The organism is Kitasatospora sp. NPDC048298, from assembly GCF_043201465.1.
GTDB lineage: Bacteria > Actinomycetota > Actinomycetes > Streptomycetales > Streptomycetaceae > Kitasatospora.
In genome coordinates this window covers 57672-173014 of the sequence record NZ_JBICYZ010000002.1, presented here as the reverse complement: position 1 = coordinate 173014, position 115343 = coordinate 57672, and the positions used below count along the sequence as shown (strand labels likewise).

Below are 115343 nucleotides of genomic sequence, written 5' to 3'. Positions count from 1 at the left end.
GCCCACTGGCCGGGCCTGCGGCGGGCGACGATCCGGGCCTCGGGGGCGGGCGGTGCGGCGGGGCGGTCGAGCGGGGAGGGGGCGGGCAGGACGTCCTGCGGGGTGGCCATGGCGGCGGCTCCTGGGCGGAGTGCGGGCGGGAGAGGTACGGCGGTGGTCACGTACGCGGGCGCGGCCCGTGTCCCTCAACACGGCCGGCGCGTGGCACTGCACTCCGCGCCGATCGTACGCATGCGCGATCGACGGCTGTCAAGGGTGATCGGGGCGCGGGAGGGCCGGTCCGGGGCGTGTCGGAGAAGTGACAGGAGATCGCAACAGTGCGGCAATGATGGACGGTTGACGGACCGATCGGCCGACTGCTCAACTTGAGGCCATGTACGCCTCGCAGCCCCTGGTCAGCCGCGACCACATCGACTTCGGTCGGGTGTGGTCCGCGGCGTGTCGCGGCTGACCTGGCAGCGGGCCGTCCGTCCGGCCTGAACTCCCGGTGGGGTGCCCTCCCTCGGCTCGCCCCGTCGTGGCCCGGATCCGTCGTCGGTGGCCGACGACGCGTCAAATCCTCGCTGTCACCGATGACTTCGCACTGCGCTCCGGCTCTCCCGCACTCCGGCAGTCCCTCCCGTACGCCCTCGCCGCCACCCGTCCGGCGGCCGCCCCGCCGCGGCCGCCTCCGGTCCGTCCACCCGCAGCCCGCTTGCGGCCCGCCCGCAACCTGCCCGCGGCCCGACGGGCTTCCGCCCACCCGAAAGGTTCCGCCATGCCCGTCGAATTCCTCGGCATCGCCGCCACCGGCGACGGTTCGGAGACCGCCGCCCGCACCACCGCCGCCTTCGACCGCGACTACACCCTGCGGCTGGCCCGGGCGCACGAGGACCACGGCTGGGACCGGGTGCTCTTCGCGTACGGGGCCGGCACCCCGGAGCCGGCCGCCGCGGCGGCCTACCTCGCCTCGCACCTGGAGCGCCTGCAGATCCTGCTGGCGCACCGGCCGAACGTCTCCTACCCGACCTTCGCGGCCAAGACCTTCGCGACCCTCGACCAGATCAGCGACGGCCGGCTGACCGTGCACTTCATCACCGGCGGCAACGACCACGAGCAGCAGCGCGAGGGCGACTTCCTGACCAAGGACCAGCGCTACGAGCGCACCCGCGAGTACATCGGCATCGTCAAGAAGGCCTGGACCAGCCGGGAGCCCTTCGACCACGAGGGCCCGCACTACCGCTTCAACGACTTCGTCTCGGACGTCTTCCCCGTCCAGCAGCCGCGCCCGGCCGTCTCCTTCGGCGGCTCCTCGGACGCGGCCTACGCGGCCGGCGGCGCCGAGGCGGACATCTACTGCCTCTGGGGCGAGCCGCTGGCCCGCACCGCCGAGCAGATCGAGCGGGTGAAGGAGGCGGCGCGGGCGGCCGGGCGCACCGACGTGCCGCGGATCCAGGTGGCGTTCCGGCCGATCATCGCGCCGACCGAGGAGCTGGCCTGGGAGAAGGCGCACCGGACGGTGGCCGCGATCAGGGCCCGCCGGGGCTCCGGCCGCCCCGGGGCTCCGGGGACCGCGGCGCCCGAGGCCGGGACGCCCGGGGCCGTGACACCTGAAAACGCCGGCTCCCAGCGGCTGCTGGAGATCGCCGAGGCCGGCGAGCGCTACGACCGCGCGCTGTGGACCCCGACGGCCGCCGCCACCGGCGGGGCGGGCAACTCCAACGCCCTGGTCGGCACCCCGGAGACGGTCGCCCAGGCGCTGCTCGACTACCACGACCTCGGCGTGGACATCCTCTCCGCGCGCGGCTACGACCTGCTGGACGACGCGATCGACTTCGGCCGGTACGTCATCCCGATCGTCCGCGAGGAGGTCGCCAAGCGGGACGCCGCCGCGGCCGAGCGCGCCGAGCGCGACCGCCACCAGCTGATCGCGGCGCAGGCGTGAGCGCGGCCGCCCGCTCCGGGTTCCGCCGGGTCGCCGTCGACGACCCGCTGGTCGAGCCGCTGCTGCGCGAGCTCACCCACGAGTACGTCACCCGGTACGGCCCCGAGGCCCGCGAGGAGATGACCCGCTACCCGGCCGAGGCCTTCGCCGAGCCGCACGGCGTGCTGCTGCTCCTGCTGGAGGACGGCGAACCGGTGGCCGGCGGCGCGTACAAGCGCTACGACGAGCACACCGCCGAGGTGAAGCGGATGTGGACGCACTCCGCGCACCGCCGCCGGGGCCTGGCCCGCCGGGTGCTGGCCGAGCTGGAGCGGACGGCCGCCGCGGCCGGCTACACCCGGGTCCACCTGACCACCGGGCCGCGCCAGCCCGAGGCCAGGAACCTCTACCTGGCGGCCGGTTACGCCCCGCTGTTCGACGTCTCGGCCGATCCCCTGACCATCGGCCCGCTCCCCTTCGAGAAGCGGCTGCCCGCCGGCGCGGCGCAGCCGCCCGTCCTGGCCCCGACCTCCTGAAAGGCCCCCCGTGAGAACCAGCACCGCCCGCCGCCGCCTGCTCGCGACCACCGCCCTGCTGCCGGTCCTGGCCCTGACCCTGACCGCCTGCGGCTCGGACCCGAAGATCGCGGGCGCGGCGGTGGCGGGCGGCCCGTCCGCCGCCACCGAGGACCTCGTCTCCGGCCTCACCAGGTCGGACGCCGCCGCCGCGCTGCTGCCCGAGGAGGTCCGCAAGGCCGGCACGCTGAAGTTCGGCTCGTCCTTCGGCACGCCGCCCAGCGCCTTCTACGTCGACCAGGTCACCAAGAAGCCCGCCGGGATCGACGTGGAGCTCACCGACGCCGTCGCCCGGGTGCTCGGCCTGACCGTGCAGCGCGAGGAGGCCGCCTTCGAGACCATCCTGCCCGCCCTGGACAGCGGGAAGTACGACGTCGGCACCGGCAACTTCGGGGTCACCGCGGCCCGGCTGAAGACCATCGACTTCGTCACCTACATCGACGACGGCCAGGGTTTCGCGGTGCGCAAGGACAACACCGCGATCCAGCCGGTCACCGACCTGGTCCAGCTGTGCGGACTGACCGTCGGCACCGGCGCCGGCACCACCTTCGAGACCACCCTCAACAGCCGGCGCGGCGTCTGCGCCGACGCCGGGAAGAAGCCGTACGAGGTCAAGGCGTTCAGCGAGAGCGGCGCCCTGCTGACCAGCCTCCAGCAGGGCCGGGTGGACGTCGAGATGTCCACCATCAACGGCCTGCGCCACCAGGCCGCCCAGGACGCCTCCGGCACCCGCTTCCTCGGCGAGTTCCACCGCCTCGACGTCGGCTTCGCCCTGAAGAAGGGCTCGAAGCTCGCCCCGGCGCTGCAGGCGGCGGTCAACCAGCTGATCAAGGACGGGACGTACGAGCGGATCCTGCGCAAGTGGGGGGTCACCGAGTCGGCGATCACGGAATCGCGGATCAGCCCGCCCGAGCACGCCTGAGCGCCGTCCCGTCCGAGGAGACCTCCGATGACCGTCAGCACCGAAGCACCGCCCGCCCCGTCGAGGCCGGCGGCCGCCCCCGACCTCGACGAACTGGCCGGCCTGCGGACCGTTCCGGCCCGGCACCCCTGGCGCTGGGCCCTCGGGATCGCCGCGCTGGTCGTGCTCGCCCAGTTCGCCCACGGCCTGGCCACCAACCCCGGCTGGGACTGGGCCACCTTCCGGCTCTACTTCACCGCCGACACCATCCTCCGGGCGATCGGGCGGACCCTCGAACTCACCGCCTACGGCACGGTGCTGGGCTTCCTGCTGGGCACCGTGGTGGCCGCGATGCGGCTGTCCCGCAGCGCGATCCTGCGGTCCGTCGCCTGGGCCTACGTGTGGGTGTTCCGCTCGATCCCGCTGATCGTCCAACTGGTGTTCTGGTTCAACCTCTCCTACCTGTACAAGCGGTTCGGGATCGGCATCCCGTTCGGCCCGACCTTGGGCGACGTGGAGACGGTCGGGGTGCTCGGCGCGCTCGGCGCGGCGGTGCTCGGCCTCGGGCTGCACCAGGCCGCGTTCGCCGCCGAGATCATCCGCGGCGGCATCATCGCGGTGGACGCCGGCCAGCGGGAGGCCGCCGCCGCGCTCGGCATCCCGCGCTGGCGCCAGGGGTGGCGGATCGTGCTGCCGCAGGCCATGCGGGGCATCCTGCCGGCCGCCGCCAACGAGGTGATCTCCCTGCTCAAGGGCACCTCGGTGGTCTACGTGATGGCCATCGGCGAGCTCTTCTACCAGGCGCAGGTCATCTACGGTCGCACCGGCCGGGTGGTGCCGCTGCTGATGGTCGCCACCGTCTGGTACGTGCTGCTGACCACCGTGCTCTCGATCGGCCAGTACTACGTCGAGCGCCACTTCGCCCGCGGCGCCGAACGCACCCCGCCGCCCACCCCGTGGCAGCGCGTCCGGGCCTTCGCCCGGAGCCTGCCCGACCGCACCCGGCCCGCCGCCGCCCGTACCTCCGGAGGACAGTCGTGACCGCCCTGACGAAGCCCGCCCCGGCCCCGGCCGCCCCGATGGTGCAGGTCCGCGGCCTGCACAAGAGCTTCGGCCGGCTGGAGGTGCTGCGCGGGGTCGACCTGGACGTCCCGGCCGGCTCGGTGACCGTGGTGCTCGGCCCGTCCGGCTCCGGCAAGTCCACCCTGCTGCGCGCGATCAACCACCTGGAGAAGCTCGACCGCGGCCACGTCGCCATCGACGGCGAGCTGATCGGCTACCGGCGCTCCGGCGACCGGCTGTACGAGCTCAGGGAGCGCGAGGTGCTGCGCCAGCGCACCGGCATCGGCTTCGTGTTCCAGAACTTCAACCTGTTCCCGCACCTCACCGTGCTGGAGAACCTGGTCGAGGCGCCGGTCGCCGCGCTGCGCCGCCCCAGGGCCGAGGCCAGGGCGACGGCGCTGGCGCTGCTGGAGCGGGTCGGGCTGGCCGACAAGGCCGCCGCCTACCCCCGGCAGCTGTCCGGCGGGCAGCAGCAGCGGGTGGCGATCGCCCGGGCGCTGGCGCTGGAGCCGAAGGTGCTGCTGTTCGACGAGCCGACCTCGGCGCTCGACCCGGAGCTGGTCGGCGAGGTGCTGGACGTCATCAAGGACCTGGCCCGCGGCGGCACCACGATGATCGTGGTCACCCACGAGATCGGCTTCGCCCGCGAGGTCGCCGACACCGTGGTCTTCATGGACGGCGGTGTGGTGGTCGAGCAGGGCCCGCCCGCCGAGGTCCTGGACCGGCCGCGGCACGAGCGCACCCGGGCCTTCCTGGCCAAGGTCCTCTGACCCTCCCTCCCTCTCTCTCACCGATCCCCTTTCACCGAACAGGAGTTCCGCCATGTCCCTACCCCGTCGCGCCCTGGTGGCCGCCGCCGGCGCGCTCGCCGCCGCCCTCGCCCTGACCGGCTGCGGCGGCAGCGCCACCGGCGCGGCGGGTCCCGCCCCGGCCAAGGGCAGCACCGCGCCGAACGGCACGGTGGTGAACCTGTCACCGAACCAGAACCGGGTCACCACCCCCAAGGTCGACGCGATCGCCGCGCTCGTCCCGGAGGAGATCAGGAAGAAGGGGACGCTGGCCGTCGTCGGCTCGGTCGGCAGCACCCCGCCGCTGGGCTTCTACGCCGACGACGACAAGACGATCATCGGCGTCGAGCCGGACCTCGCCTCGCTGATCGGCGACGTGCTGGGCCTCAAGGTCGCGTACGACACGGTCTCCTGGGAGAACATCTTCGTCGGCCTGGACAGCGGCAAGTACGACGTGGGCGTCTCCAACATCACCGTCACCGAGGAGCGCAAGGAGAAGTACGACTTCGCCACCTACCGGCTGGACGTCCTGGGCTTCGAGGCGAAGAAGGGCAGCGGCCTCAAGGTCACCGGCCCCAAGGACCTCGCCGGCAGGTCGGTCGGCGTCGCCACCGGCACCAACCAGGAGAAGCTGCTGATTTCCTGGAGCGAGGAGAACGTCAGGAACGGCCTCAAGCCGATCGACATCAAGTACTTCCAGGGCACCGAGTACTACCTGGCGCTCGCCTCCGGCCGGATCGAGGCCTACAGCGGCCCCAACCCCAGCCTGGCCTTCCACGCCGTGCAGACCGGCGAGACCGAGGTCGTCGGCACCTACTCGGGCGGCGGCGCGGACGTCCTCGGCAAGATCGCGGCGACCACCCGGAAGGACAACGGGCTGGTCAGGGCGCTGAACGGGGCGATCGACGAGGTGATCGCGAACGGCACGTACGGGCAGGTGCTCAAGCGCTGGGGCCTGGACGGCGAGGCGGTGCGGAAGTCCGAGATCAACCCGCCCGGCCTGCCCAAGCCCAAGCCGTAGCGGGATCCGGGCACACCGGCCCGCGGTCGTTCACCCGTTCGTCCCCACCCGCCGCTATGGTGACCCCTCCGACGGCGAACGCCGGGCGGGCGCGGTCGAGTTGGGGGAGGGCATGGAGAAGGGCGAGGTGCTCGGCGGTCGCTTCCGGCTGGAGCAGCAGCTGGGCAGGGGCGGTTTCGGCGTGGTCTGGCGGGCGACCGACACCACCATCGACCGGGAGGTCGCGGTCAAGGTGCTGCTCGCCGAGCACGCCACCGACCGGGAGGCGGTCAGCCGCTTCGTCCGCGAGGCCCGGACGGCCGGCGGCCTCAACAATCCGCACATCGTGACGGTGTACGACTACGGGTGGACCGAGACCGGCTCCGGGAAGATCCCGTACCTGGTCATGGAGCTGGTCCGCGGCCGGGCGCTGTCCGAGGTGCTCAAGGCCGGCCCGCCGGACCACAAGCAGGCGCTGCGCTGGATGCGGCACGTGTGCAAGGCGCTGGACGCCGCGCACCGCTCGGGGATCGTCCACCGGGACATCAAGCCCGAGAACGTGATGATCGCGCGGGAGGGGGAGCGGGCCAAGGTCCTGGACTTCGGCATCGCCCGACTGGTCACCCAGACCGTCCGGCTCACCTCCACCGGCAACGTGGTCGGCACCGTCCCGTACCTGGCCCCCGAGTGCTGGTCCGGCGGCACGGTGGACGGCCGGGCCGACCTCTACGCCCTCGGCATCATGCTGTACGAGGCCTGCACCGGCGCGCGCCCGTTCCGCGCCGCCTCGGCCGCCGAGTACATGTACAAGCACCTGGAGGAGGTCCCGCCCCGGGTGCGCGGCAAGGATCCGGCACTGGCCGGGCTGATCGCCGAGCTGCTCGCCAAGCGGCCCGAACAGCGGCCGGCCGGCGCCGCCGAGGTGCTGGAGCGGCTGCGCGGCATCCAGCCCGGGATGCTGCGCCCGGAGGATCCCAGCCCGGAGCAGCTGCGCCGGCGGGCCGACCGGGCCTGGCGGCACGGCGAGGCCGGCGAGACGGCGGAGGCGGTGGAGATCCTCACCGCGCTCGTCCCCGCCTTCGCCCGGATCTGCGGCCCGGAGGACCCGCGCACCCTGCGCACCTGCCACGACCTGGCCCTCTGGCTGGCCGCGGACGGCAGCCCGGGCGCCGCCGTCGACCTGCTGGACGAGCTGACCCGGGCGCCCGGCGCCACCCCGGAGGCCCGGGCGGACGCGCGGCGCGACCTCGCGCACTGGCAGCGGGAGGTCACGAGGTCCGGACCGGGCCGGCCGCGGGCCGGCGAGGCGGCGAGCCTGGGGGCGCTGCTCGGCGGGTGACCGGGGCCGGTGCCCGCCGGGACGGCGAGGGTCGCCCCGACCCCCGGCACGGGGTCGGGGGCCTCGCTCAGCCGCCCAGCACCGCCCGCAGCCGCTCCGCCCGCTCCGGCCGCGGCCCCTCCAGCGCCAGCACCCCCGCCAGCACCTCGGCCGTCTGCGGGTCGTGCAGCGCCGTCGCCGCCGCCATCGCGGTGAACTGGTCCACCAGCCAGTCGCGCAGCTCCGCCACCGGCAGTGCGCGGCCCTCGTCCAGCCAGCTCAGCGACGCCCCCTCGACCACCGCGATCCAGGAGCGCACCAGCAGCGTCAGCCGCGGACCGGCCTCCCGCACGCCCAGGTGGCGCAGCGTCCGGCGCAGCGCCGCCCGCCGGACGTCGTCCACGATCGCCGAGGTGCGGGCCGTCTCCACCACCGAACCGCCGCGCAGCAGTGCCGAGTAGCCCGCGTCGTGCTCGGCGACGAAGGCGAAGTAGCCGTCCAGCACCGTCGACAGCTGTTCGGACGGCGTCCCGCTCACCCGTACCGCGAAGCGGCTGGTCAGCTCGTCCGCCGCGGTGCGCAGCGCGGCCTCGTACAACTGCTGCTTGCCGCCCGCGAAGTAGCGGTACACCAGCGGGCGGGAGGCCCCGGCGGCCTCGGCGACGTCGTCCAGGCCGACCTCCTCGGGCGGCCGGGAGGCGAACAGCTCCAGGGCGACCGCGATCAGCTGCTCGCGCCGCTGCTGGACCGGCAACCGCCGGTAGCCGGTGCGGCGCGGACGCGGCTCGGACGCGGCCGGAACGGGCGCCTGACCTGCCGAAGTGGGGCTGGCTTCCATGGCGGCCAAGCGTAATCGGCGTCGGGCCGATCCGATCCTGTCGGGCCGAACGGATTTTCGCGGACGAACCCCGCTCGCAAAGGGGTTGCAAAGCAGCGGCGCCACGCAATGATGGCGGAATGCCTGAAGAACTGATCACCGCCGCCGGCGCCACCCCCCGCCGCATCGCCGACGACCACGTCCGCGAACTGGCCGACCTCGACCCGCTGACCGCGGTCTACCTCGGCCTCAACCTCGACGACGACCGGCTGCCCGACCTCTCCCCGGCCGGCCCCGAGGCCGTTGCCGACCTCGCCCGCCGCACCCTGGCGAAGCTCGACGAGGCCGAGCGGGCCGGTGCCGCCGACGACGAGGCGGAGCGCCGCTGCGCCCGGCTGCTGCGCGAGCGGCTGTCCGCCGAACTCGCCGTCCACGACGCGGGGGAGAGCTTCCGCTCGCTGCGCAATCTCGGCTCCCCGGTGCACGACCTGCGGGAGTCCTTCACGCTGATGGGCACCGACACCGAGGCCGAGTGGCAGGTGATCGGCCGCCGCATGGCGAGGATCCCGGTGGCGTTCGAGCAGTACCGGCGGACGCTGGCCGAGGGCGTCGAGCGCGGGCTGCTGTCCGGCCCGCGCCAGGTGGCCACGGTGCTCGGGCAGTTCGCCGAGTGGCTGGGGGAGGACACGCCCGCCGAGGAGCGGATTCCCGGTGCGTGGTTCGGTCAGTTCGTCCAGGGCGCGCCGGAGTCGCTGCGGCCCGAGCTGTCGAAGCACGCGGTGGCCGCCGCCGACGCGCTGGCCGAGCTGCGCGACTGGCTGCGCGACGTGTACGGCCCGGCCGTGGCCGGCGCCCCGGACACCGCGGGCCGGGAGCGTTACGCCCGCTGGGTGCGCTACTGGACCGGTGCCGACCTGGACCTGGACGAGGCCTACGCCTGGGCGTGGAGCGAGTTCCACGACCTGCTGGCGCAGATGGAGGTCGAGGCCGAGAAGGTCCTGCCGGGCGCGGGCCCGCTGGCGGCGATGCAGTGGCTGGAGTCCGACGGCCCGGCCATCGAGGGCGCCGAGGCCGCCCGGGAGTACCTCCAGGGCCTGATGGACCAGGCCATCGGGGACCTCCAGGGCACCCACTTCGACCTGGCCGAGCCGGTCACCCGGGTCGAGTCGAGGATCGCGCCGGCCGGCAGCGCCGCCGCGCCGTACTACACCGCGCCCTCGCTGGACTTCAGCCGCCCGGGGCGGACCTGGCTGCCGCTGGTCGGCCGGGACCGCTTCCCGGTCTGGGACCTGGTCTCCACCTGGTACCACGAGGGCGTGCCGGGCCACCACCTCCAGCTCGCGCAGTGGAACTACGTCGCCGACCGGCTCTCCACCTACCAGGTGAGCCTCGGCGGGGTCAGCGCCAACCTGGAGGGCTGGGCGCTGTACGCCGAGCGCCTGATGGACGAGCTCGGCTACCTCACCGACCCGGGCCACCGCCTGGGCTACCTCAACGCGCAGATGATGCGCGCGCTGCGGGTCATCGTCGACATCGGCATGCACGTGGGCATGGACTTCCCGGCGGACTCCCCGTACCGGCCGGGCGAGCCGGTCGGCCCCGAGCACGCCCGGGAGTTCTTCGGCCTGTACTGCGGCCTGTCCGCCGAGTTCCTGGACAGCGAGCTGGTCCGCTACCTGGGCCTGCCCGGCCAGGCGATCGGCTACAAGCTCGGTGAGCGCGCCTGGCTGCGGGGGCGGGCGGCGGCGAAGGCGGCGCACGAGGCGCGGGGCGAGGAGTTCGACCTCAAGGCCTGGCACATGGCGGCGCTCTCGCAGGGTTCGCTGGGGCTGGACGACCTGGTCGAGGAGCTGTCGGCGCTGTGACGGCCGCGCCCCGGTGACGATGCGCTGAGCGGGCCGGGGCGCACGCGGTAGCCGCGATCGGGGGAACCAGGCCCCCGGGACTCGGTCCGGAGTCCCGGGGGCCTGGTTCTTTTGTCCCAAAGGTCCGGTTTGGTGAGGTTTTTCCTTGCGCTCCGTCCCGACCGGAGTTTGGCTGGAAGGCGAATGTGTGACCCCTCCGCCCCCACACCGGAAGGCTCGGCCTGTGACTGCGCAAACCGTCACCGGTCATGAGGACGCGGACCGTCGCCGCTGGTGGGCGCTGGCCGTCATCGCCACCGCCCAGCTCATGATCGTGCTCGACGTCACCATCGTGAACATCGCACTGCCGTCCGCCCAGCGGGAGCTGGGCATCTCGGACGCCGACCGGCAGTGGGTGATCACCGCCTACACGCTCGCCTTCGGCGGTCTGCTGCTGCTCGGCGGCCGGCTGGGCGACCTCTTCGGCCGCAAGCGCGTCTTCACCGTCGGCCTGCTGGGCTTCGCCCTCGCCTCCGCCCTCGGCGGCGCGGCGGTCGGCCCCGCCATGCTCTTCGGCGCCCGTGCCCTCCAGGGCGCGTTCGCCGCCCTGCTCGCGCCCTCCACGCTGGGGCTGCTCTCCACCACCTTCTCCGATCCGCGCGAACGCAGTACGGCCTTCGGCGTCTTCGGCGCGATCGCCGGCGGCGGCTCCGCGATCGGCTTCATCGCGGGCGGTCTGCTGACCGAGTACCTGGACTGGCGCTGGTGCCTGTTCGTGAACGTGCCGATCGCCGTCGTCGTCGCCTTCGCGGCGTTCGACCTGCTGAAGCGCGACCACGTGGAGAAGGGCCGCCGGATGCCGCTGGACCTGCCCGGGGCGCTGCTCGGCTGCGGCGGCCTGCTGGCGATCGTCTACGGCACCTCCGAGGCCGTGACCAGGGGCTGGCGCGACGGTCTGGTGATCGGTGCGCTGGCCCTGGGTGTGCTGCTGCTCGCGGCGTTCGTCCTGGTCGAGCGGCGCACCGCGCACCCGCTGCTGCCGGTGCACATCGTCGCCGACCGCAACCGCGGCGGCGGCGCGCTCTCGGTGGGCCTGGCGATGGTCGGCATGTTCGGCACGTTCCTGTTCCTGACCTACTACCTCCAGGCCATCAAGCACTTCTCGCCGATCGTGTCCGGTCTGTCCTTCCTGCCCATGACGGTCGCCATCGTGCTGAGTTCGACGGGCTTCGCGGCCCGGATGATGACCAGGGTGCCGACCCGGGTCCTGGTCGGCCCCGGGCTGCTGCTGGCCGCGAGTGGCATGGCCTGGCTGACCCGGATGCGGGTGGACAGTCCGTGGGCCGGTCTGGTGCTGCCGGCCGAGCTGCTGATCGGCGTCGGCATGGGCCTGGTGTTCACGCCGGCGATGAGCCTGGCCACCCTCGGGGTCGCCCCGAACGAGGCCGGCGCGGCCGCGGCCACCCTCAACTCGGCTCAGCAGGTGGGCGGTTCGGTCGGCACCGCGCTGCTGAACACGGTCGCCGCGAGCGCCACCGCGAGCTTCCTGGCCACCCGGATCGCCTCCGACCCGGCGGTGCGGGCCCAGGGCGCCGTGCACGGCTACGTGGTCGCGACCTGGGTGGCGATGGGCGTCCTGCTGGCGGCCGCGCTGGTCGCGGTGCTGATGATCGACCACCGGCCGACGCCCGGCGAGGCCACCGTCGTCCCGGTCGGTGCGCAGGCGGAGGCGGCGGAGGCGGCGTCCACGGCGCACGTGGTGGACGGACCACCGATCGACTGAAATTTGCAGCAAGGTCTTGCAGTCAACCTCCGGCGCCTGCTTGACTCCTGGCACCGTTCAGGGACCAAGGAGGCGCCATGCTGCCCGAGTTCGACCTGCTCGTCGTCGGCGGCGCCGGGGTGGACACCATCGTCCGGGTCGAGCGGCTGGAGATCCCGCCCGGCGACTCGCAACTCGTCGAACCGGTGCGGGACTACGTCGGCCACACCGGCAACGGGGTCGCCCTCGGCGCCCACCACCTCGGACTGCGCACCGCGTTCGTCGACTTCCTCGGCGACGACGCCCAGGGCGACCTGATCCGCGCCCACTACGCACGTCACGGCCTGCACTTCGCCCACCTGGTGAGCCCGCACGGCACCCCGCGCGGGGTCAACCTGGTGGACGCGGACGGCCGCCGGTTCTCCTTCTTCGACGGCCGCCACCCCGCCGACCTGCGGCTGCCGCGCGACCTCTACCTGCCGTACGCCGAGCGCAGCCGGCACGTCCACCTGTCCATCACCGGCGTCAACCGGGACATGTACGGCGACCTGCGCCGCCTCGGCCGCACCACCTCCACCGACCTGCACGACTGGGACGGCGTCGACCCGTACCGCCGCGACTACGCGCTCGGCTCCGACCTGGTCTTCCTCTCGGTGGCCGGCTGCCGCGGCCGGCACGAGGAGGTGATGCGGGCGATCCTCGCCGAAGGGCGCGCACAGGTGGTCGTCGCCACCGCCGGCGCCGAGGGCTGCCACCTGCTCACCCGGGACGACCCCGCGCCGCGCCACCTGCCCGCCGTCGACCCGGGCCGCCCGGTGGTGGACAGCAACGGCGCCGGCGACGCCTTCGTGTCGGGATTCCTGTACGCGTGGTTCCGGAGTCGCTCGCCGCTGGACTGCGCCCGGGCCGGTACGGTGGCCGGGGCCTTCGCCTGCACCGCCGCCGGGACGCACACCGCCTTCGTCGGAGCCGACGAACTGGACGCGGTGCTCGCCGGATCCTGACACCGGGGGGCGCGGGCGGTCGACGGGTTTCTCATCGAGCTCCCAGGAGCCCGTCACATCGCTACCAGGCTGAGGCGCCATAGTCGTTGGTCGAAGGCCGCCCCCCGATCGCCCCGGCAGGAGAAACAGGCATGGGCAAGCACCGCCGCCAGACGTCGCGCCGCCGCCGCGGACTGCTGGTCCCGTCCCTGTTCACCGCGCTGTCCGCGGTGGTGATCGCCGTCGTGCTGACCGGGACGCACGGGTTGGACCTGTCCGACACGACGGCCGCCGGGAAGGCGGCCCGCAGTACCCGGGCCGCCGCCGCGCCGCCCCCGGCCACCGACCCGGCGGCCTCCGCCCCGCCCGCCCCGGTCGCGGCCCCGGCGCCCTCCTCGGACGCCGCCCCGGCGGCCGCCCCCGCGACGGCCGACCCCGTTCCCGCGACGGCCACCCCCACCCCGGACGTCGCCCTCGGCACCACCCGCTCGGCCCCGACCGGCGACCGCGAGTCCGAGACCGTCGGCGCGCTGTTCAGCGGCGCCCCGGAGGTCGGCGACCACTTCTGCACCGCCAGCGTGCTGCACAGCCCCACCGGCAACCTGCTGCTGACCGCGGCGCACTGCCTCAGCAGCACCGACGGCGTCACCTTCGCCCCCGGCTACCGCGACGGCTCCGCCCCGTACGGCACCTGGCAGGTGACGGCGATCCACACCACCGCCGACTGGTCCCGGAAGGGCGACGTGGCCGAGGACTTCGCGATCCTGGAGACCGCGCCCAGCAACGGCCGCAAGGTCGAGGACGTGGTCGGCGGCAACCGGCTGGGCGCCGACGAGCCCTTCGACGCGACCGTCCGCCTCTACGGCTACCCCGCCGACTCCGAGGAGCCGGTCCTGTGCACCAACGCCACCGCGCAGCAGAGCGCCTCCCAGCGGGTCGTGCACTGCCCGGCCTACCCGTCCGGCACCAGCGGCGGCCCCTGGATCGACACCGCCACGGGCGACGTGGTCGGCGCGATCGGCGGCTACCAGCAGGGCGGCGACACCGACGACATCTCGTACAGCGCCTACTTCGACCACACCATCGCCGAGCTGTACGCCCAGGCCGAGGCGGCCGCCTCCTGAGCCCACGGGCCCGTCCCGGACCGGCCGGACGGGCTCGGAAACACGACGAAGGCCCAGGTCGGTGGATCAACTCCACTGAACTGGGCCTTGGTTACACTCTTGCAATCGCTGCGTGAGTGCCCCCGGTAGGATTCGAACCTACGCACCCGCCTCCGGAGGGCGGTGCTCTATCCCCTGAGCTACGGGGGCCTGTTGGCCTGTCGGTCGCTCGCGCTTCCAACGTGGAGAACACTACCAGGCTTCGGACGTGGTCCGTGCACGGGTTTCCCGGAAGATCGTCCGGGCGTCGCCGGCGCCGCCGCCGGGCGGGGGCGGAAGTGCCCAAAGGCCGGACGGGGCGGCGGGCCCGCCGATACCCTCGGTGAGGTGTCGGGAGTGTCCGGGCGGGTCCTCGTGGTGGACGACAGCGAGGTGATCCGCCAGCTGATCAGGGTCAACCTGGAGCTCGAGGGCTTCGAGGTGGTGACCGCCGCCGACGGCGCCGAGTGCCTGGAGGTCATCCGCCGGGTGCAGCCCGACGTGGTCACGCTGGACGTGGTGATGCCGCGACTGGACGGCCTGCGGACGGCGGCCCGGCTGCGCGCCACCCCGGACACCTGCCGGCTGCCGATCGCGATCGTGAGCGCCTGCACCCCGGCGGACCTCGACCTGGGGGAGACGGTCGGGGTGGACGGCTATCTCGGCAAGCCCTTCGACCCGGCCGACCTGGTGGCCCTGGTCCGGCGGCTGATGCGGCTCGCGGGACAGCCGGGCGGACCGCCCGACGCAGTTCGCCCTGAGCGAACAGAACGCACCGATCACGGCTGAGACCCCGTAACGACGGCGCGGCGGCGTCCCGACAGGTAAACCGAGTGGCGGGCGGGCACCCCGTCTCGCCTACGCTTGGCGTCGTGACCCCCGCAGACCTTTCCCAGGCAATCCAGGCCGCCGTGAGCTCCGCCGTCGAGGCGGGCGAGCTGGCCGTCGCCGTGCCCGAGCACGTGACGGTCGACCGGCCCAAGAACAGGGACCACGGCGACTACGCGACCAACGTGGCCCTCCAGCTCGCCAAGGCGGCCGGCAAGCCGCCGCGAGCCGTTGCCGAACTGCTGGTCGAGCGCCTGCGAGGGATCACCGGCGTCGCCAAGGTCGACATCGCCGGTCCGGGCTTCCTGAACATCACCCTGGACACCGCCACCGCCGGTGCGCTGGCGCGCACCATCGTCGAGGCGGGCGAGGCCTACGGCCGCAACGAGGCCCTGGGGGGCCTGAAGATCAACCTGGAGTTCGTCTCCGCCAACCCGACCGGCCCGATCCACATCGGCGGCGTCCGCTGGGCCGCCGTCGGCGACTCGCTGGCGCGCGTGCTGCGGGCCTCCGGCGCCGACGTCACCACCGAGTACTACCTCAACGACGCCGGTGTGCAGATCACCAAGTTCGCCGCCTCGCTGCAGGCCGCCGCGAACGGCCGCGAGGTGCCCGAGGGCGGGTACGTCGGCGAGTACATCGTCGACATCGCCAAGTCGCTCACCGACGCGATCCCCGGCGTGCTCGACCTGCCCGAGGCCGAGCAGCTGCAGGTCTTCCGCACCGAGGGCCTCAAGCTCATGATCGCCGAGATCAAGCGCTCGATGGACGAGTTCGGCACCCACTTCGACGTGTGGTTCTCGGAGAAGACGCTGCACGACTCCGGCGCCGTCGAGAAGGCCATCGACCGGCTGCGCGACCAGGGCCACGTCTTCGAGCAGGAGGGCGCGGTCTTCCTGCGCACCACCGACTTCGGCGACGACAAGGACCGCGTCCTGATCAAGGCCGACGGCGACAAGACCTACTTCGCCGCCGACGCCGCGTACTACCTGTCCAAGCGGGACCGCGGCGCCGAGGTCGCGCTCTACATGCTGGGCGCCGACCACCACGGCTACGTCAACCGCCTCAAGGCCATCTCGGCCTGCGCGGGCGACGACATGAACCGCAACATCGAGGTGAAGATCGGCCAGTTCGTGAAGATGCTTCGCGACGGCGAAGAGGTCCGCATGTCCAAGCGGGCCGGCAACATCATCACGATCGACGACGTGGTCGAGTGGATCGGCGTGGACGCCGCCCGCTACACCCTGGCGCGCTCCTCCACGGACTCGACGATCACGCTGGACATCAACCTGCTGACCAGCCAGACCACCGAGAACCCGGTCTTCTACGTCCAGTACGCCCACACCCGGATGTGCGGCGTGGCGCGCAAGGCCGCCGAGCTGGGCGTGGACAAGGGTACGGCCGAGCAGTTCAAGCCCGAGCTGCTGGCCACCGAGTGGGAGTCCGACGTGCTCGGCCACCTCGCGGAGTTCCCGCGGGTGCTGGCCACGGCCGGCGAGCTGCGCGAGCCGCACCGGGTCGCGCGCTACCTGGAGGAGCTCGCGGGCAAATACCACCGCCTGTACGAGAACTGCATGTTCCTGCCCAAGGGCGACGAGGAGCTCACCGACACGCACCGCGCCCGCCTCTGGCTGGTCGAGGCGACGCGCACCGTGCTCGCCAACGGCCTCACGCTCCTGGGCGTGACGGCGCCCGAGCGGATGTAGGCACCACCCCCAAGCGCACAGCGGGGGCGGCTGACGGTCAACGGGGACCGTCGCCGCCCCTCGCCATAGGTCTCGAAGGAACCCAGCACCATGAGCCGTTCCGCACACCCCGCAGGCCCCCGCCACGGCGACGTCCTGCCCGAGGGCCACTACCAGGCCCCGCCCGCCGACCTGAACGCGCTCGACCCCAAGGTCTGGTCGCGCACCGTCGCCCGCGACGCCGAGGGCGTGGCCACCGTCGGCGGCATCGACGTCAAGCGGCTGGCCGCCGAGTTCGGCACCCCCGCCTACGTGCTGGACGAGGAGGACTTCCGCTCCCGGGCGCGCGCCTGGCGGGACGCCTTCGGCGCCGACGCGGACGTCTACTACGCCGGAAAGGCGTTCCTCTCCAAGGCGGTCGTCCGCTGGCTGCACGAGGAGGGCCTCAACCTCGACGTGTGCAGCGCGGGCGAGCTGGCGGTCGCGCTGGCCGCCGGGATGCCGCCGCAGCGGATCGCGCTGCACGGCAACAACAAGTCGGCGGACGAGCTGGAGAACGCCGTGAAGACCGGCGTCGGGCACATCGTGCTCGACTCCTACGAGGAGATCGAGCGCCTGGCCGCGATCGCCGCCCGCCAGGGCGTGCGCCAGCCGGTGCTGATCCGGATCACCGTCGGCGTCGAGGCGCACACCCACGAGTTCATCGCCACCGCGCACGAGGACCAGAAGTTCGGGCTGTCCCTCACCGGAGGGGCAGCCGCCGAGGCGGTGCGCCGGGTGCTCGGCCACGACAGCCTGGAGCTGCGCGGCATCCACTCGCACATCGGCTCGCAGATCTTCGACATGGCCGGCTTCGAGGTGGCCGCCCGCCGGGTGGTCGGCCTGCTGGCCGGGATCCGCGACGAGCACGGCGTCGAGCTGCCCGAGATCGACCTCGGCGGCGGCCTCGGCATCGCCTACACCAGTGAGGACGACCCGCGCGAGCCGGCCGAGATCGCGGCCGCGCTGGCCGAGATCGTCCGCCGCGAGTGCGCCGCCGCGAACCTGAACGCCCCCCGGCTGAGCGTGGAGCCGGGCCGGGCGATCGTCGGCCCGACGGCGTTCACGCTGTACGAGGTGGGCACCGTCAAGCCGCTGGAGGGCCTGCGCACCTACGTCAGCGTGGACGGCGGGATGTCCGACAACATCCGCACCGCGCTGTACGACGCCGAGTACTCGGTGTCCCTGGTGTCGCGCACCAGCGACGCGGAGCCGATGTTGGTGCGGGTGGTCGGAAAGCACTGCGAGTCCGGCGACATCGTGGTCCGGGACGCCTTCCTGCCGGCCGACCTGGCCCCGGGCGACCTGATCGCGGTGCCCGCCACCGGCGCCTACTGCCGGTCGATGGCGAGCAATTACAACCACGCCCTCAAGCCCCCCGTGCTCGCCGTCAGGGACGGTGCGGCGCGGGTGATCGTCCGGCGCGAGACGGAGGAGGATCTCCTGCGTCTGGATATCGGATGACGAAATCCTCGTCTCAGATCATGGAACGACCGTAGATCCGTACGGAAAGTCCCGGAGACTGGGTACGGACCGAAGTTTCCGGCGGTCCAGGAAAACCCGCCGGAAATACCGAAGCACGAATGAATGCAGAGCGGAGTCGGATGATGCGTACGCGCCCGCTGAAGGTGGCGTTGCTGGGTTGTGGTGTGGTGGGCTCCGAGGTGGCGCGCATCATGACGACGACGGCCGACGACCTCGCCGCTCGCATCGGTGCTCCGGTCGAGCTGGCCGGGATCGCGGTCCGCCGCGCCGGGCGGACCCGTCCGGGCGTCCCCGAGCACCTGGTCACCACCGACGCCGAGGCCCTGGTCAACCGGGGCGACATCGACGTGGTGGTCGAGGTGGTGGGCGGCATCGAGCCGTCCAAATCGCTGATCCTGTCGGCCTTCCGGCAGGGCGCCTCGGTGGTCAGCGCCAACAAGGCGCTGCTCGCCAAGGACGGCACCGAGCTGCACGCCGCGGCCGCCGAGGCCGGGGTGGACCTGTACTACGAGGCCGCGGTGGCGGGCGCGATCCCGCTGCTGCGCCCGCTGCGCGAGTCCCTCGCGGGCGACAAGGTCAACCGGGTGCTGGGCATCGTCAACGGCACCACCAACTTCATCCTCGACAAGATGGACACCACCGGCGCCGGCTACTCGGAGGCGCTGGAGGAGGCCACCGCGCTGGGCTACGCCGAGGCCGACCCGACGGCCGACGTCGAGGGCTTCGACGCCGCCGCCAAGGCCGCGATCCTGGCCGGCATCGCCTTCCACACCAAGGTCACCGCGGCGGACGTCTACCGCGAGGGCATCACCGAGGTGACCGCGGCCGACATCGCCTCCGCGAAGGAGATGGGCTGCGTGGTCAAGCTGCTCGCGATCTGCGAGCGGGCCGCGGACGGCGAGTCCGTCACCGCGCGCGTCCACCCGGCGATGATCCCGCTGTCGCACCCGCTGGCCTCCGTGCGCGAGGCGTACAACGCGGTGTTCGTCGAGGCCGAGGCGGCCGGCCGGCTGATGTTCTACGGCCCCGGCGCGGGCGGCTCGCCGACCGCCTCCGCGGTGCTCGGCGACCTGGTCGCGGTCTGCCGCAACAAGCTGGCCGGCGCCACCGGTCCCGGCGACTCGGTGTACACCCGGCTGCCGGCCAAGCCCATGGACGAGGTGGTCACCCGCTACCACGTCAGCCTGGACGTGGACGACCGCGCGGGCGTGCTCGCCCAGGTGGCGTCCGTCTTCGCCGAGCACGGCGTGTCCATCGACACCGTGCGCCAGCAGGGCCGCGACGGCGACGCCTCGCTCGTCGTGGTCACCCACCGTGCCACCGACGCCGCGCTGTCGGCGACGGTCGACAAGCTCCGCGCGCTGGACAGCGTGCGGGACGTGGCCAGCATCATGCGGGTCGAAGGGGAATAAGGAACAGCCATGAACGCCGTTGCCGAGAACGTCGTCCGAGGCGCGCACACCCACCAGTGGCGCGGCCTGATCGAGGAGTACCGGGACCGTCTGCCGGTCACCGCGGCCACCCCGGTGGTCACCCTGTTGGAGGGCGGCACGCCCCTGGTCCCCGCCCAGGTGCTGTCCGAGCGAACGGGCTGCGAGGTCTACCTCAAGGTCGAGGGCGCCAACCCGACCGGCTCCTTCAAGGACCGCGGGATGACGATGGCCATCTCCAAGGCCAAGGAGGAGGGCGCCCGGGCGGTCATCTGCGCGTCCACCGGCAACACCTCGGCCTCCGCCGCCGCCTACGCGGTGCGGGCCGGGATGGTCTGCGCGGTGCTCGTCCCGCAGGGCAAGATCGCCCTCGGCAAGATGGGCCAGGCGCTGGTGCACGGCGCCCGGATCCTCCAGGTCGACGGGAACTTCGACGACTGCCTCACCCTTGCGCGTGAACTGTCCGAGAAGTACCCGGTGGCGCTGGTCAACTCGGTCAACCCGGTGCGGATCGAGGGTCAGAAGACCGCGGCCTTCGAGATCGTCGACATGCTCGGCGACGCCCCGGACATCCACGTCCTGCCGGTCGGCAACGCGGGCAACATCACCGCGTACTGGAAGGGCTACCGCGAGTACGCCGCGGACGGCCTCGCCACCCGCACCCCGCGGATGTGGGGCTTCCAGGCCTCCGGCTCCGCCCCGATCGTGGACGGCGCGCCGGTGCTCAAGCCGCAGACCATCGCCACCGCGATCCGGATCGGCAACCCGGCCTCCTGGGACTTCGCGCTCGCCGCGCGGGACGAGTCCGGCGGCCTCATCGACAAGGTGACGGACCGTCAGATCCTGTCCGCCTACCGGCTGTTGGCCTCACAGGAGGGCGTCTTCGTGGAGCCTGCCTCGGCCGCCTCGGTGGCCGGTCTGCTGGCCAAGGCGGAGGCCGGGCTGGTCGACCCGGGCCAGCGGATCGTCTGCACCGTGACCGGCAACGGCCTGAAGGACCCGGACTGGGCGGTGGCCGGCGCGCCGCAGCCGCAGGTCGTCCCGGTCGACCCGGAGGCGGCCGCCCGCAGCCTCGGACTGCTCGACCGGTAACGGGGCCTGACACACCGACGGGCCGCCCCTTTCGGGGGTCGGCCCGTCGGAGTTCCCCGCTGACACTTTTGTGTCAATCGGGCTTCACGTCGCGATCCCTTTCCGCCCCTCCCCCCGGCGGGGAGGGGTGCGCATTCCGGCCAGAACCGGCAACACACCAGATCGAAGGCCCACGGGGTGTACCGCTGGGGAACCTCTCTTCGATACTCTGGCCTCGGCCGTGTGGCACATGCCCCGGGCCCGGGCGGATCCGGGCCTCGCCGACCGCCGTGACCGCCCGCCCCCGAGGGGCCTCGGTCCGTTTCCCCACCCTCGCACCGACGACGCGCTCCGCGCCGCCCGAATTCCCCAGGAGAGTCCACCGCATGGCCGGTCCCGCGTTCCGTGCCGCCGCCGTCCGGGTCAGGGTTCCCGCGACCAGCGCCAACCTCGGCCCGGGCTTCGACGCCTTCGGGCTCGCGCTGGGTCTGTACGACGACGTGGTCGTCCGGGTCGCCGATTCCGGCCTCTCCGTCGACATCGCCGGTGAGGGCGCCGAGACGCTGCCGCGCGACGAGCGCCACCTGCTGGTCCGCGCGATGCGCGCCGCCTTCGACCGGCTCGGCGGCCAGCCGCGGGGCCTCGAAGTGGTCTGCGCCAACCGGATACCGCACGGCCGCGGCCTCGGCTCCTCCTCGGCCGCCATCTGCGCCGGCATCGTGGCCGCCCGCGCGGTGACCATCGGCGGCCCGTCCGCGCTGGACGACGCCGCGCTGCTGGCCCTCGCCTCCGAGCTGGAGGGCCACCCCGACAACGTCGCGGCCTGCCTGCGCGGCAACTTCACCATCGCCTGGACCGACGAGGAGTCGGCCAGGGCGATCGCGCTGGAGCCGTCCGAGCAGGTCGTCCCGGTGGTGTTCGTGCCGGCCGGTGAGGTGCTCACCGAGACCGCGCGCGGGCTGCTGCCGAAGACCGTCCCGCTGGCCGACGCGGCCGTCAACGCCGGCCGCTCCGCCCTGCTGGTGGAGGCGCTGACCCGGCGCCCCGAACTGCTCCTCGCCGCCACCGAGGACCGGCTGCACCAGGACTACCGCGCCTCCGCCATGCCGGACAGCGCCGCCCTGGTCGGCGCGCTGCGCGCCGAGGGCGTCCCCGCGGTCATCTCCGGGGCCGGACCGACCGTCCTGGCGCTCACCGACGAGGCGGGCGCCGACAGGGTGCTCTCCTTCGCCGGGCACCACGGCCACGGCGGGGATCCGGCGTTCGCCGCGCACCGCCTGGACGTCGACCGCACCGGGGCCGTCGTGCTCCCGCTGGGCGTCTGAGCAGCCCGAACGGGCCGCTCGGGGCCCGGCACCGGCGTCCTGCCGAGCCGGGCCCGACGGACACGATTGGCAAGCGCAAGGCTGGGGAATGTCTGAGGGGGTCGGTAGTGTTAACCTCATTGCTGCACCAGGTGCCCTCCGGGGCTAGGTGCGCCGCGTCCCGATCCCAGCGCTCCACGGCAGTGGAGTCCCGGCGATGCACGGGGCGACGATTCTCCGGGAGCCCACCGCAGCGCGTACGCAGCCTGCCTGCGCGACATGCGGCCGCATCCCGAAGCCGTGACGGCACCTGACTCCCACCCGCGGCCTCCCACCTAGAGGCCAGGACGGGCGGAGCACGGGCCACCGTCACGCGACGGGGGCCCGGGATTCGCAGGGAGCGTGGGGGTTACGCCCTCAGGGGAGGTCGACACACGACCGGCCCACGCGCCACTCAGCACCACCGTGCTTCATGCACCGCACCTCGTACGTAGCTCTCCCTCGACGGGCTCCCGCCATTCGAGGGATCACCGCCTCGGACCGACGCAGTCGAGCGTTGGTCAGGACAGCACAACCGGTCGCCGAGCCAGACAGGCCGACGTCCGCTCCAGGGAAGGACCCTTAGTGAGCGACTCCACCGATCTGATGGGCGCGCGCCCGGACGCCGACGCGTCGGACGCAGCCGCCCCCGCTGCCCCGGCGCGGCGCCGCCGCAGTGCCGCCGCGGGCCTGGACGGCATGGTCCTGGCCGAGCTCCAGAAGCTCGCCGCGGACCTTGGCATCACCGGTACCGGACGCATGCGCAAGAGCCAGCTGATCGAGACCATCAAGGAGAAGAGCGGCGGGGACCCGCTGCTCGCCGCCGGTGGCACCGCCCCGGCCGCCAAGCGCACCGCCGCCAAGGCGGACGCCGAGGCCCCGGCCGAGAAGCCGGCCCGCCGCGCCAAGGCCGCCGCCAAGGCCGAGGCCCCGGCCGCCGCCGAGTCGCAGGCCCAGATCGAGATCCCGGTCCAGGCCGCCGCCGAGACCGCCGCGCCGGCCCGTACCGAGCGCACCCGCCGCCGTGCCACCTCGGCCGCCGGCGCGCCCGCCGCCCCGGCCGCGGAGGCCGCCGCCGAGGCCGCCACCGTCGCCGTCGCCGAGCCGAAGCAGGCCGAGGCCCGCCCGGCCGAGACCCGCGGCTTCGAGGGTCGCGAGGACGGCCGCGAGAGCCGTCGCGACCGCCGTGAGCGCCGCGAGCGCCGCGAGGGCGGTGAGCGCACCGAGCGCACCGAGCGCACCGACCGCCAGGAGGGCGGCGAGGCCCAGGACGGCGAGGGCCGCGAGTCCCGCCGCGACCGCCGCAACCGCCGCGAGCGCACCGACCGCCAGCCCCAGCAGGGCGGCGGCCAGCAGCAGGCCGGCCAGGGCGAGCAGCAGGGCCGCCAGGCCCCGCAGGCCCAGCAGCCGCAGGTCCAGCAGGGCGGCTACGAGGACGACGAGTTCGGCGAGGGCCGCCGTGGCCGCCGTGGGCGCTACCGCGACCGCCGTGGCCGCCGCGGCCGCGAGGGCTTCGAGGCCGGCCCCGTCGAGCCGCAGATCGGCGAGGACGACGTCCTGATCCCGGTCGCGGGCATCCTCGACATCCTCGACAACTACGCGTTCGTGCGCACCTCCGGCTACCTGCCGGGCCAGAACGACGTCTACGTCTCGCTCGCCCAGGTCCGCAAGAACGGCCTGCGCAAGGGTGACGCCATCACCGGTGCGGTGCGCCAGCCGCGTGAGGGCGAGCGCCGCGAGAAGTTCAACGCCATGGTGCGCCTGGACTCCGTCAACGGCATGGACCCGGAGAGCGGCCGCGGCCGCCCCGAGTTCAACAAGCTCACCCCGCTGTACCCGCAGGAGCGGCTGCGCCTGGAGACCGACCCGGGCGTGCTGACCACCCGGATCATCGACCTGGTGTCGCCGATCGGCAAGGGCCAGCGCGGTCTGATCGTCGCGCCGCCGAAGACCGGCAAGACCATGGTGCTCCAGGCGGTCGCCAACGCGATCACCCACAACAACCCCGAGTGCCACCTGATGGTCGTCCTGGTCGACGAGCGTCCGGAAGAGGTCACCGACATGCAGCGGTCGGTGAAGGGCGAGGTCATCTCCTCGACCTTCGACCGCCCGGCCGAGGACCACACCACCGTCGCCGAGCTGGCCATCGAGCGCGCCAAGCGCCTGGTCGAGCTGGGCCACGACGTGGTCATCCTGCTGGACTCGATCACCCGCCTCGGCCGCGCCTACAACCTGGCGGCGCCGGCCTCCGGCCGCATCCTGTCCGGTGGTGTCGACTCGACCGCGCTGTACCCGCCGAAGAAGTTCTTCGGTGCCGCGCGCAACATCGAGAACGGCGGCTCGCTGACCATCCTGGCCACCGCGCTGGTCGAGACCGGCTCGCGCATGGACGAGGTGATCTTCGAGGAGTTCAAGGGCACCGGCAACATGGAGCTCAAGCTCGACCGGAAGCTCTCGGACAAGCGCATCTTCCCGGCCGTCGACGTGGACGCCTCCAGCACCCGCAAGGAGGAGATCCTGCTCGGCAGCGAGGAGTTGGCCATCGTCTGGAAGCTGCGCCGGGTGCTGCACGCGCTCGACTCGCAGCAGGCGATCGAGCTGCTCCTGGACAAGATGAAGCAGACCAAGAGCAACGCCGAGTTCCTGATGCAGATCGCCAAGACCACCCCCGGCTCCGGCGACTGACCGTAGCCGGACGGCTGTCGAAGCACGGAACCCCGGATCGCGCGAGCGGTCCGGGGTTCCGCGCGTCCGGGCCGCTTTGTTCCAGACTCGGGACAACTTGAGACCGTTTGGATCATGTTGTCCGATTTACTCTGGGCCGTATGGCCGAACACAAGAGGGTTACGAGTCGTCGCCGCAGGCTCCTGCGGACGGCCGCCTGCGCGTTCGCCGCGTTCGTCGTCGGCGGCGCCCTCCTCGGCTACTTCAGACTCGACGGCAACATCAGGAGCGTCGACATCGACGGCGGGCTCGGCGACGCCCGGCCGCCGGCCGCCACCGACGGCTCCTTCAACATCCTGGTGCTCGGCTCCGATTCGCGCGGCGGCGACAACGGCTCGATGGCCGGCGGGGACACCGGCGACACCGCCCGCTCGGACACCGCCATGGTGGTGCACATCAACCAGGACCACTCCCGCGCCCAGATCGTCTCGATCCCGCGCGACACCCTGGTCACCCGCCCCGACTGCGCCGACCCGAGCGGCCGGACGGCGCCCGGCGCCAAGCGCGCGATGTACAACAGCGCCTTCGAGACCGGCGGCGCGGTCTGCGCGGTCAAGACCACCGAGCAGCTCACCGGGCTGCGGATGGACCACTACCTGCAGGTCGACTTCGCCGGCTTCGCCCGGGTCGTGGACGCGATAGGCGGGGCCACCGTGACCACCACGGTGGCCATCCACGACAAGGACAGCGGGCTCGACCTGCCGCCCGGCGAGCACCGCCTGAACGGACAGCAGGCGCTGGCCTTCGTGCGCACCCGGCACGGCGTCGGCGATGGCAGCGACCTCGGCCGGATCGAGCTCCAGAAGCAGATGGTGAAGTCGCTGCTGCAGCAGGTCGGGGGGAGCGGGATGCTCACCAACCCGGTCAAGCTGTGGTCCGTCGGCGACACCGTGACCAAGAGCATCACCACCGACTCCGCGCTCGGCTCGGTGAACTCGCTGGTGGGGCTCGCCCAGGAGCTCAAGGGGATAGGCCCGGACCAGCTGAGCATGGTCACCCTGCCGGTGGAGACCGCCCCCGGCGACCCGAACCGGGTGGTCCCGCGGCAGCCGGCGGCCGGGCAGGTCTGGACGGCGCTCAGGGCCGACCAGCCGTTCCCGCCGGCGGTCGTCGCCGCGCAGCCGGAGAACCCCGCCCAGGCGGCCCCCACGGCCACGCCGTCGGCCCCGGCGCGGACCACGGGGAAGCCGGGCGCGAAGGCCACCGCCACGCCCTGACGGACGCCGCCGCCGGGCGCGCGGGGGGCCCGGAATATCCCGGAACGCGACCCGGTTTGGGAAGATGCGGCCGGTCCTGGCAGACTGGTCCGTCGGTCCCGGTTCACGTGCGGCGCTCCAGCCGCCGACCCGGTGCCCTCCCGAAACCTAGGAGAACCCCTTGAAGCCCAACGTTCACCCCGAGTACGTGGTCACGCGCGTGACCTGCACCTGTGGCGCCGAGTTCACCACCCGCTCGACCGAGACCAGTGGCGAGATCCGCGCCGAGGTCTGCTCGCAGTGCCACCCGTTCTACACCGGCAAGCAGAAGATCCTCGACACCGGTGGCCGCGTGGCCCGCTTCGAGGCCCGCTTCGGCAAGCAGCACAGCGCGAAGGCCTAGCGCTCCCTCGGCGCCGGTTCCCGGCGTCCCCGTACTCGTTGTCGGGGGCGCTTGGGGGCCGGCGCCGTTCGCGTCCCCCGCGAGTCCGCGCCCCCGCGACCCCGCGAGTCCCCACCCCCCACACGTTTCCGAGTCCCCGGGAAGAAGGCCACCCCATGTTCGAGGCAGTCGAAGAGCTCCTCGTCGAGCACGCCGACCTCGAGACGAGGCTGGCCGACCCGTCCGTCCACGCGGACCAGAACAACGCCCGCAAGCTGGCCAAGCGCTATGCCGAGCTGACCCCGATCACCCGGGTCTACCGGCAGTGGCGGCAGGCCGGCGAGGACATCGAGGCCGCGCGCGAACTCGCGGCCGAGGACCCGGAGTTCCTCTCCGAGGTGAAGGACTCCGAGGCGCGCCGCGACGAGCTGACCGAGGAACTGCGGCTGCTGCTCGTCCCGCGCGACCCGAGCGACGACAAGGACGTCATCCTGGAGATCAAGGCGGGCGAGGGCGGCGAGGAGTCCGCGCTGTTCGCCGGCGACCTGCTCCGGATGTACCTGCGCTACGCCGAGCGGATCGGCTGGAAGACCGAGATCATCGACTCCAACGAGTCCGACCTCGGCGGCTACAAGGACGTCTCGGTGGCCGTGAAGACCAAGGGCAACACCGAGCCCGGCCAGGGCGTCTGGGCCCGGCTGAAGTACGAGGGCGGCGTGCACCGCGTGCAGCGTGTCCCCGCCACCGAGTCGCAGGGCCGCATCCACACCTCCGCGGCGGGCGTGCTGGTCACCCCCGAGGCGGAGGAGGTCGAGGTCGAGATCCTCGCCAACGACCTGCGGATCGACGTCTACCGGTCCTCCGGCCCCGGCGGCCAGTCGGTCAACACCACCGACTCCGCGGTCCGGATCACCCACCTGCCGACCGGTATCGTGGCGTCCTGCCAGAACGAGAAGAGCCAGCTCCAGAACAAGGAGCAGGCGATGCGCATCCTGCGTTCGCGGCTGCTGGCCGCCGCGCAGGAGGAGGCCGAGCGGGAGGCCTCGGACGCGCGCCGCAGCCAGGTCCGCACGGTGGACCGCTCCGAGCGGATCCGCACGTACAACTACCCCGAGAACCGCATCTCGGACCACCGCACCGGATTCAAGTCGTACAACCTGGACCAGGTCCTGGACGGCGACCTGAACGCGGTGATCCAGTCCTGCGTCGACAAGGACGCGGCGGCCAAGCTCGCCGCGGCCCAAGAGAACTGAGACCGGCGCGCCCCAGCCCGCGTTTCGCTCGGAGCCGGAGAGACAAGAGGTCGTACGGATGAACCTGCTGCTCGCCGAGGTGGCCCAGGCCACCCAGCGGTTGGCCGCGGCCGGCGTGCCGTCGCCGCGCTTCGACGCGGAGGAGCTCGCCGCCTACGTCCACAACGTCAAGCGCAGCCAGCTGCACACGGTGAAGGACGCCGACTTCGACGCCCGCTACTGGGAGGCGGTCTCCCGTCGCGAGGCGCGCGAACCGCTCCAGCACATCACCGGGCGGGCGTTCTTCCGCTACCTCGAACTGGAGGTCGGCCCCGGGGTGTTCGTGCCCCGGCCGGAGACCGAGACGGTCGTCGAGTGGGCGATAGACGCGGTGCGCGACATGGACGTGGCCGAGCCGCTGGTGGTGGACCTGTGCTCCGGCTCCGGCGCGATCGCGCTCGCCCTGGCCCAGGAACTCCCGCGCTCGACCGTGCACGCCTTCGAACTGGACGAGGGCGCGCTGGAGTACACCCGGCGCAACATCGAGGCCAGCCCCGACCGCGCCCGGGTCACCCTGCACGCCGGCGACGCCACCAAGGCCTTCGAGGACGACCGCTCCTGGGACGGCCGCTTCGACCTGGTCATCTCCAACCCGCCGTACATCCCGCTCACCGAGTGGGAGTACGTCGCGCCGGAGGCCCGCGACCACGACCCGCAGATGTCGCTGTTCTCCGGCGAGGACGGCCTGGACACCATCCGCGGCATCGAGCGCGTCGCGGCCCGGCTGCTGCGCCCGGGCGGCGCGGTGGTGATCGAGCACGCCGACCAGCAGGGCGGCCAGGTGCCGTGGATCTTCAACGAGGAACACGGCTGGACGGACACCGCCGACCACCGGGACCTGAACAACCGGCCGCGCTTCACGACCGCCCGAAGGGTCGGGTCGTGAACAGTCGAGCACCGTACGACCGCCCGAAGGGTCGGGTCGTGAACAGTCGAGCACCGTACGACCGCCCGAACGGTCGGGTCGTGAACGTCGAGCGCTGTACGACTGCTCGTAAGGCCGTGCTGTAACGCCATGAGCCACTCCGGAAGGGGACCGCACCGATGAGCCGCCGTTACGACTGTGCCGATGCCGGGGACCGCGCCACCGGTCTGCGCGAGGCCGCCTCGGCCATCCGCCGCGGCGAACTCGTCGTGCTGCCCACCGACACCCTGTACGGGGTCGGTGCGGACGCCTTCTCCCCGGAGGCCGTCGGCGAGCTGATGGCCACCCGCGGTCGCGGCCGCAACACGCCCTCCCCGGTGCTGGTCGGCTCGCCGACCACCCTGCACGGCCTGGTCACCGACTTCTCCGAGCAGGCCTGGGAGCTGGTCGACGCCTTCTGGCCCGGCGGGCTCACCCTGGTCGCCCGGCACCAGCCCTCGCTGCGCTGGGACCTCGGCGACACCCGCGGCACCGTCGCGGTCCGGATGCCGTTGCACCCGGTCGCCATCGAGCTGCTGAACGCCACCGGCCCGATGGCCGTCTCCAGCGCCAACCGGATCGGCGGGGCCTCCCCGCTGACCTGTGACGAGGCGCAGGCCCAGCTCGGCGACGCGATCTCGGTCTACCTGGACGGCGGGCCGGCCGTGGACTCCGCCACCTCGTCGATCGTCGACGTCACCGGAAAGGTCCCGGTCCTGCTGCGGGCCGGTGCGATCAGCGTCGAGCAGCTGAGGGAGGTCGTCCCCGACCTGGAGGCCGGCAGTTGACGCCCACCGCCTCGCTCCACTCCGGGCCGGGCATGGCGCCGTACCTGAGTGTGGGCCCCAGGCCGCTGGACCACTTCCGGATCCTGTTCGTCTGCACCGGGAACATCTGCCGCTCGCCGATCGCGGAGCGGCTGACCCGGCGTGAGCTGGACACCCGGCTGAGCCCCCGGGTGGCCGGGCGGATCCTGGTCGAGAGCGCCGGTACCTGGGGCCACGTGGGCGCGCCGATGGAGGACCACGCCGCGACCGTGCTGGACGAGTACGGCGCCGACAGTGGTGGCTTCACCGGCCGCGAGCTGCTGGACGAGCACGTGGTCGAGGCCGATCTGGTGCTCACCGCGACGCTGGACCACCGGGCCCAGGTGATCTCGATGGGCCACGAGGCGGGCCTGCGCACCTTCACGCTGAAGGAGTTCACCCGCCTGGTGCGGACGATAGACCCGGGCACCCTGCCGGATCCCCGGCGCGGCGCCGACGTGACCGAGCGGGCCCGCGCGCTGGTCCGGGCGGCTGCCGCGCTGCGCGGCTGGCTGCTGGCCGCCACCCCGGAGTCGGACGAGCTGGACGACCCGTACGGGGCGCCGATCGGCATGTTCCGCAACTGCGGCGAGGAGATATTCCACGCGGTCGACCCGGTGGTCACCGCGCTCACCGGCGTCCCCGCGCCGCGCTGACGCCCCCGGGCCCCGTCGTCGACGGGCGCAGGACGCGGGCGCAGGACGCGGGCCCCAGCGCCGAATGGGTCGTCCGGCCGCGGCTCGGCGGGCCGGGCGGCGACGACGGTCCTACGCTGGGTGACACAGTCCCCGCAGCGTCCGGGAGCCCCGCCATGACCGTCACCGATGCCGCGACCGGCCCGACCTCGACGACCGGGCGCCCCTGGGTGTCCGAGGCGCTGCACCGCGCCGATCCGCAGCTGGCCGACCTGCTGGCCGCGGAGGCCGAGCGGCGCGCCGAAACGATCCAGCTGCTGGCGGGGGAGAACCTGACCAGCCCGGCCGTCCTGGCGGCGCTCACCGGCCCGCTGATCGACAAGTACGCCGAGGGTTACCCGGGCCGCCGGCACCACACCGGCTGCGCGTTGGCGGACGCCGCCGAGCTGCTGGCGATCGACCGGGCCCGCGAGCTGTTCGCCGCCCCGCACGCCAACGTCCAGCCCCGGTCGGCCACTTCGGCGATGTTGGCGGCGTACGCGGCGCTGCTGCGGCCCGGTGACGGGGTGCTGGCGATGTCGCTGGAGCACGGTGGCCACCTCAGCTGCGGCTCGCGCGCCAACTTCTCCGGCCGCTGGTTCGACTTCACCGGCTACGGCGTGCGCGAGGACGACGGGCTGATCGACCTGGACCAGGTCCGCGACCTGGCCCGGCAGCACCGCCCCAAGGCCGTCGTGGCGGGCTCGATCTCCCACCCCCGGCACCTGGACTGGGCGGCGTTCCGGGAGATCGCCGACGAGGTGGACGCCTACCTGGTCGCCACCGTCGCGCAGACCACCGGGCTGATCGCGGCCGGGGTGGCGCCCTCCCCGGTGCCGTACGCGGACGTCACCGTCGCGGCCACCCACAAGCTGCTGCGCGGTCCGCGCGGCGGGCTGCTGCTGTGCACCGCGGAGCTGGCCGAGCGGATCGACCGGGCGGTGTTCCCGTTCAGCCAGGGCGGCGCGGCGATGAACGAGGTGGCCGGCAAGGCGGTGGCCCTCGCGGAGGCCTCCCGGCCCGAATACCGGGCGTACGCGCAGCGGGCGGTGTCCGGGGCGCGGGTGCTCGCCGCGGGGCTCGCAGAGGCCGGTATGCGCCCTCTGACGGGCGGGACCGACACCCACCTGGTGACCGCCGACGTCAGCCCGCTCGGCGTCAGCGGCGCGGAGGCCGAGCGCCGCTGCGCGGCGGCCGGGCTGTTGCTGGGCAAGTGCGCGCTGCCGTACGACCCGGCGCCGGCCGCCGAGGCCTCCGGCATCCGGCTGGGCACGGGCACGGTGACCAGCCAGGGGATGGGGGAGCCGGAACTGGCCGAGATCGCCGGGCTCATCGCGCGGGTGCTCGCCGGCGGCACCGTCGCCCCGGCCGCGGCACGGGTGCGGGAGCTGGCGCTGGCCTTCGCCGACCGGGCCTGACGGAGCGCTCGCGCGGGCATTCGAAACTCCTACCCGGGAGGGCGAACCGCGATGCGCGGTCCCGGCGTCCGACTCAATAAGGTGTGTGCCGTGGCGACGCACCTCGAACCCCGGGAAGGCAGGGGAGTACCTTCGGTACTTCCCCGTTCGACAGTGATGCAGGAGGCCAGTGGTGCGTGAGTATCTGCTGGTGCTGTTCTGCACCGCCGCCGTCACCTACCTGCTGACCGGCCCGGTCCGGAAGTTCGCCATCGCCGCCGGTGCCATGCCCCCGGTGCGCGCCCGCGACGTGCACCGCGAGCCCACGCCGCGGCTCGGCGGCATCGCGATGTTCGGCGGACTCTGCGCGGGCATCCTGGTCGCCTCCCAGCTCGACAACCTGAGCAAGGTGTTCTCGCAGGGCACCGACATCCGCGCGCTGCTGTCCGGCGCCGGGATCATGTTCCTGCTCGGGGTGCTCGACGACAAGTGGGGCGTGGACGCGCTGGTGAAGCTCGGCGGTCAGATGATCGCCGCCGGTGTGATGGTCTGGCAGGGCGTCACGGTGATCACCCTCCCGGTGCCCGGTTTCGGCCCGGTCGCGGTGACCCCGACCCAGGGCATGATCATCTCGGTCACCCTGGTCGTCGTCATGGTCAACGCGGTGAACTTCATCGACGGCCTGGACGGCCTGGCCGGCGGCATGGTCTGCATCGCCGCGATGGCGTTCTTCCTGTACAGCTACCGGCTCTGGTACGGCTACACGATCTCCGACGCGGCCCCCGCAGTGCTGTTCAGCGTGCTGCTGATCGGCATGTGCCTGGGCTTCCTGGCGCACAACATGCACCCCGCGCGGATCTTCATGGGCGACTCCGGCTCGATGATGCTGGGCCTGATGCTGGCCGTCGCCGCGATCTCCATCACCGGCCGGGTCGACCCGGACCTGATCAGCAACGAGGCCGGTTCGCAGACCGCCGCCGTGCACGCCCTGGTGCCGATCTACATCCCGCTGCTGCTGCCGCTGACGGTCATCGCGCTGCCGCTGGCCGACCTGCTGCTCGCGGTGGTGCGCCGCACGTGGGCCGGCCAGTCCCCGTTCGCCGCGGACAAGCGCCACCTGCACCACCGGCTGCTCCAGGTCGGCCACTCGCACAGCCGCGCCGTACTGATCATGTACTTCTGGGCCGCGCTGATCGCCTTCGGTTCGGTGGCCTTCTCGGTGACCAACACCGGCCGCACCGTCGTCCTGACGCTCGCCGGCCTCTGCCTGGTCGGCCTGGTCGTGCTGCTCACCCCGTGGTTCCGGCCGCGCGCCCCGCGGGCGGTGCAGTCCTTCCTCCCTCCGCGCTACCGCCGGCACCAGAGCGGTCCGATGGCCGAACTGTCGGCGAAGGACAAGCAACTCCTCGGTGAAGCCGGGCGGGACCCGGCCGTGGGCTCCACCGCGGTCGGCCACCAGGGCGAGGCCACCGGCCGCCGCTGACAAGGGAGTTGATGTGCGGTCAGCTGTCGTTCACTCGAATGGCGGAGCCGTTGCGCCGTTGGTGTGACAGGTGCCACACATTCATGGTAAAGCTCTCATCAAATAGTTTGTGATACCGTTCACGAGTACCGAGAACACGCCGAAAGACCTCACAGGTGGATGACTTCCGTCCCTGTCGGTCTCCCTCACCGGGTCCGCTTCTCCCTGGCGGCCCGCGGCGATGCCTCGGTCGGTGTCACCCGCCACCGCTGTGCCCGTCCCCCCGCCACATCGACATGCCGCCGGAGCTGCCGACATGCCGTCCACCGACGCCCGGATCCTCCGAGGCGCCGCGATTCCCACTGCGGTCGCCGGGATCATCGCCATGGCGATCTCCTTCGCAGTCGCCGGTGGGAAGGGGCTGCTCGGCGCCCTGTTCGGCGCGCTCCTCGTGATGGCCTTCTTCACCTTCGGTCAGATCGCGCTCGACCGGCTGACCAGGTCGAACCCGCAGATCATGATGGCCGCGGCGCTGCTGGTGTACACCACGCAGATCCTGCTGGTCGGCATCGTGCTCGCGGTCTTCAAGGACACCGAACTCTTCAACCGGCAGGCGTTCGCCTTCACCCTGCTCGGCTGCGCCCTGATCTGGACGGGCTTCCAGGTGCGCGGCGCGCTCAAGGCCAAGACCTTCTACGTCGACCCCGACGCCTCCGAAAAGAAGGGCGACAAGCCCTCCGACAAGGGGCGTCAACAGTGACGAGGCCCAACTGTCCCCCCAACGAGGGGGGCGGTGTTTATGCCGCGCTGACGGGCTGCTATCGTCCGTCGCAACAACGGAGTACGGGAAGAGGCCTGGTCTGTCCGGAGAGCGGACGGATCGCCCCCCTGATCCGCGCAGTCTTCGATGATCCCGCTGTGGTGCAGTGCACCGGCGCGCGGGGTCGGCGAGAAACCCATCAAGTACCAGTGCCGCTCCGTGGTCGCAGGCCACGCCGACACACCGAGGTTGCCGTAACCATGCGTCACGACGAAGGAGTCCGCGGTGAGTGCTGAACTCACGTCCCTCGCCTCAGGCAGTTGCCACTTCGGGGACGCTGGCTGTGGCTTCCCGGCCCCGGGTCTGAACGAGTTCCAGTTCAAGCCGATCTTCACGATCGGCAGCATCGAGTTCAACAAGCCGATGCTGCTGTCGATCATCGTCGCGCTCCTGGTCGTCGTGTTCTTCTGGGCCGCCTTTGCCAAGCCGCGCCTCGTCCCCGGCAAGCTGCAGCTGGTCGGCGAGATCGGGTACGACTTCGTCAAGCGCTCCATCGTGCTGGAGACGATCGGCAAGAAGGGCGAGAAGTACGTCCCGATGCTCGTCTCGATGTTCTTCTTCATCTGGTTGATGAACATCATGTCGATCATCCCGTTCGCGCAGTTCCCGGTGACGGCGGCGATCGCGTTCCCGGCCGGCCTCGCGGCGGTCGTGTGGATCACCTACATGACGCTGACCTTCAAGAAGCACGGCTTCGTCGGCGGTCTGAAGAACCTCTGCTGGCCGTCGGGCATCCCCGGCTGGGTCATGTTCATCCTGGTGCCGATCGAGTTCTTCTCGAACATCTTCGTGCGCCCCTTCACGCTCGCGGTCCGAGCCTTCGCGAACATGTTCGCCGGCCACCTGCTGATCGTGATGTTCTCCATCGCCTCCTGGTACCTGCTCAGCCCGTCCCTGGGCGCGCTGTACGGCTCGGCCTCGTTCATCGTCGCCGTCGGCCTGACCGCCTTCGAGCTGCTGGTCCAGTTCCTGCAGGCCTACATCTTCGTGATGCTGGCCAGCAGCTACATCGCCGGTGCCCTGGAAGAGGCGCACTGAGCCCCGGGGCCACGGCCCCGCCGAGAACCACCTCCCGGATCGCCCGGTGGCCAATCACCACCGGATCACCACCCTGCAAAGGACAACGTCAATGAGCATCCTCGCTGAGGGCACTGTCTACGGTTCCGTCGCCTCCCTGGGCTACGGCCTCGCCGCCATCGGCCCCGGCATCGGCGTCGGTCTGATCTTCGGTAACGGTGTCCAGGCCATGGCCCGCCAGCCCGAGGCTGCCGGTCTCATCCGTTCCAACATGTTCATCGGCTTCGCGCTGACCGAGGCGCTCGCCCTCATCGGCATCGTCATGCCGTTCGTCTTCGGCAACAAGTAATCCCGCCGTAGACCCTTTCTGAGGAAGGTCCAGATATGAGCATGGCGATCGTCCAGCTCGCGTCCGAGGAGAAGATGAACCCTCTCCTCCCCGCGTGGCCCGAGATCATCATCGGCCTGCTCTGCTTCTTCATCGTCTTCGGTCTGCTCGGCAAGAAGCTCCTCCCCAGCATCGAGAAGGTGCTGTCGGAGCGCCGGGACGCGATCGAGGGCGGGATGGAGCGCGCCGAGGCCGCCCAGGCAGAGGCCCAGGCCCTGCTTGAGCAGTACCGCGCCGAGCTCGCCGAGGCGCGCCACGAGGCTGCCCGCATCGTCGAGCAGGCTCGCGAGCAGGGTGCCGCCCAGCTCGCCGAGATGCGCGAGGAGGGCCAGCGTCAGCGCGAGGCCATCGTCGCCGCCGGTCACGCCCAGATCGAGGCGGACAAGAAGCAGGCCACTGCCGCCCTGCGTCAGGACGTGGGCTCGCTGGCCACCCAGCTGGCGTCCCGCATCGTGGGTGAGTCCCTCGAGGACCACACCCGGCAGAGCGGCGTCATCGACCGCTTCCTGGACGAGCTGGAGGCCAAGGCCGCCGTTGCTCAGGGTGCGGCCAAGTGATCGGCGCCAGCCGCGAGGCCCTCGCCGCCGGTCGGCAGAACCTCGAGAGCCTGACCGACTCCACCTCGGTGGACGCGGCCAAGCTCGCTGAGGAGCTCACCGCCGTCACGGCCGTGCTGGACCGTGAGGTGTCGCTGCGCCGCGTCCTGACCGACCCGTCCCGGTCGGGCCAGGACAAGGCCCAGCTGGTCACCTCGCTGCTGACCGGCCAGGTCTCCGGCGAGGCCGTCGACCTGGTCTCCGGCCTGGTCCGCTCCCGCTGGTCGGGCTCGCGCGACCTGGTGGACGCGACCGAGGAGCTCGCCGCCTACGCGGAGATCATCGCCGCGGACAAGGTCGGCGCCCTGGACGACGTCGAGGACGAGCTCTTCCGTTTCGGTCGGGTGGTGAGCGGCTCGCACGAGCTGCGTGCCGCGCTGACCGAGCCGAAGGCCGGTGCCGTCGCGAAGGCCGAGCTGATCAAGAAGCTGCTCGGCGGCCGCGCCAACGCCGGCACCGTCCGGCTGGTCACCGCCGTCGTCAACGTGCCGCGTGGCCGTAGCCTGGAGCAGGGTCTCGAGTCCTACTCGAAGCTCGCCGCCGCGCGTCGCGGCCGCGTGGTGGCCCTGGTCACCACCGCGGTGCCGCTGTCGGACACCCAGAAGGAGCGCCTGTCCGGTGCTCTGGCCCGGATGTACGGCCGCCAGGTCCACCTGAACATCGACGTCGACCCCGAGGTCGTCGGCGGCGTCCGGGTGCAGATCGGCGACGAGATCATCAACGGCACCGTGTCGAGCCGCCTCGAGGGCGCTCGCCAGTCGCTCGAAGGCTGAGCACCGAAGCAGCACATCCGACCCTCGGTCGGGAAACCGGCTCCCCAAGGAGCCGGCAAATCGTACGGCCGGTTCGCAAGACCCGGCCGAGAGTCGAATACTTGCGGCCCTCAATGGCGGGCCGAGGATCGCAAACTAGGAGAGCAGGGAAGCCTGATGGCGGAGCTTACGATCCGTCCGGAGGAGATCCGGGACGCGCTGGCCGACTTTGTCCAGTCGTACCAGCCGGACGCCGCTTCTGTGGAAGAGGTCGGCACGGTCACTGACGCGGCGGACGGCATCGCGCATGTCGAGGGCCTGCCCTCGGTCATGGCGAACGAGCTGCTGAAGTTCGAGGACGGCACGCTCGGCCTCGCGCTGAACCTCGACACCCGCGAGATCGGTGTCGTCGTCCTGGGTGAGTTCGGCGGCATCGAAGAGGGCCAGACCGTGCGCCGCACCGGCGAGGTCCTCTCGGTTCCGGTCGGCGACGGCTACCTCGGCCGCGTCGTGGACCCGCTGGGCAACCCGATCGACGGCCTGGGCGACATCGCCGCCACCGGTCGCCGCGCCCTTGAGCTGCAGGCCCCCGGCGTCATGGCCCGAAAGTCGGTCAAGCAGCCGCTGCAGACCGGCATCAAGGCCATCGACGCGATGACCCCGATCGGCCGCGGCCAGCGCCAGCTGATCATCGGTGACCGCCAGACCGGCAAGACCGCGGTGGCCGTCGACACGATCATCAACCAGCGCGACAACTGGCGCTCGGGCGACCCGGAGAAGCAGGTCCGCTGCATCTACGTCGCCGTGGGCCAGAAGGGCTCCACCATCGCGTCCGTCCGCGGCGCCCTGGAGGAGGCCGGCGCGCTGGAGTACACCACCATCGTGGCCGCTCCCGCCTCCGACCCGGCCGGCTTCAAGTACCTCGCCCCGTACACCGGCTCGGCCATCGGCCAGGAGTGGATGTACGACGGCAAGCACGTCCTGATCATCTTCGACGACCTGTCGAAGCAGGCCGAGGCCTACCGCTCCGTCTCCCTGCTGCTGCGCCGCCCGCCGGGCCGCGAGGCCTACCCGGGTGACGTCTTCTACCTGCACTCCCGCCTGCTGGAGCGCTGCGCCAAGCTGAACGACGCCCTGGGCGGCGGCTCGATGACCGGTCTGCCGATCATCGAGACCAAGGCCAACGACGTCTCGGCGTACATCCCGACCAACGTCATCTCCATCACCGACGGCCAGTGCTTCCTGGAGTCCGACCTGTTCAACGCCGGCATCCGCCCGGCCGTGAACGTCGGTATCTCGGTCTCCCGCGTCGGTGGCTCCGCCCAGATCAAGGCCATGCGCTCGGTCGCCGGCCGCCTGCGTCTGGACCTCGCCCAGTACCGCGAGCTGGAGGCCTTCGCCGCCTTCGGTTCCGACCTGGACGCGGCCTCCAAGGCCCAGCTGGAGCGCGGTGCGCGCATGGTCGAGCTGCTGAAGCAGGGCCAGTACCAGCCGTTCCCGGTCGAGGAGCAGGTCGTCTCCATCTGGGCCGGCACCAACGGCAAGCTGGACGACGTCCCGGTCGCCGAGATCCGCCGCTTCGAGCGCGAGTTCCTGGACCACGTCCGCCTGCAGCACAAGGACCTGCTCGCCGGCATCGTCGAGACCGGCCTGCTGGCCGACGGCACCGTCGACGCGCTGACCAGCGCGATCGAGGCCTTCAAGCAGGGTTACCAGACCGCTGACGGCAAGCTGCTCTCCGAGCAGGCCTGAGTCCGGTAGCGAGGGAAAGGACGTAACGACCCATGGGAGCACAGCTTCGGGTCTACAAGCGCCGGATCCGCTCTGTCACCGCGACGAAGAAGATCACCAAGGCGATGGAGATGATCTCCGCGTCGCGCATCGTCAAGGCGCAGCGCGCGGTGGCCGCCTCCACTCCGTACGCCGACGAGCTCACCCGGGCGGTGACGGCGGTGGCCACCCGGTCCAACGCCAAGCACCCGCTCACCACCGAGAACCCGAACGCCAAGCGCGCGGCGGTCCTGCTGATCACGGCGGACCGCGGCCTGGCCGGCGGCTACTCGACCAACGCCATCAAGGCCTCGCAGGTGCTCGCCGAGCGCCTGCGGGCCGAGGGCAAGGACGTGGTGACGTACATCATCGGCCGCAAGGGCGTCTCGTACTACACGTTCCGCGGTCTGGCGATCGCGGGCTCGTGGACGGGATTCTCGGACAAGCCGACGTACGGTGACGCGAAGACGGTGGCGGCCGACCTGATCGAGGCCTTCACGGCCGAGACGGGCGGCGTGGACGAGCTCCACCTGGTTTCCACCGAGTTCGTGTCGATGCTGACGCAGAACGCGGTCGAGGCGCGGCTGCTGCCGCTGAAGCTGGACGAGGTCCAGCTCAGCGACCAGAAGCCGGCCAAGGCGGAGATCTTCCCGCTGTACGACTTCGAGCCGTCGGCGGAGGGCGTCCTGGACGCGCTGCTGCCGCGGTACGTCGAGAGCCGGATCTACAACGCGCTGCTGCAGTCGGCCGCTTCCGAGCACGCCGCCCGCCGCCGTGCGATGAAGAGCGCGACGGACAACGCCGGCGAGCTCATCAAGTCGCTCACGCGGCTTGCCAACTCGGCCCGTCAGGCCGAGATCACCCAGGAAATCAGCGAGATCGTCGGCGGCGCCAACGCGCTCGCTGACGCGAGCCGCGGGAGCGAATGAGTATGACCACCACTGTTGAGCCGACCACGGCGACGGGCCGCGTCGCGCGGGTCATCGGCCCGGTCGTCGACGTGGAGTTCCCCGTCGACGCGATCCCGGACATGTACAACGCCCTGCACGTCGAGGTGGACAACCCCGACGGCACCGGCAAGAAGATCCTGACCCTCGAGGTCGCCCAGCACCTCGGCGACGGCATGGTCCGCGGCATCTCGATGCAGCCGACCGACGGCCTGGTCCGCGGTTCGCAGGTCACCGACACCGGTGCCGCGATCTCCGTCCCGGTCGGCCAGATCACCAAGGGCAAGGTCTTCAACGCCCTCGGCGACGTGCTGAACGTCGACAAGGACGAGTTCGAGTCGCAGGTCCAGGTCCGCTGGCCGATCCACCGCAAGGCCCCGGAGTTCAAGGACCTCGAGTCCAAGACCGAGATGTTCGAGACGGGCATCAAGGTCATCGACCTGCTCACCCCGTACGTCACCGGTGGCAAGATCGGTCTGTTCGGTGGTGCCGGTGTCGGCAAGACCGTTCTGATCCAGGAAATGATCTACCGCGTCGCCGAGAACTTCGGTGGTGTGTCGGTGTTCGCCGGTGTCGGCGAGCGCACCCGTGAGGGCAACGACCTCATCGACGAGATGGTCGACTCGGGCGTTCTGGACAAGACCGCGCTGGTCTTCGGCCAGATGGACGAGCCGCCGGGCACCCGTCTGCGCGTCGCGCTGTCCGCGCTGACCATGGCGGAGTACTTCCGTGACGTCGAGAAGCAGGACGTGCTCCTCTTCATCGACAACATCTTCCGGTTCACCCAGGCCGGTTCCGAGGTGTCGACCCTGCTCGGCCGCATGCCCTCCGCGGTGGGCTACCAGCCGAACCTGGCCGACGAGATGGGCCTCCTGCAGGAGCGCATCACCTCGACCCGCGGTCACTCGATCACCTCGATGCAGGCGATCTACGTCCCCGCGGACGACCTGACCGACCCGGCGCCGGCCACCACCTTCGCCCACCTGGACGCGACGACCGTTCTGTCGCGTCCGATCTCGGAGAAGGGCATCTACCCGGCCGTCGACCCGCTGGACTCCACGTCCCGCATCCTCGACCCGCGGTACATCGCGCAGACCCACTACGACACGGCCATCCGTATCAAGGGGATCCTGCAGAAGTACAAGGACCTCCAGGACATCATCGCGATCCTCGGTATCGACGAGCTGTCCGAGGAGGACAAGGTCACGGTCCACCGTGCCCGTCGCATCGAGCGCTTCCTCTCGCAGAACACCTACGTGGCGAAGCAGTTCACCGGTGTCGAGGGTTCGACCGTGCCGCTGTCGGAGACCATCGAGGCCTTCAACTCGATCGCCGACGGCAAGTACGACTCCGTCCCGGAGCAGGCCTTCTTCATGTGCGGTGGCATCGAGGACCTCGAGAAGAACGCCGCCGAGCTGGCGAAGAAGTAATCGCGGCCGGTAGCAGCTGTGCGTGACCGTGAGGGGTGGCCCCCGAGCCTGGGGACCACCCCTCACGGCGCATCGGCTGTGATTCCGGTCAAATCCGTGCCGCCGGTTTCATGCCGGAGGCGCGGGGCCGTTATTCTTACCGAAACTCCCGAGTAATCGGGCGTTGCATGAGCCTAGGAGCCCACGTTGGCTGAGCTGCACGTCGAGCTGGTCGCAGCCGACCGCAAGGTGTGGTCCGGTGCGGCCACCATCGTCGTCGCCCGTACGGCCTCCGGTGACACCGGCATCATGCCGGGCCACACCCCGGTGCTGAGCGTGCTGGAGACCGGTCCCGTCACCATCCGCACGGTGGACGGCGGCACCGTGATCGCCGCGGTGCACGGCGGCTTCATCTCCTTCGCCGACAACAAGCTGTCTCTGCTCGCGGAGATCGCCGAGCTGGCGGACGAGATCGACGTCGCGCGTGCCGAGCGCGCGCTGGAGAAGGCCAAGTCGGACCTGGACGAGCACGCCGAGCGGCGCGCCGAGGTCCGTCTGTTCGCGGCGCGCGGCCTCAAGGCCCACGTCTGAGTGCGCCGGACCCCGGCTTAGCGGGGTCGACCGACGGTCCCGGGGACGCGTGAGCGTGACCCCGGGACTGTCGTCGTAGTTGGTAGGTCAGCGCGGTCGCTTGATACGACCGCTACGGGGAACGCGGGTAGCGAGGAGGTAGGTGAGCATGGTCCTCGCGCTTGTGGTGTGTGCGGCGGTCGTGGCCCTGGGAGTGATCGGGCTGATGGCCTTCGCCGTCCGGCGCCGCCTGATCCAGCGGGTCGGCGGCACCTTCGACTGCAGCTACCGACTCAAAATGCCTGCCGACGCCTCGACGCAGCCCGACCTCGACGAGAACGGCAAACCCACCTCGGCCCCGGTCCCCCCGACCGACGGCAAGGGGTGGGTTTTTGGTATCGGCCGCTACAGCGGTGACTCGATCGAGTGGTTCCGGGTCTTCTCGTACGCCCCGCGCCCGCGCAAGGTGCTTCCGCGCCGGGAGATCGAGGTGCTCGGCCGGCGCTACCCGGAGGGCCAGGAGGAGCTGGCCCTGCTCTCCGGATCGGTGGTGCTGCGCTGCCTGCACAACGGGGTGCCGCTCGAGCTGGCGATGAGCGAGGACGCGCTGACCGGCTTCCTGGCCTGGCTGGAGGCCGCCCCGCCGGGGCAGCGAGTCAATGTCGCGTAGCGACGAGACTCGGTGGGGGCACCTCCCGGCCGGAGGCTGGGGGACAATGTCGCGTAGCGACGAGACTCGGTGGGGGCACCTCCCGGCCGGAGGCTGGGGGAGGGTTAACGCCGCCTAACCCGGCGGCTACCCTGGCCGCATGGTCAATCTGACGCGCATCTACACCCGTACCGGCGACGACGGCACCACGGCGCTCGGCGACATGAGCCGGACCACCAAGACCGACCCGAGGCTGATCGCGTACGCGGACGCCAACGAGGCCAACGCCGCCATCGGGGTGGCGCTGGCCGTCGGCGAGCTGCCGGAGGACATCACGGCGGTGCTCGTCCGGGTCCAGAACGACCTGTTCGACGTCGGCGCCGACCTGTCCACCCCGGTGGTGGAGGACCCGAAGTACCCGCCGCTGCGGGTGCTGCAGTCCTACGTCGACCGGCTGGAGGCGGACTGCGACGAGTACCTGGCGCGGGTGGAGAAGCTGCGCAGCTTCATCCTGCCCGGCGGCACGCCCGGGGCTGCCCACCTCCACCTGGCCTGCACGGTGGTGCGGCGGGCCGAGCGCTCGACCTGGGCGGCGATCGCGGAGCACGGCGACAGCGTCAACCCGCTGACCGCGAAGTACCTCAACCGGCTGTCCGACCTGCTGTTCATCCTGGCCCGGGTGGCCAACAAGGAGCGCGGCGACGTGCTCTGGGTGCCGGGCGAGAACCGCTAGGAGCCGCCTCAGGGCCGGTCGGCCGGGGTCTTCTCCCTGACCACCCGGCCGTTCTCGACCAGGACGCCGGCCGGCGGCTCCTTGGGCCAGAGCGAGTAGCAGCCGGCCACGATCACGTTGACGACGGCCGCGATGCCCAGCTTGAGGTACCACTGGAGGAAGGTGCCGAAGTGGGCGGCGCCCGCGGAGAGCGGGACGAGCAGGGTGATCAGGCTGAGCGTGATCGCGGCCGACACGACGGTCCGGCCGGCGATCTGCCACTCGTACCTGGTCCGCTCCGGCCCGTACTTCGGTGAGGGCAGCGGCTTGGGGCCGCCGGCGAAGCGGTGCTGGAAGTGCCGGTCGGCCCAGCGCACCAGCGAGGGGCCGTAGCCGATCGAGAAGCCCGCGTAGCTCGCGGCCAGGGCGTGCGTCCAGCTCGCGGTGGCGCCGCCGCGCAGGTCGAGGACGGTGAGGGCGTACAGGGTGAGGTCCACCACCGGCAGGCCGACCAGCAGCGCGGTGCTGGTGCGGCGCCACCGGAACAGGTAGCGGGTGGCGAGGCCGAGGCCGAGCAGGATCCAGAAGGAGATCTCGGCCGCGACGATGAGGGTGACGATCACGTTCTGCTCCCGGACGTTGCGTGGTGCTCCCAGCCTCGTGCGCGGGCGTGCCGGTGTCGTCGTCGCGTGGTGCCGTCGGGGCCTGCATCCTTCGATGTAGCGGGCTCCTCCGTGGACCGGAGCCGGGCGGGGCGCGGGAGTGGTGAGATGGGAACGTGCCGCTCCCCTTCCCCGCCCTGTCCCCGCGCCGGCAGGACCAGCTGATCGCCCTGTTCGGGCTGCTCGGCGGCTCGGTGCTGATCGTCTTCAGGGCGTACGACCAGGCCGGCCGGGTGCCGCCCTGGGTGGTGTTGCCGCCGCTGCTGGTGATGGCGGGGCTGGAGCTGGTCCGGCGGACCAGGCCGGTGCTGGCGGTGTCGCTCGGCGGGCTGGTCTTCGCGGGGAGCGTGTTCGCCGGCAACCTGGTGGCCACGCTGATCATGTACACCGATCTGCTGTACGCGGCGGTGATCTACGGCAGCCCGCGGATGTCCCGGATACTGCACCTGACCGGCGGGGCCACCGTGCTGGCGCTCTCCACGCTGGCGGCGATCCACGGCGGCACCTCCCTCGCGTTGCTGGTGGTGGTGGTCAGCGCGCTGGTCTTCCTGGGGCCGGTGTGGACCGGCGACGTGGTGCGCAAGCACCGGCAGGAGGCGGAGGCCGAGCGGCTGCGGGCGGAACAGACCGCGCTGCTCTCGGAGATGGACCGGCGCGAGGCGATCGTCGCCGAACGGGCGCGGATGGCACGGGAGTTGCACGACGTGGTGGCCAACCACCTGTCGGCGATCGCGATCCACGCCACCGGCGCGCAGTCGGTGGCCAGGCGGCGCCGGCTGGCCGAGGACGACCCACTGGTGGAGGTGCTGGCGGTGATCCGGGAGAACAGCGTCCAGGGATTGGCCGAAATGCGTCGCATGATCGGACTGCTCCGGGACAGCGGCGGTGGAGAGGTGGACGAGTCGTACGCGGCGCCCGACCTGGCCGCGGTGGACGCCCTGGTGGCCAAGGCCCGGGCGGCGGGCCAGGACGTCGGGCTGGACTTCGAGCTGGACGAGCGCGGCGAGCGCGGCGAACTCCCGGTGCCGGTCGGGCTGGCCGCGTACCGGATCGTCCAGGAGTCGCTGACCAACGCGCTCAAGCACGCCGGGCCCGGACTGGTCAGTCTGCGGCTGGAGTTCGCGTCCGAGGAACTCCGGATCGCCGTCGACAGTCCCTACCGGGACGGGCCGGGCCGCGAACTGCCCGGCGCCCGGGCCGGGCTGGTGGGTATGGCGGAACGGGCCGGGCTGCTCGGCGGCAGCTTCGAGGCCGGGCCGAAGGACGGGTACTGGAGTGTGCGCGCGGTGCTGCCGCGCGCCCACGGGAACGAGGGGCGTGCATGACGATCCGGGTGCTGGTGGCCGAGGACCAGGCGGCGGTACGGGCGGCGCTGGTGATGATCCTGCGCGCCGAGCCGGAGTTCGAGGTGGTCGGGCAGGCCGCCGACGGTGAGGAGGCCGTCCGGCTGGCGCTGGAGCTGCGGCCCGACGTGGTGCTGATGGACGTGCAGATGCCCCGGCTGGACGGCGTCTCGGCGACCCGGGAGGTGGTCGCCGCCGGGGCCGGTCAGGTGCTCGTGCTGACCACCTTCGACCTGGACGAGTACGTCTACGGCGCGCTGCGGGCCGGCGCGTCCGGGTTCCTGCTCAAGGACCTGGAGGCGGACACCCTGATCGAGGGCATCCGCACGGTGGCGCGCGGGGACGGGATGCTGGCGCCCTCGGTGACCAGGCGGCTGATCGGGGCCTTCGCCCGCCCCGAGCGGCCGGTCGGGCCGGAGGCCAGGGCCGCGGTGGGGGCGCTGACCGGCCGTGAGCGGGAGGTGCTGGCCTGCATCGGGGCCGGGATGTCCAACGGGGAGATCGCGGCCCGGCTGGTGATGGCGGAGGCGACCACCAAGACGCACGTCAGCCGCATCCTGGCGAAGCTGCGGCTGCGCAGCCGGGTGCAGGCGGCGATCCTGGCCCAGGACCTCGGGATGACCGTCTGACCGTACGGCCGTCCGTCCGCCCGGCCGTCCGAGCGCCTGACCAGGTCGGTTGCAGATCACACTCTCGATTGCTACTGCACCGGGGATTTGGGCATTAGAGTCCCGGAAACGAGCGACGCGGCTCGCCGGCGGTGACCCCTGCCCTGAGCCGCCTTCAGGGCCCGCCCGCGGGGCGGCGACGGCATCGGGAGACCCAGCCATGAGCAATGCGTCCAGCAAGCAGATCGCCGTCATCGGTGCCGGCCTGATGGGCGCCGGCATCGCCCAGGTGTCGGCGCAGGCCGGCCACCCGGTGGTGCTGCGGGACGTCACCGAGGAGGCGCTCCAGCGGGGCCTGGCGGGCATCCGCGCCTCCTACGGGAAGTTCGTCGCCAAGGGGAAGCTGAGCGCCGAGGACGCCGAGGCCGCGCTGGGCCGGATCACCACCACCACCGACCTGGGCGCCGTCGCCGAGGCCGACATCGTGGTCGAGGCCGTGTTCGAGAAGCTGGAGGTCAAGGAGGGCGTCTTCCGCGAGCTCGACAAGCTCGCCAAGGACGGCGCCGTGCTGGCCACCAACACCTCCGCCATCCCGATCACCCGGATCGCCGCCGCCACCGAGCGCCCGGAGTCGGTCGTCGGCGTCCACTTCTTCTCGCCGGTGCCGATGATGAAGCTGGTCGAGCTGGTCCGCGGCTACAAGACCAGCGACGAGACGCTGGCCGCCGCCCGCGCCTTCGCCGAGGGCGTCGGCAAGGACGTCGTGGTGGTCAACCGCGACGTGGCCGGCTTCGTGACCACCCGCCTGATCACCGCGCTGGTCGTCGAGGCCGCGAAGCTGTACGAGTCGGGCGTGGCCACCGCCGAGGACATCGACACCGCCTGCCGGCTCGGTTTCGGCCACGCGATGGGCCCGCTCCAGACCGCCGACCTGACGGGCGTGGACATCCTGCTGCACGCCGCCGACAACATCTACACCGAGACCAAGGACGAGAAGTTCGCCGCGCCGGAGATCATGGCCCGCATGGTCACCGCCGGTGACCTGGGCCGCAAGAGCGGCCGCGGCTTCTACCCGTACGAGGGCAAGTGAGCCTGCCGGGCTGAACGGCCGCCGGGCCGTGCGATCGGAGCGTCGTACGGCCCGCTCCACCGGGCCGGGTGAGTTTCCTCACGCTGGTGCCGCAGACGGGTGATTTGGGCGGTAATCGAGCGTAGGTGTGGGGCCGACCTGCGTATATTCCCTCGGACGGGTGAAGTTGCTTCAGATCTGGCCGGAACCAGCAACCTGTGGAGCCGGTTCACCGTCAGATGAAGGAACCCGGCATTCCGCCCGGGTCCGGGTGTGGGGCTGCGGCCCGCCCGGATGCACCCCCCGCTCCCGCACCCGGTACGGCCGGGGCGGACCCGCCCCGCACCAGGCCGTCCAGGCGAAGGAGGAGAGCATGCGCATCACCGGCGACCACACGGCGCTGGCCATCGAAGGCCGCCTCGACGTGCGCACCGCCGCCGACGCGCGGGCCCGGCTGCACCAGGCGGTGGACGGCGGCCTCGGCGACCTCGTGCTCGACCTCGCCCGGCTGGAGTTCTGGGACGCCACCGGGCTCGGCGTGATCATGGGCACCCACCGGCGGGCCGGCCGGATCGGCCGCCGGCTGGTGCTGCGCTCCGTCCCGGCCCAGCTCCAGCGGCTGCTGGTGGCCACCAAGCTGCACCGCATCCTGACCGTCGACGGCGTGACCGGCGTCGCCGAGGCGCACGGGGTCGCGCTCTAGCCGCTCCGCATCCGCTCCGGCGCCGCGCGCCGGACCGCGAGCCCCCGCACCCCCGGGCCCCACCCGTGCAACGTCCCTGGTCAGCGCTACCGGCCGGTCGTACGCCGCGGACCGCCCTGCACGGGCGGGTCCGAATGTGCAAGAGTCTGCCCGTCAGAAGACGGCCGCCGGGGCTGCCTCCAGCCCGGCCGCGGCCGCTACCGGGACGTCAGCCGGGCGGCGCGGGGCGCCGACGGCCGAGCACGATGCGGAGCAGAACGTGGCACAGCCATCCGGGGACTTCCGGCAGGACGCCGTCCGCACCCGTGGCGGCGAACTGGTCTCCGGCGGCCTGCTGGTGGGCGTCGGTGCCCCGGACGGCTCCGAGGCCGGGCCGTGTCCCGAGGAGTGGCGGCCGCACCCGCGCCGGATCGAACGCAGCGAGCCCGCCCGCGGTCCGGTCGGCGGCGTCGGCCGCGCGGTCGGCCCGCTCGCGCTCGGCGCCGGGCCCGCCGACCTGCCGCTGCTGGACCGCGAGGCCGACATCGCCGAACTGCTCGGCCTGCTCGCCGAGGGCCGGTCGATACGCCTGGTCGGCCAGGCCGGCTCGGGCCGCAGCGCACTGCTGTCGGCCGTCGCCGAGGCCGCCGCCGACCTCGCCCCCGGAGGTGTGGTGCAGCTCTGCGGCCACCGCCGGACCGTCCCCGACCTGCTCCAGGACCTCTTCACGGCCACCCACCACGCCCCCGGCTACCGCCCCGACCCCGGGCAGCTGGCCGCCCACCTCGCCGAGGTCGGCGCGATCGTGGTGATCGACGCCGCCGAGCCCTCCGGCGCCGAGCTGGAGCAGCTGCTCGCCGCCGCCCCCGGCTGCGCCTTCCTGATCTCCGCCGCCCCGGACGGCCCGCCGCTGCCCGCCGGCTCCCGGCTCCAGGACCACCTGGTGGCCGGGCTCTCCCGCTCCGCCTGCCTCGCCCTCACCGCCCGGCTGGCCGGGCGGCCGCTGGACGTCGACGAGAAGGCCTGGGCGGTGGACCTCTGGTTCGAGTCCGAGGGCCTGCCGCTGCGCTTCGTCCAGGCCGCCGCGCTGCTGCGCCAGCGGGACCTCGCGGTGGACGCGCTGGTCGCCGCCGAGGACGACCGGATGGACGTCTTCGGAGCCGTCGAGGAGCCCGCCCACGACCCGGACCCGGCGATCCGGGAGAACGCGCTGCGCAGCACCGTCCCGCTGCCCTCGGTGGCGCAGACCGCCTCGCCCGCGGTCCGGCTCGCCGAGGGGTTGAGCGAGTCCGCCCAGGCCGTGCTGCGCCTGGCCGTGGCACTCGGCGGCGAGTGCCCCACCGCGCCGCACCTGCCGGCGCTGATCGACGTCGGCCAGGGCGAGGCCGCCCTCGCCGAACTCACCGACGCCGGACTGGCGGTGTCCATCGGCGGGCACCACCGGCTGACCGCCGGCGCGCTCGACCTGCTCGCCCCGCACTGGCCGCCCCGCGGCTGCGTCGACGGCGCCGCCCGGCACTTCGCCTGGTGGGTCGGGCACAGCTCGGTGACGCTGGAGCAGATCGCCGCCGAGGCGGAGGTGATGATCGGCGTGCTGCTCGCCGACCGCACCGCCGGGCGGCACGACGCGGTGGTCCGGCTCGCCCGCGCGGCGGCGCCCGCGCTGGCGCTGGCGCTGCGCTGGGGCGCCTGGGAGCGGGTGCTCCAGCTCGGTCTGGAGGCGGCCCGCCGCACCGGTTCGGCGGTCGACCAGGCCTGGTTCCACCACGAGGCGGGCGTGCACGCGATCTGCGTCCAGCAGCCCTCCCGGGCCGTCGCCGAACTGGAGACCGCGCTCACCCTGCGGAACACGGCGGGCGAGCAGCGCGGGGTGGCCGCCGCGCGCCGGATGCTCGACCTGCTGCGCGCCGACGGTCGGCAGCTGCCCGCCGCCGCGCCCGCGGCGGCGGCGCCCGGCCGCGCCCCGGTGATCCGCAAGATCGCGGCCCGGGTGCCGGCCGGCCTGAAGTCCAGTCGGCGGCGCCGGGCGGCGGTGCTCTCCACGGCGGTGCTGACCCTGGGGGTGCTCGGCACGGCGGTGGCGATGAGCTTCAGCGGGCCGGAGGAGGTCAAGGGGAACGATCCGCACAACAGCCGGCCGGACCGCGGCAGCGGCACCGAGGACCCGCCGTTCCCGCAGTCCTCCGGCAGCGCCGGGCCGGGGACGACCGGTGCCGGGCCTGGCAGCCCGGCGGGGCAGGTCGGCAGCCCGGAGCCGTCCGCGAGCGGCAGCGCCTCGCACTCGCCGAGCGCCTCGCCGACGAGGAAGCCGAGCTCCTCGCCGAGCGCGGGCGAGTCCCAGACCGCGCAGCAGCCGCAGCCGCCCGCACCGGGCCAGCCGCAGCCGCCGGCCCCGCAGCCGGGTCAGTCCCAGTCGACCGGAGGGCCGTCGCAGCCGACGGAGCCGAGCCGCAGCCCGTCCTCCTCGCCATCCACCCCGACGTCGCCTGCCACGTCGGGATCGCCGACGACTCCCGGCGGGACGACCAGTCCGGCCGCCCCGGGACCGTCCTGAGCGGTCAGAACAGCTTGAGCTTGTCGTCGTCGATGCCGCGCAGCTCGTCGTAGTCCAGCACCACGCAGCCGATGCCGCGGTCGGTGGCCAGGACGCGGGCCTGCGGCTTGATCTCCTGCGCGGCGAAGACGCCCTTGACCGGGGCCAGCAGCGGGTCCCGGTTGAGGAGTTCGAGGTAGCGGGTGAGCTGCTCGACGCCGTCGATCTCGCCGCGGCGCTTGATCTCGATGGCCACCGTGGCGCCGTCGGCGTCGCGGCAGAGGATGTCGACCGGGCCGATCGCGGTGGGGTACTCGCGGCGGATCAGCGACCAGCCGGCACCGAGCACCTCCATCCGGTCCGCGAGCAGCTCCTGGAGGTGTGCCTCCACGCCGTCCTTGATCAGGCCCGGGTCGACCCCGAGCTCGTGGGACGAGTCGTGCAGCACCTCCTCCAGCGTGATGATGAGCTTCTCGCCGGCCTTGTTCTCCACCGTCCAGACCCCGTCGGCCTCCTTGAGGGCGCACGGCGGGGACATCCAGTTGAGCGGCTTGTAGGCGCGGTCGTCGGCGTGGATGCTGACGCTACCGTCGGCCTTGACCAGGATCAGCCTGGTGGCGGAGGGCAGATGGGCGGAGAGCCGACCGGCATAGTCGACTGAGCAGCGGGCAATTACGAGACGCACGGTCGACCACGCTAGCCCACCGGGGCCAGTTGATGCGATTCCGCGACGGCAGGGTGAAGAAAGCGCGAACCCGTCCACCATGGAGGGCCTGTGGTCCCGCTCCCCGCCCGTCGAGGTCTGGCGCCGCCCCCTTCGGGTCGCTACGGTGTGTGACGGCACGCTCGCGGGATCGCTGTCAACGGGGATGGAGACTTCAGATGAACGATCCGACGGGATCCGGCCAATCCCGTGCAGCGCAACATATTTCCGAAGCAATCCGCAGGAATGACCGGCCTGTCGCGCCGTTGACTGCCACGCTGTTCTGAGCGCGTTCGGTGTCCAGGACGTCACGTCCCGTGGTGCCGCCGCTGTCGCGAAGGTGCCGGAAACCCCTGTCCCTCGGTGTTCCGGACGTCCCGCGCGAATCAGCCACCCTCACTGTGAGCTTGACCTACGCACGACCACCCGGGCGCCGCGCGGGTGGACCGCGAGAGGAGAATCCATGTCGCTCGACGTCTCACCGGCCCTGCTCGAGAAGGCCGAGCGGGGCGAGGTCGACGAGCGGGAATTCGTCGACTGCGTCCGCGTCTCGCTGCCGTACGCCTGGGACCTGATCAGCTCGCTGGTCGCCCAGGCGAAGGTCGACGGCACCGACTTCGCCGACAACCAGGTACCGCCCCCCAGCGAGAAGGCCCGGGGCCAGCTGCTGCGCGCCCTCGCCAGCGACGCCATCCGGGGCGCCCTCCAGCGCCACTTCGGGGTCCGGCTGGCGTTCCAGAACTGCCACCGGGTGGCGGTGTTCCTGCCGTCGGAGGCCAACGAGGCGCGGTACGACCGCTTCACCTCGGTCCGGGAGCAGCTGCTCAACCAGTCCGAGGAACTGCGGGACTGCTGAGCCCCGGCCGTACCGCGCCGCGGCGCCGGCCGCCCCGTCCCCGGGTGCGGGGGAGGGGCGGCGGCCCGGGCCCGGGCAGGACCTAGCCCAGCTGCGGCAGCACCTCGGAGCCGAGCCGGGCGATGTTGTGCAGGGTCGCCTCCTGGTCGCCGCTGCCCTCGGCGAGCAGGGCGAAGCGCCGGATGCCGGTGCGCTCGGCGGTGGCCAGCAGCCGGTCGGCGCACTGCCGCGGGGTGCCCACCGCGTGCAGGTCGCAGAGCAGCTCGGTGTACTGGCGCGGGTCGCGCATCTTGCGCTCGCGGCCGTCCACGGTGCGGTGCGCGCCGAGCCCGTACTCGAACCAGCCGGGCATCGCGTTCAGCAGGGTGGAGCGGGCCGCCGCGGCGCGGTCGTCGACCTGGGCCACCCCGGCCGCGACGTGCTGACGGCCGACCCGGCGCAGCTGCTCCTCACCGCGCCCGGCGGCCAGCCAGGCGGTCCGGTACAGCTCCAGCATCCGCAGCTTGTCGTCGTCCCCGGAGTGCATGCCGAGCAGCATCGGCAGGCCTCGCTCGGCGGCCAGCCGCACCCCGCCCGGCGAGGTGCAGGCGACCACCACGGGCGGGCCGGCCACCGGCCGTCCGTCGGCGGTGAGCTCCTCGCCGAGGCCCTCGTCGTCCCGGCGCTGGCGCGGGAAGCGCACCGGGCCGGACCGCTCGCCCAGGCCGAGCCAGCTGACCAGGCCCGGCCGCCGCAGCGGCTCGGTGGCCCGGGGCACCACGGCGACCTCGGGGAAGGCGAACTGCGGGCCGTCCGCGCCCACCCGGGCGCAGCGCAGCCAGCGCAGCAGCAGGTCCAGCCGCTCCGGGAACCCGGTCTCGAAGGCGTCCACGCCTCCACCGAACACGTCCAGGTCGATCCACGGCCCGCCGCGGCCCACTCCGAGCGTGAACCGTCCCCCGGAGGTGAGGTGCAGCAGCGCGGCCTGCTCGCCGAGCCCCACCGGGTGGTGGGTGGAGAGCACGCTGACCGCGGTGCCGACGCCGATCCGGCGGGTGCGGCCGAGCAGCATCGCGGCCAGCGTGGCGGCGTCCGGGCACACCCCGTACGGCACGAAGTGATGCTCGGCCAGCCAGACGCTGTCCAGGCCCGAGCGTTCGGCCTCGACGGCCGCGCTGACGGTGCGCTCCAGCACCTCGCCGTGGCCCTGTCCGGGGAACTGCGCGGACAGCAGGAACAGGCCGACCCGCACCGGACCGGTGGACGGCGGCACCGCGCCCGCCCGCAGGGTCGCCGGCAGCGGCTCGCCCGCGACGGCCGTCACCGGGGGGACGGAGGTCAGCGTCGGGCCGGGGGCGGGCCGACCGCTCTCGGCGCGGGCGCTGGTCTTGCTCATCGTTGGTCCTCCTCGGGTGCGCGCAGGGTCTGCGGGCCCCGCCTTCTCCCCTTGTGGGTATCCGATGTCATGTGCCAATGGCACGCGGAACCCTGGATTTCCCCGATGATCGGGTGGATCTCGGCAAAAACGCCGAAGTACCGGACGGGGTCGTGGTAGGAGCGATGGGGTAGCCCGATCGGCCGTAGGCTGGAACGATCCAGGCCCAGGAGGAGAGGGAGTCCGCCGTGTCGCCGCGCCGCAACCGGATCAAGAGCGCCGCCCCCCACGAGAGTGCGGAGCCGACCGCCCCGCTCGGCGGTTCGCTGCGCCGTACCGAGACCTACCAGGACGACGAGTGGGTGGTCCAGACGGTCGCCGGGACGGCGGGGCGGTTCTACCGCTGCCCGGGCTGCGACCAGGAGATCCCGCCGGGGATGGGCCACGTGGTGGCCTGGCCGACGCACGGCGCGGGGGTGGACGACCGGCGGCACTGGCACCGGGCCTGTTGGGGGGCGCGGGAGCGCCGGGCCTCCAACCTGCTGCGGGGCCGCGGCGCTCCGCGGTACTGACGGCCCGCCGCGGGGCCGCCGCGCGTCGCGGGCCCGGCTACGCGTCGCGCTTCTTGAGCACCAGCACGCCGCCGACCAGGGCCGCCGCCGTCCAGGCGAGGCAGATCAGGAAGCCGGCCCACGGTCCGTACGGCTGGCCCTGCTGCTCGTACACCAGGGTCATCCGGGAGCCCGCGTAGTCGGGGAAGTAGTGGGCCAGGGTCCTGACCTTCGGCACCGCCGAGAGGATCGGCGAGAGCAGGAAGAAGAACGGCACCAGCACGCCGAGCGCGAGCGTCTGGTTGTGCAGCATCGTGGTGACGCCCGCCGCGAACAGGCAGAGCATCGTCAGGTACAGCGCGGCGCCGAACACCGCGCGGAGCACGTTCGGCTCGCTGATCGTGGTGGAGTGCGAGCCGAGCAGCGCCTGGCCGGCGAAGAAGGTGACGAAGGCCGTCAGCACCGAGACCGCCAGCGCGAGCGCGCCGAGCACCGCCAGCTTGCCGGCGAGCAGGGTGGCGCGCTGTGGGACGGCGGCCAGGGTGAGCCGGATCATGCCGCTGCTGTACTCGTTGCCGATCGCCAGCACGCCGAACACGATGATCACCAGTTCGCCGAGCACGATGCCGGAGAAGGCGGTGCTGGTGGGGTCGAACGGGTTGGGGTCGTGCCGTCGGAACTCGGTGAAGTTGTCGTTGGTGAGCAGTGACAGCAGCGCGCCGATGCCGACCGTGACGACGAAGGTCAGCGCGAGCGTCCAGAGCGTCGAGCGGACGGTGCGGATCTTCGTCCACTCGGAGCGCAGGACCGCGGGGAAGGACGCCATCTCAGATCTCCTCCTGCCGTGCCGTGGTGGTCTGCCGGGCGCCGTCCGCCTTCCAGCCGGCGCCCCACTCGGCGGGCGCGCCGGCCGCGTCCTGACCCGGCCCCTCGCCCGCGTGGTACTCCACCGCGTCGGCCGTCATCTGCATGAAGGCGTCCTCCAGCGAGGCCTGCTGCGGGCTGAGCTCGTGCAGCACCACGCTGTGCCCGGCGAACAGCTCGCCGAGGTGCGCGATGTCCCCGTCGACCACCTCGTAGGAGCCGTCCGGGCCAGGTTCGTGCCGCAGGCCGGTCTCGGTCAGGACGTCGAGCAGCCGTTGGGGCTCCGGGCTGCGCAGCCGTACGGCGGAGCGGGAGTTGCGCCGGATGAACTCCGGCATCGGCAGGTCGGCGAGCAGGCGGCCCCGGCCGATGACCACCAGGTGGTCGGCGGTGACGGCCATCTCGCTCATCAGGTGCGAGGAGACGAAGACCGTGCGGCCCTCGGCGGCGAGGCGCTTCATCAGGTTGCGGACCCAGAGGATGCCCTCCGGGTCCAGGCCGTTGACCGGCTCGTCGAACATGATGATCTCCGGGTCGCCGAGCAGGGCGGAGGCGATGCCCAGGCGCTGGCCCATGCCGAGCGAGAAGCCGCGGGCCCGTTTGCGGGCGACCGGGGTGAGGCCGACCAGGGCGAGCACCTCGTCCACCCGGCGCTCGGGGATGCGGTTGCTCTGGGCGAGCCAGAGCAGGTGGTCGCGGGCGGTGCGGCCGGGGTGGACGGCCTTGGCCTCCAGCAGCGCGCCGATGTACTTGAGCGGCTCGCTGAGCTGGCCGTAGTGCCTGCCGTCGATGGTGACCCGCCCGGCGGTCGGGCGGTCGAGGTCGAGGATCATGCGCATCGTGGTGGACTTGCCGGCACCGTTGGGGCCGAGGAAGCCGGTCACCACGCCCTGGGGGACCCGGAAGCTGAGGCGGTCCACCGCAAGGGTCGTGCCGTAACGTTTTGTCAGCTCGTGCAGCTCGATCATTCGTGCTCCCTCAGTTCCTTGCCAGGCTAGGACAAAGGGGGTATCGCGGCCCGCTGAGTGGGCCCGCCGGGCGTGCCGGAATAGGTTGGGCGCATGACCCAGAGTCCCTCCGCAGTGTCGGTCCGCGAGAGCGGTACCGGAACACCACTCGTGCTGCTGCACGCCTTTCCGTTGAACGCCTCGATGTGGTCCTCCCAACTGGACGAGCTGCCCGGGCTGACCGGGGACGAAGTGCGCGTGCTCGCCCCCGACCAGCGGGGGTTCGGCGGCACCGCGCTGGGGAGCGACGAGCCCTCGCTGGACCTGGTCGCGGACGATCTCGCCCTGCTGCTGGACGCGGCCGGGATCGAGCGCGCGGTGGTCGGCGGGCTCTCCATGGGCGGCTACGTGGCGCTGGCCTTCGCCCGCCGCCACCCCGGCCGGCTGTCCGGCCTGCTGCTGGCCAACACCCGGGCCACCGCCGACACCGACGCCGTACGGGCCAACCGGGAGCGGATCGCCGCCGCCGTCACCGCGCGGGACAGCGTGCGGCTGCTGCTGGACGAGCAGGTCGCGGCCGGGCAGCTCGGCCCGGACTCGCAGCACCTGGTGGAGCGGGTGCAGGAGCTGGTCGCCGCCGCGCCGCCGGCCGCCGTCGCCTGGGCCCAGCGGGCCATGGCGGCCCGCCCGGACGCCCTGGACGTGCTGGCCGGCCTGCGGGTGCCGGTCTCGATCGTGGCGGGCGCCCAGGACGCCCTGGTGGCGGCGGAGGAGGCCGAGGCGATGCTGCGGGCCAGGCCGGACGCCGAGCTGACCGTCCTGCCGGGGGTGGGCCACCTGAGCGCCCTGGAGGCACCCGGGGCCTTCGACGACGTCGTGCGCGCCCTGCTCGCCCGGGTGGCCGTCGGATGAGCCAGGAGAGCCAGGACTCGGCGGCCTGGGACTTCTCGGCGCTGGAGGTGACCGGCCGGATGCCCGTGACCAACCGGGGCGAGGGGCTGGTGGAGCTGACGCTGGAACCGCTCGGCGAGGACTACTGGATGCGCCCGGGGGAGACCTTCATCGTCACCTCGTACGGCGACTACGGGCCCGGGCACCCCTTCGAGGTGCAGTACTGGCCGGACTCGGTGTCGGTCTGGTGCACCTCCTGGTTCGGCACCGTCTCCGACGACGACGGCAACCAGCTCAGCAGCGGGTACCAGCGGCCGGACGGCGCCTACCCCAGGTGAGGGCCGCGGCCCGACGGGCCGGGCGGTGCCGGGGGCGATGACGGCGCGAAAGCCGACGGGCCCTCACCCGAGGGGGTGAGGGCCCGTCGTGCCGTTCGGCCGGTGTGCGTCAGCGCGACTGCTGGGCGGGCACGCCCATGGTGTCGTCGGTCGGCAGCGAGGCGGCGGCCACGGCCGCGCCGGTCAGCGTGGCCAGCATCTCGCGGACGTTGGTCAGCTGGGCGTTGATGCTGTCGCGGCGGTTGGTGAGCGCCGCCAGCTCGCGCTCCGATTCGCTGCGGATCCGGTCGGCCTTGGCGTTGGCGTCGGCCACGATGTCCTCGGACTGGCGCTGGGCCGTCTCGACGGTCTGGCGGGCGCGGCGCTCGGCGTCGGTGCGCAGCTTCTCGGCCTCCAGGCGCAGCTGCTCGGCCCGGTGCTCGATCTCGGCCAGGCGCTTCTCGGCCTTGGCCTGACGGGCGGCCAGGTCGCGCTCGGACTGCTCGCGGCGCTTGGCCAGGTTGGTCTCGAACTCCAGCGCGGCCTGGGCGGCCTTGGTACGGGTGTCCTCGAAGAGGACGTCCGCCTCCTCGCGCTTGTTCTGGGCGTCCTTGTTGGCCTCGGCGCGCAGCTGGGCGGCGTCGCTCTTGGACTTGTCGACGATCCGCAGCCCCTCGTCCTCCGCCTTGGCCTTGCGGTCCTTGGCGTAGTTCTCGGCCTCGGTGCGGACCTGCTGGGCGGCGGCCTCGGCGAGCTCGCGGTGCTGCTCGGCGGCGCGGTGCGCCTCGTCGCGCAGGTCCTTGGCCTCCTCCTCGGCGAGTCGCAGGATCTTCTCGACCCGGGCGCCGAGACCGGCGTAGGAGGGCTCCTGCTCCACGACCGCCGCCTGGGCGGACTGGGTCTCCAGGTGGAGCTCCTCGATGCGCTTCTCCAGCGCACTGATCCGGGTCAAGGCACTGTCACGGTCGGCCACCAGCTTGGTGATCCGCTCGTCGACCTGGGCGCGCTCGTACCCACGGCGCACCAGGTCGAAGCCGTGAGGGGAGTGACTGTCGCTCATGGGGTTCTGGGCTTCCTGTCGTCAAACCGCTGAGGTGGTTGAGGGAATCCTGACACGGTACCGGAGTGTCGACGGCGATACGCCGTTCTCTCACGGACAATGACCGCCAATGTCCGCTCAATCGGGTGGTGAGCTCTTGGAGCGATTGCCACCCGACCGGGGGGAGCCAACTCCGGCACCGGCCTTGGCGCCCCCGTCCTTCTTGTTGCTACCCCCGTTGGCCTGGGCGACCGGTGACGGCGCCTCGAACGCCTCCAGGGCGGACAGCACGTCCTGGACCCTGGAGATCTCGGTGTTGATGTCCTTGCGGCGGCGCACCAGTTCGTCCAGCTCGCGGCGGCCCTCGTCGGTGACCCGCTTCGCCTCGGCCTTCGCCTCGGCGAGCAGCCGCTCGGCCTCCGCCTTCGCCAGCTCGACCTGCTCGTCCGCGGCCTCGTCGGCCTCCCGCAGCCGCTTCTCCGCCTCGGCGGCGGCCCGGTCCAGCCGCTCCTCGGCCTCCGTCTCCGAGGACCGCAGCTTGGTCTCGGCCTTCTCGATGAGCGACTCGGCCCGGTCGGTGGAGGTCGCGAGCTTGGTCTCCGCCTCCTTCAGCAGGCCCTCGGCCTTGCGGACGGCGGACAGCCGGACCTTGCTGGCCTCCGCGGAGGCCTCCGAGGTCAGCTCGGCCGCGCGGTCCTCGGCCGCGGCGACCAGGGCCGCCGCGCGGTCCTCGGCCTCGGCGACGGTGGACACCGCCTGATCCTCGGCCTCGGTCAGCTGCTCCTGGGCGGCCGTCACCAGCGCGTCCACCCGCTCGCCGGCCGACTTCATGGCCGCCGCGTTCTCCTTGCGGGCGCGCTCGTGCAGGGCCTCGACCTCGGCGTCGGTGCGCTCGCGCAGCTCCTCGGCGCGCTCGCGGATCGCCGTCGCGTCCCGGCGGGCCTCGGCGAGCAGGGCGTCCGCGTCGGAACGGCCCTTCTCGACCTCGGCCTGACCGGCCGCCTCGCCCGCGGCGACCAGCCGGTCGGCCTCCTTGCGGGCGGCGGCCACCATCGCGTCCGCCTGCTCCTCGGCGGCGGCGGTGGTCGCCAGCGCCGTGGTCTGGGCGTCCTCGCCGAGTGCCTCGGCGTCCGCGAAGGCCTTCTCCAGGACGGACTTGGCGTGGTCGCGGGTGGCCTTGTCGAACTGCTCGGCGGCCTCCCGGGTCTGCGCGTCGTAGGCGTCGGCGCGGGAGTGCGCGGCGGAGTCGTACTCGTCGGCCAGGGTGCGGGTGGCGAGGGCGTACTCGTCGGCCTCGGCGCGCAGGCCGGCGGACAGCTCCTCGGCGTCGGCGATGCCGCGGGCGCCCTGGGCCTCGGCCTCGGCCACCGTACGGGCGGCCTGTGCCTCGGCCTCGGCGCGCAGCTGCTCGGCGGCCTCCTGGGCGGCGTGCAGCTCGGCCTCGGCGTCCGCGCGCAGCTGCCCGTCGTAGGCCAGGGCCTCGGCGCGCTGCCGGCCGAGCTCGTTCTCGACGGCCTCCTGCTCGGCGGCCAGCTCCAGCTCGGTCTGCTCGCGCAGCGCGGTGGTCTCGGCCTCGGTACGGGCCCGCAGGTCGGCGGTCTCGCGGTCGACGAGCTCGCGCTGCTCGGCGGCCTCGCGCTCGACCAGGGCGCGCAGCTCGGCGGCGTACGCGTCGGCGGCCTCGCGCTGCTCGGTGGTCTCCTGCTCGGCCAGCTCGCGCTGCTCGGTGGTCTCGTGCTCGGCGAGGGTGCGCAGCTCGGTGGCGTCCTGCTCGGCGGTCTCGCGGACCTCGGCGGCCGCCTCCTCGGCGGCGGCCTTGAGCGCGGCGATCTGCTCGGCGGCGGCCTCGTGCATGCCGGCCACCGACTGGCGGACCTCGGCGGCCTCCTCCTCGGCGACGGCCACCAGCTCGGCGCCCTCGGCCTTGGCGGCGGCGATCAGCTCGGCGCGGTCGGCCTTGGCCTGCTCCAGCTCGGCGGTCGCCTCGGCCCGGATGCCGTCGGCGGTGGCGCGGGCCTCGGACAGCTCGCGGCCGGCCTCGGCCCGGACGGTCGAGGCCTGCTCGTTGGCCAGGGCCAGTTCGGCGGTGGCCTTCTCGCGGGTGGCCTTGGCGTCCTTGACGGCTTCGGCGCGGCGCTGCTCGGCGGTGGCCCCGGCGCGCTCCAGCACCTCGTCGGCGGCGGTGTGCTGCTCGGTCGCGTAGGTGTCGGCCTGCTCGCGGGTCTCGGCGGCGTACGCGTCGGCGGCGGTGTGCTGCTCGGTGGCGTAGGCGTCGCCGGCGGCGCGGACCTCGGTGGCGTGCTGGTTGGCCGCCTCGCGGACCTCGGCGGTCTCGGTGGCGGTGCGCTTGGTGAGGTCGGTGGCGTGCTGTTCGGCCTCGGTGCGGACGCGGTCGGCGTGGGCCTCGGCGGCTTCGCGCTGCTGGGTGGTCTCGCGCTGGGCGAGGGCCCGCAGCTCCCCGGCGGCCTGCTCGGCCTCCGCCCGGGTCTGCGCCGCGTAGGCGTCGGCGGTGGCGTGCTGCTCGGTCGCGTAGGTGTCGGCCTGCTCGCGGGTTTCGGCGGTGTACGTGTCGGCGGCGGTGTGCTGCTCGGCGGCGTAGGTGTCGGCCTGCTCGCGGGTTTCGGCGGTGTACGTGTCGGCGGCGGTGCGCTGTTCGCCGGCGTAGGTGTCGGCGGCCTCGCGGACCTCGGTGGCGTAGGCGTCGCCGGCGGCGCGGACCTCGGTGGCGTGCTGGTCGGCCGCCTCGCGGACCTCGGCGGTCTCGGTGGCGGTGCGTTCGGTGAGGTCGGTGGCGTGCTGTTCGGCCTCGGTGCGGACGCGGTCGGCGTGGGCCTCGGCGGCTTCGCGCTGCTGGGTGGTCTCGCGCTGGGCGAGGGCCCGCAGCTCCCCGGCGGCCTGCTCGGCCTCCTCACGGGTGGTCTCGGCGGCGTCCAGGTGCTCGGAGGTCTCCTCGCGCTCCCGCCGCAGCCCGTCGGCTGCCTCCTCGCGCTCGCGCAGGCTCTCCTCGCGCAGCGCGTTCGCGGCCGCCTCGGCCTCGGCCCGGGCGCGGGCGGCCTCGGTGTCGGCCTCGGTGCGCACCCGCTCGGCGTCGGCCACCGCGGCGTCCCGGACGGCGTTGGCCTCGGCCTGCGCCTCGGTGGTCAGGGCGTCCGCCGCGGCGGTCGCCTCGGCGCGCACCCGCTGGTCGAACTCGGTTGCGTCGCGCCGGAGTTCGGCGGTCTCGCGCTCGGCGGCGGCGCGGTTCTCGGCGGCCGCGGCCTTGGCGGCGGCGAGCGCGTCCTGGCCCTGCTGCTCGGCGGCCCCGGTGATCTTCTCGGCCTCGGCGCGGGCCCGGGTGAGGGTCTGCTCGGCCCGTCCCTGGGTCTCGGCGGCCTGCTCCTGGGCCTGCTCGCGCAGCCGCTCGATCTCCCCGGCGGCGCCCGCGCGCAGCTCGTCCGCGTCGGCCTTGGCCTTGGTGAGGAGCTCCTCGGCGTTCTTCGCCGACTCCTCGATCTGGACGACGGCCTGCCGGCGGGCCTCGCCGCGCACCCGGTCGGCCTCGGCGGCGGCCTGGGCGCGCAGCTCCTCGGCCTCGGCCCGCAGTCGGGCCGCCTCGTCCTGCATCTGCTCGATCCGCTCGCGGATCGCGGCGGCGTCGTCCAGGGCGGCGTTCTGGGCCTGCTCGACGGCGGCCTGGGCCTGCTCGCGCAGCCGCTGCGCCTCGGCGGCGGCCTCGGCGCGGATCCGCTCGGCCTCGGCGGCGGCCTCGCCGCGCGCCGTCTCGGCGTCCTGGTTGGCCCGGCCGAGGATCTCCTCGGCGGTCTTGGCGGCCTTGGCGAGGTGGACGGTGGCGTCCTTGGCGCCGGCTGCCCGGCCCTCCTCCTCGGCCTCGCCGCGCAGTCGCCGGGCGTCGGCCTCGGCCTGCGCGCGCAGCTCGGCGACGTCCCGCTCGGCCAGGGCGCGCAGCTCGGCGATCGCCGCCTCGGCCTCGGTCTTCAGCTGGGTGGCCACCGACTCGGCGGTGGCCCGGAGCCGTTCGCCCTCCTCGGCCGCGGCGGCCTTGGCGGCGTCGGCCTCGGCCTGCTTGGTGGTGGCTTCGGTGCGGACGGCCTCGGCCTCGGCGCGGATCGCCGAGGCCTCCTGGGTGGCCTGGGCGACCATCCGGGCCACCTCGGCCCGGGCGGTCTGCGAGCGCTGCTCGTTGGCGGCCTCGCCGTCGGCGACCCTGCGCTCGGCGGCGGCCTCGGCGTCGGCCTGGAGCCGCTCGGCGGCCTGCTCGGCCTGGGCGCGCAGTTCGGTGGCCTCGTGGCGGGTGCGCTCCGCCTCGGCGATCGCCGAGGCGCGCAGCCGGTCTATCTCGGCCTTGGCCGCGGCGAGCTGCTGCTCGGCCCGCTCCTGTTCGGCGGTGGCCTGCGCCTTGAGCCGGCCGATCTCGGCCTGGGCGGCGGCCAGCTGGCCCTCGGCGGCGGCGTGCGCGGCGGCCAGCTGCTGCTGGGCCTCGCCCCGGGCGGCGTCCACGTCGGCGGCGGCCTGGGCGCCGGCCTGCTGGGCCTGCTCGGAGGCGGCGCGCAGCAGGCGCTCGGCGTCGTTCTGGGCCCGCTGCAGGGCGGCCTCGGCGGCGGCGTGGGCCTCACCGCGGGCGGCGTCCACGTCGGCGGCGGTCTGGGCGCGGGCCTGGTCGGAGAGGGCGACGGCCTCCGCGCGGGCGGCGGCGACCATCCGCTCGGCCTCGGTGCGGGCGTCCTGGAGCAGCCGCTGCGCCTCCTGCTCGGAGCCGGCCCTGGTCTGCTCGGCCCAGCCGTTGACGTGCTGCTCGGCGGAGCGGCGCAGCTCGGTGAGCTCGTCCTCCAGCTGGCGGCGGCGGGCGGCGAGGTCGGCCTCCAGCCGGGCGGTGCGCTCGGCGGCCTCGGCCATGATCCGCTGGGTGGCGGCCTGGGAGTCGCGCAGCTGGCGCTCGGCGTCGGCGCGCAGCTGCTGGGCCTGCATCTCGGCGGTGCGGAGCATCTGCTCGGCCTGGCCGGAGACGGCGTCGAAGGCGCGCGGCTGGGCGAGCATGCGGCGGGACTCGTGCAGCTTCGCCCGCAGCACCTCAACCTGGTAGGCGAGGTCTTCGGCATGCTCGACTGCCTTGTCCCGCTCCTTCCGAGTCCGACCCATCTCGGCCTCGAACTGGGAGAGGTGATCGTCAGCCTCGTAGCGGTCGTTGCCCCGCACTCCGCGGTCCCATCCATCTCCTGGTCGCGTCCTCGACCCGGCCGGTGCCGGGCTCCCGTATCCCGGGTGCCGGTCCGACTGGCTCCTTGCATCCGCGGCCGGTGGACGGTCCCCCGTCATGCCGGGGCCGCCCGCCGCGGTCGTCGGAGTCCGGGGCGTGGGATCGCGGGGTTCCGCGTTCCTCCGTCCGGGTGGACTCCTGGGCGAACTCTTGCCTTGTGGAGAATGGTGACAGATCCGTCTTGCGACTGTTCAGCCGTGCCCGCGTAATGGACTCCCCTTGCGACGGGCCTCCCACCGGCGGGCGGACTGGCCTGTCTTCGGCCGTGCCCGTCGCCTCCGTCCCCCGGAGCCTTCGCGCACCTGGGCATTGTAGTGGGAGCGCACTGCGGGGGAATGGCCGCAGGGGTGTTTTCCGGCTCTTCCGCCAGGTTACTGACGGGTCATGACCGATGAGACGTCGGCTGCCCCCGGGGCGCCGGGCGCCCCGGGGCGGCCCGGGAGGGGATCAGTGCTCGTCGTGGCCCTGCTGCGCGGAGGTCACCAGCTCGGTCAGCACGCCGCCGCAGTCCTTGGGGTGCAGGAAGGTGATCCGCGAACCCATCGAGCCGATCCGCGGCTGGTCGTAGAGGACCCGGATGCCCTTGTCCCGGATGGCCTCGGAGTCGCCGTCCACGTCGGCGGTGCCGAAGGCGATGTGGTGCACGCCCTCGCCGTTCTTCTCCAGCCACTTGGCCACGGTGGAGTCGGGCCGGGTGGGCTCCAGCAGCTGGAGGTAGGAGGCGCCGCCGTCGTCGGTGCCGTTGATCCGGAGCATCGCCTCGCGGACGCCCTGCTCCTCGTTGACCTCGGAGTGGAAGACCTCGAAGCCGTAGGTGGCGCGGTAGAACTCGACCGTCTTGTCGAGGTCTCGGCAGGCGATGCCGATGTGGTCGATGCGGGTCAGCACGACGGCCTCCGGTGGTGGGAGAAGGTGGTGGCGGGAAGGTGCACCAAGTGCAGCGCATGGCCCGCGACGGGCGCCAGTGCCGGGCGTGCGAGCCTGCTCACACGGGCGGTGGTTCACCCGGGGCGGGTCGGCACGGTGTTGACTGGATGGTGCCAGTGCGCTCGATCACACCGTCGCTCCGGTGACGGGCGGGTAACAGGTCAGTACATTGAGCGCATCCTCACCTGGCCACGACGTGCGAAGGGGCCCGTCCCATGACCAACACCACCTCTGTGATCGTTGCCGGTGCGCGGACCCCGATGGGCCGCCTGCTGGGTTCCCTCAAGGGCTTCTCCGGTGCCGACCTCGGCGGCGTCGCGATCAAGGCGGCCCTGGAGCGGGCCGGGATCACCGGCGAGCAGGTCCAGTACGTGATCATGGGGCAGGTGCTCCAGGCCGGCGCCGGCCAGATCCCGGCCCGCCAGGCCGCCGTCAAGGCCGGCATCCCGATGAACGTCCCGGCGCTGACCATCAACAAGGTCTGCCTCTCCGGCCTCGACGCCATCGCGCTGGCCGACCAGCTGATCCGGGCCGGCGAGTTCGACATCGTGGTGGCCGGCGGCCAGGAGTCGATGACCAACGCCCCGCACCTGCTGCCGAAGTCCCGCGAGGGCTTCAAGTACGGCGCGATCGCGATGCTCGACGCGATGGCCCACGACGGCCTCACCGACGCCTACGAGAACATCCCGATGGGCGAGTCCACCGAGAAGCACAACACCCGCCTGGGCATCCCGCGCGAGGCGCAGGACGAGATCGCCGCCGCCTCCCACCAGCGGGCCGCCAAGGCGCAGGCCGACGGGGTCTTCGACGCCGAGATCGTCCCGGTCGCCATCCCGCAGCGCAAGGGCGAGCCGGTCCTGTTCAGCCAGGACGAGGGCATCCGCGCGGACACCACCGTCGAGGGCCTGGCCAAGCTGCGCCCGGCCTTCGCCAAGGACGGCACGATCACCGCCGGCACCTCCTCGCAGATCTCCGACGGCGCCGCCGCCGTGGTCGTGATGAGCAAGGCCAAGGCCGAGGAGCTGGGCCTGAGCTGGATCGCCGAGATCGGTGCCCACGGCAACGTGGCCGGCCCGGACAACTCGCTCCAGTCGCAGCCGTCCAACGCGATCAAGCACGCGCTGGCCAAGGAGGGCCTGGAGGTCGCCGACCTCGACCTGATCGAGATCAACGAGGCGTTCGCGGCCGTCGCCCACCAGTCGATGAAGGACCTGGGCGTCTCCTCCGACATCGTCAACGTCAACGGCGGCGCCATCGCGCTCGGCCACCCGATCGGGATGTCCGGCGCCCGTGTGGTGCTGACCCTGGCGCTGGAGCTGCAGCGCCGCGGCGGCGGGGTCGGCGCGGCCGCGCTGTGCGGTGGCGGCGGCCAGGGCGACGCGCTGATCGTTCGCGTCCCGAAGGCCTGACCGGCGGGATCCGATCCCCAGGGCTGCGGACCGCGTCACTGCGGTCCGTAGCCCCTTTCGGCATTCGACGGCATTGCGCTAGGAGCTCCTGATGATCGATGTCGCCACGCTGGTCGAGCAGGCCCGGGAGGGCCGGCCGCGGGCGGTCGCCCGGCTGATCACGCTGGTCGAGAACGCCGCGCCGCAGCTGCGGGAGGCGATGGCCGCGCTCGCGCCGTACACCGGGCGGGCGTACACGGTGGGCCTGACCGGCTCGCCCGGGGTCGGCAAGTCCACCTCCACCTCGGCGCTGGTCTCCGCCTACCGGCGGCTCGGCAAGCGGGTCGGGGTGCTGGCCGTCGACCCGTCCTCGCCGTTCTCCGGTGGCGCGCTGCTGGGCGACCGGGTCCGGATGCAGGACCACGCCACCGACCCCGAGGTGTTCATCCGCTCGATGGCCACCCGCGGCCACCTCGGCGGGCTCTCCTGGGCGGCGCCGCAGGCCCTGCGGGTGCTGGACGCGGCCGGCTGCGACGTGATCCTGGTCGAGACGGTCGGGGTGGGTCAGTCCGAGGTCGAGGTCGCCGCCCAGGCCGACACCACCGTGGTGCTGCTGGCCCCCGGGATGGGCGACGGCATCCAGGCCGCCAAGGCCGGGATCCTGGAGATCGGCGACGTCTTCGTGGTCAACAAGGCCGACCGGGACGGCGCCGACGCCACCGCGCGGGAGCTCAACCACATGCTGGGCCTCGGCGAGGCCCGGGAGCCGGGGGACTGGCGGCCGCCGATCGTCAAGACCGTCGCGGCCCGCGGCGAGGGCGTGGACGAGGTGGTCGAGGCGCTGGAGAAGCACCGCGCCTGGCTGGAGGAGCACGGCGAACTGGCCGCGCGCCGCCGCCGCCGGGCCGCCGAGGAGATCGAGGCGATCGCGCTGGCCGAGCTGCGCGCCCGGATCGGCGACCTGCGCGGTGACCGCCACCTGGCCGCCCTGGCCGACCGCGTGGCCGAGGGTGCCCTGGACCCGTACGGCGCGGCCGACGAGCTGGTCGCGGGCCTCACCGCGAACTGAGCGCGCGAACGGCGGGCCCGGTGACGCGTTCCGCCCCGCCGCGATCCGTCGCGGCGGGGCGGTCGTCGTCCGCGCGGGTGCTACGGCTTGCCGCGCAGGCCGCGGAGGTGTTCGGCGATGGGGGCGAGGGCCTGGTACATGTCGTCGAGCTGCTCCTGGCTGAAGCGGTCGATGAAGTGGGCCCGGACGCTGCGCACGTGGTCCGGGGCGACCCGCTGCATGGTCTCCCAGCCCTGCTCGGTGAGGTGGGCGTAGAGGCCGCGGCGGTCGCCCGGGCAGTCCTGGCGCAGGACCAGGTCGGCGTTCTCCATCCGGGTGATCTGGTGGGAGAGGCGGCTCTTCGACTGGAGGGTGGCGGTCGCGAGGTCGGTCATCCGCATCCGGTGCTCCGGGGCCTCGGAGAGCACGACCAGGATCTCGTAGTCGTTGATCGCGAGGTTGTGCGGCTGGAGTTCGCGGCTGAGCTGGTACTCCAGGAGCTTGGCGACCTCCAGATGGGCGCGCCACATCCGCTGCTCCCTGGCGGTCAGCCAGGGAGTCTCCTCCTCGGGCTGCGACGGAGGGGTGTCCGCAGTGTCGATCGTGTGCGATTCCATGCCCACCAGCATAGCCGATTTAGTTCAATCTTGTACAAGTTTACAGGCCGAAACGTCGGCCGAGGTCGCCCAGGTTACCGAGGCCCGGCAGGTTCGGATTCCCGCCGCCGTGCGCGGCCGGCTGGGTCGGCACGCCGCCGACCGGCACTCCCGCCTCGGCCCCGACCTGCCCGACCGACCGCTCCGCCATCAGCTTCTCGCTCGACTGCAGCAGCACCTGCCCGGCGCCGATGAACTCGAACTGGTGCTCCTCGCCGGAGGCGCCGCCGATGCCGGTCAGCCGGCGCAGGCCGCCGATCAGTCCGTGCATGTAGTCGTGGTCGTAGTGGTGGCACGGCGCCGGGCAGTCCGCCCAGCCGACCAGCGCCTGCGGGTCCACCCGGATCGGCGGCTCGACGAAGTGCACCGGGCCGTTGGAGGCGGCGACGAAGCGGCCGGTGCCGATCAGTGTCAGGAAGCCCGGGATGATCGACTGCTTGAGCCGCAGCGTCGGGTCGAAGGCCAGCAGGTTGCCGGAGCGGACGGTCAGGTTGCCGTCGTCCAGGTCGTAGGAGTTGAGGTCGAACGCCCGGTCGGCCAGCACCAGCTTGCCGCGGCCCTCGGCGACCACCCAGTCCGCCGCGTGCATCGGCGAGTTGAAGTGCTGCCCGAGCAGCCGGTCGACCGCCCCGGCGCCGACGCCCTTGAAGGTGATGTCGCCGTAGTAGGCGACCATCTTGCCCTTCTGCAGGAAGTACGAGCCGTTCAGCTCGACCGAGAAGGCGTACGGGTTGACGTTGTCGCCGGCCGGCAGGCTGTGGGCGTCCCACACCACCGGCCCGGTGCCGCCGTGGCCGGTCGGCAGCGGGGCCACCGGGCCGCCGAACTGCTCCTGGGCGTACGGCTGTTGCTGCGCATACGGCTGCTGATGGGGCGGCGGGGGCTGGTGGGTGGGCGGCGGGGGCGGGTAGCCCCCGGGCGGGGGCGGCGGGTAGCCCTGCCCCGGCTGCGGGCCGTAGCTCGGCGGGGGCGGCGGGACGGCGAAGCCGGGCTGGGTCGGCTGGTCGTGCGGCGAGCCGTACGGGGGCTGCGGCGGGTAGGACATCAGAGCTTCTCCTCGCTCGCCTGGACGTACACCGCGCCCTGCCCGGACAGTTCCAGCTGGAACGCCTCGCCCGAGCCGCGGCCGATCATGTCGCGCCAACCCAGCGCCGTGGACAGCTTGTTGCGCACGTCGCCGCGGTGCGCCACGTACGCCTGCGGGTCGACGTGCACCGACTGGCCGGGGCCGATCGGCAGCTCGAAGACGCCGCCGTGGGCCATCACCGCGACCGAGCCCTGGCCCTCCAGCTTGGTGGTGAACAGGCCCTGCCCGGTGACCTGGCCGCGGACCATGCCCATCACCCCGCCCTGCGAGCCCATGAACATGGTGGACTGCCGCAGCGTGCCCTCGAAGGCGAGCAGCCGGTCCGCCTCGACGTACAGGGTGTCGCCGAAGAGGTCGATCACGTGGACGTGGTGGCCGCCGTGGCCGAACATCACCCGGCCCTGACCCTCGACGGTCATCAGCGGGGTGTCCTCGTTGGCCACCCGGCGGCCGATCATCGACATCACCCCGCCCTGCCCGCCGGTGATGTTCGGGGTGAAGCGGACGTCGCCGCTGTACGCGAGCATCGCGCCGCGCTGGCTGAACAGCCGCTGGCCGGGCACCACCTGGGCCTCGACCATCTTGCCGTTGATCTTCGTGAAGCCCATCAGACGTCGCCCCCGATGGTGATCTTCTCGGACGGCTGGACGTACACCAGGCCCTCGCCGGTGAACTCGATCTGGACGGCCTCGCCGCCGCCCTCGCCGATGAACGTGGTCCAGCCCGCGCCCGACTTCAGGCTGCGCTGGAGGGTGCCGGTGTGCGCCACGTACGCGCCCGGGTCCACCCGCAGCGGCATGCTCTTGTCGACCCGCAGGATGACGGCCGGGCCGTTGGAGGTGACGGCCGCCCAGCCGTGGCCCTCCACCTTGGTGGTGAACAGGCCGTTGCCGGAGGACATGCCGTTCAGCCCGGTGAAGCTGGTGCCGGTGTGCAGGGCGGCCTCGGTGCAGAGCAGGTTGTCCGACTCGACGTACAGCGTCTCGCCGTTCAGCCGGACCAGATTGATCTCGCTGGCCTTGTCGGCGAAGTAGCAGGTGCCCTGCCCCTTCACCTCCATGACCGTCATCTTCTCGCCGGTCAATCGGCGGGTGACCATGCCGCGCAGGCCGTCCCCGCCGCCGGTCAGCTTCTTGAAGGCCATCTGCCCGGTGTAGGCGACCATCGAACCGTGTCGCGCCTTGACGGCGTCCCCGCCCAACTCGACGGCGAGCACGCGTGATCCCTGGAGTCTGAACTGTGCCACGGCCGCAATCTAGCCGCTGCGGCCGTGGCTGGGGGAGAGCGCGTGGGCCAACTGGTACCAGCCTGCGACAAACGCGCCGGTCGGACCGGCGCGCGCGCCCCCAGTCAGGCCCGGGCGTGCGCCCCGTGCCCGGGGCGCGCAGCGGTGCCGGCCGCCTGCTCGACCTCCAGCAGCGAGGCCGAGTGGCGCTCCGCCTCGAAGGCGACCACACCGCCGCGCAGCCCGAACAGCCGCTTGGAGAGCATGATCCAGAGCACCGCCGCGATGTTCAGCACCAGGGTGCAGATCTTCAGCGCGCTGACGTGGTGGCTCAGCTCGTAGCCCTCCAGCGGGAGGAAGGCCGCGGTGGCGACCACCGTCAGGTACTCGGCCCAGCGCTTGTTCAGCCAGAGGCCGACCGCCTCGACGATCTCGACCACCGCGTAGGCAATGAGTGCGCCCGCGACGATCAGCAGGGTGCTCTTCTTGAAGTCGAAGGTCTTGCGGATCGTCTCCACGATCGGGGCGTGTTCGAGGTCCCAGTGGAAGTGGTCGGTGACCGGCCGGAAGACCGTCAGGTTCTCGTCGAACACCCGGTGCACCGCGTCCTGGCTGTTGGAGAACTTCCACACGGCCCAGGCGATCACGATGATCAGCAGTCCGCGCAGCACCCGCTCGACAGCCAGGAAGCGCAGGATGAACAGGTCTCGCAGAGCCTTGCCGCGCGGCACCAGCGGCGCGTCCTCGGCCGGGCCGGAGCCGTGCGGGGCGCCCAGCGCGAAGTCGCCGCAGCGCAGGCAGCGCCAGGCGTCGCCGAGGGCGGTCGAGGCGTGCAGCCGCGAGGCGAGTTCGGGCTCCGTCGGCGCGTAGGTGATGTGCCCGCGCTTGGCGCAGGTCCTGCGGTCCCAGTCGCGCTTGAACATGTGGTGGCACCCCCGTGTGCGTTGCGTCGCGCGTCCGGATCGGTGGGCGCGCGGGCAGCAGGATAGGGGTTTGCGGGGACGGGCGGTCGCGCCCGGTGGCGTTCCGGCACAGAGCTGTGACAGGGCGGCCGGAGCGCTGTGAGATCGGGCACGGTGGCCACCCCCGGCCGGGGGGCCGCACGTCCGCTCGGCGATAATGGCCCGAATGCTTGTGAGTCGCTTCACAAGCGTGCCCGCGCCGCCCACCCCCCTGTATCGAGGTATCCATCGTGAACAGCAGCGCCGTCCACCGCCTGCGCCTGGTCTCCGGCCCCGAAGGGGTCTCCTTCATCCTGCTGCTGATCTGCTCGGTGCTGAAGCGGACCACCTCGTTCGACGCCGTCCCGGTGATGGGCATGGTCCACGGCGTCCTGTTCATCCTGTACGTGGTCTTCTGGATCCAGGCCTGGCAGACGCAGAAGTGGGACGCCAAGCGCGGCGTCCTGCTGTTCGTGCTCGCGGTGCTGCCCACCGGCGGTTTCTTCGCCGAGCGGATGCTGGCCAAGGAGGAGCGGGGCGAGCCGAAGCCCGCCACCGTCTGATCCCGCCACCGTCTGATCCCGCCACTGCCTGACCCCGGCAGCATCGTGGACGGTCGACAGGCTGCCACGGCCTCCTCTCCCAAAGGGCCGCGGCAGCCTGTCGCCGTTTCTTACCGGGGATGGCTAGTTGACGCTCACCGCGCTCCAGGCCGCCGCGACCGTGTTGTACTCGGTGCTGGTCGCGCCGTACAGGTCGGAGGCCGCCTTCAGGGTCGCGGTGCGGGCCGCCTTGTAGTTGGTGGTGGAGGTCATGTAGACGGTCAGCGCGCGGTACCAGATCGCGGCCGCCTTGGTGCGGCCGATGCCGGTCACCGTCGAGCCGTTGGAGGTCGGGCTGTTGTAGCTGACCCCGTTGATGACCTTCGCGCCGCTGCCCTCGGACAGCAGGTAGAAGAAGTGGTTGGCGACGCCGGACGAGTAGTGGACGTCCTTGTTGCCGACGGTGGAGGACCAGTAGTCGGCCGAGGCGCCGTCCTTGGACGGCTTGTCCATGTACCGCAGCGGGGTGCCGTTGCCGTTGATGTTGAGCTTCTCGCCGATCAGGTAGTCACCCGGGTCGACGGACAGGTTGGCGGACCACTCGACCATGGTGCCGAAGATGTCCGAGGTGGCCTCGTTGAGACCGCCGGACTCGCCGGAGTAGATCAGGCCGGCGGTGGCGGAGGTGACGCCGTGGCTCATCTCGTGGCCGGAGACGTCGATCGCGGTCAGCGGGTGGGTGTTGCCGGAGCCGTCGCCGTACGTCATGCAGAAGCAGGAGTCGTCCCAGAACGCGTTGACGTAGTTGGTGCTGTAGTGGACCCGGCTCGCGGCGCCGACGCCGTTGTTCTTGATGCCGTTGCGGCCGAAGGTGTTCTTGTAGTAGTCCCAGGTGGCCGCCGCGCCGAACTGGGCGTCCACGCCGGCGGACTCGCGGTTGGACGGCAGGCCGTTGCCGAAGCTGTTGGTGGTGTTGGCGAAGAGCGTTCCGCTGCCCGAGGTGCCGCCCTTGAGGTCGGTGGTGGATTGGTTGCCCCGGGAGGCGTCCTTGAGCTGGTAGCTCGTGCCGCTCTGGGTGGTGGTCAGCGTGACGGTGCCGACGTTGACGCCCTTGCCGGTGCCGGTGGCGGTCTGCACCTTCTCGTCGGTGGCGAGCACCCGGCCGGTGGCGGCGTCGGTGATCACCTCCTGGCGGCTCGGGGTGCCGTCCGCGCGCTGGCCCTGGACCACCGTGCGGTGGGCCAGCCGCGGGCTGCCGTCGGCGGCCCAGACGACCAGCTCGGGCGCGCCGGCGCCGTCGACCCGGCTGAGCGCCGCCCCGTCCGCGTCGGCGGCGATGCCGACGGTCGCCCGCACCGCGGCGGTGGCCGCCTCGGCGGCCTGGGGTGCGGCGAGGCCCGGGGTCAGGCTGGGCACCGACAGCTGCCCGGCGAAGGCCCGGTCGACGGACTTCACCGAGCCGTCGGCCTTCTGGTGGACGACCAGGTCGCCGCCGATCACCGGCAGGCCCGCGAAGGTCCGGTCGTACCGCAGGTGCCGGGTGCCGTCCTTGTCGACCACCACGTCCTTGGGCACCAGCTGCTCCTGGCCGCCGAGGGCGAGGGCCCGGGCGACCGGGGTGCTCTGCCCGGAGGCCAGCGCGAGCAGCGCGGACTGCTGCTGCGCCGGCGAGGGGGCGGCGGCCTGGGCGGGGGCGGCGGCGATCTGGATGACGCCGGCCAGCAGGGCGGTGGCGGAGAGTACGGCTCCGACAGTCAGCTTTCGCTTCACGTGCGGGGTTCCTTCCACGAGACCCGCGGGTGCGTGCGGGTGCGCCGCGTACCGGGGCGCCGGGGTTGGCACCTTGGGGGCGGTAGGGCGCGGACGTGCCGGTCCCGCGCGGTTCCTGACGCTCCGCCGGAAGTGGGTGGGGCGGCGACGCGTCGGACGGGACTTGGTCAGAAGCATGACAATTGTTGGCAGGGATGGACAGGCGTCTCCGGGGATTGGCCAGGAACCGCCAGTCCCGGTACGGATGGTTCGGTTGCCGCCCGCTGCCCGGTTCGGGCGGTTCGTCCCCCTGGCGGGACTCCGCCAGCCGGACGGCCTTGACAGCGGTCCGCCCCCGCCCGTTCGCCCCGCCCGCCGGCCCCTGCCCGTCCGCCTCAGCCGTCCGGAACGGCCGTCCGGAACGGGCGGGCGCCCGGGCCCTCCGGCAGGAGGACCCAGGCGCCCGGTGCGCCTGCGCGGTGCGTCAGTTGACGTTGACGCCGCTCCAGGTCGCGGCGACGGCGTTGTACTCGGCGCTGGTCGCGCCGTACAGGTCGGCGGCGGCCTTCAGGGTGCCGGTGCGGGCGCCCGCGTAGTTGGTGGTGGAGGTGAAGTAGGTGGTCAGCGCGCGGTACCAGATGGCCGCGGCCTTGTCCCGGCCGATGCCGGCGAGGGTCGAGCCGTTGGAGGTCGGGCTGTTGTAGCTGACGCCGTTGACGGTCTTGGCGCCGCTGCCCTCGGCGAGCAGGTAGAAGAAGTGGTTGGCGACGCCCGAGGAGTAGTGGACGTCCTTGTTGCCGACGGTGGAGGACCAGTAGTCGGCCGAGGCGCCGTCCTTGGAGGGCTTGTCCATGTAGCGCAGCGGGGTGCCGTTGCCGTTGATGTTGATCTGCTCGCCGATGAGGTAGTCCGGCTTGTCGGCGGGCAGGTTGGCGTACCACTCGACCATGGTGCCGAAGATGTCCGAGGTGGCCTCGTTGAGGCCGCCGGACTCACCGGAGTAGTTGAGGTTGGCGGTGGCCGAGGTGACGCCGTGGCTCATCTCGTGGCCGGCCACGTCCAGCGCGGTCAGCGGGTGGGTGTTGCTCGCGCCGTCGCCGTACGTCATGCAGAAGCAGGAGTCGTCCCAGAACGCGTTCACGTAGTTGGAGCCGTAGTGGACCCGGCTCGCGGCGCCGACGCCGTTGTTCTTGATGCCGTTGCGGCCGTAGGTGTTCTTGTAGAAGTCCCAGGTCGCCGCTGCGCCGAACTGGGCGTCCACCGCGGCGGACTCCGCGTTGGAGGCCAGGCCGTTGCCGAAGCTGTTGGTGGTGTTGGCGACCAGCGTGCCGGAGCCGGAGGTCTTGCCCTTCAGGGTGTAGGTCGCCTGCCCGCCGCGGGTGGCGTCCTTCAGCTGGTAGGAGCTGCCGCTCTGGGTGGTGGTCAGCGGGACGGTGCCGACGAAGACGCCCTTGCCGGTGCCGGCGGCGGTCCGCACCTGCTCGTGGCTGGAGAGCACCTCGCCGCTCGCCGCGTCGGTGACCAGCGGCTGGCGGCTCGGGGTGCCGTCGGCGCGCTCGCCCTCGACGGTGGTGCGGTACGCCAGGCGCGGGTTGCCGTCGGTGGCCCACACGACCAGCTCGGCCTTGCCGGTCTGGTGGACGGCGGTCAGCGGGGACTCGTCCTCGTCGGCGGCGATGCCCACGGTGGACTGCACGGCGCCGGTCGCCTGGGCGGCGGCCTGGTCGGCCGGGATCTGCGGGGCGAGGCTCGGCAGGGCGATGGTCGCGCCGGTGGCCTTGTCCACGGAGGTGGTCGTGCCGTCTGCCTTCTGGTGCACGACCAGGTCGCCGCCCAGGACGGGGAGGCCGGCGAAGGTGCGCTCGTAGCGGAGGTGGCGGGTGCCGTCGGCGTCCACCTGCGCGTCCTTGACCACCAGTTGCTCCTGGCCGCCCAGGGCCAGGGCGTGCGCGACCTTGCCGACCTGCCCGTTGGCGAGGGCCAGCAGGTCGGCGCGCTGCGCGGCGGAGGAGTGCGGGGCGGGGTCCGCGACGGCCACGGTGCTCACCTGGACGACACCGGTGAGCAGGGCGGTGGCGGAGAGTACGGCGACTGCGGCGAGCTTTCGCTTCACGAACGAGTCCTTCCGGGAAACCGCGAGCGGACGCGGTCGCGCCGCGCTCCGGGGAGCCGGGATCGGCACCTGCGGGGCGGAACGGGCGCTGACGTGCGGGTCCCGTGCGGTCGGAGCGGCTGCGCCACCGGTGGGTGGGGGTGGTGGCTACCGAACGGGGTTGGCCGAAAGCATGACAATCAAGCAATTCAAATGACAGGTCTTGCTCATGAATTGGCCAAGTCCCGCCAGGGCGAAGGATTGTGAACGGACGGACAAAGGGGGCGGATCGCCCGTTCCCGCAATGGGTTACCGTCCGAACCGACGCCTGCTGGCGGGGGCGGCGGAGTGATCAGAGGCCAACCCCGGTGCGCCGGGGGACGGTTGCCGCGCGTTCACGCCGGCGCAATGTCCTGGTATGGACCTGGCCGTCCCATTGGCGGGTTCCCGCCACGTGCCGCGCTTGTCCACCATCAGGGACGCCTGGTAACGCGCGCCCCTTCCGCCGGTACGGTAAGGAGGTGGCCAAGCCCCTCGCTCTCGACTTCGACCCGATCGCCCGCGCCGACGAGTTGTGGACCCGCCGCTGGGGCGGAGTCCCCTCGATGGCGGCGATCACCTCGATCATGCGCGCCCACCAGATCCTGCTCTCCCGGGTGGACGCGGTGCTCAAGCCGTACGGGCTGACCTTCGCCCGCTACGAGGCGCTGGTGCTGCTGACCTTCAGCCGGACCGGCGAGCTCTCGCTCTCCAAGATCGGCGAGCGGCTCATGGTCCACCCGACCAGCGTCACCAACACCGTCGACCGCCTGGAGCGGGCCGGCCTGGTCGCCCGCCGCCCCAACCCGCTGGACGGCCGCGGGGTGCTGGCCACGATCACCGGGCGCGGGCGCGAGGTGGTCGAGGAGGCGACCCGGGAGCTGATGGCGATGGAGTTCGGGCTGGAGGAGTACGGCGCCGAGCAGTGCCGGGAGGTCTTCGAACTGCTCCGGCCGCTGAGGGTGGCCGCCGGCGACTTCACCGAGTCCGACGAGGGGCCTGCGAAGGGGAGGGCGTGAAGGCGGCTACCCTCGTGTGAGCGGTGCGCGGATCCGGGCGTACCGGCCGATACTGCCGAGCGAGGCGAGGAAGATCATGAAGGCGACCCCCCTGCTGGGCTGGTACCGGGCCCTGGCCGTCGCGACCGGTGTGGCACTGCTGGTGTTCTGCGGCTTCATGGTCGCGAAGTACGGCTTCGACGCCGCCCAGGACGTGACCACGTACGTCGCGATGCTGCACGGCTACCTCTACATCGGGTACTTCGTGGTGACCTTCATGCTCGGGCAGAAGCTGAAGTGGCCGATGGGCCGGCTGGTGCTCACCCTGGCCGCGGGCTGCATCCCCTTCCTCTCCTTCGTCTTCGAGCGCAAGGTGGCCCGCGAGGCCGCCGGGAAGCTCCCGGCGGGCGACGGCGCCCGCCAGCCGGCCGGGGTCTGATCCCGACCGTCCGCGCGTTCCGAGAGCGCCCCTTCCCCGGCCACGGGGGAGGGGCGCTCCGGCGTTCCCGGGCGTTCCCGGGCGTTCCCGGGCGTTCCCGGGCCCCGGGGTCTCGAAGGCTTCCCGGCCGTCCGAGCGGTTTCCGGGCGCCTTCCGGGTGCTTTCCGGTGCTTTTCGGGCCGCGCGGGCGATCATCCATCGACAAGTACTAGGACGTCCGAGTAAATTGTTAGGACGTCCTACTAGCTGTGCCGCCCGTCGCAGTGGCGGCCGTACGGAGCGGAGTTCGGGGTCATGGACGCCGAGGAGATCGAGCGCGGCCGGCAGCGCTGGCAGCAGCGCTACGGCAGGGCCCGCAAGCGCGACGCGGACTTCACCACCCTCTCCGGCGACGAGGTCGAGCCGGTCTACGGCCCGCCCGCCGGGCAGGCCTACGAGGGTTTCGAGCGGATCGGGTGGCCGGGCGAGTACCCGTACACCCGCGGTCTGCACCCGACCGGTTACCGGGGCCGCACCTGGACCATCCGCCAGTTCGCCGGTTTCGGCAACGCGCGGCAGACCAACGAGCGCTACCGGATGATCCTGGACGCGGGCGGCGGCGGCCTCTCGGTCGCCTTCGACATGCCCACCCTGATGGGCTACGACTCGGACGACCCGAAGTCGCTCGGCGAGGTCGGCCACTGCGGCGTGGCCATCGACTCGGCCGCCGACATGGAGGTGCTGTTCAACGGCATCCCGCTCGGCGAGGTCACCACCTCGATGACGATCAGCGGCCCGGCCGTGCCGATCTTCTGCATGTACCTGGTCGCCGCCGAGCGCCAGGGCGTGGACCCGGCGGTGCTCAACGGCACCCTCCAGACGGACATCTTCAAGGAGTACATCGCGCAGAAGGAGTGGCTCTTCGCCCCTGAGCCGCACCTGCGCCTGATCGGCGACCTGATGGCCTACTGCGCCGAGGGCATCCCCGCGTACAAGCCGCTGTCGGTCTCCGGCTACCACATCCGCGAGGCCGGGGCGACGGCCGCGCAGGAGCTGGCGTACACCCTGGCGGACGGCTTCGGCTACGTCGAGCTGGGCCTGTCCCGCGGCCTGGACGTGGACGTCTTCGCGCCCGGCCTGTCCTTCTTCTTCGACGCGCACGTGGACTTCTTCGAGGAGATCGCCAAGTTCCGCGCCGCGCGCCGGATCTGGGCCCGCTGGATGCGCGAGCGCTTCGGCGCCAAGACCGACAAGGCGCAGTGGCTGCGCTTCCACACCCAGACCGCCGGCGTCTCGCTCACCGCGCAGCAGCCGTACAACAACGTGGTCCGCACCGCCGTCGAGGCGCTGGCCGCGGTGCTTGGCGGCACCAACTCGCTGCACACCAACGCCCTGGACGAGACCCTGGCGCTGCCCTCCGAGCAGGCCGCCGAGATCGCCCTGCGCACCCAGCAGGTGCTGATGGAGGAGACCGGCGTCGCGAACGTGGCCGACCCGCTGGGCGGTTCCTGGTACGTCGAGGCGCTGACCGACCGGATCGAGGAGCAGGCCGAGGCGATCTTCCGGCGGATCCTGGACAAGGGCCGCGAGGACCACGAGATCGGCCCGATCACCTCCGGCATCCTGCGCGGCATCGAGGAGGGCTGGTTCACCGGGGAGATCGCCGAGGCGGCCTTCCAGTACCAGCAGTCGGTGGAGAAGGGCGACAAGCGCGTGGTCGGCGTCAACTGCCACCCGCGCAGCGTCACCCCGGAGCTGGAGATCCTGCGGGTCAGCCACGAGGTGGAGCGCGAGCAGGTCCGGGTGCTGCGGGAGCGCAAGGCGGCCCGGGACGAGGCGGCCGTGCGGGCCGGGCTGGACGCCATGCTGGCGGCGGCGCGCTCGGGCGAGTCGATGATCCCGCCGATGCTGGACGCGGTGCGCGCCGAGGCGACGCTGGGCGAGATCTGCAACGCGCTGCGCCAGGAGTGGGGGACGTACCAGGAGAACGCGGCCTTCTGAGGCCCCAGGCCGTGGCCGTCCGAGGCCGCGGCCGACGAGCAGCCGCCCGTACGGAACCCGTACGGGCGGCTGCGCCGTGCCCGGGCGTCCTCAGCAGGTGGTGAGCGGCCCGAGCAGCAGGTCGGTGAAGCGGCGGGTCCACTCCGGGGTGATCGGTTCGCCGCTGACCAGGACGCGGTGCTCGACGGTGCCCGCGATGGTGTCGAAGATGATGTCGACCTCCTCGTGGGCCGTCGCGCTGTCGGTGTCCGCGTCCAGCTCGCCGCGCGCCTGGGCGGCCGCCCGGCCCTGGCGGACCAGCCGCTTCTGCGGGTCCACGATGGACTCGCGGATCCGGCACCGCAGTTGCCGGTCGCGGGTGCCCTCGGCGAACAGCGCGAGCAGCGCGGCCTGGGTCTCCGGGCGGGCCAGCAGGTCGGCGAACTGGGCGACCACGGCCTCGATGTCGGCCCGCAGGCTGCCGAGGTCGGGCATCACCAGTTCGTCGAAGAGGCTGGCGACGGCGTCCACCACGAGCTCGTTCTTGGACGGCCAGCGGCGGTAGAGGGTGGTCTTGGCGACCCCGGCGCGGCTCGCGACGTGGCCCATGGTCAGTCCGCCCCAGCCGAGTTCGGCCAGTGCCTCGCGGGTGGCGTCGAGGATGGCGCGGTCGGCGGCGGCGCTGCGCGGGCGGCCCTTGGCCCGGGCGGTGCCCGCCGTTTCGGGGGCCCGGCCGGTCGGGGCGGGCCGCACCCGGCCCGTGTTCTCCGTGCTCTCCGTGCGGTCCGGGGTCGCTGGGGGCTGGGCGGCCGGCACCGGGCCTCCTTGCGCTTTACTGGTAAGTAACTTGGGTGGGGCTGGTAACGGTAGCGACTGTTCGCCCGTTCGGGCAGCGGGGCGGCCCGGGAAAGTGGGGCAGGTCACGTCCCCGAAGCGCCGGTGGGGCTTGCGGGCGGGGCACCGCCTCCAGTTACGCTACGACTCGTAGCGAAAGCAGTGACAACCAGGCGCCGCGTCCCGTGGGACGGGAGCGGCGCGGGCGCGGGTGGGGATCCGCGCCGAACGGTCCAGGCTGCCGGGGGACGGGCACGACGCCAGGGAACCGGCACCGCGCGCCCCGCGCGGGGCGACTTTCCGGAGGTTGGTGCCCGCGAGCAGCGCGGACGGGGGAGGATGGTGCCATGCAGCCACGGAATTCGCGTCTCAACAGCTCCGCCCTGCGCGGCGCGGTCGACCTCGCCGCAGTGAAGGCGGCCGGCGAAGCCGCCCAGAAGGCCGAGCAGGCCAGGGCCGAGCGGGCCCGCCAGGCCGCCGCCGCCGAGTCGGGCGGAGCCGCCCCGGCCCCGTCCGCCTATCAGCTCGTCATCGACGTCACCGAGGACACCTTCGAGACCGAGGTCGTCCAGCGTTCCACCGAGGTGCCGGTCGTCATCGACTTCTGGGCCGAGTGGTGCGGGCCCTGCAAGCAGCTGAGCCCGGTCCTGGAGGGCCTGGTCGAGGAGTACGCCGGCCGCTTCGTGCTCGCCAAGATCGACGTGGACGCCAACCCGCTGCTCTCCCAGCAGTTCGGCATCCAGGGCATCCCGGCCGTGATGGCCGTGGTGGCCGGCCAGCTGGTGCCGCTGTTCCAGGGCGCGGAGAGCGCCGCCAACATCCGCAAGATCCTGGACCAGCTGATCCTGGTCGCCGAGCAGCGCTTCGGCGTGGCCGGCGTGGCCGGCGGCGCGGCCGCCCCGGGCGAGGTCGAGGCCGCCGCCCCGCAGCGCCCCGAGGACCCGGCGCTGTCCGCCGCCCACGAGGCGCTGGACGCCGGTGACCTGGGCGGCGCCATCCAGGCGTACCAGAACGTGCTGGCCGAGCAGCCGGGCAACACCGAGGCCAAGCTGGGCCTGGCCCAGGCCGAGCTGCTGAAGCGGATCGAGGGTCTGGACCTCCAGGCCGTCCGGGCGGCGGCCGCGGCCGACCCGAAGGACGTCGAGGCCCAGCTCAGGGCGGCCGACCTGGACCTGGTCGGCGGTCACGTCGAGGACGCCTTCGGGCGTCTGGTGACCACCGTCGGGCGGACGGCCGGCGAGGACCGGGACACCGCCCGGCTGCGCCTGCTGGAGCTGTTCGAGGTGATCGGCCCGGAGGACCCGCGGGTCGTCGCGGCCCGTACGGCGCTGGCGCGCGTGCTGTTCTGACACCGGTTCAGGTCGGGCCCGGGTCCGCTCGGTGCCCGGCCGGGGCGCGCCGTCTGGCACGGCGGATGACCTGCGGTGTCGCCTGGTGATTTGGCGACAATCCGGTCAACCGGACAGAGGTTTACCAAATCTTGATTTCACCCGCGGGTGGTCACCATGTGTGACCGCCCGCGGGTGTTTCGCTTCTGTTTCCGGTGGATTTGGTCGTCACGATTCCTTCAAGGCGTCACGCAGGGTGCAACTGGGGCCGATTCCATGATCAACGCCACCTGATGTTGCATTACCCGTCAGTAAGGAACCTCTTGTGCTTCGCCCGGGATTCAAGCACGATCGGCCACGCCCGGTCCCAGACTCCACACCCGCCGACCCGGTCGGCCACGCGGAGCGCGGGATCCCCACCGGGTGATCCGCCGGCCCCGGCCGGCGGGAGGGAGGGCAGGGGGGTATCCGCGGTCCCACGGCGGTTCCTGTCCTTCGACCGGCCGCGCGGCCCTGCGCGGTCGCTGGTTGTCGCTCGGGGGTGATCGCCGATGTCGTCGGTCCTGCCCGCCGCCCCGCAAGGACGGCCGGTGCTTGGACGGGAGGCCCGCCGCAGGCAGGCCGTTCCCGCGTCCGACGACGCCCAAGGCGCTCTCCGCTACCGAGGACGTAGCTCTCTCCCATCCCAGGCCCCCACCGGTGCGGGACGCACCGCCGGGAGCCGGAGATGTACGTCCTAGAAGGAGGACTCGCATGTCCCAGACCTACGGCAAGACCCGCTGGAAGCGCTTCGCACTGGTGATGGTCCCGAGCGTCGCGGCCACCGCGATGGTCGGCATGTCGATCGCCAACAACGCGCTGGCGGCTTCGTTCAGCGTGTCCGGCCAGAGCTTCAAGGTCACCACGCCGGAGCTGCACGGCAAGAACTTCGCCCAGTTCGGCTCGATCGACGTGGAGCAGAACGGCACCCCGCACCCGGTCGCCGTCTCGGCCTTCGACGAGGCCACCATCAAGGGCCTCTGCCAGTCCGTGGTGACCGACCCCAACGTCATCCCCGGCCTGCCGTGGAAGCTGCCCAAGATCATCCTGCGTCTGGAGGCGGGCAACAGCGACGACGTCAAGAAGCAGGTCTACGCCAAGAACCTGCTGATCGACCTCGACCAGCTGAACGCGGACGCCGAGTTCAGCAACATCAACATCGGCCAGGACGCCTCGACCCTCAAGGGCGAGGCCACCCAGGGCTGGAAGTCCAAGCTCGGCGGCCTGCCCACCGGCGCGACCGGCTTCGCCCAGGCCGCCGAGAAGGCCGACCTGTACAACGTGCAGCAGACCGCCTGGGCCACCTCGGCCGGCACCTTCCGGCTCTCCGGCCTGAAGCTCGCGCTGCACACCGACGGTACCGGCGAGTGCTACTAGGCCGTTGACGGCGGCGGGCCGGACCCGGCCCGCCGCCGTGACGGCACCTGCGGGACCGGGGGCGGCGCGTACGCCGTCCCCGGATCCCGCGTCTCGTCCATCCCTCGTTCACACCATCGAGGAGCTGCACCGTGTCCAGCGCCCTTGCCTCCTACCGGCCCGCCGAGCACGAGAACCCCGCCCAGTGGCTGCGCCGGGTGTTCCGTACGTTCCGCCGGACGCGGCCGTACTACGGCGGTCTGCTGGCCATGATCGCCGGCGTCCCGATCATGTACTTCCCTTACGCCCACCTCTCCTTGGGCGGCATGACGGTGGCCATGGCCACCACGGGGGGCGCCGGGGCGCTGATCATCGGCGTGCTGCTGATCGTGCTCGGGCTGACGGCCTGGTTCCAGCCGGCCGTTCGGGTCTTCGCCGGCATCGCCACCACCCTGCTGACGCTGGTCTCGATCCCGGTCTCCAATCTGGCGGGCTTCGGACTGGCCCTGCTGCCGGGCCTGATCGGCGGCGGGCTGATGGTCTCCTGGGCGCCGCTGCCCGAGACGGCGCAGGCGGAGGCCGCCAGGGGCCGGCGCCGACGCCGCGGCAAGGGCGGCGCCGAGGCCGCGGCGGCCGACAACGCCGTGGCACAGAGCGTCGCTGCTGAGAACGCCACCGGGCCCGCCACCGAGAACGCCACCGGGCCCGCCGTCGAGGCGCCCACCGCCGAGCTGCCCGCCCAGGCCGCGCCGCGGCAGGCCGGCACCGTGGACCAGGAGGAGGCACGGTGACCGGGCCGGCCGAGCAAGCCGACGGTACGACCGTTCCCGCGCAGCGCTCCGGCCGGCACGCGGCCCCGCGCACGCCCGTACGGGCCCGGCTGAGAGGCCGGGCGCTGGCCATGGCGGCGGTGCCGACCGCACTGCTGATGGCCGCCGCCTACACGCCCAACCCGGCGGTCGCCGAGTCCGCGGCGGGCAAGCCCTGCGGCACCGCTCCGGCCGCGGTGCCGGACGTGGCGCCGGTCGAGACGCCGGTGCCCAAGAGCGAGCTGCCCGAGCCGCCGCCGGGCCCGTCCGGTGCGCCGGGTTCGGCCCCGGCCACCGCGCCCCCGGCCGGCCCCTCGACCGACCCGGGCTCGGTGCCGGGCCAGGTGCCGAGCGCCGCGCCGACCGGGCAGCCCACCTCGCCGGTCAAGCCGTCGGCCACCGGTACGCCCGCCCAGCAGTCCGCCGTCCGTTCCGCCGCCACCGGTGGCGCGGGCGCGTCGAGCGCGGTCCTCCAGGGCAGCGGAACCGGCACCGGAACGGCGGCCCAGGCCGGGCTGATCGACGACCTCGTCGGCGGCGTCAGCCGGCTGCTCGACCCGAACGGTTCGCCGAGCCAGAGCCCGAGCGGCGCCCCCGCCACCACCCCGGCGGCGCCCGCCAGCCCGGCCGCTCCGACCACCCCGGCCGCCCCTGCCACCCCGGCCCCGGGCACGGGCGCCCCGGCCCAGGCCACCCAGCCGCGGGCCAAGGCCGCCGCCCCGCAGGCCGCGCCGTCCACGGCCCCGCCCACCGCCGACGAGCCCTCGCCCGCCGCCACGCCGAGCGGCGGGGCGAGCGGCAAGCCGGCGCCCTCCGCGACGCCGTCCGCGGACGCCTCGGCGACGCCCTCCGAGGGCGCCTCCGGCACCCCGTCCGCCACGCCGACCGAGGCTCCTGACTGCGATGTGGACGCCCGGGGTCTGACCGCCGGCGCGGCCACCCCCGGGCACGTCGTCCCGGAACAGAACTGGACCCTGAAGACCAGCCGGCTCGCCCTGCACGGCGCGGCCTTCCACGGCGTCTACGACGTGCGGACCCCGACCGGCACCAAGCGCGTCCTGAAGTTCGTGGTCGACAGGGTGGACATCGACAACCTCGACATGTCCACCCTGGAGGGCAACGGCGTGACCTTCCACGTCCAGGGCGCCCCGGGATCCACCTCGACCATGCGCAACGGCCCGGTCACCATGTACGTGGAACGGCTGTCCGGCCACCTCTCCAAGGTGCTCGGCCTGCCGATCCTGATCGACCTGGGCGAGATCACCCTCACCCCGGACACCCTGCCGCGCTGGCTGTACGACCTGATCGGCGCCATCCCGATCCCGCTGGACCTGGAACTGACCGGCGTCACCGCCAAGCAGGCCGGTCAGTTCGGCGGCACCCTGCGCATCCCCGGGATGCGCATGTTCAACGACGACGCCCCCTACAGCGACAAGTAGCCCGGTGGCCGGCGACAAGTAGCCCGGCGGCAGTAAGTGCCCGGCGCCACAAGGCCCGTGGGGCGGCCCTCCGGGAAGGAGGACCGCCCCACGGGCGTTCGGGCCGTACGGGTGCTCACTCGCTCCGGGTGCCCAGGTGGTGCACCTGCACCATGTTGGTGGTGCCGGGAACGCCGACCGGGACACCGGCGGTGACGATGACGGTCTCGCCCTCGCCGAGCCGGCCCATCTTCAGCAGCTCCCGGTCGACCTGCGCGACCATCGCGTCGGTGGTGGCCACCTGCTCCGTGACGTACGCCTCGACGCCCCAGCTCAGCGAGAGCTGGTTGCGGGTGGCGCTGTCCGGGGTGAAGGCGATCACCGGGATCGGCGAGCGGTAGCGGGACAGCCGGCGGGCGGTGTCGCCGGACTTGGTGAAGGCGACCAGCGCCTTGCCGTCCAGGAAGTCGCCCAGCTCGCACGCGGCGCGGGCGACGGAGCCGCCCTGGGTGCGCGGCTTGCGGCCCGGGTTGAGCGGCTGGAGGCCCTGGGAGAGCAGCTCCTCCTCGGCCTTCTCGCAGATCCGGCTCATGGTGCGGACGGTCTCGACCGGGTACTTGCCGACGCTCGACTCGGCGGACAGCATGACCGCGTCGGCGCCGTCCAGGATGGCGTTGGCGACGTCGGAGACCTCGGCGCGGGTCGGGCGCGAGGCGTGGATCATCGACTCCATCATCTGGGTGGCGACGATGACCGGCTTGGCGTTGCGGCGGGCCAGGGTGACCAACTGCTTCTGGACCAGCGGCACCCGCTCCAGCGGGTACTCGACGGCCAGGTCGCCGCGGGCGACCATGATGGCGTCGAAGGCGAGGACGATCTCCTCCATGGCCTCGACGGCCTGCGGCTTCTCGATCTTGGCGATGACCGGCACCCGGATGCCGACCTCGTCCATGACCTCGTGGACGTCCCTGACGTCGTCCGCGTTGCGGACGAAGGACAGGGCGATCATGTCGACGCCCAGGCGCAGCGCGAAGCGCAGGTCGTCCTTGTCCTTCTCGGACAGGGCGGGCACGTTCACGGCCGCGCCGGGCAGGTTGATGCCCTTGTTGTTCGAGAGCACGCCGCCCTCGACCACCACGGTCTTCACCCGCGGGCCGTCGACGCTGACGACCTCCAGGGCGATGACGCCGTCGTTGATCAGGATCGGGTCGCCGGGCTTCACGTCGCCGGGCAGGCCCTTGTAGGTGGTGCCGCAGATGTACTGGTCACCGGGGACGTCCTCGGTGGTGATGGTGAACTCGTCGCCGTTGTCGACGGTCACCGGGCCGTTGGCGAAGGTCGCCAGACGGATCTTCGGACCCTGGAGGTCGGCCAGGACGCCGATGGCCTTGCCGGTGTCCTCCGAGACCTGGCGGACCTTGCGGTACCGCTCCTCGTGGTCCGCGTGGTTGCCGTGGCTCATGTTCAGTCGGGCGACGTTCATGCCCGCCTCGACGATGGCCTTCAGCTGTTCGTAGGAGTCCGTCGCCGGACCCAGGGTGCAGACAATTTTCGCTCGGCGCATATGGATCAGTCTATCCGTTCGTGTTATACGTGCATTCGGCATGCACCGGGAGGAATCGCCGACGAAATGTTCCGAGGAGTGGGACGGATCCGTGTCAGTCCTCGGACACCCGGCGTTCCCGGTGCACCAGTGCGAAGGCCTGTCGGGCGATCTCCAGCTCCTCGTCGGTGGGTACCACGGCAACCGCCACCCGGGCGTACTCGGGGGAGATGATCCGGGCCTCGCCGGACCGCACCGAGTTCAGCTCGGGGTCGACGGCGATGCCCAGTTCCTCCAGTCCCGCGGTGGCCGCCGCGCGCACCGGCGCGGCGTTCTCCCCGACACCGGCGGTGAACGCGATCGCGTCCACCCGGCCGAGCACCGCGTAGTAGCCGCCGATGTACTTGCGCAGCCGGTGGACGTACGAGTCGAACGCCAGCTTGGCGTCCTCGTCCCCCTCGTCGGCCCGGCGCATGATCTCGCGCATGTCGTTCTCGCCGCACAGCCCGCGCAGGCCGCTGCGGCGGTTGAGCAGGTCGTCGATCTCGTCCACGGACAGCCCGCCGACCCGGTGCAGGTGGAACACCACGCCGGCGTCGATGTCGCCCGAGCGGGTGCCCATGACCAGGCCCTCCAGCGGGGTCAGGCCCATCGAGGTGTCCACGCACTGGCCGCCGCTGACCGCCGAGGCGGAGGCGCCGTTGCCCAGGTGCAGCACGATCACGTTGACCTCGGCCGGGTCCCTGCCGAGCAGCCGGGCGGTGGCCCGCGAGACGTACTGGTGCGAGGTGCCGTGGAAGCCGTAGCGGCGCACCCGGTGCTGGTCGGCGACGGCCTTGTCGATCGCGTACCGGGCCGAGTACTCGGGCATCGAGGCGTGGAAGGCGGTGTCGAAGACGGCCACCTGGGGGAGGTCGGGGCGCAGCGCGCGGGCCACCTCGATGCCGGTGATGTTGGCCGGGTTGTGCAGCGGGGCGACCGGGATCAGCCGGCGGATCTCCTTGAGCACGTCGTCGGTGATCACGGTCGGCTCGGTGAACCGCAGGCCGCCGTGGACGACCCGGTGGCCGATCGCGGCCAGCTCGGGGGAGTCCAGTCCGAGGCCGTCGGCGGACAGCTCCTCGGCGACGGCCTTGAGCGCGGCGGAGTGGTCCGGGAAGACCTGGACGCTCTCGCGCGCCTCGCCGCCGCGCGGGGTGTGCACCAGCCGCCCGCCGGCCTCGCCGATCCGCTCGACCAGGCCGGAGGCCAGCTTGGCCCCGTCCAGCATGTCGATCAGCTGGTACTTCACCGACGAGGAGCCGGCGTTCAGGACCAGAACGCGGGTACCTTCGCTCATGCCACCGGCTCCTTGTGGTCCTGGGACTGGATCGCGGTGATCGCGACGGTGTTGACGATGTCCTGCACCAGCGCCCCGCGGGAGAGGTCGTTGACGGGCTTGCGCAGCCCCTGGAGCACCGGGCCGACCGCGACGGCGCCGGCCGAGCGCTGGACCGCCTTGTAGGTGTTGTTGCCGGTGTTGAGGTCCGGGAAGATCAGCACGGTGGCCCGCCCGGCGACCGCGGAGCCCGGCAGCTTGGTGGCCGCGACGTGGGCGTCCACCGCCGCGTCGTACTGGATCGGGCCCTCGACCAGGATGTCCGGCCGCAGTTCGCGGACCAGCTCGGTGGCCTTGCGGACCTTGTCGACGTCGGCGCCGGAGCCGGAGGTGCCGGTCGAGTACGAGAGCATCGCGACCCGCGGCTCCACCCCGAACTGGGCGGCGGTGGCGGCGGACTGGATGGCGATGTCCGCCAGTTGCTGGGCGTCCGGGTCGGGGTTGACGGCGCAGTCGCCGTACACCAGCACCTTGTCGGCCAGGCACATGAAGAAGACCGAGGAGACGATCGAGGCGCCCGGCGAGGTCTTGATCACCTCGAAGGCGGGCCGGATGGTCGCGGCGGTGGAGTGCACCGCGCCGGAGACCATGCCGTCCGCGATGCCCTCCTGGACCATCAGGGTGCCGAAGTACGAGACGTCGGTGACCACGTCCAGGGCCAGTTCGACGGTCATCCCCTTGTGGGCGCGCAGCTTCGCGTACAGCTCGGCGAACTGGCGGCGCAGCGGGCTGGTGGCCGGGTCGACGATCCGCACCTGGGCGCGGTCGGCGGTCGGCGGCTCGGTCGGGAGGTCGATGCTCAGGCTCGCGGCCTTGCGGCGGACGGCGTCCACCTCGCCGAGGAGGGTGAGGTCGCAGATGTTGCGGCGCAGCAGGATCTCGGCGGCGCGCAGCACCCGTTCCTCGGTGCCCTCCGGCAGCACGACGTGCCGGCGGGCGCCCCGGGCGCGCTCCAGCAGCTCGTGCTCGAACATCATCGGGGTGACCCGCTCGGACCGGCGGACCTCGATCAGGTTGGTCAACTCGGCGGTGTCGACGTGCAGTTCGAACAGGCCGAGGGCGATCTCGGCCTTCCGGGGGCTGGCCGAGGTGAGCTTGCCCTCCAGGTGGGTCAGGTGGGCGGCGGTGGGCCAGCTGCCCTCGGGGACGACCGCGACCGGGGTGCCGGGAGCGAGCCGGGCGGCCAGCGCCATGACGTTGGGGCCGGGGTGCTGGCCGAGCGTCAGCAGCACGCCGGCGATCGGCGGGGCGCCGGCGGCGTGCGCGGCCAGCGAGCCGATCACCAGGTCGGCGCGGTCCCCGGGGGTGACGACGAGGGCGCCCTCGGTCAGCGCGTCCAGGAAGGTGGGCAGCATGGCGCCGCCGAAGACGTAGCCGCGCACGTCCCGGGCGAGGCCGGCGGCGTCCCCGATCAGCACCTCGGCGCCGGTCGCCTCGACCAGCTGCGCGACGGTGGGCGCGGCCAGGGCCGGTTCCTCCGGGATGACGTAGGCGGGGATCGGCAGCTTCTCGGTGAGGGTGCGCTGGATGCGCTGCTTGGCGCCGGGGGTGACCCGGTTGGCGACCATCGCCAGGGTCTGGCAGCCGAGGTCGGTGTACGCCCGGTGGGCGTTGCGCACCTCGGCGATCACCGTCTCGGCGTCCGCGCCGTGCCCGCCGACCACCGGCAGCACGGCGGCGCCGAACTCGTTGGCGAGGCGGGCGTTGAAGGCCAGTTCGTCCGGGATGCCGGTGTCGGCGAAGTCGGTGCCGAGCACCAGCACCGCCTGGCAGCGCCGCTCCAGCGCGTGGAAGCGGTCGACCAGGACGGAGACCAGCTCGTCCTGCCCCAGGGCGGCCTGGAGCGCGGCGGCCTCCTCGTAGGTGAGGCCGTACAGCTCGGCGCTCGGCAGGTCGAGCCGGTAGCGGCCGCGCAGCAGCTCGACCACGTGGTCCGTGCCCGGCTTCCCGGGCGCGGCGGCGTGTACCAGCGGGCGGAACACCCCGACCCGGTCCACCTGGCGGGTGAGCAGTTCCATGACCCCGAGTTCGACCGCCTGTCGGCCGTCCCCCCGGTCGATGCCGGTCACGTACACGCTGCGCGCCACGTGGGTGTCTCCGTCCCGTCGTCTCGGAAAGTGGTCATATCGACCATACCTTCGCACCCCGAACGGCCGTCCGCGAGCAGAACGGCGGGGTTCGGGCAAGGGGCGGAGGTCCCGCCCGGGTGCCCGCCGGGAAGGGCGGACACCCGGGGCGTTCGACGGGGTGTGCCCTCAGCGGGCGGGGCGGAGCCAGACGGTGGCGAGCGGCGGGAGGACCAGTTCGGCGGACCGGGGCTGGCCGTCCCACTCCACCGGCTCGGCCTTGACCGGGTGGGAGTTGCCGATGCCGCTGCCGCCGTACTCCTCGGCGTCGGTGTTCAGCACCTCCTCCCACAGCTGCTCGCGGCCCGCCAGCCGGGGCAGGCCGACCCGGTGGCCGTGCCGGACGACCGGCGAGAAGTTGCAGACCGCGACCAGCGGCGAGCCGTCGGTCGCGTACCGGACGAAGGAGAGCAGGTTGTCCTCGGCGGCGCCGCCGTCGAGCCAGCGGAAGCCGTCCGGGACGCTGTCCAGCTCCCACAGTGCCGGGGTGTCGAGGTAGCACCGGTTGAGGTCGCGGACCAGCCGGCGCACCCCGAGGTGGTCCCCGTGGGCCGGCCACTGCTCGTCGAGCACCCACCACTGCGGGCCCTGCTCGTGGTCCCACTCCGCGCCCTGGGCGAACTCCTGTCCCATGAACAGCAGTTGCTTGCCCGGGTGGGACCACATGAAGCCGAGGTAGGCGCGGTGGTTGGCGCGCTGCTGCCACCAGTCGCCCGGCATCTTGGAGACCAGCGCCTGCTTGCCGTGCACCACCTCGTCGTGCGAGATCGGCAGGACGTAGTTCTCGGAGTAGGCGTACACCATCGAGAAGGTGATCTCGTTGTGGTGGTACTTGCGGTGCACCGGCTCCTTGGACATGTAGACCAGCGAGTCGTGCATCCAGCCCATGTTCCACTTCAGCCCGAAGCCGAGGCCGCCGGCGTCGGTGGGGCGGGTGACCCCGTCCCAGGCGGTGGACTCCTCGGCGACGGTGATCACGCCCGGGCAGCGCCGGTAGACGGTGGCGTTCATCTCCTGGAGGAAGGCGGCCGCGTCCAGGTTCTCCCGGCCGCCGTGCCGGTTGGGCGTCCAGTCGCCGCCCTCGCGGGAGTAGTCGAGGTAGAGCATCGAGGCGACGGCGTCCACCCGCAGGCCGTCGATGTGGAACTCCTCGCACCAGTACACCGCGTTGGCGACGAGGAAGTTGCGCACCTCCTTGCGGCCGTAGTCGAACTCCAGCGTCCCCCAGTCCGGGTGCTCGGCGCGCAGCGGGTCGGCCGGCTCGTACAGCGGCTCGCCGTCGAAGCGGGCGAGCGCGAAGTCGTCCTTGGGGAAGTGCGCGGGCACCCAGTCGACGATCACGCCGATGCCGTGCCGGTGCAGGGTGTCCACCAGGTACCGGAAGTCGTCGGGGTCGCCGAGCCGGGCGGTGGGGGCGTAGTAGCCGGACACCTGGTAGCCCCAGGAGCCGCCGAAGGGGTGCTCCATCACCGGCATGAACTCCACGTGGGTGAAGTTCAACTCCTTGAGGTAGCCGGGCAGTTCCTCGGCGATGGCGCGGTAGTCGGTGAGCTCGGGCCGCCAGGACGGCAGGTGCAGCTCGTACACCGACATCGGCGCCCGGTGGTGCGTGGCGCGGGCCCGGCGGGCCATCCACTCGCCGTCCCGCCACACGTGGCCGGAGAAGGTGACCACCGAGGCGGTGCCGGGCGGGCACTGGGCGGCCCGGGCCAGCGGGTCTGCCTTGTCCAGCACCCAGCCCTGCCGGGTGTGCACCTCGTACTTGTAGGTGGTGCCCTCGGCCAGGCCGGGGACGAACAGCTCCCAGATCCCGGACGAGCCGAGCGAGCGCATCGGGTGCCCGGTGCCGTCCCAGTGGTTGAAGTCGCCGATCAGCCGCACCCCGACGGCGTTCGGCGCCCAGACCGCGAAGGCGGTGCCGGGCACCCCGTCGACGGTGCGCACGTGCGAGCCGAGCGCCCGCCACAGCTGCTCGTGCCGGCCCTCGGAGATCAGGTGCAGGTCGAGTTCGCCGAGGGTGGGCGGGGTGCGGTAGCCGTCGTACTGGCGCAGCGGCTCGCCGCCGGGGTACGTCACCAGCAGGGTGTACTCGGGGAGGTCGCCGCCGGCCACCAGTCCGGTGAACAACCCGCCCTGCTGGTGGGTGAGTTCGGCCGGTCCCTGGGAGGTCTCGACGACCACCCGCTCGGCGAACGGGCGCAGCACCCGGATCGCCGTGCCGCCGTGCACCGGGTGCGCGCCGAGCAGGGCGTGCGGGTCGTGGTGCTGCCCGCCCACCAGCCGGTCGACCTCGGTCGGCGGCAGCGGCGCCTCGGGTAGCCGCAGCGCCCCGCTGGGGGCCGGACGCCCGGGCTCCAGGGGGTCCGCGGCTGCGGGTGGGAGGGCTGCCGGGGGCTCCGTGCCGGTGCCGGCGCCCCCCTCCTCCTCGGCCGCCCGGTGCGCCCCGCGCCCGCGGCCGGCGCGCCCTTCGGCTGCCCGCCCTTCGGCTGGGAGCGGTCCGGCCAGGAAGGTGGCCGGTACGGAGCGGGTGGGGCGGCCGGTCGGGTCGATCGGCGTCACGGCGGGGTCCTCCTGCGACGGGGGTGGGCGAACTCCTGCGGGCGGAACAGGAATCGGTGGTCAGGAAGCGGTGGTCAGGAAGCGGGGCTCGGAAAGCAGTGGTGAAGCGGTGATCGGAGGCGGCGGTCGGGAAGCGGGACTCAGACGGGCAGGGCCAGCCGGCTGATCGCGGCCAGCGGGATCGGCAGCCAGCTCGGCCGGTGCCGGGCCTCGTACACCACCTCGTACACCGCCTTGTCGATCTCCAGCGCCCGCATCAGCTCCGGCGAGGCGGCCGGGTCGGCGCCCCCGCCGGCGGTGTAGCCGGCGCAGTAGGCGGTGCGGTTGCGCTGGGCCCAGGCGGCGGCGAGGTGGGCCAGTTCCGGGTCGACCGGGCCGCCGGCCAGCAGGTGGGCGGCCGCGTAGTCGAAGGAGCGCAGCATCGCGGAGACGTCGCGCAGGGCCGGCTGGGGCTCGCGGCGCTCGTTGACCGACTTGGCCGGCTCGCCCTCGAAGTCCAGCAGTACCCAGCCGTGCGGGGTGCGCATCGCCTGGCCGAGGTGCAGGTCGCCGTGGATGCGCTGGACCGGCAGGCCGTCCGGGTGGGCGTCGGCGAGCTGTTGGAAGGCGGTGCGCAGCGCGGCCCGGAAGCGCAGCAGCCCGGGGACGGCGGCGACGGCGCTGTCCAGCCGGTCGGCCATCGCGCCGGCCAGCCGCCCGGTCTGGGTGCGGTCGAGCCGGGCGACCGGCATCGAGCGGGCCAGCACCCGGTGCACCTCGGCGGTGGCCCGGCCGAGCCGGTGGGCCTCGATGGCGAAGTTGCCGGGGGAGCGGTCGCCCTTGAGCCGGCCGACCTGGTCGAGGGCCAGCTCCCAGCCGTCCTCGGCGTCCGGCAGGTAGCGCTGCAGCAGTCCGAGGGTGGCGGGCTCGGCGCGCTCCATCCGGCTCTCGAACCAGGCGGCGACCCGGGGGATGCGGGTGGAGCCGGCCCGGGAGAGCGCGAGCGAGAGTTCGAGGTCGGGGTTGGTGCCGGGGTGGATGCGGCGGAACAGCTTCAGGATGTACGAGGTGCCGTAGATGACCGAGCTGTTGGACTGCTCGGCGGTGGAGGCGCGGCCGGGGAGGTTGGTGGGCAGTCCGGAGCCGGGGGTGCGGCGGAAGGACAGCGCGCCGAAGCGGTCGCCGGTGGCCAGGTGCTCCAGTAGCCGCCCGGTGAGCTCGGGGTCGTGCACCGCGTCGTAGAGGGTCGCGCCGTCGTACGGGCCCTGGGTGAGGCGGCCGAGTACGGCGCCGGGCCCGATGTCCCCGAGCCCGCCGGAGCGGATGCCGAGCAGCAGCTGGTAGATGTCGCCGTGCGGGGCGCCGGCCGTGGTGGCGTGCTCGACCCGCAGCAGCAGGTGCAGCAGGGCCGGGTCGCCGACCTGCAGCGGGGTGCCGACCACCGGGGTGAGGCCGGTGATCGGCCGCCCCTTGCCGGCGTACCAGCGCTGGGTGGGCAGCCACGCGGCGATCAGTGGCAGGGCCGCCTGGACGAGTTCGCTGACGCCCAGGGTGGTTCTCCGGGCCCCGGTGCCCCGGGGGCCCGCCGCGGTGGCGGGGGCGTCGCCCGGGAGGTGGGCTTGAGAACGGGAGGTTTCGGACATGGCTCCCTTTCCCCGGAAGCACGCGGACTGCCCGACGGGTCGTGGCCGGGTCCGTCAGTCTTCCGGATTGCGGCGGCGCGGCGGTCGCGGCACGCGAGCACGGCTCGGGTGTCACGCCTTCGTGTGGGTGGCCGTTGGGCTGTTCTCCGTACGCGGTGGTGCAGAGAACACCGGGGGCGCGGGGGTCAACTCGCGCCCCCGGAGGGTCTGGTGGTGCTGTCCGTGCTGGTGTGCGGCGTGCGACGGATCGTTACTTCGACCGCCTGGTCCCGCTCAGGCGCGGGGGCTGCCGGAGCTGGAACCAGTAGAAGCCGTGCCCGGCCAGGGTGAGCAGGTAGGGCCACTCGCCGATCGACGGGAAGCGCACCCCGCCGATCAGCTCGACCGGGTACCGCCCGCCGTACTGCCGCAGGTCCAGCTCGGTCGGCTGCGCGAACCGCGAGAAGTTGTTCACGCACATGACCAGGTCCCCCTCGTACTCGCGCACGAACGCCAGCACGGCGGGGTTGCTGGAGGGCAGTTCGGCGTAGCTTCCGAGGCCGAACGCCGGGTTGAGCTTGCGGATCTCGATCATGCGACGCGTCCAGTGCAGCAGCGAGCTCGAACTGCTCTGCTGCGCCTCGACGTTGGTCACCTGGAAGCCGTACACCGGGTCCATGATGGGCGGCAGACTGAGCCTGCCCGGGTCGGCGGAGGAGAAACCCGCGTTGCGGTCCGGGGTCCACTGCATCGGGGTGCGCACGCCGTCCCGGTCGCCGAGCCAGATGTTGTCGCCCATGCCGATCTCGTCCCCGTAGTAGAGCACCGGGGAGCCGGGCAGGGAGAGCAGCAGGGCGGTGAACAGCTCGATCTGGTTGCGGTCGTTCTCCAGCAGCGGGGCGAGCCGGCGGCGGATGCCCACGTTGGCGCGCATCCGCGGGTCCTTGGCGTACTCCGCGTACATGTAGTCGCGCTCCTCGTCGGTGACCATCTCCAGGGTCAGCTCGTCGTGGTTGCGCAGGAAGATGCCCCACTGGCAGCCGCCGGGGATCTGCGGGGTCTTGGCGAGGATCTCCGAGACCGGGTAGCGGGACTCGCGGCGCACCGCCATGAAGATCCGCGGCATCACCGGGAAGTGGAACGCCATGTGGCACTCGTCGCCGCCCGAGCCGAAGTCGCCGAAGTAGTCGACGACGTCCTCCGGCCACTGGTTGGCCTCGGCCAGCAGCACGGTGTCCGGGTAGTTGGCGTCGATCTCCTTGCGGACCCGCTGGAGGAACTCGTGGGTCTCCGGCAGGTTCTCGCAGTTGGTGCCCTCGCGGGCGAACAGGTACGGCACCGCGTCCAGCCGGAAGCCGTCGATGCCGAGGTCGAGCCAGAACCGCAGTCCGGCGATCATCTCGTCCTGGACCCGGGGGTTGTCGTAGTTGAGGTCCGGCTGGTGCGAGAAGAAGCGGTGCCAGTAGTACTGCTTGCGGACCGGGTCGTAGGTCCAGTTGGAGGTCTCGGTGTCGACGAAGATGATCCGGGCGTCCGGGTACTGCTTGTCGTCGTCGGCCCACATGTAGAAGTCGCCGTACGGCCCGTCCGGGTCGGAGCGGGAGGCCTGGAACCACGGGTGCTGGTCGCTGGTGTGGTTCATGACGAAGTCGATGACGATGCGCATGCCGCGGGCGTGGGCGGCGTCGACGAACTCCATGAAGTCGGCGAGGTCGCCGAACTCCGGCAGTACCGAGGTGTAGTCGGAGACGTCGTAGCCGCCGTCGCGCAGCGGCGAGGCGAAGAACGGGGGGAGCCAGAGGCAGTCGATCCCGAGCCACTGGAGGTAGTCGAGCTTGGCCGTGAGCCCCTTGAGGTCCCCGACCCCGTCGCCGTTGCTGTCCTGGAAGGACCGCACCAGCACCTCGTAGAAGACCGCACGCTTGAACCACTCGGGGTCGAGCTTCTTCTTCGAGGTCTCGGGGAAGGTGTCGGGGACGGGCTCGTTCACTGTCACGCTGGGTTCCTCCGAACCGTGAGGAGGTGAGCCGGCTCGGCTGAGGGATCGAGCCGGACGTAGTTGTGCCGGCCCCAGGTGTAGACGGCGCCGGTGAGCTCGTCGTGCACCGCGTACGGGCCGTCGCCGTCCAACGTGACGGTGGCCTCCTGGACGTGGTGCGGGTCGAGGTTCACCACGGTGATGACCTGGTCGGTGAGCCCCTCGGGGGTGGTCGCGGTCTTGGAGTAGGCGAGCACCTGGTCGTTGTCGGTGGGGTGGAAGCGCAGGTCGCGCAGCTGCTGGAGGGCGGGGTGGCGGCGGCGCAGCCGGTTCAGCACGGTCAGCAGCGGGGCCAGGGTGTCGGTGCGGCTCCAGTCGCGCGGGCGCAGTTCGTACTTCTCCGAGTGCAGGTACTCCTCGGAGCCCGGGTGGGCCGGCTCGTTCTCGTACAGCTCGTAGCCGGCGTAGACGCCGTAGCTGGGGGAGAGGGTGGCGGCGAGCACCGCGCGGATCGCGAAGGCGGCCCGGCCGCCGTGCTGGAGGTACGCGTGGAGGATGTCCGGGGTGTTGGCGAAGAAGTTGGGCCGCATGTGGGCGGCGGCGTCACCGGTGAGCTCGGTGAGGTACTCGGTGAGTTCCGGTTTGGTGGTGCGCCAGGTGAAGTACGTGTACGACTGGTGGAATCCGATCTTCGCCAGGGTGTGCATCATCGCCGGGCGGGTGAAGGCCTCGGCCAGGAACACGACGTCCGGGTCGGTCCGGGCGACGTCGGCGAGCACGCTCTCCCAGAACACCACGGGTTTGGTGTGGGGGTTGTCGACCCGGAAGATCCGCACGCCGTGGGACATCCAGAACCGGAGGATCCGGATTGTTTCCTTGACGATTCCGTCCATGTCCTGGTCGAAGTTGATCGGATAGATGTCCTGGTACTTCTTCGGCGGATTCTCGGCGTACGCGATGGTGCCGTCCGTGCGGTGGCTGAACCATTCCGGATGCTTGTTCACCCAGGGGTGGTCGGGGGAGCACTGGAGGGCGAAGTCCAGCGCCACCTCCAGGTGCAGCGCCTGCGCCTCGGCGACGAAGTGGTCGAAGTCCTCGATGGTGCCGAGGTCCGGGTGGACGGCGTCGTGGCCGCCCTCGGGGGAGCCGATCGCCCAGGGCGAGCCGACGTCGTGCGGACCGGCCGTCAGGGTGTTGTCCGGGCCCTTGCGGAAGGCTCGGCCGATCGGGTGGACCGGCGGCAGGTAGACCACGTCGAAGCCCATCGCGGCGACGGCCGGCAGCCGCTCGGCGGCGCTGCGCAGGGTGCCGGGGCGCGGCGGCTCGACCCCGGTCGGGTCGACCACGGCGCCCTCCGAACGGGGGAAGAACTCGTACCAGGAGCCGAACAGCGCGCGCTCGCGGTCGACCTGGAGCGGCAGCGGGCGGGAGGCGCTGAGCAGCTCGCGCAGCGGGTGGCGGGTCAGCGCGTCGAGCACCTCGGGCGCGAGCGCGGCGGCCAGCCGGGACAGCGGCGGCAGGGACGGGTCGCGCAGCGCGTCGGCGGCCGCGAGCACGTCGGCGCGGCCCTCCTTCTTGGGTACCCCGGCCGCGGCCTGCTCCAGCAGCCGGGCGCCCTCCTCCAGCACCAGCGCGGTGTCGATCCCGGCGGGCAGCTTCACCGAGGCGGTCCTGCGCCAGGTGGCGACCGGGTCGCTCCACGCCTCCACCAGGTACGACCAGCGGCCGGGCGCCGTCGGGGTGACGTACGCGCCCCAGCGGTCGGTGCCCTCGGCGAGTTCGCGCATCGGCGTCCACGGGCCGCTGCGGCCGCGCGGGTCGCGCAGCACCACGTTGGCGTTGACGGCGTCGTGGCCCTCGCGGAAGACGGTCGCGGTGACCGGGAAGGTCTCGCCGACGACGGCCTTGGCCGGGCGGCGGCCGGAGTCGACGAGGGGACTGACGTCCAGGACGGGGATGCGGCCGATCACGGTGTCGCTCTCTGTCGTCTTGCGGGCGGCGGGCTTGCGAGCGGGGGACTTGCGAGCGGGCGCCCTGGTGGCCGGGGGCTGCGCGGCGGCGGACTCGACGCCGGCCTTCGCGGCGCCGGCCTTCGGTGCGGTGGCGGTGGTGCGGCGCGTGGTGGTGGTGCGCCTGCGGGGTGCCGCCGTCCGGTCCTCCTCGACCCCGGGGTGTCGAGTCGCTGGGGAGGCTTCGGATTCGGAGGATCCGCCAGGGACCGCTCCGGACGTCCTCGGCGCCGGCATCGCCGGATCTGTCCGAGTGTCAGAATCCATCCGTCCGGCGGATTCCGCGACCGCTGCGTCGAGGCCTTCGGCCACCGGTGTGGACTGGTCCCGCGTGTCGCCGTGCATGCCAAGCTCCTGCCCGAGATCGGCGGCAGCTCCCCGCGGGCCGGGGTCGGGCCGGGGGAGTACCGGAGGACTGCTGGGTGGGGAGGACGTGCGACCGGAAGCCTGCCCGCGCCGCTGTTCCCGGCAACCTGCCCGACGCCCGCCGAGCCGGTGGCGGGGCGCCCCGGAGCCCGTGCGCGTCCCGGCGCACGCCTGCGCGGGCCGCGTCCCCGTCCGACCCGGTCCACCCGTGAACGAGCGGGCCGGGCGTGAGGACACGCGTCCGTGCGCGGTGAGCGCCGAATGGGCTAAGAAGGGCGGGAACGGTCAACGCGAAAAGGATTCGGACGTGCTGCTTCGCGGGGGACGCCACCCGTCGTCGTACTCCCCACAGCATCAACGGCCTTCGGTCATCCTCGCACCGGCGACAAGGTTTTTGCAGCGGTACGACAGTAGTTTCGGGCCTTCTCCCGGCCGGATGAGCGGTCGGAAATGGAGCCGTACCGAAGAGTTCACGTATTGGTAGCGCGGGCCCCCGAAATGTGCGCCTCGCGCGCCCCCCGTGCAGACCAATGCGCCGAATGCGATCTCATCAATAGCCCGAACGGATGCCCAATAGCCCACTTGACGCACTGTCGGGCCGACCGCCGAGGCTACGCTTCACGCCGTGAAGGCAATCCGCAGATTCACCGTCCGCACCGTCCTGCCCGAACAACTCCAGCCGTTGCACGAGCTGGCCCTCAACCTGCGCTGGTCCTGGCACCCCGAGACCAGGGACCTCTTCCGGTCCGTGGACCCGGAGGTCTGGGCCGCGACCGGCGAGGACCCGGTACGGCTGCTCGGGGAGGTCCCGGCCGCCCGGCTGGCCGCGCTCGCCACCGACCGGCGCTTCCTGCGCAGACTCGGCGACCTCGCCGACGACCTGCGCGAGTACCTCACCGGCCCCCGCTGGTACCAGAACCGGCAGCACTCCGACGCCGCCCCGCTGCCCGCCGCGATCGCCTACTTCTCGCCCGAGTACGGCATCGCCGCCGCGCTGCCCCAGTACTCCGGCGGGCTCGGCATCCTGGCCGGCGACCACCTCAAGGCCGCCAGCGACCTCGGCGTGCCGGTCGTCGGCGTCGGCCTCTTCTACCGGCACGGCTACTTCCGTCAGTCCCTCAGCCGGGACGGCTGGCAGCAGGAGCGCTATCCGCTGCTCGATCCGGACGAACTCGCGGTCAGCCTGCTACGCGAGGCCGACGGCACCCCGAGCCGGGTCGACCTCGCCCTGCCCGGCGGCCGCACCCTGGCGGCCCACATCTGGAAGGCCCAGGTCGGGCGGGTCCCGCTGCTGCTCCTCGACTCCGACATCGAGGCCAACTCGCCGGCCGAGCGGGACGTCACCGACCGGCTGTACGGCGGCGGCAGCGAGCACCGGTTGCTCCAGGAGATGCTGCTCGGCATCGGCGGCGTCCGGGCGGTACGCGCCTACTGCCGGCTCGCCGGCCACCCCGCCCCCGACGTCTTCCACACCAACGAGGGCCACGCCGGCTTCCTCGGCGTGGAACGCATCCGCGAACTGATCGCCGACGACCGCACCGGCCTCGACTTCGCCGCCGCCCTGGAGGCCGTCCGGGCCGGCACCCTCTTCACCACCCACACGCCCGTCCCGGCCGGCATCGACCGCTTCGACCGCGAGCTGGTCGCCCGCCACTTCGGCGGCGACGCCGCGCTCCCGGGCGTGCCGGTCGACCAGGTGCTCGCGCTCGGCGCCGAGAGCTGGTCCGACGGGGACCCGAAGCTCTTCAACATGGCCGCCATGGGCCTGCGGCTGGCCCAGCGTGCCAACGGGGTCTCCACCCTGCACGGCGAGGTCAGCCGCTCGATGTTCAACGGCCTGTGGCCCGGCTTCGACCCCGCCGAGGTGCCGATCACCTCGGTCACCAACGGCGTGCACGCCGCCACCTGGATCGACCCGGCGGTGGTGCGGGTCGGCGCCGCCGAGATCGGCGCCGAGCGCGCCGAGGAGGCGATGACCACCGGCGAGACCAAGCGCTGGACCGGCCTGGAGAGGATCGGCAACACCGAGGTCTGGGAGCTGCGGCGCACCCTGCGGGCCCAGCTGGTGGAGGAGGCCCGCCGCCGGCTGCGCGCCTCCTGGCGCCGGCGCGGGGCCGGCGAGGCCGAGCTCGGCTGGGTCTCCTCGGTGCTCGACCCCGACGTGCTCACCATCGGCTTCGCCCGCCGGGTGCCCTCGTACAAGCGGCTCACCCTGATGCTGCGCGACCAGGAGCGGCTGCGGGCCCTGCTGCTGCACCCCACCCGGCCGGTGCAGATCGTGGTGGCCGGCAAGGCCCACCCGGCCGACGACGGCGGCAAGCGGCTGATCCAGCAGATGGTCGCCTTCGCCGACGACCCGGCGGTGCGGCACCGGATCGTCTTCCTGCCGGACTACGACATGGCGATGGCCCAGCGCCTCTACCCGGGCTGCGACGTCTGGCTGAACAACCCGCTGCGCCCGCTGGAGGCCTGCGGCACCTCCGGGATGAAGGCCGCGCTCAACGGCTGCCTCAACCTGTCCGTCCTGGACGGCTGGTGGGACGAGTGGTACGACGGCCGCAACGGCTGGGCGATCCCCACCGCCGACGAGAGCGGCGGGGCGCTCGACCCGGACAGCGGCGAGGCCGAGCGGCGCGACGACATCGAGGCGGCCGCGCTCTACGACCTGATCGAGAACCAGGTCGCCGCCCGCTTCTACGACCGGGACGCGGACGGGCTGCCGCAGCAGTGGATCGCCATGGTCCGGCACACCCTGGTCACCCTCGGGCCCAAGGTGCTGGCCGGCCGGATGGTCCGGGAGTACGTCGAACGGCTGTACGCACCGGCGGCGCTGGCCCAGCGGGAGCTGGCGGGGCAACACGGTGACGGCGCGCGCGAGCTGGCGGCCTGGAAGGCGAAGGTCCGGGAGGCGTGGCCGGCCGTCCGGGTCGAGCACGTGGAGGCGGACTGCCCGGCCGAGGCGCAGGAGCTGGGCAGCTCGCTGGCACTGCGGGTGCAGGTCGCGCTGGGGACGCTGGAGCCGGGCGACGTCGAGGTACAGGTGGTCTCCGGCCGGGTGGACGAGCGGGACCGGATCTCGGAGGCCTGCCTGCTCGCCCTCAAGCCGGTCGGCGGGCCGGATCTGGACGGCCGCACCCGCTACGAGGGCTCGCTGGAGCTGTGCCGGACGGGCCCGTTCGGCTACACCGTCCGGGTGCTGCCCGCGCATCCGCGGCTGGCCTCGCCGGCCGAGCTGGGGCTGGTCGCCCTGCCGGCCGAGTCGGCCGGGATGGACGCCGGGCTGCTGCGCTGAGCCCGGGGCCGTCCCCCGGACGGCCGCCCTCCGCCCGTCCGTCCGCGCGGGCGGAGGGCGGCCGTCCGGTCGTGAACCGTGGGGACGGCCGTGCCCGTACCCCTGTTCGGGAAGTGGGGTGGCCCGGCCGGGTGCGTGACGGCGCACCCGGACGGGCACATTCATGGGGCCCTGGAGCCGGGCCCGGGCTGACCCTAGACCAGGCTGTCCCGCCAGGCCCGGTGGAGGGCGGCGAAACGGCCGGAGCCGTCGATCAGCTCCTGTGGGGAGCCATCCTCCACGATCCGGCCCTGATCCATCACCAGGACACGGTCGGCGATCTCCACGGTGGAGAGCCGGTGGGCGATGATCACGGCCGTCCGGCCGGCCAGCACGGTGCGCATCGCCCGTTGCACGGCCTGCTCCCCGGGGACGTCCAGCGAGCTGGTCGCCTCGTCCAGGATCAGCACCGAGGGGTCGGCCAGCAGGGCGCGGGCGAAGGCCACCAGTTGGCGCTGGCCGGCCGAGATCCGGCCGCCGCGCTTGCGCACGTCGGTGTCGAAGCCGTCCGGCAGGGCGGCGATGAACTCGTACGCGCCGATGTCGCGGGCGGCCTGCTCGACCTCCTCGCGGGTGGCGCCGGGGCGGCCGATCGCGATGTTCTCGGCGACGGTGCCGGAGAACAGGAAGGACTCCTGGGTCACCATCACCACCCCGCGCCGCAGCTCGGGGGTGGCCAGCTCGCGCAGGTCCACGCCGTCCAGCCGGATCCGGCCGTCGGTCGGGTCGTAGAAGCGGGCCAGCAGCTTGGCGACCGTCGACTTGCCCGCGCCGGTCGCGCCGACCACCGCGACCGTCTGCCCGGCCGGGATCAGCAGGTCGAAGACCGGCAGCACCTCCTTGCCCGTCCGGTAGGCGAAGCGGGTGCCCTCGAAGGAGACGGCGCGGCCCTTGCCGGAGGACTCGGGCAGCCCGGTGGGCTCGGCCGGCTCGGCGACGGTCGGCTCGTGGGCGAGCAGGCCGGAGATCTTCTCCAGGGCCGCGGCGGCCGACTGGTAGCTGTTGAGGAACATCGCCAGCTGGTCGATCGGGTCGAAGAGCCGGCGCAGGTAGAGCGCGAAGGCGGTGAGCACGCCCAGCTCCAGCGCGTCGTCCACGACCAGGTACGCGCCGAGCAGCACCACGCCGGCGGTCCACAGGTTGGCGGTGGCGCGGGAGAGGCCGACGTAGCGGGCGATCTCCAGCAGGCCGTCCGCCGTCGCGGTGGCGGACTGCTTGTTGACCACGGCGAAGGCGGCGTCGTTGGCCTTCTCCCGGCGGAAGGCCTGCACCGGGCGGATGCCGTTCATGGTCTCGGTGAAGCGGACGATCAGTGAGGCCGCCGAGGTGCGCGAGCGCCGGTAGACCCGGCGCGAGCGGCGGCGGAAGGAGCGGGCGATCAGGGCCAGCGGCAGGAAGGCCGCCAGCGAGACCAGGCCGAGCTGCCAGTCCAGTACCAGCAGCAGCACCGAGATGTAGCAGACCGACAGGAAGACCGTCAGCAGCTCCTGCAGGCCCTCGGAGAGAAGCTCGCGCAGCGCGTCGATGTCGCTGGTGGCGCGGGAGATGATCCGGCCCGAGGTGTAGCGCTCGTGGAAGTCCAGGCTGAGCCGCTGGGCGTGCCGGAAGATCCGGCCGCGCAGCTCCAGCAGGATGTCCTGGTTGACCCGGGCGCTGATCTTGATGAACGCCCACTGCAGCACCGGGCTGAGCAGCGCGCAGAACAGGTAGGCGGCGACCACCGCGATCAGCGGGCCGGAGTCGTGCTCGCGCAGCGCCGGGATGCCGCGGTCCATCGCCACCGCGACCAGCAGCGGGCCGGACTGGAGCGCGGCCTGCTGGACCAGGATCACCACCATCGCGACGGCGATCCGGGCCCGGTGCGGGCCGAGCAGCGAGCGCAGCAGCGCCCGGGGCGCGCCCGGCGGGACGGGGATGTCCTCCTCGTCGGCGGGCGGCGGGGGCAGCTCCTCCTCGGCCGGCTCGGCGGGCCCGGCCTGTACGGGTTCGGCGGTGGTGGTCATACGCTGCTCCGTTCGGGCACCGGGGCGGCCTCGCCCGACATCAGTTCTCGGTAGTGCGCGCAGTCGCGCAGCAGCTCCTGGTGGGTGCCGACGGCCACGATCCGGCCGTCCGCCAGCACCGCGACCCGGTCGGCGAGCAGCACGGTGCTGGGGCGGTGGGCGACCACCAGGGCGGTGGTGGTGCCGAGGACCTCGCGCAGTGCCCGTTCGACCAGCGCCTCGGTGTGCACGTCCAGCGCGGAGAGCGGGTCGTCCAGCACCAGGAAGGCCGGGTCGCCGACCACCGCGCGGGCCAGCGCGAGGCGCTGGCGCTGGCCGCCGGACAGGCTCAGGCCCTGCTCGCCGACCTCGGTGTCCGGGCCCTGCGGGAGCTTCTCGACGAAGTCGGCCTGGGCGGTGGCGAGGGCGGTGCGCAGCTGCTCCTCACCGGCGCCGGGGGCGCCCATCAGGACGTTCTCCCGGACGGTGGCGGAGAACAGGGTGGGCTCCTCGAAGGCGACGGCGACGAGTTCGCGCAGCCGCTGCCGGGGCAGTTCGCGGATGTCCCGGCCGTCCAGCGTGATGGTGCCGGCGGTGGCCTCGTACAGCCGGGGGAGCAGCGCGGTGAGCGTGGTCTTGCCGCTGCCGGTGGCGCCGACCAGGGCCATGGTCTCGCCGCTGCGGACGTGCAGGTCGATGCCGGCCAGCAGGTCGGGGCCGTCCTCGGGGGCGTCGGGGTAGCGGAAGCGGACGCCGGTGAAGCGGATGCCGTCCGGGGCGGCGAGTTCGGTCGCGGTGCCGGGGTCGGGGCTGTCGGGTTCGTCCAGCACCTCGAAGAAGCGGTCGGTGGCGGTGGCCGCCTCGTTGGCGTAGGCGAGCAGCCAGCCGAGGGACTCGACCGGCCAGCGCAGCGCGAGCGCGGTGGAGAGGAAGGCGACCAGGGTGCCGGCGCTCAGTTCGTCGTGGGCCACCAGGTAGGCACCGACGGCGAGGGCGCAGCCGAGCGCGATCTCCGGCAGGCCGACGATGACCGCCCAGAGGTTGGCGAGCAGGTGCGCCTTGCGCAGTTCGGTGCCGCGCAGCTCCTGGGACTGGGCGCGGAAGCGCTCGGCCATCGAGCGGTGGCGGCCGAAGGCCTTGAGGATGCGGATGCCGAGGACGGACTCCTCGACCACGGTGGCGAGGTCCCCGTTCTGGTCCTGGGCGAGCCGGGAGGCGCCGGAGTAGCGGGCCTCGAACCGCCGGGTGAGCACGAACAGCGGGGCGGCCGGGACGAGGGCGATCAGTGCGAGCCGCCAGTCCTGGGTGAACATCACCACCGTGCCGGCCAGGAACATCACCGAGTTGACGACCAGGAAGACCAGCGGGAAGGCCAGGAACAGCCGCATGGTGTACATGTCGGCGGTGGCCCGGGAGAGCAGCTGGCCGGAGCCCCATCGGTCGTGGAAGGAGACCGGCAGCCGCTGGAGCTTGGCGAAGAGGTCCCCGCGCATGGCCGTCTCCAGCCCGGCCAGCGGGCGGGCCAGCACCACCCGGCGGGTGAAGAACAGCGCGGACTCGACCAGGCCGAGGACCACCAGCAGGCCGACCAGCGGCCAGAGGCCGGCCAGGTCGTGCTCGGCGAGCGGGCCGTCCACGATCAGGCCGAGGACCACCGGGACGGCGAGGGTGCTCAGCATGCCGAGCGAGGCGGCCGTCACCGAGACGGCCAGCCGGCCGCGGACGGCGCGGGCGTACGGCCACAGGCGGAGCAGGGAGCGGACCGTGGAGTGGCGCGGTGCGGTCCCGGCCGGGCCGGCCGCGGTTCTCGCGGCGTCCGCGTCGGTTCGGGGGGTTGCCGGGGTCGGGTCGTCGGGGTCTTGTCTGTTCTCGGCCATCGCGGTGAGGGTAGGCAGAGAGACCGTCACTTCTCATCCGGTTTTTCGCCCCTGTCGGTGGCGTCAGGCGAGAACCGGCCACCCGAACGGGCGGTGCGGGCGCGAACATGGGGCGCGCGCATCCGCCTCTGCGGGGACGAGTGCGCCGCGCGCCTCTTGCGAGCGCCTGCTCGTCGGCCGATTACATCTCCTGACGGATGCCCATTGACACGCAGGCGACAGGAGTGCGCAGATGACGGTCGAAACCGAGCCCACCCCCGGTCACGGTTCCGCAACCGTGCGGGTACGGGCCCAGCTCAGCCTCAGCACGACCGCGGCGCGGAACCTGGCGACGACGACCAAGTCGAAGCCGCAGATGCAGGAGATCAGCTCCCGCTGGCTGCTGAAGATGCTGCCGTGGGTGCAGGTCAGCGCGGGCACCTACCGGGTCAACCGGCGGCTGAGCTACGCCCCCGGGCAGGGCCGGGTGAGCTTCGCGAAGACCGGCTCCGCGGTGACGGTGATCGCCCCCTCGCTGGCCGAGGTGCCGGCGCTGCGCGGCTTCGAGGACGGGGAGGTGCTCGCCGAGATGGCCCGCCGGTTCGTGCAGCGGGACTTCGCACAGGGCGACGTGCTGGTGCAGGAGGGGGCGCCGATCGACGAGGTGTTCCTGATCGCGCACGGCAAGGTGGACCGGATCGGCACCGGCAAGTACGGCGAGCAGACCGAGCTGGGCTCGCTCGCCGACGGCGACCACCTCGGCGACGAGGCGATCACCGAGGGCGGTGGCACCTGGCCGTACACCGTGAAGGCGGCCACCTCCGGGGTCGCGATGGCGCTGTCCTGGCAGGTGCTCCAGGAGCTGGTCGGCCGCTCCGAGTCGCTGCGCGAGCAGCTGCTGGGCTTCGCCGCCGACGCCGCGCAGGCGCAGAACGAGCACGGCGAGGCGCGGATCGACCTCTCGGCCGGCCACCGGGGCGAGTACGAGCTGCCCGGCGCCTTCGTGGACTACGAGCAGGCGCCGCGCGAGTACGAGCTGAGCGTCGCGCAGACCGTCCTCAAGGTGCACACCCGGGTCGCGGACCTCTACAACAAGCCGATGAACCAGACCGAGGAGCAGCTGCGGCTGACCATCGAGGCCCTGCGGGAGCGGCAGGAGTACGAGATCATCAACAACCCGGAGTTCGGGCTGCTCGGCAACGCCGACTTCGACCAGCGGATCCAGACCCGCACCGGGGCGCCCACCCCGGACGACCTGGACGAGCTGCTGAGCATGCGCCGTGACACCGACTTCCTGTTCGCCCACCCGCGGGCGATCGCGGCCTTCGAGCGGGAGTGCAACCGGGCCGGCGTCTACCCGTCCACGGTCGACGTCCTCGGCAAGCACCGGCCGACCTGGCGCGGGGTGCCGATCTTCCCGTGCAACAAGATTCGGGTGTCCGACCAGCAGACCAGCGCGTTCATCGCGATGCGCGTCGGCGAGGACAACCAGGGCGTGGTCGGCCTCACCCAGATCGGCATCCCGGACGAGGTGGAGCCGGGTCTGAACGTCCGGTTCATGGGCATCGACGAGAAGGCGATCGCCTCGTACCTGGTCAGCACCTACTACTCGGCGGCGGTGCTGGTGCCGGACGCGATCGGTGTGCTGGAGAACGTCGAGGTCGGGCACGCCGGCAGCTGACGCCCTACGTCTCCTGGGCGGGGGAGCGGAGCAGGCGCAGCGAGCGCCCGCCCAGGACGACGGTGCCGCCCGGGGCGACGGTGCCGCCCGGGCCCGGGGCCGCGGTGTCGACCACGCTCTCGTACGGGGCCGCCGGCGCCGCCCAGGGTTCCCCGGGCAGGGTGAACACCACCGGTTCGTGGCCCGCGTTGAGCAGCAGCAGGAAGCTGTCGTCGCCGGGCGCCGGCCCGTCCTCGTCCCGTTCGGGCAGCGCGGTGCCGGAGAGCAGCATGCCGAGGCAGGCGGTCGGTGCGAACCAGTCGGCCTCGGTCATCTCGGTGCCGCGCGGGGTGAACCAGGTGAGGTCGGGCCGGCCGCCCGGGGTGGTGGCCCGGCCGGAGAAGAACGCCCGCCGGCGCAGCACCGGGTGGGCCAGGCGCAGCCGGACCAGCCGGGCGGTGAACGCGCACAGCTCCTGCCAGCCGGGCTGCTCCAGCAGTGACCAGTCCAGCCAGCCGACCTCGTTGTCCTGGCAGTAGGCGTTGTTGTTGCCGCCCTGGGTGCGGCCCAGTTCGTCCCCGGCGGTGAGCATCGGGACGCCGGCGGAGAGCAGCAGGGTGGCGGTCAGGTTGCGCAGTTGGCGCAGCCGCAGCGCGTTGACCGCGGGGTCGGTCGTCTCGCCCTCGGCGCCGTGGTTCCAGGAGCGGTTGTCGTCGGTGCCGTCGCGGTTGTCCTCGCCGTTGGCCCCGTTGTGCTTGCGGTCGTAGGAGACCAGGTCGCGCAGGGTGAAACCGTCGTGCGCCGTCACGTAGTTGACGGAGGCGTACGGGCGGCGGCCGGCCCGCTGGTAGAGGTCGGAGGAGCCGGAGAGGCGGTAGCCGAGCTCGCGCACGTCCGGGCGGGCGCCGCGCCAGAAGTCCCGTACGGTGTCGCGGTACCGGTCGTTCCACTCGGCCCACAGCGGGGGGAAGCCGCCGACCTGGTAGCCGCCCGGGCCGACGTCCCAGGGCTCGGCGATCAGCTTCACCCGGCCGAGCAGAGGGTCCTGGGAGACGGCGGTGAGGAAGGAGTGGTCCATGTCGACGGCGTCGCCGCCGCTCGGGCCGCCGCGGGCCAGGGCGGCGGCCAGGTCGAAGCGGAAGCCGTCCACGCCCATCTCGGTGACCCAGTAGCGCAGCGAGTCGGTGATCAGCCGGACCACCTGCGGGCGGCGGGTGTCCAGGGTGTTGCCGCAGCCGGTGTAGTCGGCGTAGCCGCGCGGGTGGTTCGGCGGGAGGCGGTAGTAGGCGGCGTTGTCGATGCCGCGCAGTGAGAGCGACGGGCCGAGGACGCCGCCCTCGGCGGTGTGGTTGAACACCACGTCGAGGATCACCTCGATCCCGGCGGCGTGCAGGGCGCGGACCATCCGCCTGAACTCGCCGACCTGGCCGCCGCGGGAGCCGGAGGCGGAGTAGCCGGCGTGCGGGGCGAAGTAGCCGATCGTGTTGTAGCCCCAGTAGTTGACGAGTCCGCGGGCCTGGAGGTGGTCCTCGCTGGCGTACTGGTGCACGGGCAGCAGCTCGACGGCCGTCACGCCGAGGCGGGTGAGGTGGTCGAGGGCGGCGGGGTGGGCGAGGCCGGCGTAGGTGCCGCGCAGGTGCGGGGGGATCTCCGGGTGGCGCATGGTGAAGCCGCGCACGTGGAGTTCGTAGAGGACCGTCTCGGACCAGGGGGTGTTCGGGCGGTCGCCGTCCTCGTGGCGTTCGTCGCCGTGGACGACCACCGATCTCGGGACGTACGGCGCGGAGTCGCGGTTGTCCCGGACGGTGTCGGCGACGTCCGCCTCGGGCCAGTTGCGGACGGCGGCGCAGGCGGCGTCGTGGGAGGTGTAACAGCCGTCGACGGCGCGGGCGTACGGGTCGAGCAGCAGCTTGGCGGGGTTCCAGCGGGCGCCGGTCCACGGGTCCCAGCGGCCGTGCACGCGGAAGCCGTAGCGGGTGCCGGGGAGCACGCCGGGGAGGAAGCCGTGCCAGACCTGGGCGTCCTGCTCGGTGAGGGGGTGGCGGGTCTCGTGGCCCTCCTCGTCGAACAGGCAGAGCTCCACGGCTTCGGCGCCGGCCGCCCAGAGGGCGAAGTCGGTGCCCCGGTGGCCTCGGTGGTCGGTGCGGAGGCGGGCGCCCAGGGGTTGCCAGTTGCCGGGGTTCAGGTGCGGTGCCGACGCCATGGCGGTGGCCTTCCTGGGCGGGGTGTTCCGGGTCCATTCACCTTCTCTTTCCCGGATTGCGTCCGGCAGAAGCGGTGGGCGTTTCCGTGGGTCGGGGGATTCCGGGTGATCGGCGTGTCCCCGTGTCGAGGGCCATCGTTGTTCCGGGCGTCGGTTGTGAACAGTGGGAGGGGCCCCGGGATGCGGCGCCGAGGACGGGTGTGGGCGCGGGGCGTGGCGGCGGTGGTCTGCTGTCTGGTCGTCCTGGCGGGTTGTGGCGGTCCGGCGGGGGTGTCGGAGGGGGACGCGGTCGAGGGCGGTGCGCGGGCGGTGCCGGCGGTGCCGTCCCGGGCGGTGCTCGCCGTGCAGCCGGTCGACGGGGCGCAGGACGTGCAGCCGGCGGGCGCCGTCCGGGTGGGGGTGACGCAGGGGCGGCTGGTGTCCGTGCGGCTGGCGGACGGCAAGGGCGCCGAGGTGCCGGGGAGGATCGCGGCCGACGGCGGCGGGTGGGTGCCGGACGGGCCGTTGCCGCTCGGGACGGCGTTCACGCTGGACTCCGTCGCGGAGGACGACCAGGGGCGCAAGGCGGCCTGGCACTCGGCGTTCACGACCGTCGCGCGGGCGCACACCTTCGCGGCGTTCTTCACCCCGGAGGACGGCTCCACGGTCGGCGTCGGCATGCCGGTCTCGCTGCGCTTCAGCCGTTCGATCACCGACCGGGCGGCGGTGGAGAAGGCCGTCCAGGTCGTCGCGGACCCGCCGGTGCCGGTGGCCGCGCACTGGTTCGACGGGCAGCGGCTGGACTTCCGTCCGCAGCAGTACTGGGCGGCGGGCACCCGGGTGACGGTGGCGTTGCGGCTCAAGGACGTGCAGGGGGCGCCGGGGGCGTTCGGGACGCAGAGCCGGGACCTGCACTTCACCGTCGGCCGGGCGCAGGTCTCGACCGTCGACCTGGACGCCCACACGATGACCGTCCGGGCGGGCCGGGGCGGCCAGGTGGTCCGGGTGCTGAAGATCTCCGGCGGCAGCCCCGACCACTCCACCTACCGGGGGGTGATGGTGGTGTCGGAGAAGTACAAGGTGACCCGGATGAACTCGCAGACCGTCGGCATGGGCGACGAGTACGACATCCAGGACGTTCCGCACGCGATGCGGCTGACCACCTCCGGCACCTTCGTGCACGGCAACTACTGGGCGGATCCCGGGGTGTTCGGCACCGCCAACACCAGCCACGGCTGCATCGGGCTGGCCGACGCCAAGGGCGGGGCGAGCAAGGACTCCCCGGCGGGCTGGCTGTTCGAGCACACCGTCCCGGGGGACGTGCTGGAGGTGAAGGCCTCCGCCGGGGACTTCGTGCCGCCGCAGAACGGGCTCAACGGCTGGAACGTGCCGTGGGACCAGTGGGTGGCCGGGAGCGCGCTGCGGCCGGTGCCGTAGGCCTCCTCCGAACCTTCACCTCTCGTCAACCCGACTCCTCTCAGGTTTCACTCGGAAGGCTTAGCTATCCTGCTCCGGCGCGTCCGGGATCCGGCCGGAAAGATCGGCCGGACGGTGCAACTCATGGGGGCACTCAACGCGTCAAGTGAGTGAAATACCGGGAGGGGAGAAACCGTGAAGACGGGTAAGACGGTCGGCGCAGCGATACGCACCACCAACCGCTACGGGCGCCGGAGCGCGATGGCGCTGGTCATGGGCGGGGTGCTGCTGCTGACGGCCGCCTGCAACGACGACAAGGGCGGCGGCTCGGGGGGTACGGGCGGCGGCAACGCGGCCTCCGCGCCGGCGGCGGACGCGGGCGGCGGCTCGGCGACGCCGAAGCCCTCGGCCGCGGTGTTCGCCGTGCAGCCGGCCGACGGCGCCCAGGACGTCGCGCCGAACGGACTGGAGGTGGCCGTCTCCAACGGCAAGCTCAGCACGGTCGAGGTGACCGACAAGGACGGCAAGCCGGTCGAGGGCGCGATCACCCCGGACGGCACCGGCTGGAAGCCCGCGGGGGCGCTCGCCGTCGGGATGGCGTACAAGGTGAACGCGCAGGCCAAGGACGCGGAGGGGCTGGTGGCCGCGTCCACCACCACCTTCACCACGCTGACGCCGGAGAAGAAGGTCTCCACCAACGACAACATCAGCGACGGCGCCACCTACGGCGTCGGCATGATCGTCTCGGTGAACTTCAACAAGGACGTCAAGAACAAGGACGCCGTCCTCAAGGGCATCACGATCGAGTCCAACAACGGCACCGTGGTCAAGGGCCACTGGTTCGGCGACCGCCGGGTGGACTTCCGTCCGGAGAAGTACTGGGCGCCGGGCACCAAGGTGACCGTCAAGTACCGGCTGAAGAACGTCGAGGTCGCCCCCGGCATCTACGGCGACGTGGACAAGGACGAGCCGTTCACCATCGGCCGGTCGATGGTCTCCACGGCGGACGCCAAGGCGCACCAGATGACCATCGAGCGGGACGGCCAGAGCACCACCGTGCCGGTCACCCTGGGCGCGGACGCCACGCCGTCCTGGGGCGGGACGATGGTGGTCATGTCCAAGGAGAAGGTCACCCGGATGAACTCGCAGACCGTCGGTCTCGGTGGCGAGTACGACATCAAGGACGTCCCGCACGCGATGCGGCTGACCACCTCCGGCACCTTCGTGCACGGCAACTACTGGGCCAGCCCGTTCGGCAAGACCAACGCGAGCCACGGCTGTGTGTCGATGCAGGACGTGAAGGGCGGCAGCGACTCCTCCGTCGCCGGCAAGTTCTTCAACGACTCGATGGTCGGCGACCCGATCAAGGTCGTGAACACCAAGGAGAAGACCGTCGCGCCCTCCAACGGGCTGGGCGGCTGGAACGTGGACTGGGCCGCCTGGTAGGCCCTTCCCGGTAGCGGGCCCGGCTGATCCGGGCCTTCCGGCGAGTTTGCCGTCGTGCGGCCCGATCCTCACCCGTTGGGGTCGGGCCGCCGCGGTTTCCGGGGCGACGAGCCCCACGAATGGCGCAACCTTTCCGATGGCCCGGAGCGTGTGACGTTCGGGTCCGTCGGATTCACGGGGATCACGGGGTTTCTGAGGGAGGGATCGACGTTGAGGTCGATACGCAGAGTGGTGGCGGTCGGTCTGGTCGGCGGCGCGATGGCGCTGACGGCCGCCTGCGGCGGGGGCGGCGGGAGCACGGCGGGCGGCGCGGCCAAGGCCGACCTGGGGGCGGGCGCGGCCGGTGCCAAGCCCGCGGCGGCGCCCAGCGCGGCGGCGTCCACCGGCACGGTGCCGAAGGTCTCCAAGGCGGCCGTGAGCATCGAGCCCAAGCCCGGCTCGGTGGACGTGGCGCCGAACGCGCTGAAGATCGGCGCGACCGGGGGCAAGCTCACCACCGTCAACGTGAACGACAAGGCGGGCAAGGAGGTCCCCGGCACCATCTCCGCCGACGGCTCCTCCTGGACGCCCACGGCCGGCCTGGAGGTGGGCACCGCCTACCAGGTCAGCGCGATGGCCGCGGACGCCGACGGCGCGGTCGCCACGGCGGACAGCGACTTCTCCACGCTGACCCCGACGGAGCTCGCCAAGGCCTCGGACAACGTGGACAACGACGCGACGTACGGCGTCGGCATGATCGTCTCGGTGAACTTCAGCAAGGACGTCGCGAACAGGGACGAGGTCGCCCGGGGCATCAGCTTCGAGACCAGCAACGGCACCGTGGTGAAGGGCCACTGGTTCGGCGACCGCCGGCTGGACTTCCGCCCGGAGCAGTACTGGACGCCCGGGACGAAGGTGGTCGTGCACTACCGCCTCAAGAGCGTCGAGATCGCCCCCGGGGTGTACGGCGGGGACCGGGACGAGCCCTTCACGATCGGGCGGTCCCAGATTTCGACGGTTGACGCCGCGACGCACAAGATGACGGTCGTATCGGCAGGTCAGACGAGCGACATCGACATCAGCGCCGGCGCGCCCGAACACCCCACCTGGAACGGGACGATGGTGGTCATGTCCAAGGAGGGCGTGGTGCGGATGCAGTCCAGCACCCTGCCCGGCATGACCGGTGCGCCGTACGACCTCCAGGTCCCGCACTCGATGCGGCTCACCGACTCCGGCACGTACGTGCACGGCAACTACTGGAGCAGCAGCAGCACCTTCGGCGAGGACAACGTCAGCCACGGCTGCGTGGGCCTCAAGGACGTCCAGGGCGGCGGCGCCAACACCTCGATGGGCAAGTTCTACGACGGCACGCTGGTCGGCGACGTGATGGTCGTGAAGAACTCGACGAGGAAGGAGACGCTCGACCCGTCGAACGGGCTGAGCGGCTGGAACGCGCCGTGGAGCACCTGGTGATCGGTCGCTGAGGTGGGGGAGGGGTCAACCCGGGCTTGACGGAAGTCGGCCCGGGTCGGCCCCTTCTTGCATCCGGCATATGCCGACGCGACGTGATCGTTTGCTCATTGTCCGTACGCGGCTGCTTGCGTTCCGCAATGATGGTCCGCATGGCGGGTTGGGGCGAAGCAGATCAGTCAGTGGTTCCCGGGGCCGGAGTGGTGGCCGAGGCATCCTGGATCGACGTCCGGGGCGGTGGGCTCTCGGCATTGGAGCGGCTCACCTCCGAGGAGCTGGAGGAGCTGTACTCCGGCAGACTCCGCGACCCGTCGGCCCCCAACGAGGTACGGCTGCCGTCCCGGCCCGAGTCGGGCCCGGTGGCCCGCAGACTGGTGCTCTCCGTCCTGGAGTCCTGGGAGCTCCACCAGCACCTGGAGGCCGGGGAGTTGCTGACCAGCGAGCTGGTCAGCAACGCGGTCCGGCACGCGGCCGGGCGCACCATCGGCCTGCACGTCGGCCGCAAGCCCGGGTGGCTGCGGATCGAGGTCCGGGACTCCTCGCGGGCGCTGCCGTGCATGATCCTCGCCGAGGCGAAGCCGGTGAACGAGCGCGGGCGGGGGCTGAGGATCGTCGACGACCTCGCCGACCGCTGGGGCGCGGACCTGCTGCCGCGCGGCAAGGGCGTCTGGTTCGAGCTGAGGGTGCGCGAGCGGCCCTGAGGGCGGGTGAACCGCTGTTCCTTGTGTTCCCGTGTTCCCGGGAAACACGCAGGGCCCCCGGGTGCGCCGTGGTCCGGCGGATGGGGGCCCCTGCAAGTCATCGCGCCGGCCAAGGGGGTGCGTGCCGCGCGATGGGCGTCGGCAGTGCCAGGTCGGGCCCGCCGAAGTCATCAACCCAGGGCGGCGTGCTGTGTCGCCCGCCGTTGGGCTGCTCTGACTATCGCACGGATCTCAGCATGTGGGCAAACCGGATGGCTTGGAATGCAAGGTCTGTTACCTAGTTCACCTTTGGAATTTGCATAGGTTAACGCCATCGCCTGTGAATATTCATGATCGCGGCAATGTGACCATGGCTTGGCGGGCTCGGGCGGCGTGTGCGCGCACGGCGGCGGGGGAGAGGTGCCGGCGGGGTGGCGGGGCGCTGGGGGTGCCGTCGCGGCAGGTGCGGCAGAGGCCGCCGAGGAGGGCGTGGGGGCGGCAGGGGGTGCGGCAGGCGGTGCACTCGATGACGCGGGCGGGGTGGTCCGGCTGTGGCGGTGGGGTCGGAGCCGGGTGGCGTTCCGGGGGCATCTTGTCGAGCAGGCGGCGGCGGGTGAAGGCGGCCGGGCTGTGGACGTCCGGCGGGAGGCCTCCGGTGAGGGCGGCCGTGAAGAGGGCCGGGGAGGTGCCCCGGGCCAGCCACTCGGCGGCCAGCGGTTCCAGGGCGGTGCAGTCGGCGGCCGAGAGGGCGAGGCGGGGGTCGGCGAGGCCGAGGCCGGCGAGGGCGGCGTAGGCGGCCGAGGTGGGGGAAGCGCGGTTGAGCGTTCGCTCCTTGGGGGGATCGGGCGCGGCGGGCGTTGACGTTTCGCCGGTCATGACGAAGCGCGTCCACCAGGCGTCGGAGCGGGGCGTGCGGGAGAAGTAGGTGCGGAACACCCAGCGGCAGTCCTTGGAGCTGACGCGCTCCCGGACGCGACGCAGATGACCTGCGGTGGAGAGGTTGTTGAGGGCGGTGCGGCAGGCCATCTGCCCGTAGTGGGGCTGGAGGACGGCGAGGGTCTTGACGTCCATGGCGGCGCCGTCGGGGAGGTGGTCGACGAGCGAGGCGAGGTACGCCTCGCGGGCGGGGAGGTGGGCGAAGTCACGCGCGGAGCGGGGGAGTTGCTCCGGGGCGGACTGCTTGCCGTATCCGGGGGGCGCCATGGCGGTAGGGTCGTGAGTAGCCACAGGATCGAGTCGCATTCGGTCGTGCCGGTCAGACCCCCGTTCGGTGTTGGTAGCACCGGCGGGGGTTGTTTCTTGCTGCGCACGCTACATGGGGAAACCGCCCGTGGAGAAGTCGTGACGATAAGTCATATCTGCTGCGCACAGGGGTGGTTGGAAGGTGGTTACCCACCCATTCCATTGAGGGTCACTCGGCCTGTGTGGCTTGAGCTTCGGAGGCGAAGGAGACGAAGGCGGACCAGGCCTCGGGGGAGAAGGTGAGGGTCGGGCCGGTCTTGTCCTTGGAGTCGCGGACCTGGATGGCGGAGGGGTGGGAAGCGACCTCGACGCAGTTGCCAGCGTCGTGGTCGCTGTAGCTAGAACGGAACCACGGCATGGTGGCGTTCATAGTTGCTCCAGTGTCTTTCGGATGAACCGCGCTGATTCCCGCGGGGCGAGGGCCTGCGAGCGGATCATCGCGTGGCGTCGGCTGAGCTTGCCTACGAGTTGCGGGTCAGAGTGGAGAGCGTTCGTTAGGTGGGTCTCGACGTACGCATACTGTTCATTGTTGATCGTTTCCAAGATGGTGAGCGATCCCGAGAGTCCAGAAGGGAGCATCTGCTCGGCAGGAAGGATCTGGATCCGGATGTTGCGTGAGCCCTCGAACTCAAGCAGCCGGTGGAGCTGCTCCTTCATGGCCTCCCTTCCGCTGATGGAAGTGTGGAGGGCCGCTTCGTAGATGGTGAAACTGAACAGCACCTCGGGCTCCACGAGCCTCTCTTGTCGCTTGAGGCGAAAAGCCACGCGTTCTTCAATGGTGGCGCTGTCCACGGGGGGCATGTGGCGGCTGAGGATAGCCCTGGCATAGTCCTCGGTCTGCATCAAGCCTGGGATGTAAAGGGCCTCATAGGAGTAGAAGGCAACCGCTTCCTTCTCCACGTCGAAGTAGGCGTCGCTGCGCGCAGGCCTGTTCTCCGGGGTGAGATAGGGGTGAGCCCCCACCAGCATCCCCTTCGCGTCGCACAACTCATCTGCTGCCTGTAGCAGTTGGAGCGTCGGCTTCCGTCGCCCCGCCTCCATCGACCGCACGCTCTCGATGTCGTAGTGAGCCGCCTGGCTCAGCTGCTCCCGACTCACGCCCGCGAGAGTGCGCCAACGCTTGACCTGATCGCCGCAGTACTTCCACGAAACCGGGTTCTGCTTCGGCGTGCTCACGGCCCCGCGCCCCTTCCTGCCCTGGTCGCAGGGCGGTCAGCCTCTCGCCGTACGTACGGCGTTACTGCTGAGGCTATGCCCGCCTGTCGACGCTTGAAGGGTGAAATGGCCGAACTCAGCCCTCGCGAGTGACGCCGCCCGTAAACCCTCCCAAGGACTCTGATGCTCACTCAGCCCGTCGACCTCGTCGAGTGGATGTTCCCCCGCCTCCCCCGCAGCGCCGGCCGTGCCCGCATCCGCTTCATCCGGCAGGCCTTCGAGTGGGAGGTGCCCGTCGACGCCGCCGAGACCGCCCTGATCCTCCTCAGCGAACTCGTCACCAACGCGTGCAGCCACGCCCGCGGCCCGCGTGACCGGATGATCGGCGTGCGCG

Annotated in this window: 94 protein-coding genes and 1 tRNA gene (2 of these 95 cut by a window edge); 63 read left to right on the top strand and 32 right to left on the bottom strand. The window is 72.4% G+C overall.

All coding sequences use genetic code 11. The features are described from left to right. Positions 1-110, bottom strand: partial view of an amino acid ABC transporter permease gene (locus tag ACGF0D_RS01970; RefSeq protein WP_392913621.1) — the start only. It extends 844 nt beyond the left edge of the window; 110 of the gene's 954 nt are visible here — the first part of the coding sequence; it begins with the start codon at positions 108-110; the stop codon falls past the left edge of the window. Between the two features lie 647 nt (positions 111-757). Here ACGF0D_RS01970 and ACGF0D_RS01965 point away from each other — a divergent pair. From ACGF0D_RS01965 to ACGF0D_RS01935, 7 genes are all read left to right on the top strand, one after another. Beyond that, entirely contained in the window at positions 758-1924 is a 1167-nt protein-coding gene (locus tag ACGF0D_RS01965; RefSeq protein ID WP_392913620.1) for an LLM class flavin-dependent oxidoreductase, read from the top strand. Next, entirely contained in the window at positions 1921-2439 is a 519-nt protein-coding gene (locus ACGF0D_RS01960; RefSeq protein WP_392913619.1) for a GNAT family N-acetyltransferase, read from the top strand. Before ACGF0D_RS01965 ends, ACGF0D_RS01960 begins: the two co-directional genes overlap by 4 nt. A 10-nt stretch (positions 2440-2449) precedes the next feature. Continuing rightward, a complete protein-coding gene (locus tag ACGF0D_RS01955; protein ID WP_392913618.1) occupies positions 2450-3400 on the top strand; it encodes an ABC transporter substrate-binding protein in 951 nt (316 codons plus the stop codon). 27 nt (positions 3401-3427) lie between these two features. Further along, a complete protein-coding gene (locus ACGF0D_RS01950; protein ID WP_392913617.1) occupies positions 3428-4420 on the top strand; it encodes an amino acid ABC transporter permease in 993 nt (330 codons plus the stop codon). Positions 4421-4458: 38 nt separating this feature from the next. Beyond that, positions 4459-5211, top strand: a complete 753-nt coding sequence (locus tag ACGF0D_RS01945) for an amino acid ABC transporter ATP-binding protein (protein ID WP_392913716.1) — start codon at positions 4459-4461, stop codon at positions 5209-5211. Between the two features lie 52 nt (positions 5212-5263). Next, a complete protein-coding gene (locus tag ACGF0D_RS01940) occupies positions 5264-6250 on the top strand; it encodes an ABC transporter substrate-binding protein (protein ID WP_392913616.1) in 987 nt (328 codons plus the stop codon). Between the two features lie 112 nt (positions 6251-6362). After that, on the top strand, positions 6363-7568 hold the full coding sequence (locus ACGF0D_RS01935) for a serine/threonine-protein kinase (protein ID WP_392913615.1): 1206 nt from the start codon (positions 6363-6365) through the stop codon (positions 7566-7568). Positions 7569-7635: 67 nt separating this feature from the next. Here ACGF0D_RS01935 and ACGF0D_RS01930 read toward each other — a convergent pair whose 3' ends face one another. Continuing rightward, positions 7636-8385 (bottom strand): TetR/AcrR family transcriptional regulator, encoded by a 750-nt coding sequence (locus ACGF0D_RS01930; protein WP_392873157.1) that lies wholly within the window; start codon positions 8383-8385, stop codon positions 7636-7638. A 119-nt stretch (positions 8386-8504) separates the two neighbouring features. On the opposite strand from ACGF0D_RS01930, the gene ACGF0D_RS01925 reads away from it, so the two are divergent. The 4 genes from ACGF0D_RS01925 (at position 8505) to ACGF0D_RS01910 (ending at position 14077) form a co-directional block, all read left to right on the top strand. Further along, complete coding sequence (locus ACGF0D_RS01925) at positions 8505-10229, top strand: DUF885 domain-containing protein (protein ID WP_392913614.1); 1725 nt, start codon at positions 8505-8507, stop codon at positions 10227-10229. Positions 10230-10452: 223 nt separating this feature from the next. Further along, positions 10453-11991 (top strand): MFS transporter, encoded by a 1539-nt coding sequence (locus tag ACGF0D_RS01920; RefSeq protein WP_392873151.1) that lies wholly within the window; start codon positions 10453-10455, stop codon positions 11989-11991. Positions 11992-12068: 77 nt separating this feature from the next. Continuing rightward, positions 12069-12974, top strand: coding sequence for a carbohydrate kinase family protein (locus tag ACGF0D_RS01915; RefSeq protein ID WP_392873148.1), 906 nt, complete (start codon positions 12069-12071; stop codon positions 12972-12974). Positions 12975-13105: 131 nt separating this feature from the next. After that, positions 13106-14077, top strand: coding sequence for a trypsin-like serine peptidase (locus ACGF0D_RS01910; protein WP_392913613.1), 972 nt, complete (start codon positions 13106-13108; stop codon positions 14075-14077). A 117-nt stretch (positions 14078-14194) separates the two neighbouring features. Here the strand turns inward: ACGF0D_RS01910 and ACGF0D_RS01905 are convergent. After that, positions 14195-14266 (bottom strand) — tRNA-Arg (locus tag ACGF0D_RS01905). A 186-nt stretch (positions 14267-14452) separates the two neighbouring features. Between ACGF0D_RS01905 and ACGF0D_RS01900 the strand changes: the two genes are divergently transcribed. The 26 genes from ACGF0D_RS01900 (at position 14453) to ACGF0D_RS01775 (ending at position 42464) form a co-directional block, all read left to right on the top strand. Further along, positions 14453-14884, top strand: a complete 432-nt coding sequence (locus ACGF0D_RS01900) for a PleD family two-component system response regulator (RefSeq protein ID WP_392874207.1) — start codon at positions 14453-14455, stop codon at positions 14882-14884. 83 nt (positions 14885-14967) lie between these two features. Continuing rightward, the gene (gene argS / locus ACGF0D_RS01895) at positions 14968-16629 is read left to right on the top strand and encodes an arginine--tRNA ligase (protein ID WP_392873142.1); all 1662 of its coding nucleotides are present in this window, start codon (positions 14968-14970) and stop codon (positions 16627-16629) included. Between the two features lie 90 nt (positions 16630-16719). Beyond that, a complete protein-coding gene (lysA, locus tag ACGF0D_RS01890) occupies positions 16720-18111 on the top strand; it encodes a diaminopimelate decarboxylase (RefSeq protein ID WP_392873139.1) in 1392 nt (463 codons plus the stop codon). Positions 18112-18251: 140 nt separating this feature from the next. Beyond that, positions 18252-19544 carry a homoserine dehydrogenase gene (locus tag ACGF0D_RS01885; protein WP_380667946.1) on the top strand — a complete coding sequence of 431 codons (1293 nt, stop codon included), beginning with the start codon at positions 18252-18254 and terminating at the stop codon, positions 19542-19544. A 9-nt stretch (positions 19545-19553) separates the two neighbouring features. Next, entirely contained in the window at positions 19554-20654 is a 1101-nt protein-coding gene (thrC, locus tag ACGF0D_RS01880) for a threonine synthase (RefSeq protein ID WP_392873136.1), read from the top strand. Between the two features lie 365 nt (positions 20655-21019). Next, positions 21020-21958 (top strand): homoserine kinase, encoded by a 939-nt coding sequence (gene thrB, locus ACGF0D_RS01875; RefSeq protein ID WP_392873133.1) that lies wholly within the window; start codon positions 21020-21022, stop codon positions 21956-21958. 603 nt (positions 21959-22561) lie between these two features. Beyond that, positions 22562-24661, top strand: coding sequence for a transcription termination factor Rho (gene rho / locus ACGF0D_RS01870; protein WP_392873130.1), 2100 nt, complete (start codon positions 22562-22564; stop codon positions 24659-24661). Positions 24662-24801: 140 nt separating this feature from the next. Then, on the top strand, positions 24802-25917 hold the full coding sequence (locus ACGF0D_RS01865) for an LCP family protein (RefSeq protein ID WP_392913611.1): 1116 nt from the start codon (positions 24802-24804) through the stop codon (positions 25915-25917). Between the two features lie 160 nt (positions 25918-26077). Next, complete coding sequence (gene rpmE, locus ACGF0D_RS01860) at positions 26078-26299, top strand: 50S ribosomal protein L31 (RefSeq protein WP_030057539.1); 222 nt, start codon at positions 26078-26080, stop codon at positions 26297-26299. A 155-nt stretch (positions 26300-26454) separates the two neighbouring features. After that, positions 26455-27531 (top strand): peptide chain release factor 1, encoded by a 1077-nt coding sequence (prfA, locus tag ACGF0D_RS01855; RefSeq protein ID WP_392873124.1) that lies wholly within the window; start codon positions 26455-26457, stop codon positions 27529-27531. Positions 27532-27589: 58 nt separating this feature from the next. Then, positions 27590-28456 (top strand): peptide chain release factor N(5)-glutamine methyltransferase, encoded by an 867-nt coding sequence (gene prmC, locus ACGF0D_RS01850; RefSeq protein WP_360346986.1) that lies wholly within the window; start codon positions 27590-27592, stop codon positions 28454-28456. 158 nt (positions 28457-28614) lie between these two features. Further along, a complete protein-coding gene (locus tag ACGF0D_RS01845) occupies positions 28615-29262 on the top strand; it encodes an L-threonylcarbamoyladenylate synthase (protein ID WP_392873119.1) in 648 nt (215 codons plus the stop codon). A 32-nt stretch (positions 29263-29294) separates the two neighbouring features. Continuing rightward, positions 29295-29936: a protein-tyrosine-phosphatase gene (locus ACGF0D_RS01840; RefSeq protein WP_392874204.1), complete on the top strand. Its 642-nt coding sequence runs from the start codon at positions 29295-29297 to the stop codon at positions 29934-29936. 155 nt (positions 29937-30091) lie between these two features. Then, positions 30092-31372 carry a serine hydroxymethyltransferase gene (glyA, locus tag ACGF0D_RS01835; protein ID WP_392913610.1) on the top strand — a complete coding sequence of 427 codons (1281 nt, stop codon included), beginning with the start codon at positions 30092-30094 and terminating at the stop codon, positions 31370-31372. 172 nt (positions 31373-31544) lie between these two features. After that, the gene (locus tag ACGF0D_RS01830; RefSeq protein WP_392913609.1) at positions 31545-32834 is read left to right on the top strand and encodes an MraY family glycosyltransferase; all 1290 of its coding nucleotides are present in this window, start codon (positions 31545-31547) and stop codon (positions 32832-32834) included. Positions 32835-33129: 295 nt separating this feature from the next. Then, positions 33130-33573: a hypothetical protein gene (locus tag ACGF0D_RS01825; protein ID WP_392913608.1), complete on the top strand. Its 444-nt coding sequence runs from the start codon at positions 33130-33132 to the stop codon at positions 33571-33573. Between the two features lie 285 nt (positions 33574-33858). Further along, positions 33859-34671: a F0F1 ATP synthase subunit A gene (gene atpB, locus ACGF0D_RS01820; RefSeq protein WP_392913607.1), complete on the top strand. Its 813-nt coding sequence runs from the start codon at positions 33859-33861 to the stop codon at positions 34669-34671. 91 nt (positions 34672-34762) lie between these two features. After that, on the top strand, positions 34763-34999 hold the full coding sequence (atpE, locus tag ACGF0D_RS01815; protein WP_031074289.1) for an ATP synthase F0 subunit C: 237 nt from the start codon (positions 34763-34765) through the stop codon (positions 34997-34999). 41 nt (positions 35000-35040) lie between these two features. After that, on the top strand, positions 35041-35595 hold the full coding sequence (locus ACGF0D_RS01810; protein ID WP_359830931.1) for a F0F1 ATP synthase subunit B: 555 nt from the start codon (positions 35041-35043) through the stop codon (positions 35593-35595). After that, positions 35592-36407 (top strand): F0F1 ATP synthase subunit delta, encoded by an 816-nt coding sequence (locus ACGF0D_RS01805; protein ID WP_392913606.1) that lies wholly within the window; start codon positions 35592-35594, stop codon positions 36405-36407. Before ACGF0D_RS01810 ends, ACGF0D_RS01805 begins: the two co-directional genes overlap by 4 nt. A gap of 156 nt (positions 36408-36563) precedes the next feature. Further along, the gene (gene atpA / locus ACGF0D_RS01800; RefSeq protein ID WP_359899956.1) at positions 36564-38138 is read left to right on the top strand and encodes a F0F1 ATP synthase subunit alpha; all 1575 of its coding nucleotides are present in this window, start codon (positions 36564-36566) and stop codon (positions 38136-38138) included. Between the two features lie 32 nt (positions 38139-38170). Then, positions 38171-39085: a F0F1 ATP synthase subunit gamma gene (locus ACGF0D_RS01795; protein ID WP_392873098.1), complete on the top strand. Its 915-nt coding sequence runs from the start codon at positions 38171-38173 to the stop codon at positions 39083-39085. A 2-nt stretch (positions 39086-39087) separates the two neighbouring features. Beyond that, positions 39088-40533, top strand: a complete 1446-nt coding sequence (atpD, locus tag ACGF0D_RS01790; protein WP_392913605.1) for a F0F1 ATP synthase subunit beta — start codon at positions 39088-39090, stop codon at positions 40531-40533. 186 nt (positions 40534-40719) lie between these two features. Then, positions 40720-41103, top strand: coding sequence for a F0F1 ATP synthase subunit epsilon (locus ACGF0D_RS01785; RefSeq protein ID WP_280676020.1), 384 nt, complete (start codon positions 40720-40722; stop codon positions 41101-41103). Between the two features lie 148 nt (positions 41104-41251). Continuing rightward, a complete protein-coding gene (locus tag ACGF0D_RS01780; RefSeq protein ID WP_392913604.1) occupies positions 41252-41752 on the top strand; it encodes a DUF2550 domain-containing protein in 501 nt (166 codons plus the stop codon). 139 nt (positions 41753-41891) lie between these two features. Next, positions 41892-42464 carry a cob(I)yrinic acid a,c-diamide adenosyltransferase gene (locus tag ACGF0D_RS01775; RefSeq protein WP_392873091.1) on the top strand — a complete coding sequence of 191 codons (573 nt, stop codon included), beginning with the start codon at positions 41892-41894 and terminating at the stop codon, positions 42462-42464. Positions 42465-42472: 8 nt separating this feature from the next. On the opposite strand, the gene ACGF0D_RS01770 is transcribed toward ACGF0D_RS01775, so the two are convergent. Further along, the gene (locus ACGF0D_RS01770) at positions 42473-43066 is read right to left on the bottom strand and encodes a hypothetical protein (RefSeq protein WP_392913603.1); all 594 of its coding nucleotides are present in this window, start codon (positions 43064-43066) and stop codon (positions 42473-42475) included. Positions 43067-43221: 155 nt separating this feature from the next. Between ACGF0D_RS01770 and ACGF0D_RS01765 the strand changes: the two genes are divergently transcribed. From ACGF0D_RS01765 to ACGF0D_RS01745, 5 genes are all read left to right on the top strand, one after another. Next, a complete protein-coding gene (locus ACGF0D_RS01765) occupies positions 43222-44430 on the top strand; it encodes a sensor histidine kinase (protein WP_392913602.1) in 1209 nt (402 codons plus the stop codon). Beyond that, positions 44427-45077: a response regulator gene (locus ACGF0D_RS01760; protein ID WP_392873082.1), complete on the top strand. Its 651-nt coding sequence runs from the start codon at positions 44427-44429 to the stop codon at positions 45075-45077. Before ACGF0D_RS01765 ends, ACGF0D_RS01760 begins: the two co-directional genes overlap by 4 nt. Positions 45078-45276: 199 nt before the next feature. Then, on the top strand, positions 45277-46146 hold the full coding sequence (locus tag ACGF0D_RS01755) for a 3-hydroxyacyl-CoA dehydrogenase family protein (RefSeq protein ID WP_392873079.1): 870 nt from the start codon (positions 45277-45279) through the stop codon (positions 46144-46146). A gap of 352 nt (positions 46147-46498) precedes the next feature. Then, complete coding sequence (locus ACGF0D_RS01750) at positions 46499-46828, top strand: STAS domain-containing protein (RefSeq protein WP_392873076.1); 330 nt, start codon at positions 46499-46501, stop codon at positions 46826-46828. A 259-nt stretch (positions 46829-47087) separates the two neighbouring features. Further along, complete coding sequence (locus ACGF0D_RS01745) at positions 47088-49361, top strand: ATP-binding protein (protein ID WP_392913601.1); 2274 nt, start codon at positions 47088-47090, stop codon at positions 49359-49361. A 4-nt stretch (positions 49362-49365) separates the two neighbouring features. Here ACGF0D_RS01745 and nucS read toward each other — a convergent pair whose 3' ends face one another. Further along, positions 49366-50025 carry an endonuclease NucS gene (gene nucS / locus ACGF0D_RS01740; RefSeq protein ID WP_392873070.1) on the bottom strand — a complete coding sequence of 220 codons (660 nt, stop codon included), beginning with the start codon at positions 50023-50025 and terminating at the stop codon, positions 49366-49368. A gap of 481 nt (positions 50026-50506) precedes the next feature. Between nucS and ACGF0D_RS01735 the strand changes: the two genes are divergently transcribed. Continuing rightward, entirely contained in the window at positions 50507-50899 is a 393-nt protein-coding gene (locus ACGF0D_RS01735) for an SCO5389 family protein (protein ID WP_392873067.1), read from the top strand. Positions 50900-50981: 82 nt separating this feature from the next. On the opposite strand, the gene ACGF0D_RS01730 is transcribed toward ACGF0D_RS01735, so the two are convergent. Then, a complete protein-coding gene (locus tag ACGF0D_RS01730; protein WP_392913715.1) occupies positions 50982-52130 on the bottom strand; it encodes an LLM class flavin-dependent oxidoreductase in 1149 nt (382 codons plus the stop codon). A 371-nt stretch (positions 52131-52501) separates the two neighbouring features. Between ACGF0D_RS01730 and ACGF0D_RS01725 the strand changes: the two genes are divergently transcribed. After that, positions 52502-52825: an ATP/GTP-binding protein gene (locus ACGF0D_RS01725; RefSeq protein ID WP_392873065.1), complete on the top strand. Its 324-nt coding sequence runs from the start codon at positions 52502-52504 to the stop codon at positions 52823-52825. A 37-nt stretch (positions 52826-52862) separates the two neighbouring features. Here ACGF0D_RS01725 and ACGF0D_RS01720 read toward each other — a convergent pair whose 3' ends face one another. Then, positions 52863-53630 carry an ABC transporter permease subunit gene (locus tag ACGF0D_RS01720; RefSeq protein ID WP_392873063.1) on the bottom strand — a complete coding sequence of 256 codons (768 nt, stop codon included), beginning with the start codon at positions 53628-53630 and terminating at the stop codon, positions 52863-52865. 1 nt (position 53631) lies between these two features. Beyond that, complete coding sequence (locus tag ACGF0D_RS01715; protein WP_392913600.1) at positions 53632-54636, bottom strand: ABC transporter ATP-binding protein; 1005 nt, start codon at positions 54634-54636, stop codon at positions 53632-53634. 93 nt (positions 54637-54729) lie between these two features. On the opposite strand from ACGF0D_RS01715, the gene ACGF0D_RS01710 reads away from it, so the two are divergent. Beyond that, entirely contained in the window at positions 54730-55527 is a 798-nt protein-coding gene (locus ACGF0D_RS01710; RefSeq protein WP_392913599.1) for an alpha/beta fold hydrolase, read from the top strand. Further along, the gene (locus tag ACGF0D_RS01705; protein WP_392873054.1) at positions 55524-55844 is read left to right on the top strand and encodes a hypothetical protein; all 321 of its coding nucleotides are present in this window, start codon (positions 55524-55526) and stop codon (positions 55842-55844) included. Before ACGF0D_RS01710 ends, ACGF0D_RS01705 begins: the two co-directional genes overlap by 4 nt. A 109-nt stretch (positions 55845-55953) precedes the next feature. On the opposite strand, the gene ACGF0D_RS01700 is transcribed toward ACGF0D_RS01705, so the two are convergent. The 3 genes from ACGF0D_RS01700 to mce form a co-directional block, all read right to left on the bottom strand. Then, the gene (locus ACGF0D_RS01700) at positions 55954-56883 is read right to left on the bottom strand and encodes a cellulose-binding protein (RefSeq protein ID WP_392873052.1); all 930 of its coding nucleotides are present in this window, start codon (positions 56881-56883) and stop codon (positions 55954-55956) included. 117 nt (positions 56884-57000) lie between these two features. After that, the gene (locus ACGF0D_RS01695) at positions 57001-62055 is read right to left on the bottom strand and encodes a hypothetical protein (RefSeq protein ID WP_392913598.1); all 5055 of its coding nucleotides are present in this window, start codon (positions 62053-62055) and stop codon (positions 57001-57003) included. 508 nt (positions 62056-62563) lie between these two features. Further along, the gene (gene mce / locus ACGF0D_RS01690) at positions 62564-63004 is read right to left on the bottom strand and encodes a methylmalonyl-CoA epimerase (protein WP_392873046.1); all 441 of its coding nucleotides are present in this window, start codon (positions 63002-63004) and stop codon (positions 62564-62566) included. A 254-nt stretch (positions 63005-63258) separates the two neighbouring features. Between mce and ACGF0D_RS01685 the strand changes: the two genes are divergently transcribed. Together ACGF0D_RS01685 and meaB are read left to right on the top strand one after the other, a co-directional pair. Next, positions 63259-64452, top strand: coding sequence for an acetyl-CoA C-acetyltransferase (locus ACGF0D_RS01685; protein WP_392873043.1), 1194 nt, complete (start codon positions 63259-63261; stop codon positions 64450-64452). A 91-nt stretch (positions 64453-64543) separates the two neighbouring features. Further along, positions 64544-65500 carry a methylmalonyl Co-A mutase-associated GTPase MeaB gene (gene meaB, locus ACGF0D_RS01680; protein ID WP_392873040.1) on the top strand — a complete coding sequence of 319 codons (957 nt, stop codon included), beginning with the start codon at positions 64544-64546 and terminating at the stop codon, positions 65498-65500. A gap of 80 nt (positions 65501-65580) precedes the next feature. Here the strand turns inward: meaB and ACGF0D_RS01675 are convergent, their stop codons facing one another. From ACGF0D_RS01675 to ACGF0D_RS01655, 5 genes are all read right to left on the bottom strand, one after another. After that, positions 65581-66096, bottom strand: coding sequence for a MarR family winged helix-turn-helix transcriptional regulator (locus ACGF0D_RS01675; protein WP_392913597.1), 516 nt, complete (start codon positions 66094-66096; stop codon positions 65581-65583). 40 nt (positions 66097-66136) lie between these two features. Then, on the bottom strand, positions 66137-66949 hold the full coding sequence (locus ACGF0D_RS01670; RefSeq protein WP_392874198.1) for an AIM24 family protein: 813 nt from the start codon (positions 66947-66949) through the stop codon (positions 66137-66139). 230 nt (positions 66950-67179) lie between these two features. After that, positions 67180-67830, bottom strand: coding sequence for an AIM24 family protein (locus tag ACGF0D_RS01665; RefSeq protein WP_392873034.1), 651 nt, complete (start codon positions 67828-67830; stop codon positions 67180-67182). Continuing rightward, entirely contained in the window at positions 67830-68468 is a 639-nt protein-coding gene (locus ACGF0D_RS01660) for an AIM24 family protein (RefSeq protein WP_392913596.1), read from the bottom strand. The genes ACGF0D_RS01665 and ACGF0D_RS01660 overlap by 1 nt, the downstream gene beginning before the upstream one ends. A gap of 104 nt (positions 68469-68572) precedes the next feature. Beyond that, positions 68573-69370 (bottom strand): DUF2127 domain-containing protein, encoded by a 798-nt coding sequence (locus ACGF0D_RS01655; protein ID WP_392873028.1) that lies wholly within the window; start codon positions 69368-69370, stop codon positions 68573-68575. 269 nt (positions 69371-69639) lie between these two features. Between ACGF0D_RS01655 and ACGF0D_RS01650 the strand changes: the two genes are divergently transcribed. Beyond that, positions 69640-69951, top strand: a complete 312-nt coding sequence (locus ACGF0D_RS01650) for a DUF3817 domain-containing protein (protein WP_392913595.1) — start codon at positions 69640-69642, stop codon at positions 69949-69951. 123 nt (positions 69952-70074) lie between these two features. On the opposite strand, the gene ACGF0D_RS01645 is transcribed toward ACGF0D_RS01650, so the two are convergent. Both ACGF0D_RS01645 and ACGF0D_RS01640 read right to left on the bottom strand, forming a co-directional pair. Continuing rightward, entirely contained in the window at positions 70075-71700 is a 1626-nt protein-coding gene (locus tag ACGF0D_RS01645; protein WP_392913594.1) for a M4 family metallopeptidase, read from the bottom strand. Positions 71701-72163: 463 nt separating this feature from the next. Beyond that, positions 72164-73792 (bottom strand): M4 family metallopeptidase, encoded by a 1629-nt coding sequence (locus tag ACGF0D_RS01640; RefSeq protein WP_392913593.1) that lies wholly within the window; start codon positions 73790-73792, stop codon positions 72164-72166. A 500-nt stretch (positions 73793-74292) separates the two neighbouring features. On the opposite strand from ACGF0D_RS01640, the gene ACGF0D_RS01635 reads away from it, so the two are divergent. From ACGF0D_RS01635 to ACGF0D_RS01625, 3 genes are all read left to right on the top strand, one after another. After that, positions 74293-74829, top strand: coding sequence for a MarR family winged helix-turn-helix transcriptional regulator (locus tag ACGF0D_RS01635; RefSeq protein WP_392913592.1), 537 nt, complete (start codon positions 74293-74295; stop codon positions 74827-74829). A gap of 76 nt (positions 74830-74905) precedes the next feature. After that, entirely contained in the window at positions 74906-75247 is a 342-nt protein-coding gene (locus ACGF0D_RS01630) for a DUF3817 domain-containing protein (protein ID WP_392873015.1), read from the top strand. A gap of 294 nt (positions 75248-75541) precedes the next feature. Beyond that, entirely contained in the window at positions 75542-77227 is a 1686-nt protein-coding gene (locus ACGF0D_RS01625) for a methylmalonyl-CoA mutase (protein WP_392913591.1), read from the top strand. A gap of 90 nt (positions 77228-77317) precedes the next feature. Here the strand turns inward: ACGF0D_RS01625 and ACGF0D_RS01620 are convergent, their stop codons facing one another. Next, positions 77318-77959: a TetR/AcrR family transcriptional regulator gene (locus tag ACGF0D_RS01620; protein WP_392874195.1), complete on the bottom strand. Its 642-nt coding sequence runs from the start codon at positions 77957-77959 to the stop codon at positions 77318-77320. A 428-nt stretch (positions 77960-78387) separates the two neighbouring features. On the opposite strand from ACGF0D_RS01620, the gene ACGF0D_RS01615 reads away from it, so the two are divergent. The 4 genes from ACGF0D_RS01615 (at position 78388) to ACGF0D_RS01600 (ending at position 83011) form a co-directional block, all read left to right on the top strand. Then, positions 78388-79389 carry a tetratricopeptide repeat protein gene (locus tag ACGF0D_RS01615; RefSeq protein WP_392913590.1) on the top strand — a complete coding sequence of 334 codons (1002 nt, stop codon included), beginning with the start codon at positions 78388-78390 and terminating at the stop codon, positions 79387-79389. Positions 79390-80121: 732 nt separating this feature from the next. Further along, positions 80122-80784, top strand: coding sequence for a DUF6230 family protein (locus ACGF0D_RS01610; RefSeq protein ID WP_392873006.1), 663 nt, complete (start codon positions 80122-80124; stop codon positions 80782-80784). A gap of 131 nt (positions 80785-80915) precedes the next feature. Beyond that, positions 80916-81554, top strand: a complete 639-nt coding sequence (locus ACGF0D_RS01605; RefSeq protein ID WP_392873004.1) for a DUF6114 domain-containing protein — start codon at positions 80916-80918, stop codon at positions 81552-81554. After that, positions 81551-83011: a hypothetical protein gene (locus tag ACGF0D_RS01600; protein ID WP_392913589.1), complete on the top strand. Its 1461-nt coding sequence runs from the start codon at positions 81551-81553 to the stop codon at positions 83009-83011. Before ACGF0D_RS01605 ends, ACGF0D_RS01600 begins: the two co-directional genes overlap by 4 nt. A 115-nt stretch (positions 83012-83126) precedes the next feature. Here ACGF0D_RS01600 and pyk read toward each other — a convergent pair whose 3' ends face one another. The 7 genes from pyk to ACGF0D_RS01565 form a co-directional block, all read right to left on the bottom strand. After that, a complete protein-coding gene (gene pyk / locus ACGF0D_RS01595; protein ID WP_392872998.1) occupies positions 83127-84554 on the bottom strand; it encodes a pyruvate kinase in 1428 nt (475 codons plus the stop codon). 94 nt (positions 84555-84648) lie between these two features. Continuing rightward, positions 84649-85872, bottom strand: a complete 1224-nt coding sequence (locus ACGF0D_RS01590) for an acetate kinase (RefSeq protein WP_392872996.1) — start codon at positions 85870-85872, stop codon at positions 84649-84651. Then, positions 85869-87998 (bottom strand): phosphate acetyltransferase, encoded by a 2130-nt coding sequence (gene pta, locus ACGF0D_RS01585; RefSeq protein ID WP_392913588.1) that lies wholly within the window; start codon positions 87996-87998, stop codon positions 85869-85871. Before pta ends, ACGF0D_RS01590 begins: the two co-directional genes overlap by 4 nt. 168 nt (positions 87999-88166) lie before the next feature. Continuing rightward, positions 88167-90596, bottom strand: coding sequence for a 1,4-alpha-glucan branching enzyme (gene glgB, locus ACGF0D_RS01580; protein ID WP_392913587.1), 2430 nt, complete (start codon positions 90594-90596; stop codon positions 88167-88169). 140 nt (positions 90597-90736) lie between these two features. Beyond that, complete coding sequence (locus tag ACGF0D_RS01575; protein WP_392872987.1) at positions 90737-92218, bottom strand: phosphotransferase; 1482 nt, start codon at positions 92216-92218, stop codon at positions 90737-90739. A 250-nt stretch (positions 92219-92468) separates the two neighbouring features. Next, on the bottom strand, positions 92469-94193 hold the full coding sequence (gene treS / locus ACGF0D_RS01570; protein ID WP_392872984.1) for a maltose alpha-D-glucosyltransferase: 1725 nt from the start codon (positions 94191-94193) through the stop codon (positions 92469-92471). Beyond that, a complete protein-coding gene (locus ACGF0D_RS01565) occupies positions 94190-96145 on the bottom strand; it encodes an alpha-1,4-glucan--maltose-1-phosphate maltosyltransferase (protein WP_392913714.1) in 1956 nt (651 codons plus the stop codon). Before ACGF0D_RS01565 ends, treS begins: the two co-directional genes overlap by 4 nt. Before the next feature lie 1030 nt (positions 96146-97175). On the opposite strand from ACGF0D_RS01565, the gene glgP reads away from it, so the two are divergent. After that, positions 97176-99842, top strand: a complete 2667-nt coding sequence (gene glgP / locus ACGF0D_RS01560) for an alpha-glucan family phosphorylase (protein ID WP_392872979.1) — start codon at positions 97176-97178, stop codon at positions 99840-99842. Between the two features lie 194 nt (positions 99843-100036). On the opposite strand, the gene ACGF0D_RS01555 is transcribed toward glgP, so the two are convergent. Both ACGF0D_RS01555 and ACGF0D_RS01550 read right to left on the bottom strand, forming a co-directional pair. Further along, the gene (locus tag ACGF0D_RS01555; protein ID WP_392913586.1) at positions 100037-101884 is read right to left on the bottom strand and encodes an ABC transporter ATP-binding protein; all 1848 of its coding nucleotides are present in this window, start codon (positions 101882-101884) and stop codon (positions 100037-100039) included. Beyond that, positions 101881-103740, bottom strand: coding sequence for an ABC transporter ATP-binding protein (locus ACGF0D_RS01550; protein WP_392872973.1), 1860 nt, complete (start codon positions 103738-103740; stop codon positions 101881-101883). Before ACGF0D_RS01550 ends, ACGF0D_RS01555 begins: the two co-directional genes overlap by 4 nt. 232 nt (positions 103741-103972) lie before the next feature. Here ACGF0D_RS01550 and ACGF0D_RS01545 point away from each other — a divergent pair, with 232 nt between their 5' ends. Continuing rightward, complete coding sequence (locus tag ACGF0D_RS01545) at positions 103973-105400, top strand: family 2B encapsulin nanocompartment shell protein (RefSeq protein WP_392913585.1); 1428 nt, start codon at positions 103973-103975, stop codon at positions 105398-105400. 4 nt (positions 105401-105404) lie between these two features. Here ACGF0D_RS01545 and glgX read toward each other — a convergent pair whose 3' ends face one another. Further along, positions 105405-107582 (bottom strand): glycogen debranching protein GlgX, encoded by a 2178-nt coding sequence (gene glgX / locus ACGF0D_RS01540; RefSeq protein ID WP_392913584.1) that lies wholly within the window; start codon positions 107580-107582, stop codon positions 105405-105407. A gap of 180 nt (positions 107583-107762) precedes the next feature. Here glgX and ACGF0D_RS01535 point away from each other — a divergent pair, with 180 nt between their 5' ends. The 4 genes from ACGF0D_RS01535 (at position 107763) to ACGF0D_RS01520 (ending at position 112573) form a co-directional block, all read left to right on the top strand. Continuing rightward, a complete protein-coding gene (locus ACGF0D_RS01535; protein WP_392913582.1) occupies positions 107763-108998 on the top strand; it encodes an Ig-like domain-containing protein in 1236 nt (411 codons plus the stop codon). 174 nt (positions 108999-109172) lie between these two features. Beyond that, a complete protein-coding gene (locus ACGF0D_RS01530) occupies positions 109173-110423 on the top strand; it encodes an Ig-like domain-containing protein (protein ID WP_392872961.1) in 1251 nt (416 codons plus the stop codon). A 210-nt stretch (positions 110424-110633) separates the two neighbouring features. Then, positions 110634-111875 carry an Ig-like domain-containing protein gene (locus ACGF0D_RS01525; RefSeq protein ID WP_392913580.1) on the top strand — a complete coding sequence of 414 codons (1242 nt, stop codon included), beginning with the start codon at positions 110634-110636 and terminating at the stop codon, positions 111873-111875. 200 nt (positions 111876-112075) lie between these two features. Next, entirely contained in the window at positions 112076-112573 is a 498-nt protein-coding gene (locus ACGF0D_RS01520; RefSeq protein WP_392913578.1) for an ATP-binding protein, read from the top strand. A 327-nt stretch (positions 112574-112900) separates the two neighbouring features. Here ACGF0D_RS01520 and ACGF0D_RS01515 read toward each other — a convergent pair whose 3' ends face one another. The 3 genes from ACGF0D_RS01515 to ACGF0D_RS01505 all read right to left on the bottom strand — a co-directional run bounded on the left by ACGF0D_RS01515 (position 112901) and on the right by ACGF0D_RS01505 (position 114970). Continuing rightward, positions 112901-113755 carry a hypothetical protein gene (locus tag ACGF0D_RS01515; RefSeq protein ID WP_392913576.1) on the bottom strand — a complete coding sequence of 285 codons (855 nt, stop codon included), beginning with the start codon at positions 113753-113755 and terminating at the stop codon, positions 112901-112903. A gap of 208 nt (positions 113756-113963) precedes the next feature. Further along, a complete protein-coding gene (locus ACGF0D_RS01510) occupies positions 113964-114164 on the bottom strand; it encodes a DUF397 domain-containing protein (protein ID WP_392913574.1) in 201 nt (66 codons plus the stop codon). Then, entirely contained in the window at positions 114161-114970 is an 810-nt protein-coding gene (locus ACGF0D_RS01505; protein ID WP_392913572.1) for a helix-turn-helix domain-containing protein, read from the bottom strand. The genes ACGF0D_RS01510 and ACGF0D_RS01505 overlap by 4 nt, the downstream gene beginning before the upstream one ends. Positions 114971-115132: 162 nt before the next feature. Here ACGF0D_RS01505 and ACGF0D_RS01500 point away from each other — a divergent pair, with 162 nt between their 5' ends. Further along, positions 115133-115343, top strand: partial view of an ATP-binding protein gene (locus ACGF0D_RS01500; protein ID WP_392913569.1) — the 5' end (the start) only. It continues 224 nt past the right edge of the window; the window shows 211 of its 435 coding nt (coding positions 1-211); its start codon is at positions 115133-115135; its stop codon lies off the right edge, out of view.

Coding starts and splice junctions, on each gene's coding strand:
- ACGF0D_RS01735 (WP_392873067.1), top strand. CDS start 50,507: ATGTCGCTCGACGTCTCACCGGCCCTGCTCGAGAAGGCCGAGCGGGGC.
- ACGF0D_RS01910 (WP_392913613.1), top strand. CDS start 13,106: ATGGGCAAGCACCGCCGCCAGACGTCGCGCCGCCGCCGCGGACTGCTG.
- ACGF0D_RS01710 (WP_392913599.1), top strand. CDS start 54,730: ATGACCCAGAGTCCCTCCGCAGTGTCGGTCCGCGAGAGCGGTACCGGA.
- ACGF0D_RS01840 (WP_392874204.1), top strand. CDS start 29,295: ATGGCGCCGTACCTGAGTGTGGGCCCCAGGCCGCTGGACCACTTCCGG.
- ACGF0D_RS01885 (WP_380667946.1), top strand. CDS start 18,252: ATGATGCGTACGCGCCCGCTGAAGGTGGCGTTGCTGGGTTGTGGTGTG.
- ACGF0D_RS01575 (WP_392872987.1), bottom strand. CDS start 92,218: ATGTCCGAAACCTCCCGTTCTCAAGCCCACCTCCCGGGCGACGCCCCC.
- ACGF0D_RS01950 (WP_392913617.1), top strand. CDS start 3,428: ATGACCGTCAGCACCGAAGCACCGCCCGCCCCGTCGAGGCCGGCGGCC.
- ACGF0D_RS01535 (WP_392913582.1), top strand. CDS start 107,763: ATGCGGCGCCGAGGACGGGTGTGGGCGCGGGGCGTGGCGGCGGTGGTC.
- ACGF0D_RS01915 (WP_392873148.1), top strand. CDS start 12,069: ATGCTGCCCGAGTTCGACCTGCTCGTCGTCGGCGGCGCCGGGGTGGAC.
- ACGF0D_RS01625 (WP_392913591.1), top strand. CDS start 75,542: ATGGACGCCGAGGAGATCGAGCGCGGCCGGCAGCGCTGGCAGCAGCGC.
- lysA (WP_392873139.1), top strand. CDS start 16,720: ATGAGCCGTTCCGCACACCCCGCAGGCCCCCGCCACGGCGACGTCCTG.
- ACGF0D_RS01810 (WP_359830931.1), top strand. CDS start 35,041: ATGGCGATCGTCCAGCTCGCGTCCGAGGAGAAGATGAACCCTCTCCTC.
- ACGF0D_RS01610 (WP_392873006.1), top strand. CDS start 80,122: ATGTCCCAGACCTACGGCAAGACCCGCTGGAAGCGCTTCGCACTGGTG.
- ACGF0D_RS01550 (WP_392872973.1), bottom strand. CDS start 103,740: ATGGCCGAGAACAGACAAGACCCCGACGACCCGACCCCGGCAACCCCC.
- ACGF0D_RS01935 (WP_392913615.1), top strand. CDS start 6,363: ATGGAGAAGGGCGAGGTGCTCGGCGGTCGCTTCCGGCTGGAGCAGCAG.
- ACGF0D_RS01715 (WP_392913600.1), bottom strand. CDS start 54,636: ATGATCGAGCTGCACGAGCTGACAAAACGTTACGGCACGACCCTTGCG.
- ACGF0D_RS01720 (WP_392873063.1), bottom strand. CDS start 53,630: ATGGCGTCCTTCCCCGCGGTCCTGCGCTCCGAGTGGACGAAGATCCGC.
- pyk (WP_392872998.1), bottom strand. CDS start 84,554: ATGCGCCGAGCGAAAATTGTCTGCACCCTGGGTCCGGCGACGGACTCC.
- thrB (WP_392873133.1), top strand. CDS start 21,020: ATGGCCGGTCCCGCGTTCCGTGCCGCCGCCGTCCGGGTCAGGGTTCCC.
- ACGF0D_RS01515 (WP_392913576.1), bottom strand. CDS start 113,755: ATGGCGCCCCCCGGATACGGCAAGCAGTCCGCCCCGGAGCAACTCCCC.
- ACGF0D_RS01705 (WP_392873054.1), top strand. CDS start 55,524: ATGAGCCAGGAGAGCCAGGACTCGGCGGCCTGGGACTTCTCGGCGCTG.
- glyA (WP_392913610.1), top strand. CDS start 30,092: ATGACCGTCACCGATGCCGCGACCGGCCCGACCTCGACGACCGGGCGC.
- ACGF0D_RS01825 (WP_392913608.1), top strand. CDS start 33,130: ATGCCGTCCACCGACGCCCGGATCCTCCGAGGCGCCGCGATTCCCACT.
- thrC (WP_392873136.1), top strand. CDS start 19,554: ATGAACGCCGTTGCCGAGAACGTCGTCCGAGGCGCGCACACCCACCAG.
- ACGF0D_RS01925 (WP_392913614.1), top strand. CDS start 8,505: ATGCCTGAAGAACTGATCACCGCCGCCGGCGCCACCCCCCGCCGCATC.
- ACGF0D_RS01780 (WP_392913604.1), top strand. CDS start 41,252: ATGGTCCTCGCGCTTGTGGTGTGTGCGGCGGTCGTGGCCCTGGGAGTG.
- ACGF0D_RS01675 (WP_392913597.1), bottom strand. CDS start 66,096: ATGGAATCGCACACGATCGACACTGCGGACACCCCTCCGTCGCAGCCC.
- ACGF0D_RS01750 (WP_392873076.1), top strand. CDS start 46,499: ATGCGCATCACCGGCGACCACACGGCGCTGGCCATCGAAGGCCGCCTC.
- ACGF0D_RS01665 (WP_392873034.1), bottom strand. CDS start 67,830: ATGGGCTTCACGAAGATCAACGGCAAGATGGTCGAGGCCCAGGTGGTG.
- ACGF0D_RS01760 (WP_392873082.1), top strand. CDS start 44,427: ATGACGATCCGGGTGCTGGTGGCCGAGGACCAGGCGGCGGTACGGGCG.
- ACGF0D_RS01965 (WP_392913620.1), top strand. CDS start 758: ATGCCCGTCGAATTCCTCGGCATCGCCGCCACCGGCGACGGTTCGGAG.
- ACGF0D_RS01510 (WP_392913574.1), bottom strand. CDS start 114,164: ATGAACGCCACCATGCCGTGGTTCCGTTCTAGCTACAGCGACCACGAC.
- ACGF0D_RS01630 (WP_392873015.1), top strand. CDS start 74,906: ATGAAGGCGACCCCCCTGCTGGGCTGGTACCGGGCCCTGGCCGTCGCG.
- atpD (WP_392913605.1), top strand. CDS start 39,088: ATGACCACCACTGTTGAGCCGACCACGGCGACGGGCCGCGTCGCGCGG.
- ACGF0D_RS01615 (WP_392913590.1), top strand. CDS start 78,388: ATGCAGCCACGGAATTCGCGTCTCAACAGCTCCGCCCTGCGCGGCGCG.
- ACGF0D_RS01795 (WP_392873098.1), top strand. CDS start 38,171: ATGGGAGCACAGCTTCGGGTCTACAAGCGCCGGATCCGCTCTGTCACC.
- glgX (WP_392913584.1), bottom strand. CDS start 107,582: ATGGCGTCGGCACCGCACCTGAACCCCGGCAACTGGCAACCCCTGGGC.
- ACGF0D_RS01555 (WP_392913586.1), bottom strand. CDS start 101,884: ATGACCACCACCGCCGAACCCGTACAGGCCGGGCCCGCCGAGCCGGCC.
- ACGF0D_RS01930 (WP_392873157.1), bottom strand. CDS start 8,385: ATGGAAGCCAGCCCCACTTCGGCAGGTCAGGCGCCCGTTCCGGCCGCG.
- ACGF0D_RS01755 (WP_392873079.1), top strand. CDS start 45,277: ATGAGCAATGCGTCCAGCAAGCAGATCGCCGTCATCGGTGCCGGCCTG.
- ACGF0D_RS01845 (WP_392873119.1), top strand. CDS start 28,615: ATGAGCCGCCGTTACGACTGTGCCGATGCCGGGGACCGCGCCACCGGT.
- ACGF0D_RS01940 (WP_392913616.1), top strand. CDS start 5,264: ATGTCCCTACCCCGTCGCGCCCTGGTGGCCGCCGCCGGCGCGCTCGCC.
- ACGF0D_RS01775 (WP_392873091.1), top strand. CDS start 41,892: ATGGTCAATCTGACGCGCATCTACACCCGTACCGGCGACGACGGCACC.
- prfA (WP_392873124.1), top strand. CDS start 26,455: ATGTTCGAGGCAGTCGAAGAGCTCCTCGTCGAGCACGCCGACCTCGAG.
- ACGF0D_RS01945 (WP_392913716.1), top strand. CDS start 4,459: ATGGTGCAGGTCCGCGGCCTGCACAAGAGCTTCGGCCGGCTGGAGGTG.
- ACGF0D_RS01700 (WP_392873052.1), bottom strand. CDS start 56,883: ATGAGCGACAGTCACTCCCCTCACGGCTTCGACCTGGTGCGCCGTGGG.
- ACGF0D_RS01685 (WP_392873043.1), top strand. CDS start 63,259: ATGACCAACACCACCTCTGTGATCGTTGCCGGTGCGCGGACCCCGATG.
- meaB (WP_392873040.1), top strand. CDS start 64,544: ATGATCGATGTCGCCACGCTGGTCGAGCAGGCCCGGGAGGGCCGGCCG.
- ACGF0D_RS01590 (WP_392872996.1), bottom strand. CDS start 85,872: ATGAGCGAAGGTACCCGCGTTCTGGTCCTGAACGCCGGCTCCTCGTCG.
- ACGF0D_RS01655 (WP_392873028.1), bottom strand. CDS start 69,370: ATGTTCAAGCGCGACTGGGACCGCAGGACCTGCGCCAAGCGCGGGCAC.
- atpE (WP_031074289.1), top strand. CDS start 34,763: ATGAGCATCCTCGCTGAGGGCACTGTCTACGGTTCCGTCGCCTCCCTG.
- ACGF0D_RS01865 (WP_392913611.1), top strand. CDS start 24,802: ATGGCCGAACACAAGAGGGTTACGAGTCGTCGCCGCAGGCTCCTGCGG.
- atpA (WP_359899956.1), top strand. CDS start 36,564: ATGGCGGAGCTTACGATCCGTCCGGAGGAGATCCGGGACGCGCTGGCC.
- ACGF0D_RS01545 (WP_392913585.1), top strand. CDS start 103,973: ATGACGGTCGAAACCGAGCCCACCCCCGGTCACGGTTCCGCAACCGTG.
- prmC (WP_360346986.1), top strand. CDS start 27,590: ATGAACCTGCTGCTCGCCGAGGTGGCCCAGGCCACCCAGCGGTTGGCC.